96 protein-coding genes and 1 tRNA gene (2 of these 97 running past the window's edge) are annotated in these 115,343 nt (G+C 69.1%); 56 read left to right on the plus strand and 41 right to left on the minus strand.

From position 1 onward, the window contains the following. On the plus strand, positions 1 to 103 hold the 3' end of the coding sequence (locus ACXJKM_RS04865; RefSeq protein WP_457350634.1) for a tyrosine-type recombinase/integrase. The gene continues 350 nt to the left of window position 1, outside the view; only the last 103 of its 453 coding nucleotides appear in the window; its start codon lies off the left edge, out of view; its stop codon occupies positions 101 to 103. A 10-nt stretch (positions 104 to 113) separates the two neighbouring features. On the opposite strand, the gene ACXJKM_RS04870 is transcribed toward ACXJKM_RS04865, so the two are convergent. The 6 genes from ACXJKM_RS04870 to rsmB form a co-directional block, all read right to left on the minus strand. Next, positions 114 to 1,493: a hypothetical protein gene (locus ACXJKM_RS04870; RefSeq protein WP_457350636.1), complete on the minus strand. Its 1,380-nt coding sequence runs from the start codon at positions 1,491 to 1,493 to the stop codon at positions 114 to 116. A gap of 388 nt (positions 1,494 to 1,881) precedes the next feature. After that, a tRNA-Phe gene (locus tag ACXJKM_RS04875) sits at positions 1,882 to 1,957 on the minus strand. A gap of 77 nt (positions 1,958 to 2,034) precedes the next feature. After that, positions 2,035 to 2,730, minus strand: coding sequence for a response regulator (locus tag ACXJKM_RS04880; RefSeq protein WP_457350638.1), 696 nt, complete (start codon positions 2,728 to 2,730; stop codon positions 2,035 to 2,037). A 6-nt stretch (positions 2,731 to 2,736) separates the two neighbouring features. Next, positions 2,737 to 5,022, minus strand: coding sequence for an ATP-binding protein (locus ACXJKM_RS04885; RefSeq protein ID WP_457350640.1), 2,286 nt, complete (start codon positions 5,020 to 5,022; stop codon positions 2,737 to 2,739). Then, positions 5,019 to 5,579 carry a DUF4390 domain-containing protein gene (locus tag ACXJKM_RS04890; RefSeq protein WP_457350642.1) on the minus strand — a complete coding sequence of 187 codons (561 nt, stop codon included), beginning with the start codon at positions 5,577 to 5,579 and terminating at the stop codon, positions 5,019 to 5,021. Before ACXJKM_RS04890 ends, ACXJKM_RS04885 begins: the two co-directional genes overlap by 4 nt. A gap of 1 nt (position 5,580) precedes the next feature. Next, on the minus strand, positions 5,581 to 6,921 hold the full coding sequence (gene rsmB, locus ACXJKM_RS04895; RefSeq protein ID WP_457350644.1) for a 16S rRNA (cytosine(967)-C(5))-methyltransferase RsmB: 1,341 nt from the start codon (positions 6,919 to 6,921) through the stop codon (positions 5,581 to 5,583). A gap of 43 nt (positions 6,922 to 6,964) precedes the next feature. Between rsmB and folE the strand changes: the two genes are divergently transcribed. Further along, entirely contained in the window at positions 6,965 to 7,657 is a 693-nt protein-coding gene (folE, locus tag ACXJKM_RS04900; protein ID WP_056205638.1) for a GTP cyclohydrolase I, read from the plus strand. Between the two features lie 28 nt (positions 7,658 to 7,685). Here the strand turns inward: folE and ACXJKM_RS04905 are convergent, their stop codons facing one another. Beyond that, positions 7,686 to 8,231, minus strand: a complete 546-nt coding sequence (locus ACXJKM_RS04905) for a LemA family protein (RefSeq protein WP_457350646.1) — start codon at positions 8,229 to 8,231, stop codon at positions 7,686 to 7,688. Next, positions 8,228 to 8,932: a 7-cyano-7-deazaguanine synthase QueC gene (queC, locus tag ACXJKM_RS04910; protein ID WP_457350648.1), complete on the minus strand. Its 705-nt coding sequence runs from the start codon at positions 8,930 to 8,932 to the stop codon at positions 8,228 to 8,230. The genes ACXJKM_RS04905 and queC overlap by 4 nt, the downstream gene beginning before the upstream one ends. A 280-nt stretch (positions 8,933 to 9,212) precedes the next feature. Between queC and ACXJKM_RS04915 the strand changes: the two genes are divergently transcribed. From ACXJKM_RS04915 to ACXJKM_RS04990, 16 genes are all read left to right on the plus strand, one after another. After that, positions 9,213 to 10,331: a BMP family ABC transporter substrate-binding protein gene (locus ACXJKM_RS04915; protein ID WP_457350650.1), complete on the plus strand. Its 1,119-nt coding sequence runs from the start codon at positions 9,213 to 9,215 to the stop codon at positions 10,329 to 10,331. 22 nt (positions 10,332 to 10,353) lie between these two features. After that, positions 10,354 to 11,478, plus strand: a complete 1,125-nt coding sequence (locus ACXJKM_RS04920) for an ABC transporter permease (RefSeq protein WP_457350652.1) — start codon at positions 10,354 to 10,356, stop codon at positions 11,476 to 11,478. Positions 11,479 to 11,551: 73 nt separating this feature from the next. Further along, positions 11,552 to 12,478 (plus strand): ABC transporter permease, encoded by a 927-nt coding sequence (locus ACXJKM_RS04925; protein WP_056205649.1) that lies wholly within the window; start codon positions 11,552 to 11,554, stop codon positions 12,476 to 12,478. A gap of 17 nt (positions 12,479 to 12,495) precedes the next feature. Next, positions 12,496 to 13,188 carry a biuret amidohydrolase gene (gene biuH / locus ACXJKM_RS04930; RefSeq protein ID WP_457350655.1) on the plus strand — a complete coding sequence of 231 codons (693 nt, stop codon included), beginning with the start codon at positions 12,496 to 12,498 and terminating at the stop codon, positions 13,186 to 13,188. A gap of 9 nt (positions 13,189 to 13,197) precedes the next feature. Further along, on the plus strand, positions 13,198 to 14,730 hold the full coding sequence (locus ACXJKM_RS04935) for an ABC transporter ATP-binding protein (protein ID WP_457350657.1): 1,533 nt from the start codon (positions 13,198 to 13,200) through the stop codon (positions 14,728 to 14,730). Next, positions 14,727 to 15,401, plus strand: coding sequence for a cysteine hydrolase family protein (locus ACXJKM_RS04940; RefSeq protein WP_457350659.1), 675 nt, complete (start codon positions 14,727 to 14,729; stop codon positions 15,399 to 15,401). Before ACXJKM_RS04935 ends, ACXJKM_RS04940 begins: the two co-directional genes overlap by 4 nt. Beyond that, positions 15,398 to 17,200, plus strand: coding sequence for an allophanate hydrolase (gene atzF / locus ACXJKM_RS04945; RefSeq protein WP_457350661.1), 1,803 nt, complete (start codon positions 15,398 to 15,400; stop codon positions 17,198 to 17,200). The genes ACXJKM_RS04940 and atzF overlap by 4 nt, the downstream gene beginning before the upstream one ends. Further along, positions 17,197 to 17,637, plus strand: a complete 441-nt coding sequence (gene hpxZ / locus ACXJKM_RS04950; protein ID WP_457350663.1) for an oxalurate catabolism protein HpxZ — start codon at positions 17,197 to 17,199, stop codon at positions 17,635 to 17,637. The genes atzF and hpxZ overlap by 4 nt, the downstream gene beginning before the upstream one ends. Continuing rightward, a complete protein-coding gene (locus ACXJKM_RS04955; RefSeq protein ID WP_056205664.1) occupies positions 17,634 to 18,326 on the plus strand; it encodes a GntR family transcriptional regulator in 693 nt (230 codons plus the stop codon). The genes hpxZ and ACXJKM_RS04955 overlap by 4 nt, the downstream gene beginning before the upstream one ends. Positions 18,327 to 18,464: 138 nt before the next feature. Beyond that, positions 18,465 to 19,319, plus strand: a complete 855-nt coding sequence (locus ACXJKM_RS04960; RefSeq protein WP_457350665.1) for an outer envelope protein — start codon at positions 18,465 to 18,467, stop codon at positions 19,317 to 19,319. Positions 19,320 to 19,338: 19 nt separating this feature from the next. Next, complete coding sequence (locus ACXJKM_RS04965; RefSeq protein ID WP_457350667.1) at positions 19,339 to 20,862, plus strand: ABC transporter ATP-binding protein; 1,524 nt, start codon at positions 19,339 to 19,341, stop codon at positions 20,860 to 20,862. Then, positions 20,849 to 21,928, plus strand: a complete 1,080-nt coding sequence (locus tag ACXJKM_RS04970) for an ABC transporter permease (protein ID WP_457350669.1) — start codon at positions 20,849 to 20,851, stop codon at positions 21,926 to 21,928. Before ACXJKM_RS04965 ends, ACXJKM_RS04970 begins: the two co-directional genes overlap by 14 nt. Before the next feature lie 73 nt (positions 21,929 to 22,001). Beyond that, positions 22,002 to 22,922, plus strand: a complete 921-nt coding sequence (locus tag ACXJKM_RS04975; RefSeq protein WP_457350671.1) for an ABC transporter permease — start codon at positions 22,002 to 22,004, stop codon at positions 22,920 to 22,922. 35 nt (positions 22,923 to 22,957) lie between these two features. After that, positions 22,958 to 24,094: a BMP family ABC transporter substrate-binding protein gene (locus ACXJKM_RS04980; RefSeq protein WP_457350673.1), complete on the plus strand. Its 1,137-nt coding sequence runs from the start codon at positions 22,958 to 22,960 to the stop codon at positions 24,092 to 24,094. Between the two features lie 135 nt (positions 24,095 to 24,229). Further along, positions 24,230 to 25,285, plus strand: coding sequence for an adenosine deaminase (locus ACXJKM_RS04985; protein WP_457350675.1), 1,056 nt, complete (start codon positions 24,230 to 24,232; stop codon positions 25,283 to 25,285). 87 nt (positions 25,286 to 25,372) lie between these two features. After that, positions 25,373 to 26,959 carry a DUF4139 domain-containing protein gene (locus ACXJKM_RS04990; protein ID WP_457350677.1) on the plus strand — a complete coding sequence of 529 codons (1,587 nt, stop codon included), beginning with the start codon at positions 25,373 to 25,375 and terminating at the stop codon, positions 26,957 to 26,959. 384 nt (positions 26,960 to 27,343) lie between these two features. Here ACXJKM_RS04990 and ACXJKM_RS04995 read toward each other — a convergent pair whose 3' ends face one another. The 7 genes from ACXJKM_RS04995 to ACXJKM_RS05025 all read right to left on the minus strand — a co-directional run bounded on the left by ACXJKM_RS04995 (position 27,344) and on the right by ACXJKM_RS05025 (position 39,565). Beyond that, positions 27,344 to 27,715, minus strand: a complete 372-nt coding sequence (locus ACXJKM_RS04995) for a hypothetical protein (protein WP_457350679.1) — start codon at positions 27,713 to 27,715, stop codon at positions 27,344 to 27,346. 19 nt (positions 27,716 to 27,734) lie between these two features. Next, entirely contained in the window at positions 27,735 to 28,994 is a 1,260-nt protein-coding gene (locus ACXJKM_RS05000) for a glutamate-5-semialdehyde dehydrogenase (RefSeq protein WP_457350681.1), read from the minus strand. A gap of 20 nt (positions 28,995 to 29,014) precedes the next feature. Then, on the minus strand, positions 29,015 to 30,820 hold the full coding sequence (locus ACXJKM_RS05005; RefSeq protein ID WP_457350683.1) for a hypothetical protein: 1,806 nt from the start codon (positions 30,818 to 30,820) through the stop codon (positions 29,015 to 29,017). A gap of 74 nt (positions 30,821 to 30,894) precedes the next feature. After that, positions 30,895 to 33,732, minus strand: coding sequence for a M16 family metallopeptidase (locus ACXJKM_RS05010; protein WP_457350685.1), 2,838 nt, complete (start codon positions 33,730 to 33,732; stop codon positions 30,895 to 30,897). An 80-nt stretch (positions 33,733 to 33,812) separates the two neighbouring features. Next, positions 33,813 to 34,769, minus strand: coding sequence for an AEC family transporter (locus tag ACXJKM_RS05015; RefSeq protein WP_457350687.1), 957 nt, complete (start codon positions 34,767 to 34,769; stop codon positions 33,813 to 33,815). 265 nt (positions 34,770 to 35,034) lie between these two features. Then, complete coding sequence (locus tag ACXJKM_RS05020) at positions 35,035 to 36,897, minus strand: ATP-binding protein (RefSeq protein ID WP_457350689.1); 1,863 nt, start codon at positions 36,895 to 36,897, stop codon at positions 35,035 to 35,037. A 76-nt stretch (positions 36,898 to 36,973) separates the two neighbouring features. Beyond that, on the minus strand, positions 36,974 to 39,565 hold the full coding sequence (locus ACXJKM_RS05025; RefSeq protein WP_457350691.1) for a DNA topoisomerase III: 2,592 nt from the start codon (positions 39,563 to 39,565) through the stop codon (positions 36,974 to 36,976). Between the two features lie 233 nt (positions 39,566 to 39,798). On the opposite strand from ACXJKM_RS05025, the gene ACXJKM_RS05030 reads away from it, so the two are divergent. From ACXJKM_RS05030 to ACXJKM_RS05040, 3 genes are all read left to right on the plus strand, one after another. After that, complete coding sequence (locus tag ACXJKM_RS05030; protein WP_457350693.1) at positions 39,799 to 40,287, plus strand: SET domain-containing protein; 489 nt, start codon at positions 39,799 to 39,801, stop codon at positions 40,285 to 40,287. A 4-nt stretch (positions 40,288 to 40,291) separates the two neighbouring features. Then, entirely contained in the window at positions 40,292 to 41,020 is a 729-nt protein-coding gene (locus tag ACXJKM_RS05035) for a biotin--[acetyl-CoA-carboxylase] ligase (RefSeq protein WP_457350695.1), read from the plus strand. 163 nt (positions 41,021 to 41,183) lie between these two features. Further along, positions 41,184 to 41,858, plus strand: a complete 675-nt coding sequence (locus ACXJKM_RS05040) for a hypothetical protein (protein ID WP_457350697.1) — start codon at positions 41,184 to 41,186, stop codon at positions 41,856 to 41,858. Here ACXJKM_RS05040 and ACXJKM_RS05045 read toward each other — a convergent pair. The 6 genes from ACXJKM_RS05045 to tkt all read right to left on the minus strand — a co-directional run bounded on the left by ACXJKM_RS05045 (position 41,841) and on the right by tkt (position 53,227). After that, on the minus strand, positions 41,841 to 43,886 hold the full coding sequence (locus ACXJKM_RS05045; RefSeq protein ID WP_457350699.1) for a S8 family peptidase: 2,046 nt from the start codon (positions 43,884 to 43,886) through the stop codon (positions 41,841 to 41,843). The genes ACXJKM_RS05040 and ACXJKM_RS05045 overlap by 18 nt on opposite strands. 265 nt (positions 43,887 to 44,151) lie before the next feature. Continuing rightward, on the minus strand, positions 44,152 to 45,150 hold the full coding sequence (gene gap / locus ACXJKM_RS05050; RefSeq protein ID WP_457350701.1) for a type I glyceraldehyde-3-phosphate dehydrogenase: 999 nt from the start codon (positions 45,148 to 45,150) through the stop codon (positions 44,152 to 44,154). 81 nt (positions 45,151 to 45,231) lie between these two features. Beyond that, the gene (locus ACXJKM_RS05055) at positions 45,232 to 45,798 is read right to left on the minus strand and encodes a hypothetical protein (RefSeq protein ID WP_457350703.1); all 567 of its coding nucleotides are present in this window, start codon (positions 45,796 to 45,798) and stop codon (positions 45,232 to 45,234) included. A 33-nt stretch (positions 45,799 to 45,831) separates the two neighbouring features. After that, complete coding sequence (locus tag ACXJKM_RS05060) at positions 45,832 to 46,230, minus strand: hypothetical protein (protein WP_457350705.1); 399 nt, start codon at positions 46,228 to 46,230, stop codon at positions 45,832 to 45,834. Between the two features lie 202 nt (positions 46,231 to 46,432). Continuing rightward, positions 46,433 to 50,956 (minus strand): response regulator, encoded by a 4,524-nt coding sequence (locus ACXJKM_RS05065; RefSeq protein WP_457350707.1) that lies wholly within the window; start codon positions 50,954 to 50,956, stop codon positions 46,433 to 46,435. Between the two features lie 243 nt (positions 50,957 to 51,199). Further along, positions 51,200 to 53,227 (minus strand): transketolase, encoded by a 2,028-nt coding sequence (tkt, locus tag ACXJKM_RS05070; protein ID WP_056201247.1) that lies wholly within the window; start codon positions 53,225 to 53,227, stop codon positions 51,200 to 51,202. 111 nt (positions 53,228 to 53,338) lie between these two features. On the opposite strand from tkt, the gene ACXJKM_RS05075 reads away from it, so the two are divergent. Beyond that, positions 53,339 to 53,983, plus strand: coding sequence for a hemerythrin domain-containing protein (locus ACXJKM_RS05075; protein ID WP_457350709.1), 645 nt, complete (start codon positions 53,339 to 53,341; stop codon positions 53,981 to 53,983). Here the strand turns inward: ACXJKM_RS05075 and ACXJKM_RS05080 are convergent. The 3 genes from ACXJKM_RS05080 to ACXJKM_RS05090 form a co-directional block, all read right to left on the minus strand. Further along, on the minus strand, positions 53,939 to 56,983 hold the full coding sequence (locus tag ACXJKM_RS05080) for a P-loop NTPase fold protein (protein WP_457350711.1): 3,045 nt from the start codon (positions 56,981 to 56,983) through the stop codon (positions 53,939 to 53,941). The two genes, ACXJKM_RS05075 and ACXJKM_RS05080, sit on opposite strands and share 45 nt — an antisense overlap. A gap of 85 nt (positions 56,984 to 57,068) precedes the next feature. Then, positions 57,069 to 60,209, minus strand: a complete 3,141-nt coding sequence (locus ACXJKM_RS05085) for a diguanylate cyclase (protein ID WP_457350713.1) — start codon at positions 60,207 to 60,209, stop codon at positions 57,069 to 57,071. Positions 60,210 to 60,274: 65 nt separating this feature from the next. Further along, the gene (locus ACXJKM_RS05090) at positions 60,275 to 61,255 is read right to left on the minus strand and encodes a potassium channel beta subunit family protein (protein ID WP_457350715.1); all 981 of its coding nucleotides are present in this window, start codon (positions 61,253 to 61,255) and stop codon (positions 60,275 to 60,277) included. Positions 61,256 to 61,414: 159 nt separating this feature from the next. On the opposite strand from ACXJKM_RS05090, the gene ACXJKM_RS05095 reads away from it, so the two are divergent. The 4 genes from ACXJKM_RS05095 (at position 61,415) to ACXJKM_RS05110 (ending at position 64,311) form a co-directional block, all read left to right on the plus strand. Then, complete coding sequence (locus ACXJKM_RS05095; protein WP_457350717.1) at positions 61,415 to 62,596, plus strand: FAD-dependent monooxygenase; 1,182 nt, start codon at positions 61,415 to 61,417, stop codon at positions 62,594 to 62,596. A 79-nt stretch (positions 62,597 to 62,675) separates the two neighbouring features. After that, positions 62,676 to 62,993, plus strand: a complete 318-nt coding sequence (locus ACXJKM_RS05100; RefSeq protein ID WP_457350719.1) for a GNAT family N-acetyltransferase — start codon at positions 62,676 to 62,678, stop codon at positions 62,991 to 62,993. An 8-nt stretch (positions 62,994 to 63,001) separates the two neighbouring features. Beyond that, complete coding sequence (locus tag ACXJKM_RS05105) at positions 63,002 to 63,616, plus strand: hypothetical protein (RefSeq protein ID WP_056199805.1); 615 nt, start codon at positions 63,002 to 63,004, stop codon at positions 63,614 to 63,616. 140 nt (positions 63,617 to 63,756) lie between these two features. Beyond that, complete coding sequence (locus ACXJKM_RS05110; protein ID WP_056199808.1) at positions 63,757 to 64,311, plus strand: hypothetical protein; 555 nt, start codon at positions 63,757 to 63,759, stop codon at positions 64,309 to 64,311. On the opposite strand, the gene ACXJKM_RS05115 is transcribed toward ACXJKM_RS05110, so the two are convergent. The 5 genes from ACXJKM_RS05115 to ACXJKM_RS05135 form a co-directional block, all read right to left on the minus strand. Next, positions 64,295 to 65,548: an MFS transporter gene (locus ACXJKM_RS05115; protein WP_457350721.1), complete on the minus strand. Its 1,254-nt coding sequence runs from the start codon at positions 65,546 to 65,548 to the stop codon at positions 64,295 to 64,297. The genes ACXJKM_RS05110 and ACXJKM_RS05115 overlap by 17 nt on opposite strands. 69 nt (positions 65,549 to 65,617) lie before the next feature. Continuing rightward, on the minus strand, positions 65,618 to 66,412 hold the full coding sequence (locus tag ACXJKM_RS05120) for a carbon-nitrogen hydrolase family protein (RefSeq protein WP_056199814.1): 795 nt from the start codon (positions 66,410 to 66,412) through the stop codon (positions 65,618 to 65,620). A 76-nt stretch (positions 66,413 to 66,488) separates the two neighbouring features. Next, on the minus strand, positions 66,489 to 67,568 hold the full coding sequence (locus tag ACXJKM_RS05125; RefSeq protein WP_056199816.1) for an aminotransferase class V-fold PLP-dependent enzyme: 1,080 nt from the start codon (positions 67,566 to 67,568) through the stop codon (positions 66,489 to 66,491). Further along, the gene (locus ACXJKM_RS05130) at positions 67,565 to 68,005 is read right to left on the minus strand and encodes a RidA family protein (RefSeq protein WP_056199819.1); all 441 of its coding nucleotides are present in this window, start codon (positions 68,003 to 68,005) and stop codon (positions 67,565 to 67,567) included. Before ACXJKM_RS05130 ends, ACXJKM_RS05125 begins: the two co-directional genes overlap by 4 nt. Continuing rightward, the gene (locus ACXJKM_RS05135; protein WP_457350724.1) at positions 68,002 to 68,952 is read right to left on the minus strand and encodes a quinone oxidoreductase family protein; all 951 of its coding nucleotides are present in this window, start codon (positions 68,950 to 68,952) and stop codon (positions 68,002 to 68,004) included. The genes ACXJKM_RS05130 and ACXJKM_RS05135 overlap by 4 nt, the downstream gene beginning before the upstream one ends. Between ACXJKM_RS05135 and ACXJKM_RS05140 the strand changes: the two genes are divergently transcribed. From ACXJKM_RS05140 to ACXJKM_RS05150, 3 genes are read left to right on the plus strand one after another with little or no spacing between them, the layout of a single operon-like run. Continuing rightward, positions 68,951 to 69,943, plus strand: coding sequence for a LysR family transcriptional regulator (locus ACXJKM_RS05140; protein ID WP_457350726.1), 993 nt, complete (start codon positions 68,951 to 68,953; stop codon positions 69,941 to 69,943). The two genes, ACXJKM_RS05135 and ACXJKM_RS05140, sit on opposite strands and share 2 nt — an antisense overlap. A 10-nt stretch (positions 69,944 to 69,953) precedes the next feature. Beyond that, positions 69,954 to 70,559 carry an alpha-ketoglutarate-dependent dioxygenase AlkB gene (locus ACXJKM_RS05145; RefSeq protein WP_457350728.1) on the plus strand — a complete coding sequence of 202 codons (606 nt, stop codon included), beginning with the start codon at positions 69,954 to 69,956 and terminating at the stop codon, positions 70,557 to 70,559. Between the two features lie 35 nt (positions 70,560 to 70,594). Continuing rightward, positions 70,595 to 71,437, plus strand: coding sequence for a substrate-binding periplasmic protein (locus ACXJKM_RS05150; RefSeq protein ID WP_457350730.1), 843 nt, complete (start codon positions 70,595 to 70,597; stop codon positions 71,435 to 71,437). Here the strand turns inward: ACXJKM_RS05150 and ACXJKM_RS05155 are convergent. Then, entirely contained in the window at positions 71,434 to 75,501 is a 4,068-nt protein-coding gene (locus ACXJKM_RS05155) for a YhdP family protein (protein WP_457350732.1), read from the minus strand. The two genes, ACXJKM_RS05150 and ACXJKM_RS05155, sit on opposite strands and share 4 nt — an antisense overlap. 55 nt (positions 75,502 to 75,556) lie before the next feature. Here ACXJKM_RS05155 and glnE point away from each other — a divergent pair, with 55 nt between their 5' ends. The 3 genes from glnE to ACXJKM_RS05170 all read left to right on the plus strand — a co-directional run bounded on the left by glnE (position 75,557) and on the right by ACXJKM_RS05170 (position 80,045). Then, complete coding sequence (gene glnE, locus ACXJKM_RS05160) at positions 75,557 to 78,277, plus strand: bifunctional [glutamate--ammonia ligase]-adenylyl-L-tyrosine phosphorylase/[glutamate--ammonia-ligase] adenylyltransferase (RefSeq protein ID WP_457350734.1); 2,721 nt, start codon at positions 75,557 to 75,559, stop codon at positions 78,275 to 78,277. A 553-nt stretch (positions 78,278 to 78,830) separates the two neighbouring features. Continuing rightward, on the plus strand, positions 78,831 to 79,403 hold the full coding sequence (gene rrtA / locus ACXJKM_RS05165; protein ID WP_457350736.1) for a rhombosortase: 573 nt from the start codon (positions 78,831 to 78,833) through the stop codon (positions 79,401 to 79,403). 9 nt (positions 79,404 to 79,412) lie between these two features. After that, positions 79,413 to 80,045, plus strand: coding sequence for a hypothetical protein (locus ACXJKM_RS05170; RefSeq protein WP_457350737.1), 633 nt, complete (start codon positions 79,413 to 79,415; stop codon positions 80,043 to 80,045). Positions 80,046 to 80,052: 7 nt separating this feature from the next. Here ACXJKM_RS05170 and ACXJKM_RS05175 read toward each other — a convergent pair whose 3' ends face one another. Further along, on the minus strand, positions 80,053 to 81,210 hold the full coding sequence (locus ACXJKM_RS05175) for an NAD(P)/FAD-dependent oxidoreductase (RefSeq protein WP_457350739.1): 1,158 nt from the start codon (positions 81,208 to 81,210) through the stop codon (positions 80,053 to 80,055). 18 nt (positions 81,211 to 81,228) lie between these two features. On the opposite strand from ACXJKM_RS05175, the gene ACXJKM_RS05180 reads away from it, so the two are divergent. From ACXJKM_RS05180 to ACXJKM_RS05200, 5 genes are all read left to right on the plus strand, one after another. Beyond that, positions 81,229 to 82,125, plus strand: coding sequence for a DMT family transporter (locus ACXJKM_RS05180; RefSeq protein ID WP_056199848.1), 897 nt, complete (start codon positions 81,229 to 81,231; stop codon positions 82,123 to 82,125). 94 nt (positions 82,126 to 82,219) lie between these two features. Continuing rightward, entirely contained in the window at positions 82,220 to 82,882 is a 663-nt protein-coding gene (locus ACXJKM_RS05185; protein ID WP_056199851.1) for a glutathione S-transferase, read from the plus strand. A gap of 13 nt (positions 82,883 to 82,895) precedes the next feature. Then, a complete protein-coding gene (locus ACXJKM_RS05190) occupies positions 82,896 to 84,374 on the plus strand; it encodes a CYTH and CHAD domain-containing protein (RefSeq protein WP_457350742.1) in 1,479 nt (492 codons plus the stop codon). A 103-nt stretch (positions 84,375 to 84,477) separates the two neighbouring features. Next, entirely contained in the window at positions 84,478 to 84,627 is a 150-nt protein-coding gene (locus ACXJKM_RS05195; RefSeq protein WP_157256336.1) for a hypothetical protein, read from the plus strand. A gap of 14 nt (positions 84,628 to 84,641) precedes the next feature. Further along, positions 84,642 to 84,848, plus strand: coding sequence for a hypothetical protein (locus tag ACXJKM_RS05200; protein ID WP_056199857.1), 207 nt, complete (start codon positions 84,642 to 84,644; stop codon positions 84,846 to 84,848). Here the strand turns inward: ACXJKM_RS05200 and sugE are convergent. Next, a complete protein-coding gene (gene sugE / locus ACXJKM_RS05205; RefSeq protein WP_056199860.1) occupies positions 84,845 to 85,165 on the minus strand; it encodes a quaternary ammonium compound efflux SMR transporter SugE in 321 nt (106 codons plus the stop codon). The genes ACXJKM_RS05200 and sugE overlap by 4 nt on opposite strands. An 85-nt stretch (positions 85,166 to 85,250) precedes the next feature. Between sugE and mnmH the strand changes: the two genes are divergently transcribed. The 5 genes from mnmH to ACXJKM_RS05230 all read left to right on the plus strand — a co-directional run bounded on the left by mnmH (position 85,251) and on the right by ACXJKM_RS05230 (position 91,527). Continuing rightward, entirely contained in the window at positions 85,251 to 86,297 is a 1,047-nt protein-coding gene (gene mnmH, locus ACXJKM_RS05210) for a tRNA 2-selenouridine(34) synthase MnmH (protein WP_457350743.1), read from the plus strand. Positions 86,298 to 86,306: 9 nt separating this feature from the next. Further along, the gene (gene selD / locus ACXJKM_RS05215) at positions 86,307 to 87,368 is read left to right on the plus strand and encodes a selenide, water dikinase SelD (RefSeq protein WP_457350745.1); all 1,062 of its coding nucleotides are present in this window, start codon (positions 86,307 to 86,309) and stop codon (positions 87,366 to 87,368) included. Positions 87,369 to 87,521: 153 nt separating this feature from the next. After that, a complete protein-coding gene (locus ACXJKM_RS05220; RefSeq protein ID WP_457350747.1) occupies positions 87,522 to 88,385 on the plus strand; it encodes a transglutaminase-like domain-containing protein in 864 nt (287 codons plus the stop codon). Positions 88,386 to 88,392: 7 nt separating this feature from the next. Continuing rightward, complete coding sequence (locus ACXJKM_RS05225; RefSeq protein WP_157281781.1) at positions 88,393 to 89,532, plus strand: sensor histidine kinase; 1,140 nt, start codon at positions 88,393 to 88,395, stop codon at positions 89,530 to 89,532. Between the two features lie 117 nt (positions 89,533 to 89,649). Beyond that, positions 89,650 to 91,527: a potassium transporter Kup gene (locus ACXJKM_RS05230; protein ID WP_457350750.1), complete on the plus strand. Its 1,878-nt coding sequence runs from the start codon at positions 89,650 to 89,652 to the stop codon at positions 91,525 to 91,527. A 94-nt stretch (positions 91,528 to 91,621) separates the two neighbouring features. Here the strand turns inward: ACXJKM_RS05230 and ACXJKM_RS05235 are convergent, their stop codons facing one another. The 3 genes from ACXJKM_RS05235 to ACXJKM_RS05245 form a co-directional block, all read right to left on the minus strand. Next, positions 91,622 to 91,879: a hypothetical protein gene (locus ACXJKM_RS05235; protein WP_457350752.1), complete on the minus strand. Its 258-nt coding sequence runs from the start codon at positions 91,877 to 91,879 to the stop codon at positions 91,622 to 91,624. 27 nt (positions 91,880 to 91,906) lie between these two features. Next, a complete protein-coding gene (locus ACXJKM_RS05240; protein ID WP_457350754.1) occupies positions 91,907 to 92,455 on the minus strand; it encodes a hemerythrin domain-containing protein in 549 nt (182 codons plus the stop codon). A 105-nt stretch (positions 92,456 to 92,560) separates the two neighbouring features. After that, complete coding sequence (locus tag ACXJKM_RS05245; protein WP_056201253.1) at positions 92,561 to 92,917, minus strand: PRC-barrel domain-containing protein; 357 nt, start codon at positions 92,915 to 92,917, stop codon at positions 92,561 to 92,563. A gap of 186 nt (positions 92,918 to 93,103) precedes the next feature. On the opposite strand from ACXJKM_RS05245, the gene ACXJKM_RS05250 reads away from it, so the two are divergent. Next, positions 93,104 to 93,685 (plus strand): histidine phosphatase family protein, encoded by a 582-nt coding sequence (locus ACXJKM_RS05250; protein ID WP_457350756.1) that lies wholly within the window; start codon positions 93,104 to 93,106, stop codon positions 93,683 to 93,685. A 45-nt stretch (positions 93,686 to 93,730) separates the two neighbouring features. On the opposite strand, the gene ACXJKM_RS05255 is transcribed toward ACXJKM_RS05250, so the two are convergent. After that, positions 93,731 to 94,171: a hypothetical protein gene (locus ACXJKM_RS05255; RefSeq protein WP_457350758.1), complete on the minus strand. Its 441-nt coding sequence runs from the start codon at positions 94,169 to 94,171 to the stop codon at positions 93,731 to 93,733. Position 94,172: 1 nt separating this feature from the next. Here ACXJKM_RS05255 and ACXJKM_RS05260 point away from each other — a divergent pair, with 1 nt between their 5' ends. Next, a complete protein-coding gene (locus tag ACXJKM_RS05260; RefSeq protein ID WP_457350760.1) occupies positions 94,173 to 94,643 on the plus strand; it encodes an adenylyltransferase/cytidyltransferase family protein in 471 nt (156 codons plus the stop codon). A gap of 102 nt (positions 94,644 to 94,745) precedes the next feature. Here ACXJKM_RS05260 and ACXJKM_RS05265 read toward each other — a convergent pair whose 3' ends face one another. Both ACXJKM_RS05265 and ACXJKM_RS05270 read right to left on the minus strand, forming a co-directional pair. After that, positions 94,746 to 95,411 (minus strand): protein-L-isoaspartate(D-aspartate) O-methyltransferase, encoded by a 666-nt coding sequence (locus tag ACXJKM_RS05265; protein WP_056199892.1) that lies wholly within the window; start codon positions 95,409 to 95,411, stop codon positions 94,746 to 94,748. Between the two features lie 5 nt (positions 95,412 to 95,416). After that, positions 95,417 to 96,499: a GGDEF domain-containing response regulator gene (locus ACXJKM_RS05270; RefSeq protein ID WP_162247815.1), complete on the minus strand. Its 1,083-nt coding sequence runs from the start codon at positions 96,497 to 96,499 to the stop codon at positions 95,417 to 95,419. On the opposite strand from ACXJKM_RS05270, the gene ACXJKM_RS05275 reads away from it, so the two are divergent. From ACXJKM_RS05275 to ACXJKM_RS05330, 12 genes are all read left to right on the plus strand, one after another. Then, entirely contained in the window at positions 96,492 to 96,902 is a 411-nt protein-coding gene (locus ACXJKM_RS05275) for a TfoX/Sxy family protein (protein WP_457350762.1), read from the plus strand. The genes ACXJKM_RS05270 and ACXJKM_RS05275 overlap by 8 nt on opposite strands. 135 nt (positions 96,903 to 97,037) lie before the next feature. Then, complete coding sequence (locus tag ACXJKM_RS05280; RefSeq protein WP_457350764.1) at positions 97,038 to 98,726, plus strand: GH39 family glycosyl hydrolase; 1,689 nt, start codon at positions 97,038 to 97,040, stop codon at positions 98,724 to 98,726. Between the two features lie 15 nt (positions 98,727 to 98,741). Next, the gene (locus ACXJKM_RS05285) at positions 98,742 to 101,786 is read left to right on the plus strand and encodes a glycoside hydrolase family 2 TIM barrel-domain containing protein (protein ID WP_457350766.1); all 3,045 of its coding nucleotides are present in this window, start codon (positions 98,742 to 98,744) and stop codon (positions 101,784 to 101,786) included. 46 nt (positions 101,787 to 101,832) lie between these two features. Beyond that, positions 101,833 to 103,539 carry a PQQ-dependent sugar dehydrogenase gene (locus ACXJKM_RS05290; RefSeq protein ID WP_457350768.1) on the plus strand — a complete coding sequence of 569 codons (1,707 nt, stop codon included), beginning with the start codon at positions 101,833 to 101,835 and terminating at the stop codon, positions 103,537 to 103,539. Between the two features lie 164 nt (positions 103,540 to 103,703). After that, entirely contained in the window at positions 103,704 to 104,510 is an 807-nt protein-coding gene (locus ACXJKM_RS05295) for a PEP-CTERM sorting domain-containing protein (protein ID WP_082532801.1), read from the plus strand. A 69-nt stretch (positions 104,511 to 104,579) separates the two neighbouring features. Further along, complete coding sequence (locus ACXJKM_RS05300; protein ID WP_457350770.1) at positions 104,580 to 104,942, plus strand: hypothetical protein; 363 nt, start codon at positions 104,580 to 104,582, stop codon at positions 104,940 to 104,942. 123 nt (positions 104,943 to 105,065) lie between these two features. Further along, positions 105,066 to 106,325, plus strand: coding sequence for a TolC family protein (locus tag ACXJKM_RS05305; RefSeq protein ID WP_457350771.1), 1,260 nt, complete (start codon positions 105,066 to 105,068; stop codon positions 106,323 to 106,325). Further along, on the plus strand, positions 106,322 to 106,948 hold the full coding sequence (locus tag ACXJKM_RS05310) for a hypothetical protein (RefSeq protein WP_457350773.1): 627 nt from the start codon (positions 106,322 to 106,324) through the stop codon (positions 106,946 to 106,948). The genes ACXJKM_RS05305 and ACXJKM_RS05310 overlap by 4 nt, the downstream gene beginning before the upstream one ends. Further along, positions 106,945 to 108,063 (plus strand): efflux RND transporter periplasmic adaptor subunit, encoded by a 1,119-nt coding sequence (locus ACXJKM_RS05315; protein ID WP_457350775.1) that lies wholly within the window; start codon positions 106,945 to 106,947, stop codon positions 108,061 to 108,063. Before ACXJKM_RS05310 ends, ACXJKM_RS05315 begins: the two co-directional genes overlap by 4 nt. A 10-nt stretch (positions 108,064 to 108,073) precedes the next feature. Continuing rightward, positions 108,074 to 111,199, plus strand: coding sequence for an efflux RND transporter permease subunit (locus ACXJKM_RS05320; RefSeq protein ID WP_457350777.1), 3,126 nt, complete (start codon positions 108,074 to 108,076; stop codon positions 111,197 to 111,199). A gap of 67 nt (positions 111,200 to 111,266) precedes the next feature. Further along, the gene (locus ACXJKM_RS05325) at positions 111,267 to 111,767 is read left to right on the plus strand and encodes a hypothetical protein (protein WP_457350779.1); all 501 of its coding nucleotides are present in this window, start codon (positions 111,267 to 111,269) and stop codon (positions 111,765 to 111,767) included. Positions 111,768 to 111,781: 14 nt separating this feature from the next. Beyond that, entirely contained in the window at positions 111,782 to 112,834 is a 1,053-nt protein-coding gene (locus tag ACXJKM_RS05330) for a DMT family transporter (protein ID WP_457350781.1), read from the plus strand. 2 nt (positions 112,835 to 112,836) lie between these two features. On the opposite strand, the gene ACXJKM_RS05335 is transcribed toward ACXJKM_RS05330, so the two are convergent. The 3 genes from ACXJKM_RS05335 to ACXJKM_RS05345 form a co-directional block, all read right to left on the minus strand. After that, on the minus strand, positions 112,837 to 113,856 hold the full coding sequence (locus ACXJKM_RS05335; RefSeq protein WP_457350783.1) for a Cj0069 family protein: 1,020 nt from the start codon (positions 113,854 to 113,856) through the stop codon (positions 112,837 to 112,839). Between the two features lie 57 nt (positions 113,857 to 113,913). Next, positions 113,914 to 114,849 carry a chromate resistance protein ChrB domain-containing protein gene (locus ACXJKM_RS05340; RefSeq protein ID WP_457350785.1) on the minus strand — a complete coding sequence of 312 codons (936 nt, stop codon included), beginning with the start codon at positions 114,847 to 114,849 and terminating at the stop codon, positions 113,914 to 113,916. A 176-nt stretch (positions 114,850 to 115,025) separates the two neighbouring features. Then, positions 115,026 to 115,343, minus strand: the end of a protein-coding gene (locus ACXJKM_RS05345; RefSeq protein ID WP_457350787.1) for a sensor histidine kinase. The gene runs 828 nt beyond the window's last position; only the last 318 of its 1,146 coding nucleotides appear in the window; the start codon falls outside the window, past its right edge; its stop codon occupies positions 115,026 to 115,028.

Here is a 115,343-nt window from a genome sequence, read left to right on the forward strand (position 1 = left end):
CGACCTGGCGCACTCGCAGAAGCTGCTCGGCCACCGGAATCGCGAGATGACAGAACACTACGTTCGCGCTCGCATCGGCGAACGGGTTAGCCCCTTGCGATAGCCCCCGGGCTCTACCCGTTGACCCGCCGCAGCCACGTGAGGGGCTTCAATCCCTGGTTTTCATTTTTCACCAGCCGCGCGTAATGAACCATCGCCCCCTTGGGCGTTACGGTGAAGATCTCCCGCTTGAACTCATCTTCGCCCGTGCCCGCTTCATCGTCGATGTTCTTCGAGATCAAGCTGTGCTTGATCAGGTCCTTCAACCGCTTCTCGAACGTGCTCTGTGCAACAGCTTTGCGGCTATTTCGATTGAGCGCTTCGTAATCTCCAACTCCAAAGCTGCCCTTGAATTCGTCCGACATGACCAAGTCCAGGATGACCCATGCATCGTTGGGCAGCCTGCTTGAGAGGTTTGCATAAGCCTCTGTCGTGCGTTTCTCAAGCCACTTGGCGAATCGCGTCCCCTTGTGATCCTCGCTCATCAGACGCGTTCCCGTGCTGTGCATGAACTCGCAGTATTCGTCCGCCAGCGCGAGCAGGTCTCGCAGGTTGAAATTGACGATCTGATACAGCCACTCAATATCCTTCATGCGCAGCGGCAGGAGACGCTCAACTTCCTCAGAGTCCTTCATCGCAAACTCGCGGTAACGGGCACGCATGAGGGGTGCAATGGAGCTAGGCGACACATGCCCCACGTTGAGGATGGGGCTGTTGAGGAAGGCCTCCAAGCGCGTCGACGCGGCCAAAGCGTGGATGACTCCGTTTGCCCCGCAAAAAACCCAACGCAGCCCATTGATGTTGAACAGACGATCTCGCAGCGCCTCCAGGGTCCGCCGAGCGTTTGCCGCAGTTTCTAGCAGCTCTAGGTTGTCAATCACGCAGACAACGGCGCCGTTGCCTTGGACGGAAAACAGCTCTTCGAGCCATTGCCTTACCCATTGCTCGAAACCTTGATCTGCAAACGCCGCGCTGGTGTTGAGTTGCTTGGCTCCTGATGCGCCGGCGCTGCCGCTCACGCTCGCCACACCGGGCGCCCCGACACTCGCAGCAACCCCCAGCGCTCCATTGATGTGCTCGACTACGGGGGAATTCAACCAGGCGTGAAGACCCGCCAAGCCAGGCTGCTCATCTGCGATTCCGCTCAACTCCTCGCGATAACGGATGAGGGTCTGGGCGACGCGACGAAAAACGTTGCTGCAGAACGCATCAGCGTCGCCATTGGGGGTCAGCTGGAAAGCCTCCGCGACCGGCAAAAGAAGCTGCGTTGACTGCCTTGCCTTGAAGGCCTCTAGGCAACGGTAAGCGGCCACGTTGGTCAGACTCGTCTTCCCGACGCCAATGTGCCCATCAACGCAGGTGACTTTGCCTTGCTTGTGAAGCTTTTGAGCGACCAGCTGAATCTCGCGGTCGCGCCCGACGGCGAGACGCTGGCCACGCTCATTGGGAGCCAAGGCATGCACAGGAACGGGTTGCTTGACAGCCCGTATGCCGCATACGTGTCAAAAGAATAGTTCACCGGACTCCCTCCCGCCCCGCTGGCAGGGGGCAATGACCGCTGTTTGTAGAACTTCCGACAGATTGTAGAAAAGCCCCGGGCAGACGAACTACGCGGGGCTTGCTCTAAGTGCTTGTAGCTTCGGCGGAGTCTATGCCCTGCGACGACAGGCGGAATGCTCGGGATCGGTCGGACCGATCCCTCGGCCTCGCGGGCGCTCGGCCCGTGGCCGCAGGCCACGTCCAAGGCAGTCCACCGGACTGCCTTGAGCGAACCACTCGGTGGTTCTCATCCGCCCCAAACCCCCAAACGCAAACGGCACCCCGAAGGGTGCCGTTCTTGTCTGGTGGCCTGGGGCGGAATCGAACCACCGACACGCGGATTTTCAATCCGCTGCTCTACCAACTGAGCTACCAGGCCTTGATCTGCTTCCCGAATGGCTGGCGCCGTTCAGCGAAGTCCGCGACTGTAGCACAGGCCGCGCAGCTTTTGCTACGTCAGCCGCCGCTGCCACGCTTGTTGCGGCTCAGGTCGACGCCCAGTTGCTTGAGCTTGCGGTAGAGGTGGGTGCGCTCCAGGCCGGTCTTTTCGGCGACGCGGGTCATGGAGCCGTTTTCCTTGGCGAGATGGAACTCGAAGTAGCTCTTCTCGAAGGCGTCACGCGCCTCGCGCAGCGGGCGGTCGAGCTCGAAGCTCTGCTCGGACGCCAAAGCGTTGCCAGGCATGTGGCTGTTGCCCGCGAGGCTGGCGGGTGCCGCCTGCATCGGGCTCATCTCGGGGCGGGCGTAGCTGACCATGCCGACCGCAGCCGGCGCGGGGCGCGGCGGGGCGGTCTTGACCAGCGCCTGCTCGACGGCGCGCAGCAGTTTCTGCAGCGTGATCGGCTTTTCGAGGAAGGCGATGGCGCCAAACTTGGTGGCCTCCACCGCCGTGTCGATSGTGSCGTGGCCGCTCATCATGATGACGGGCATGGTCAGCACGCCGGCGCTGCCCCATTCCTTGAGCAGCGTCACGCCGTCGACGTCGGGCATCCAGATGTCGAGCAGCACGAGATCCGGGCGCATGCGTTCACGCACCGCCCGCGCCTGGGTGGCGTTCTCGGCAAGCTCAATGGTGTGTCCCTCGTCGCTGAGGATTTCGGACAACAGGGCACGGATGCCCAGTTCGTCGTCGACAACAAGAATCGTGGCCATGAATCCTTAGGTCTTGGCGGCCTGTGCACCGGGCTCGGTGGCAGGTGCCAGATTCGAAAATGATAGCGAAACTTGCGCGCCGGTCACGACAGCCTCCTGACTGCCGTCCGGGGGAGAACCCGCATCGGAAGCCGGATGCAGGTTGCGCAAGGAGATGCGGGCGCCGTGTTCGTCGGCAATTTTCTTCACGACGGCCAGGCCCAGGCCGGTGCCCTTGGCCTTGGTTGTCACATAAGGTTCGAAGGCGCGCTTGAGCACTTTTTCGGCAAAACCGGGGCCGTTGTCGACGATGTGCAGGCGCACCGAACGCGGCGTGCCGCCCTCGGTCACGGACAACGAGGAGCGCACGGCCACATGGCCATCGGGGCGCTCGTGCACGGCGTCCAATGCGTTCTGCACGAGGTTGTGGATGACCTGGCGCAGTTGGCTGGCATCGCCCTTGATGTGGGGCAGGTTGGCGGCCAGCTCGGCAGCCAGGCGACCCTTCTCCTGGGGCTCGGCGTAGAGGCTAAGCACCTCGTGGATCAGCTCGTTCAAGTCCAGGGGCTTGAGCTGGGCCGACGGCAGACGGGCGTAGTCGCGGAACTCGTTGACGAGCTGCTTCATGGCCTGCACCTGGTTGACGATGGTGGCCACCGAACGCACGAGCATGGCCTGGTCGGTACCTTCGAGCTTGGCTTCGAGCTTGTGCTGCATGCGCTCGGCCGAGAGCTGGATGGGTGTCAGCGGGTTCTTGATTTCGTGGGCGAGGCGGCGCGCCACCTCACTCCAGGCGGCCGAGCGCTGCGCCGAGACAACTTCGGAGATGTCGTCGAACACGACAAGGCGGGCGGCCTGCGGCAGCGGCGCGCCGCGCACCAGCAGGGTCAGCGGGTCCTGCTTGGGGTCGAGCTTGAGCTCGAAGGAGTCCTGCCAGAGCTCGCGGTCCATGTCGCGCTCGCCGCTGTCGCGGCCGAGGTGCTGCTCGAAGCGCTGGTCCAGCGCCGCGGAGAACTCGGCCAGCGGGGCAAGGTCGGCCAATGGGCGGCCGATGTAGGCCGACAGCGGCAGGCGCAGGATGCGCGTCGCGCCGGGGTTGACGGTCTCGAGGAAGCCGTCGGCGTCGATGACGAGGACGCCGGCGGTCAGGTTGTCGAGGATGGTCTGCAGGTGGGTGCGGGCGGCGTCCAGCTCGGCCACGGTGCGCGACACCTGCGCGCGCGCGTCGGCCAGTTGGCCGGTCATGTCGGCGAAGGAGCGTGTCAGGCCGCCGAGTTCATCGCGCGAGGCGAGCACGGGGCGCGCGGAGAGGTCGCCCTGGGCCACGAGGCGCATGCCGTCGGCCAGCATCAGCAGCGGCCGCGCGAGCTGGTTGCCGAGCGTCACGGCCAGCAGCAGGGCCGCGAAGGTGGCCAGGATGAGCACCAATGTCAGCGTGCCCAGGTACATGCGGCGCAGGCCGACGCGCTCCAGCGAGCGCTGCTGGTATTCGGCGTTGGCGGTCTGCACCGCCAGGGCATTGGTCAGCATGCTGGCCGGAATGCGCTGGATGACCATCAGGTAGCGCTCGTCCAGCCCCAGGCGCAACTCGGTATTGCGCATCCGCGCCAGCGTGCGGATCTGGGCGCCGCCTTCCAGGGCTGCGGCCTCGTCCTCCAGCCCTTCGAGCTGGCTGGCCACGCTGCCACGGGCCTTGTCCAGCATGGCTCTGCTGGGGCGGTCGGGCGTGAGCTGGCGGGTATCGCCGCCGCCCTCCAGCAGGATCTGGCCGTTGGCGCCGACGACGGCGACCGTGCGGGCGCCAAGCTTGTCGCGCAGGCGCTCCAGCGCCAGCAACTGCGGCGTGCTGCTTTCGGCGAGCTGGTCGGCGGCGTCACGCGTCTTGGTGCCAAGGTCGCTCACCATGGCGTCCAGCGTGCCGCGGCCGAGGTTCAGGCCAGCCTCCAGCGCGCTGGCCAGGCGCACGTCGAACCAGGTCTCGATGCTGCGGTTCACGAACTGGTAGGAGACGGCGTAGATCATCACGCCGGGCACGATGCCCACCAGCGCGAAGATGCTCGCCAGCTTGAGCAGCAGTCGGCTGCCGAAGCGGCCACTGCGCACACGCAAAACGAGGCGCACGGCGGCCGTCAGGATGACCAGGGTCAGCACCACGGCGACCCCCACATTGACCCAGTAGAGCCAGTTGTAGTGGCGCTCGAAGAAGGCGCGCTCGGACGTGGTGCCGACGATGAGTACGAAGGCCAGCACACCGGCCACGCCCGTCAGGGTCACCAGGGTGATGACCCAGCCCCAACGCGAAACCTTGGTCATTTCAGAGTGAAGTCGGGCGCGAAGTAGCGCTTCTGCTCGATGCTGAGCGCAAAGCCCGATTGCAGGCCGATCTGCATGGGGCGCGGCAGCTGGGTGACGTCGAGCTTGTAGCTGAACTCGAGGTAGTAGCTGCCGCCGTCCTCGATGTCCTTGGCCTCGGCAATATGCCAGGCGCTCTGGCCGCGCATCGCGGTCAGCGCTTCGTCCAGCGTCGCGAAGCTTTGGTGCAGGCCGCCGTTGGAGACGCGGTACTGCCGGGTCAGGGACTGCCAGGCCAGGCGCCAGGTGCGCTCGGCGCGGGCGACGCGGGCGTCGCGCCAGTACCAGCGGTTGCGCAGCACGGTGGCCTCAACGACAAAATACAGCGGCACCCCCTTGTGCAGTGCGTCTTCGGCGGGGTGGCTGAGTTCGAAATGAGTCGTGAAGCTCAGGTCCAGGCCGTCGTCGGCGCGGCGCGCGGACAGCTGGGACAGCTCGATGCCGTCTGCCCGCGCCGGCCCGGGGGTCAGGGCGAGCAGCACGGCAAAGAAGGCGGCGATGGCGATCCGGGCGAACAAATCAGGGTTTCGTGATCAGTGCGTAGAAAAAGCCGTCCAGAGGCGACTGCTGTTGCGAACCATTGTCAGCCAGGGGCAGCAGGTGACCTGTGAACCCGGGCACGGCATGGGACTTGGCGTCAGTTTGGCGTTGCAAAAACGCGTCGAGCTGGGCCTGGCCTTCGGCGCGGAAGACAGAGCAGGTGGCGTAGACGAGGCGGCCGCCCGGCGCGAGCAGCGGCCACAGCGCGTCCAGCAGCTCGGCCTGGATGCGGGCCAGGGCGGTGATGTCATCGGGGCGGCGCAGCCAGCGCACGTCGGGGTGGCGGCGCACGATGCCGGAGGCGCTGCAGGGGGCGTCAAGGAGGATGGCGTCGAAGGGCAGGCCATCCCACCAGGTGCCGGTCTGGCGGGCGTCGGCGGCCTTCAGCGTCGCCTGTTGCTGCAGGCGGTTGAGGTTGTCCTGCACGCGGATGAGGCGCTGCGCGTCGGCGTCCAGCGCGGTCAGCTGCAGGTCGGGCTGCAGTTCGAGCAGATGGGCCGTCTTGCCGCCCGGTGCGGCGCAGGCATCCAGCACGCGGGCACCCGGCTTGAGGCCTGCGCCGACGACGAGAGGCGCGGCGAGCTGGGCGGCCGCGTCCTGCACGGACACCAGACCCTCGGCAAAACCGGGCAGGGCCGACACGGGCACGGGCTTGTCCAGCACAACGGCCTGGGGCGTGGGAGCGCCCAGGGTGCGTGCCGCGATGCCGGCGGCCGCCAGGCGCTTCACGTAGTCATCCGCCGTGGCGCGCTGGGCGTGCACCCGCAGCGTCATCGGCGGTGGGCGGTTGTTGGCGGCCAGGAGGGCCTGCCACTGCGCCGGCCAGTCCAGCCGCAGCTTCTCGACCCACCAGGCCGGGTGGTTGAAGGCGCCCAGCGGGCTGCGCTCGGCGGCGGCGACGATGGCGCCGCGTTCGCGCAGAAAGCGACGCAGTACGGCGTTGATGAAGGCAGCGCTGGCCGGCGCGCGCTGCTTGGCGGCGTGGACGGCCTGGTCGACCAGGGTGTGGTCGGCGTACATGGGCGACGAATCGGGCTCGGGGTCGGGCCAGAGCAGGGCCAGCGAAGTCAGCAGCAACGCGTCGACGCGCGCCGGCGGCGCCTTGGGCGCGAGCTGCTGGCGGGCCGCTTCGGCGCCGCCCAGGCGGCGCAGCGCCGTGAAGGCCAGGGCCTGGGTGCCGGGGCGCAGGTCGGCGGGCACGCGGCCCAGCAGCTCGGTCAGGGATTTGCCCTCGCGCACGCCCTGGACGGCATCGGCGGCCTGGGACAGCAGCCGGTGCAGGGGAGCCGACATCGAGCCGGCTTGGGGGCTTTGGGACATCGCGCCAGTGTAGGAGCGGGCTTTGGCCGGAGAATTCGCGCCCATGAATGCACCCGCCCCCGACGCGCCCGTTTCCGAACGCATCCGCTACCGCCTCGTGTCGGCCGGCTGCCGCCACCACGCCAACGACAACATCGCCGCCTACATCGAGCCCGGTGAACTCGACGCGCTGCAGGCCGAGGTGCAGACCCGCATGCAGGAGGTGCTGAAGAGCCTGGTCATCGACACCGACAGCGACCACAACACGCAGGAAACCGCCAAGCGCGTCGCCAAGATGTTCGTCCGCGAGGTGTTTGCCGGCCGCTACGCCGAGGCGCCGACGGTGACCGAATTCCCCAACATCAGCCGCCTCAATGAGCTGATGATCGTCGGCCCCATCACGGTGCGCAGCGCCTGCTCCCACCACCTCTGCCCCATCATCGGCAAGGTGTGGATCGGCATCATGCCCAACGAGCATTCCAACCTGATCGGCCTGTCGAAGTACGTGCGCCTGACCGACTGGATCATGAGCCGCCCGCAGATCCAGGAAGAGGCCGTGATCATGCTGGCCAACGAGCTGGAGACCCGCGTGCGGCCCGACGGCCTGGCCGTCGTCATGGAGGCCGACCACTTCTGCATGCACTGGCGCGGCGTCAAGGACATCGAGGCCGCGATGACCAACAGCGTCATGCGCGGGGCTTTCCTCACCGATCCCAATCTGCGGCGGGAGTTCCTGTCGCTGATGAAGAAGTCGTGAGCCCCTCGTCCAGTCTCGGCCCGACCGCCTACAGCGAGCGCGCTTCGCTGAACCCGTAGAGATTCGCCAGCACCCGCGTCGGGAACTGGTGCAGGGCCTCGTTGTACTGGCTCACCGCCTGGTTGAACACCTGCCGCGCAAATGCGCGCTGGCGCTCGATCAGCTTCAGCTCGCTGACGAGGCCGTCGATCTCGGTTTCGCTGCGCAGCTCGGGCTGATGGTCCAGCAGGGACAGCAGCCGGGTCAGCGCCGCGGCGTGCAGCGCGCTGGCCACGGCCAGGCTGCCGACCGGGTCGGGCGCCCAGGGCTTGCTGCGTGAGGCCTGGGCCGCGGCCTGTGATTCCGCCTGGGCGCTTGCCAGTGCATCGAACGTCGCCTGCTCGCTGGACAGCCGCGGCGCCACGGCCGCGAGCAGCTTGTCGCAGACCTCGCCGCGATCCTTCAAGTGGGCATCGAGCTGCACAAAGGCCTCGCCGATGACATTGCGCAGCGACATCAGCCGGTTGTAGGCACCAATGCCCCAGAAGAACAGCAGCGCCGCCCCGGCGACGCCGGCCCAGCTCCAGGCGGTCATGCGCTGGCCTTGTACTGCGCGAAGCCCTTTGCCCGCAGCGCGCAGGCCGGGCAGTGGCCGCAGCCATGGCCCCAGTCATGCAGCTCGCCGCGCTCGCCGAGGTAGCAGGTATGGGTGTCCTCGACGATGAGCTTCACCAGCGCCCCGCCGCCGAGTGATTCGGCCAGGCGCCAGGTGGCCGCCTTGTCGATGAACATCAGCGGCGTGTCCAGCGTCATCGGCGTGTCCAGGCCCAGGCTGAGCGCCACCTGCATGGCCTTCATCGTGTTGTCGCGGCAGTCCGGGTAGCCGGAGAAGTCGGTCTCGCACATGCCGCCGACCAGCACCGACGCGCCGCGGCGGTAGGCCAGCGTCGCGGCAAAGGTCAGGAAGAGCAGGTTGCGGCCGGGGACGAAGGTGTTGGGCAGGCCGTTGGCCTGCAGCTCGATGGCGCGTTCGCTCGTCAGCGCCGTGTCGCTGATCTGGCCGAGCAGGGACAGGTCCAGCAGATGGTCGGCGCCGAGCTTCACAGCCCAGTGCGGGAACTGGCGTGCGATCTCGGCGCGCACGGTGTTGCGGCAGTCCAGCTCGATGCGGTGGCGCTGGCCGTAGTCGAAGGCCAGCGTCTCGACTTCGGCGAAGCGGTCCAGGGCCCAGGCCAGGCAGGTGGTGGAGTCCTGGCCGCCGGAAAACAGCACCAGGGCTTTGCGGTTGTCGGTCATGGCCGGGATGCTACCCGGCCACCCCGCCCATGCTCGGCGCCAGGCCGGGTGCCGGCGCGCCGGTTCGGCACCTTCAAGAGCCGGCCGACAGGCACCTCGGCCGTGCTTGCGCGCCCCCGAATCGCCCTGCGCGGCGCGCCTTTGCACCGCCCGCGTGCGCGTCCAACCCGCCTCGCCCAGGCGGTCGAACTGGCACGCCACATGCTTGTATACCGCATTGAACACAAGCCGGAACTCAACCGGCGCACTTCGTGGGTCAAGCAACTTGAGGAGAGCCAGGATGACGCGATCGCAATGGAACCGCCGGCACTTGTTGGGCAGCCTGGGTGCTGCGGGAGCCGGCGTGATGACCGCCGGCTGGAGCGGCCTGGCGCACGCCCAGAAGCCGCTGACCGTGGGCTTCATCTACGTCGGCCCGCGGGACGACTACGGCTACAACCAGGCGCATGCCGAGGCGGCGGCGCTGGTGAAGAAGATGCCGGGCATCAAGGTGGTGGAGGAGGAGAACGTCCCCGAAACCAACGCGGTGCAGAAGACCATGCAGGGCATGATCGCCCAGGACGGCGCGGGCCTGCTGTTCCCGACCTCGTTCGGCTACTTCGCCCCGCACATCCTGGCGCTGGCGCCCAAATACCCCAACGTGCGCTTCGCGCACTGCGGCGGGCTGTGGGACGCGGCCAAGCACCCCAAGAACGCCGGCAGCTTCTTCGGCTACATCGACGAGGCCCAGTACCTCAACGGCGTGGTCGCGGCGCACGTGACCAAGAGCAAGAAGCTCGGCTTCATCGCGGCCAAGCCCATCCCGCAGGTGCTGCGCAACATCAACGCCTTCACGATGGGCGCGCGCAGCGTGCACCCGGACATCACGACGACGGTGATCTTCACTGGCGACTGGAGCATGCCAGTCAAGGAGGCCGAGGCCACCAACAGCCTGGCCGACCAGGGCGTGGACGTATTCACCATGCACGTGGACGGCCCGAAGGTCATCGTCGAGACAGCAGCCAAGCGCGGCAAGTTCGTCTGCGGCTACCACGCCAGCCAGGCCAAGCTGGCACCGCAGGCCTACCTGACGGGCGCGGAGTGGAACTGGATCACCGCCTACAAGCAGATCATCGACGCCGCGCAGACCGGCAAGCCGCATCCGAACTTCGTGCGCGGCGGGCTCAAGGACGGCTTCGTCAAGAGCAGCCCCTACGGCAGCTCGGTGCCCGAGGGCGGGCGCAAGCAGGCCGAGGCCGTGCGCGCCGAGATGCTCAAGGGCAGCTTCGACATCTTCAAGGGCGAGCTCAAGGACAACGCCGGCAAGGTGGTCATTCCCAAGGGCAAGGTGTTCAAGCAGACCGACATGGAGCTTGAAGGCATGAACTACCTGGTCGAAGGCGTCATCGGCAAGGTGTGACCCCGCTCCAGGAGCCGCCACCATGGTCGCCAACTCAAGAGCGCAGGGTTTCGCCGAAGCCCTGCTGCTGCCCGTCTTCGCATTGACGGCTGCGCTGCTGCTGTTTGGCGTCTTCGTGTGGCTGGGCGGCACGTCGCCGGTGGAGGCCTGGAAGCTGCTCTTCCTCGGCGCCTTCGGCGACGCCTTCTCCTGGCAGAACACGCTGCTGCGCGCCGCGCCGCTGATGCTCACCGCGCTGGCCGTGGCGCTGCCCGCGCAGGCCGGCTTGACGATGATCGGCGGCGAGGGCGCGCTGGTGCTTGGTGCGCTGGGCTGTGCCGGTCTGCCCTATCTCTTCGGCCCACCCGGCAACGTGATCGGCAGCACCATGGTGCTGGCGGCCGGTGCGCTGCTGGGCGGCGGCTGGGTGATGCTCTCCGGCTGGCTGCGCCAGTGGCGCGGCGTCAACGAGACCATCTCCAGCCTGCTGCTGAGCTACATCGCCATCGCGCTGTTCAAGCACTTCGTCGAAGGGCCGATGCGCGACCCGGCGAGCCTGAACAAGCCGTCCACCCATCCGCTGGCTGAAGGCCTGCGCATCGGCCCCATCATGGGCGACGCGGCCATGGAGTCCTGGCTGGGCGACGTGCACTGGGGCCTGGTCATCGGCGTCGTGCTGTGCCTGGCCTGCGGCGCCTGGCTGAGCTTCAGCGCCTCGGGCTTCGCGATGCGCGTGGTGGGCGGCAACGCCCGGGCTGCCCGTCTCGTCGGCCTGCCCACCGACCGCCTCATCCTGCTGGCCTGCGCCCTCGGCGGCGCGGCGGCGGGCCTGGCCGGCGCCATCGAGGTGGCGGCCGTGCACACGGCGGCCAATGCCTCGGTGATCGCGGGCCTGGGCTACACGGGCATCCTGGTCAGCTTCGTGGCCCGCCACAACCCCTGGGCCATCCCGCCGGTGGCGGTGCTGTTCGGCGGCTTCGCGGCGGCCGGCAGCCTGCTGCAGCGCCGGCTCGATTTGCCCGACGCCTCGGTGCTGGTGCTGCAGGGCTTCGCCTTCGTCTTCATCCTCGCGGCCGAGGCGCTGCGCGGGCGACTGTTTGCGCCGCGCGCCCTCGCCAGGCGGCCAGCGCCCGTCACTGCGGTGGCTGAACCTCAGGGGGTTGCATGAGCGCCGCGCAGGGCCGCCCCAAGCAAGCTCGCTCCCGCTTGGCGGGACAGGCCGCAGGCCGAAGGGTGCACCAATGAGCCTCACGCTGAACGTCATCCCCGACCTGCTGCTCGCCGTCATCGGCGGCGCGCTACGGGTGGGCACGCCCTTCCTCTTCGTCAGCCTCGGCGAGTGCCTGACCGAGAAGAGCGGCCGCATCAACCTCGGCCTCGAAGGCGTGCTCGTCTTCAGCGCCATGGCCGGCTTCGGCGGCGCCTACCTCAGCGGCTCGCCGTGGCTGGGCGTGTTGGCTGCCAGCGGCTGCGGCGCGCTGCTGGCCCTGCTGCACGGCCTGCTGTGCTCGCTGCCGCGCGTGTCAGACATCGCCACCGGCATTGCGCTGATGCTGCTGGGCGCGGGCCTGGCCTTCTACCTGGGCAAGCCGCTGATCCAGCCGCAGGCGCCGCAGATCCCGTCGCTGCCGCTGGGCGCCTGGAGCGACTCGTCCGCCGTGCAGACCGCGCTGTCGGTCAACGCCCTCTTCCCCATCGGCGTGGCGCTGGCCGCGCTGCTGGCCTGGGGCTTCAAGAACACGCGCTGGGGGCTGGTCGTGCGCATGGCCGGCGACAGCAGCGACGCCGCACGGGCGCTGGGCTACTCGGTCAACGGGGTGCGCATCGCCGCCACCACGGTGGGCGGCGCCATTGCCGGCCTGGGCGGGGCGTCACTGTCGCTGTACTACCCCGGCAGCTGGAACGAAGGCCTGTCCAGCGGCCAGGGCCTGATCGCCGTGGCCCTGGTCATCTTCGCGCGCTGGCGCCCGTGGCGCTGCCTGGGCGCGGCGCTGCTGTTCGGCGGCGCGGGCGCCATCGGCCCGGCGCTGCAGAGCGTGGGCGTGAGCGGCGGCTACTACCTGTTCAACGCCATGCCCTACGCGCTGACCCTGCTCATCCTCGTGGCCACCTGCACGCCGAGCCAGTCTCTCAAAGGTGCGCCCGCCGAACTCGGTGTGTCCCGTTGAACCGAAGGAACCCGACCATGCCGACCCTGCGTTCAAAACCCTATGCCTGGCCCTTCGACGGCAACATCAGCCCGAACAACACGGCGCTGGTCATCATCGACATGCAGACCGACTTCTGCGGCATCGGTGGCTACGTCGACAAGATGGGCTACGACCTGTCGCTGACGCGCGCACCCATCGCCCCGCTGAAGGTGCTGCTGGCCGCCGTGCGCCGCAAAGGCATGCACGTCATCCACACCCGCGAGGGCCACCGCCCCGATCTGTCCGACCTGCCGGCCAACAAGCTGTGGCGCTCGCGGCAGATTGGCACCGCGGGCCGCGGCATCGGCGACGCCGGCCCCTGCGGCCGCATCCTCGTACGCGGCGAACCGGGCTGGGACATCATTCCCGAGCTCTACCCCGCCGCGGGCGAGCCCGTCATCGACAAGCCCGGCAAGGGCAGCTTCTGCGCGACCGACCTGGAGCTGATCCTGCACACGCGCGGCATCCGCAACCTCATCCTCACCGGCATCACCACCGACGTGTGCGTGCACACGACCATGCGCGAGGCCAACGACCGCGGCTTCGAGTGCCTGATGCTGTCGGACTGCACCGGCGCCACCGACCCTGGCAACCACGCCGCCGCGCTCAACATGATCCAGATGCAGGGCGGCGTGTTCGGCGCCGTGGCCGAGTCGGCCGCCGTGCTCGACCTGCTGGCGCAACTCTGAGCCGCGGCCATGTCCCACCCGCACGCCCTGCAGCTCGATACCTACCGCCTCACCAAGCGCTTCGGCAGCTTCACGGCGCTGGATGACGTCTCCCTCACCGTGCGGCCCGGCACCGTGCATGCGCTGTTGGGTGAGAACGGCGCGGGCAAAAGCACGCTGGTGAAGGCCATCGTCGGCTACCACCGCCCCGACGACGGCGCCGTGCTGGTGGACGGCCGCGAGCGCGAGATCGCCTCGCCGGTCGTGGCCCGCGACCTCGGCCTGGGCATGGTCTACCAGCACTTCACCGTCGTGCCCGGCATGAGCGTCGCCGAGAACCTGCTGCTGGCGCGCGGCCACCTGCCCATGGTCGTGGACTGGAAGGCTGCCCGCGCCGAGCTGCAGGCCTTCATGGACACGGCGCCTTTTCGCCTGCCGCTGGACGCCTGGCCCGGCGAGCTGTCGGCCGGCGAGAGGCAGAAGCTCGAAATCCTCAAGCAGCTCTTCCTCAAGCCGCGCCTGCTCATCCTTGACGAGCCCACCTCGGTGCTGACGCCGCAGGARGCCGACGAGGTGCTGGGCSYGCTGCGCGAGCAGGCGCACGCCATGGCCTGCTCGGTGCTGATGATCACGCACAAGTTCCGCGAGGTGATGGCCTATGCCGACGACGTGAGCGTGCTGCGCAAGGGGGCGCTGGCGGCCACCGGCGCGGTGGCCGACTGCACGCCCGACAGCCTGGCCACTGCGATGGTGGGCGAGGGCCGCAGCGCGGTCATGCGCCCGACGTGGGTGCGCGAAACGCGCCCGCCCGGTGAGGTCAAGCTCGCCATCGAGGCTTTGGACGTGATGGGCGACCGCGGCGAGCCCGCCGTGCGTGCCCTGAACCTGGACGTGCGGCGCGGCGAAATCGTCGGCATCGCCGGCGTCAGCGGCAACGGCCAGCGCGAGCTGATGCAGGCCCTGGTGGGCCAGCGCGCCCGCCTCGCCGGCCGGGTGATGGTGGACGACCAGCCCTTCCTGGCCCGCCGCGCCGAGAACCGCGCCCGCAAGGTGCGCAGCCTGCCCGAGGAGCCGCTGGCCAATGCCTGCGTCGGCCCCTTGAGCGTGGCGCAGAACATGGCGCTGCGCAGCTTCGACGAGGCACCTTGGTCGCGCGGCGGCCTGGTGCGCTGGGGCGCGCTGCGCCAGCGTGCGCGCGAATGGATCGCCGAGTACGGCGTCAAGACCCAGGGCGAGCGCGCCGCCATCCGCACGCTGTCGGGCGGCAACGTGCAGCGCGCCGTGCTGGCCCGCGAGCTGGCCGGCGAGTCCGAGCTGCTGCTGGTCAGCAACCCCGTCTTCGGGCTGGACTTCGCCGCCGTCGCCGAGATCCACGGCCGCCTGACGGCCGCGCGCAACCGGGGTGCCGCCGTGCTGCTGGTCAGCGAAGACCTGGACGAGCTGCTGGCGCTGGCCGACCGCATCGTCGTCATGAGCGAAGGCCGCATCGTGCACGACGTGCCGGCCGCCGAGGCCACGCGCCAGTCGCTCGGCGAATTCATGGGTGGAAAGGGACACGCATGAACACGCTGCTCACGCTGGCACCCGCGCATCCCTTTCCCTACACCTTCAACCCGGCGCACACGGCGCTGGTCGTCATCGACATGCAGCGCGACTTCATCGAGGCCGGCGGCTTCGGCGCCAGCCTCGGCAACGACGTGACGCTGCTCCAGGCCATCGTGCCCGCCGTGCGCCGCATGCTCGATGCGTGGCGCGCCATCGGCGGCGTGGTGCTGCATACCCGCGAGGCACACCGGCCCGACTTGAGCGACTGCCCGCCGGCCAAACGCCTGCGCGGCAGCCCGACGCTGCGCATCGGTGACGTAGGCGCAATGGGCCGCCTCCTGATTGCCGGCGAGCCCGGCGCCGAGATCGTGCCGGAGCTGGCACCGCTGCCGGGCGAGCTGGTGGTGGACAAACCCGGCAAGGGCATGTTCTACGCCACGCCGGTGGACGCACTGCTGAAGGAGCGCGGCATCACCCACCTGCTCTTCATGGGCGTCACGACCGAGGTCTGCGTGCAGACGTCGATGCGCGAAGCCAACGATCGCGGCTACGAGTGCCTGCTGATCGAAGACTGCTCAGCCAGCTACTTCCCCGAATTCAAGGCCGCCGCGCTGGCCATGCTGACGGCCCAGGGCGCCATCGTCGGCTGGGCAGCGCCGTCGAGCGCAGTCATCGAAGCGATCACATGACCGAAACCCTGCACACCGTCGCCGACTGGCAGGCCGCCTACGCCGCTGGCGCAAGCCCCTTCATCCTGCTGACCGAGCTGCTGGCCCGGCTGCAACCCACCGACCCTGCGTGGATCCACGTCTGCACGCCCGAGCAGCTCGTCGCCCAGCTCGCCGCGCTGCCACCGCGCGGCCCGGCCACGCCGCTGTGGGGCGTGCCGCTGGCCGTGAAGGACAACATCGACGTGGCCGGCATGCCCACCACGGCCGCCTGCCCGGCCTTCGCCCACCAGCCCGAGCACTCGGCCACCTGCGTGCAGCGCCTGCAGGCAGCCGGCGCCGTCGTCGTCGGCAAGACCAACCTCGACCAGTTCGCCACCGGCCTCGTCGGTACCCGTTCGCCCTACGGCGAAGTGCCCAACAGCTTCGCGCCGGAATACGTGAGCGGTGGCTCCAGCTCGGGCTCGGCCTCGGTGGTGGCGCGGGGCCTGGTACCGCTGGCCCTGGGCACCGACACCGCCGGCTCGGGCCGCGTGCCGGCCGGCTTCAACCACCTCGTCGGCCTCAAGCCCACGCCGGGCAGCGTGCCCATGCGCGGCGTGCTGCCGGCCTGCCGCACGCTGGACGTGGTGAGCGTGTTCGCGCTGACCGTGGCCGACGCGGCGCTGGCCTTCTCGTTGTTCGAGGGCGCCGAAGGCGACGAGGCGCGCTTCCACGTCGCCGCGCCGCGCCCGCCCTGGCTGGGTGGCGCCCGCGCGGCGCTGCGCCTGGGTGTGCCGCTGGAGCCTGGCTGCGACGCCGCCCTGGGCTGGCCGGCCGCCTTCGAGGCCGCGCAGGCCCGTGCCCGCGCGCTGGGCGCCGAGCTGGTGGTGCTGGACTTCGAGCCGCTTTTCGAAGTCGCCAAGCTGCTGTACGAAGGCCCCTGGGTGGCCGAGCGGCTGAGCGTTGTCGACAACCTGATCGCCGCCGAACCCGAGGCCTTCGACCCCACCGTGGCCCACGTCATCACGCAGGGGGGCAACCACGACGCGGTGGCGGCCTTCCGTGGCCGCTACAAGCTTGAAAGCCTGCGCGCCGAGTTGCAAAGCCTGTGGCAGCAGGTCGATGCGCTGCTCGTGCCCACCGCAACCACCTGCCCCACGCGCGCCGCCGTGGCCGCCGAGCCGGTGCTGCGCAACAGCGAGCTGGGCCGCTACACCAACTTCGTCAACCTGCTGGGCTGGTCGGCGCTGGCCCTGCCTTGCCAGTTGCCCGATGACAAATCCCCGCTGCCCTTTGGCATCACGTTGATCGCCCCCGGCGGCGCCGACGCGGCGTTGGTCGATTTCGGGCTGCGCTGGGAGGCCGCCGGGCCCGCCTTGCTGGGCGCCAGGCTGCGCGACGCCAACCCCGCTGACCGCCGCGTGCAAGCCCGGCCCCGCGCCGAGCTCACGCTGCTTCTGGCCGTCGTCGGCGCCCATCTGCAGGGCCTGCCGCTGCATGGCCAGCTGCAGGAGCGCGGCGCGCGGCTGCAGGCCCGCACGCAAACGGCGCCGCGCTACCGCCTGCACGCACTGCCAGGCACCGTACCGCCCAAGCCCGGCCTGGCCCGTGTGCCTGAAGGCGAGGCCGGCCACGCCATCGAGGTGGAGGTCTACGAACTGCCGGTGGCCAGCGTCGGCTCGCTGCTGGCGCTGATCCCGCCGCCGCTGGGCCTGGGCAATCTGGAGCTGGCCGATGGCCGCTGGGTCAAGGGCTTCATCTGCGAAGGCGCCGCGCTGCTGGGCGCACCCGACATCAGCCACCACGGCGGCTGGCGCGCCTTCCTGGCTTCGTCATGATGGACGCCGCTCGCTTCGACGACCCCGCCGTGCTGGCCGAGCTCGGCGCCGTATTCGACGCCTACGAGCAGGCGCTGATGGGCAATGACGTGGCCGCGCTCAACGCCTTCTTCTGGCAGGACGCGCGCGTCACGCGCTACGGCATCGCCGACCGGCAATGGGGCATCGCCGAGCTGGAGGCCTACCGCGCCGCCACGCCCGCGCCGGCCTTCACGCGGCGGCTGGAGCACCTGCGCCTGCACGCCTTCGGGCCCGACATGGCGGTGGCGCAGGTCGAGTTCGTGCGCAGCGACACGCCGCTGCGCGGCTTCCAGACGCAGACCTGGGTGCGGCTGCCCGTGGGCTGGCGCATCGTGGCCGCCCACGTCAGCATGATTCCCTTCGCCTGCGGCACGCCAACCATCGTGGAGCCCGAGACTCCCGCGACCTTGCCGTGACCCAGCCCGCCCCCACCCCGCCCGCCGAAGCCCCGAGCCTGGCCGACCAGGCCTACGTGCGGCTCAAGCAGATGATCTTTGACTTTGCGCTGATGCCCGGAGACCGCGTCTCCGAGACCGAGTTGGCGCAGCGCGTCGTCGTCAGCCGCACGCCGCTGCGCGCCGCCCTGCAGCGGCTGGAACGCGAGGGCTTCCTGCAGCTGCTGCCGCGCCTGGGCTGGCAGGTGGCGCCGCTGGACTTCGACGTGATGGACGAGCTCTACGACCTGCGCACCCTCATCGAGTGCGAGGCCGCACGCCACCTCTGCGAGCACGAGCAACGGCCCGAGTTGCAGCAACTGGCCGACATCTGGATGGTGCCGCCTGCCGAGCGGCTGGCCGACGCGGCAGAGGTCGGCGCGCTGGACGAGCGCTTCCATGCGCTGCTGGTGCAGGGCAGCGGCAATCGCGAGATGGTCCGCGTGCACAGGGAAATCACCGAACGCATCCGCATCATCCGACGGCTGGACTTCACCAAACCCGCGCGCGTGGATGCAACCTACGACGAGCATGCCCGCATCCTGCGCACCATCACGCGGCGGCGCACCGACGAAGCCCAACGCCTGCTGCGCGCCCACATCCAGCAGAGCAAGCTCGAAGTGCGGCACATCACGCTCGACATGCTTTACCGCGCCAGGCGGAGCAGCTGATGCCGCGCGGCTCCCGGGCATGCGGATGGCACATGAATTGCATGAGCCCGCCATGCCGGTTCGTGCGAGCGGCCATGGCGATGCCGGCCGCCAAGAGTCAATTCACGCGTTCTTCATCCACCCCCTAGGAGCTTTGCCTTGAAACCCACCGCACGCCTGCTTTGCACCGCCCTCGCCGCCTTCGCCGCCGGCGCCACCCAGGCCGCCGACTGGGCCGACACCTCCATCGGCTACCGCTACGGCACCAAGTTTGCCGAGCCCTTCGGCACGAACGACATCCACAAGAACATCCTCGACCTCAACCATGCCAGCGGCTACGCCTACGGCACCAACTTCTTCAACGTCGACCTGCTGCTGTCCGACAAGAAGGACCCGTCCAGCCCCAACTCCGGCAGCGGCGCCAGCGAGGTCTACATCGTCTATCGCCACACGCTGGACTTCGGCAAGATCACCGGCAGCCCCATCGCCTTCGGCCCCGTCCGTGGCGTGGGTCTCACCGCCGGCTTCGATGCCAACGTGAAGGTGGATGCCGGCTACAACTCGCGCAAGCAGATGCTCGTGCTCGGCCCCACGTTGATGATGGACGTGCCTGGCTTCCTCAACGTCAGCCTGCTGCTGCTGAAGGAAAGCAACGCGCCGTACAACAAGTTCAGCAGCACGGCGACGCCGCGCTACGACTACAAGAGCCATGTGATGCTGACGGCGGCCTGGAGCATCCCGCTGGGCAAGCTGCCCCTGGCCTTCGAGGGCTTTGCCAACTACATCGCCAGCAAGGGCACGGACGAGTTCGGCGGCGCAACAGGCCCCGAGACCAACTTCGACGGCCAGATCATGTACGACGTGGGCGCCGCCACCGGCGCGACGCCGAACAAGTTCAAGGTGGGGCTGGAGTACCAGTACTGGCGCAACAAGTTCGGCAACCCGTACAAGGGTCCGGCCGGCAGCGGCGCATTCGCAAAGACGCCGATGATCCGCGCGGAATACCACTTCTGAAGTTCCCGCGACGTCCGGCATGTCTCGCCTTGAATTGATCGGCATCACGAAACAGTACCCAGGAGTGCGCGCCAACGATGGCGTGCACCTCAAGGTCGCGCCGGGCCAGATCCACGCCGTGCTCGGCGAGAACGGTGCCGGCAAGTCGACGCTGATGAAGATCATCTACGGCGCCACGAAGCCGGACGCCGGGCAGATCGCCTGGAACGGCCGCGAGGTCGAGGTGGCCAGCCCGGCGCAGGCCCGCGCGCTGGGCATCAGCATGGTCTACCAGCACTTCTCGCTGTTCGACACACTCACCGCCGCCGAGAACATCTGGCTGGGGCTGGACAAGTCGGGCTCGCTGGCCGAGGTGGCCGAGCAGACGCGGGTGGTGTCGGCGCAGTACGGCCTGCATGTGGACCCGGCCCGCCCGGTGCATACGCTGAGTGTCGGCGAGCGCCAGCGCGTCGAGATCGTGCGTGCGCTGCTGACGCGGCCGCAGCTGCTGATCCTGGACGAGCCCACCTCGGTGCTGACGCCGCAGGCCGTCGAAAGCCTGTTCGTGACGCTGCGCAAGCTGAGCGGCGAGGGCTGCTCCATCCTCTACATCAGCCACAAGCTGCACGAGATCCGCTCGCTGTGCGACCACTGCACGGTGCTGCGCGGCGGCCGCGTGGTGGGCGAGGTCGACCCGCGCAAGGAAACCAACGCCAGCCTGTCGCGGCTGATGATCGGCGCCGATGCGCCGGTGCTCACCGCCCGCGAAGGCCAGCGCGGCGCACACGTGCTGCGCGTGGCTGAACTTGGCCTTGAGCAGCTCGACCCTTTCGGCGTCACGCTCAAGGACATCGCCTTCGACGTCTGCGCCGGCGAGATCGTCGGCGTGGCGGGCGTGTCGGGCAACGGCCAGCAGGAGTTGCTCGCGGCGCTGTCAGGCGAGGACCCGCGCGCGGCGGCAGGGACCATCCAGCTCTTCGACCAGGACATCGCCCGCGCCACGCCGGGCCGGCGCCGCGCCGCCGGGCTGCACTTCGTGCCCGAGGAGCGCCTGGGCCGCGGCGCGGTACCGACGCTGTCGCTGGCCATGAACACGCTGCTGACGCGCACCGAGGCGGTGGGCCGGGGTGGCTGGATACGCATCGCCCAGGCGCGCCGGCTGGCGGCCAGGCTGATCGACAACTTCCGCGTCAAGGCCTCGGGCCCCGACGCGACGGCCCGTACGCTGTCGGGCGGCAACCTGCAGAAGTTCATCGTCGGCCGCGAGATCGACGCGAGCCCGAAGCTGCTGATCATTGCCCAGCCGACCTGGGGCGTGGACGTGGGCGCCGCCGCGCAGATCCGCGGCGAGCTGCTGCGGCTGCGCAACCAGGGCTGCGCGCTGCTGGTGTTCAGCGAGGAGCTGGACGAGTTGTTCGAGATCTGCGACCGGCTGCACGTCATCGCCGACGGCCGGCTGTCGCCGTCGGTGCCCACGCCCCAGGCCACGCGCGAGCAGGTCGGCGAATGGATGTCGGGGCTGTGGCCCGCGACTGCGGAGGAGCCGGTCCATGCTCAGGCTTGAGCCGCGCACGCAAACCTCCATGCTGCTGGCCGTGGCCGCGCCGCTGCTGGCACTGGCGCTCACGGTGGCCATCGGCGTGCTGCTGTTCACGGCCCTGGGCAAGGACCCGCTGCAAGCACTGCGGCTGTTCTTCGTCGAGCCGCTGAAGAACGGCCGCGCGCTGTCCGAGCTGAGCGTCAAGGCCGTGCCGCTGGCACTGATCGCCTTGGGCCTGGCGGTGTGCTTTCGCGCCAACATCTGGAACATCGGCGCCGAGGGCCAGTTCGTGCTCGGCGCTCTGGGCGCCGGCTGGGTGGCCATGCAGGCCGGGCCGGACACCTCCGCCTGGTTCGTCGTGCCGGTGCTGCTCGGCGGTGTCGTCGGCGGCATGTTGTGGGCCGGCGTCGTGGCGCTGCTGCGCGACCGCTTCAACACCAACGAGATCCTGGTCAGCCTGATGCTGGTCTATGTGGCCACGCTGCTGCTGAACTACCTGGTCTACGGGCCCTGGAAGGACCCCGACGGCTACAACTTCCCGCAGACCGTGCTGTTCGCGGCCTCGACGCGGCTGCCGCGCCTGGTGAACGGGTTGCGTATGAACGTGGGCGTGGTCATCGCGCTGCTGGCCGTGGCGGCCTTCGCGGTGTTCCAGTTCCGCACCTACCGCGGCTATGCGTTGACGGTCGGCGGCATCGCCCCGGCCGCCGCGCGCTATGCCGGCTTCTCGTCGCGCAGCGCGCTGTGGACGGCACTGCTGCTGTCGGGCGGCATGGCGGGGCTGGCGGGCGCCTTCGAGGTGGCCGGGCCGCTGGGGCAGCTGACGCCCTATGTGCCGGTGGGCTATGGGTTCGCGGCCATCATCGTGGCCTTCGTCGGCCGGCTGCATCCGGTAGGCATCGTCTTTTCGTCGGTGCTGATGAGCATGTTCTACATCGGCGGCGAGCTGGCCCAGAGCCGCATGGGCCTGCCCAAGGCGCTGACCAGTGTCTTCCAGGGCGTATTGCTATTCACGCTGCTGGCCTGCGACCACGGCTTGCAGTACCGCATGCGCTGGGTGGCGGCGGTCAAGGCGAGGGCGGCGGCATGAGCGCCGCGCCGGGCCGCCCCAAGCAAGCTCGCTCCCGCTTGGCGGGACAGGCCGAAGGCCGAAGGGTGCATCAATGAACGAGATTGCCTTGCTCATTGCCGCCACGCTGAGCGCCGGCACCGTGCTGGCCATCGCCGGCCTGGGCCTGCTGATCAATGAGCGGGCCGGCATCGTCAACCTGGGCACCGAGGGGCTGATGCTGGTGGCGGCCATCGCCGGCTTTGCCACCGCGGTACACAGCGGCTCCGATCTGCTGGGCTTCATCGCCGGCATGGCGGCGGGCGTCGTGCTGTCGCTGTTCTTCGGGCTGCTGGTGATCTGGCTCAACACCAACCAATACGCCACCGGGCTGGCGCTGAGCCTGTTCGGCGCCGGCTTCTCGGCCTTCGTGGGCATCGAGTACACGCAGCAGCGGCTGGCCGAGCGGGCGCACTGGGCCCTACCCGGCCTGGCCGATTTGCCGGTGCTGGGCAAGGCGCTGCTCGAGCACCACCCGGTCGTCTACCTGGCCATGGCGCTGGCGGCGGCGCTGCACTTCTTCCTGTACCGCACGCGGGCGGGGCTGGTGCTGCGCGCGGTGGGCGAGTCGCCTGAGTCGGCCCATGCGCTGGGCTACCCGGTGCGGCGCATCCGCCTCGCCGCCGTGGCCGCCGGCGGCGCGCTGTGCGGCCTGGCCGGCGCCTACCTGTCCCTCATCTACACGCCGCTGTGGGTGGAGGGCATGGTGGCCGGCAAGGGCTGGATCGCACTGGCGCTGACCACCTTCGCCACCTGGCGGCCGGCCCGCGTGCTGCTCGGGGCCTACCTGTTCGGCGGCGTGACGATGCTGCAGTTCCACCTGCAAAGCGAAGGCATCGCCATCTCCAGCCACTGGCTGAGCATGCTGCCCTACCTCGCCACCATCGCCGTGCTGGTGCTGATCTCGCGCAACCCGGCCTGGATCAAGGCCAACATGCCGGCGTCGCTTGGCAAGCCTTTCAAACCCGGCCATTGAATTCCTTGTCTCAACCGCTCACCCAGGAGAAACGCATGACATCCCTTGCCACCCGCCGGACCTTCGCGCTTGCCGCACTGGCCGCCGCCGCACTCGCGGGCTGCTCCAAGAAGGAAGAGCCCCCCGCCGCCGCGCTGCCCGCGTCCGCCGCCGTCGCCAAACCCGAGCCGCTGAAGATCGCCTTCGCCTACGTCGGCCCGGTGGGTGACGGCGGCTGGACGTTTGCCCACGACAACGCCCGCAAGGCGCTGGAGAAGGAGTTCGGCGACAGGATCGCCACCAGCTTCGTCGAGAAGGTGCCCGAAGCCGCCGACGCCGAGCGCGTCTTCAACGACCTGGTGGGCCAGGGCAACAAGCTGGTGTTCGGCACCACCTTCGGCTACATGGAACCCATGCTCAAGGTCGCGGCCGAGCACAAGGACGTGAAGTTCGAGCACGCCACCGGCTACAAGACGGCCGAGAACCTGCGCACCTACGACAGCCGCACCTACGAGGGCGCCTACCTGGCCGGCGTCATCGCCGGGTCCATGACCAAGACCAACACCCTGGGCGTGGTCGGCTCCATCCCCATCCCCGAGGTCATCCGCAACATCAACAGCTTCACGCTGGGCGCGCAGAGCGTGAACCCCAAGATCAAGACCAAGGTGGTCTGGGTCAACGAGTGGTTCGACCCGCCGAAGGAAACCGAGGCCGCCACCGCGCTGATCAACGGCGGCGCCGACGTGCTGATGCAGAACACCGACTCCGCCGCGGTGCTCAAGACCGCCGAGGAAAAGGGCAAGCGCGCCTTCGGCTGGGACTCCGACATGAAGGCCTACGGCCCCAAGGCCCACCTGGCTTCGGCCGTCATCAACTGGGCACCGTACTACATCAAGGCCACGCGCGACGCGCTGGACGGCAAGTGGGCCACCGGCAAGGCCTGGTGGGGCGTGAAGGAAGGCGCCATCGACATCGTCTCCCTCGCCGACGACGTGCCGGCCGAGGCCAAGGCCAAGGTCGAGCAGGTCAAGGCCGGCCTCAAGGACGGCAGCTTCTCGATCTGGAAGGGCCCGCTGGTCGACAACACCGGCAAGGAAGTGCTGGCCAAGGATGCCGTCGCTGATGATGCCTTCCTGGGCGGCATCAAGTTCTTCGTCAAAGGTGTCGAGGGCAAAGTCCCTGGCGCGAAATGAAGCCCCTCGGCCAAGGAGTACCTTGGCCGGTCCCCCGAGGGGACGGCGATGCTTGCGGCATTGAGCCGCAAGCACATCGCCAGACGGGCCGGCTTGGGAACGGCCCGGCGCTCGGCCCACAAAGACACTACGGCCATGAGTACTGAAATCGACTTCGACCGCATCCCGCGCTCAGCCCTTTCCGGCCTGCTGGCACGCAGCCCCAAGGCCGAGTTGCACATCCACATCGAGGGCTCGCTGGAGCCAGAGCTGATCTTCGCGCTGGCGGCGCGCAACGGCGTGGCCCTGCCCTATGCCAGCGTGGAGGCGCTGCGGGCGGCCTATGCCTTCACCGACCTGCAGAGCTTCCTGGACATCTACTACGCCGGAGCCAGCGTGCTGCTGCACGAGCAGGACTTCTACGACATGGCCTGGGCCTACTTCGAGAAGGCGGCCCGCGACCACGTCGTCCATGCCGAGCTGTTCTTCGATCCGCAGACGCACACCGCGCGCGGCGTGCCCATGGGCACGGTCATCCAGGGCCTGTCGCGCGCCTGCACCGATGCGCGCGAAAAGCTGGGCGTCAGCGCCGCGCTCATCCTGTGCTTCCTGCGCCACCTGAGCGAGGCCGACGCCTTCGCCACGCTGGAACAAGCCCTGCCCTACCGCGCGCATTTCATCGGCGTCGGGCTGGACAGCTCGGAGCGCGGCAACCCACCCAGCAAGTTCACGCGCGTGTTCGTGCGCTGCGCAGAACTGGGCCTGCACCGCGTGGCCCATGCCGGCGAGGAGGGGCCACCGACCTACATCGAAGAGGCCCTGGACCTGCTGCGCGTGGAGCGCATCGACCACGGCGTGCGGGCCATAGAGAGCCCGGCGCTGATGCACCGCCTTGCGCTTGAGCGCATGCCGCTGACGGTCTGCCCGCTGTCCAACGTCAAGCTCTGCGTCGTGCCCGACCTGGCCATGCACCCGCTGCCTCAGCTGCTGGCCGCCGGCCTGGCCGTGACCATCAACTCCGACGATCCGGCCTACTTCGGCGGCTACCTCAACGAGAACCTGTCGGCGCTGTTCGACGCCCTGCCTCAATGGGGCGCGCGCGAGGCCTACCAGCTGCTGCGCAACAGCCTCGAAGCGAGCTTCCTGCCACCGCCGGCCCGCGCCCCCTGGGTGGCGGCGCTGAGCGCCGAGTTCGCGCGGGCGGTGGTCTAGGAGCCGCCCACTGCGGTTCGCCGCGGCCCGACTCACCAGGTGGTAACTTCCGCGCCGCGTGGGCGCCTTCGCCTGGGGAGCAACAACATGAAATCGACCGTTTTCAGCCTGGCCACCGCCCTGGGGGCTGGCAGCGTACTGGCAGCCGCACCGGCATCACACATCGACGAAGTCCTCGTCTACCCGGGCGGCGCCCAGGTCACGCGGCTGGCCACCGTCGCGGCCGGCGCGCGCGAGCTGGTGCTGAACTGCCTGTCGGCCCGCTTCGACCCTGACTCGCTGCAGATCGACGCGCCCGCCAGCGTCAACCTCGGGCCGGTGCAACTGGAGACGCTGCCGCGCGAGCGCGTGCCCGAGTGCGCGAACAGCCCGCTGGACGAGCAGGTCCGCAAGCTGGAGGGCCAGCGCGACACGCTGACCGCCGAGTCAAGCGCACTGGACACCGGCCTCGGCTACCTCAAGGCCCTGGGCGCTGGCGAGGCGCGGGCCACACCGGCCACAGGCATCGGCGCGACGGCAGACACGATCCGCAAGACTGCGTTGGAGGGCCTGCTGCGCCAGGCCGCAATCCGCCGCCAATTGGAAGACCTGGACAAGCAGCTCGCCCCGCTCAAGGCCGAGCGCGACCACGTGGCCGCAGCCAACCCGCAATGGCGCAGCCTGCGCCTGCGGCTGTCCACCGTGCGCGAGGCCGAGCTGAAGCTGAGCTACCGCGTGACGCAGGCCGGCTGGGCGCCGAGCTACCGCGCACTGCTCGACACGGCCACGGGCGCGCTGAACCTGGAGCGCCTGGCTCAGGTGTCGCAGCAAAGCGGCGAGGACTGGAAGAACGTGAAGCTGCGGCTGACAACGGCGCAGGTGGCTCAGAAGGTCGGCCCCGGCTCTCCCCGGCCCTGGCAGCTCGACCTGGCGACCGCCCGCGTGCCGGCACCCGCGATGTCAGTTGCCGAATCGGTGGTCGTGACCGGCCAACGGGCCACCCTCGTCAGCCGGGCCACCGCCGAAGAGGCGGCAGGCAAGCTGGAGCGCTTCGACCTCGGGGTGTTCGAGGGCAGCTACGCGACCGAGTTCGCGCTGCCGCTGCGCGTCACCGTCGACAGCGGCACGCAGCGCGCCAGCCTGACGCTCGGCAGCGAGAAGCTGCAGGCCAAGGTGCTGGCACGCGTGCAGCCGCAAAGCGAGGCTGCCGCCTATCTCGTCGCTGACGCCGCCAAACCCGCCGGCGCCTGGCCACGCGGCGCCGTGCAACTGGTGCGCGACGGCGCGCTGGTGGGCAGCACCCTGTTCAATATCGCCAGCGGCGACGAGCGCCTGGAGCTGCCCTTCGGCCGCGACGACGCGCTGCGCGTGCTGGTTGAGCCCGAGCAGCGCAATGCCGGCAACACCGGCTTCATCAGCACACGCGCAGAGCACCGCTATGGCCGCGCCTATGTCGTCGAGAACCGCCACACGGCGGCGGTGACGCTGCAGCTCATCGAAGCCGCGCCGGTATCGCAACACGAGGACATCAAGGTGCAGTCTCAATTCAGCCCGGCGCCGACGACTCAGGCGTGGCGCAAGCAGGCAGGGCTGGTGATGTGGGAGCAGCCGCTGGCGGCGGGAGCCAGTCAGCGGTTCATGGCGGACTATGTGATCAGTGCGCCGAAGGAGGCGCAGGTGACGGGGTTGCGTTGAGCGGCTCGGGGTAGACAAAAAGCTCTCCCCTGCAGCCGCAACAGCCAAACCCGAAAGCAGGCCGCCACCGGGCTGTTCAATCACCCCCCTTTGAGCCCGCCGAGCAGCGCAGGGCCTTGAGGGCGTGCGCGCAGCGCACTTCAAGAACTGACTCCGCGCAACTGTTTGAGCAGAGCGTAGCGGCGCGAGTTTTGCGCGGGCCCTCAAGGCCTGAGCAGCGCAGGGAACCCCGCAGCGCAGCGGAGGGGCGGGCGGATCGGGGGCGACTTTTTGCCTTCTTTTTGGTCGCTCAAAAAGAAGGTCGCCCGCCGGGGCGAACTCCCGGCTGGGCCTCACGCGTCAAGCGCGGATAGCGAGCGTTTTGCTAGGGGCAGTTGCTCCGCCCTACATCGCTTGCCAGCCCCAATAGAAGAGCGGGGCCATCAGCGCCATGCCAAGCACTGAACCAGAAGCGACAACGAACAGTGTGCCGCGCTTGGAAAGGTCGGCGTCGCGCATGGGTTTGCGAGCGGTCCGCACACCATGCAACACGAACAAGGCGCAACCCGCAACGTAAAGCGTCGTCAATAGCGACTGCGGCAGCGTCCGCAATGAGGGAAGCCAGCGCGTCAGGGCCACCAAGAGCAACGCCAGGTTTCCGCCAAGCTCCGTCAGGGCGATGACGGTGATCCCGCGATGGTCTCGAAAGTCTTCGCTGTAAGCCCACAGCACAAAGGCGGTGTAGATGGCCAGGTACGCCGCAATCCAGTTCGGCACAGGACTGCTCCGAGGAGCCTCAGCCCCTCACCTCACCCTGCCCCAACACCACCCACTTCATCGACGTCAGCCCCTCCAGCCCCACCGGCCCGCGGGCGTGGAACTTGTCGGTGGAGATGCCGATCTCGGCACCCAGCCCATACTCAAAGCCATCCGCAAAGCGCGTGCTGGCATTGACCATCACGCTGGCCGAATCCACCTCGCGCAGGAATCGCATCGCGTTGGGATGATTCGTCGTCAGGATCGCATCCGTGTGATGCGAGCCATAGCGATTGATGTGGGCAATGGCTTCGTCAAGTGAATCGACCACCTTGATGCTGATGATGGGSGCGAGGTATTCGGTGGACCAGTCTTCCTCCGTCGCCGGCACCGCACCAGGCACCAAAGCCAAAGTCCGCAGGCAGCCGCGCATCTCCACGCCCTTGGCCTTGAAGAGGGCCGCGATGCGCGGCAGGAAGGCCGGCGCCTGGGCCGCGTGGACCAGCAGCGACTCGGTCGCGTTGCAGGGGCTGTATTTCTGCGTCTTGGCGTTGTCGACGACCTTGAGCGCCTGCTCCAGATCCACCTCGGCGTCGACATAGCTGTGGCAGTTGCCGTCCAGATGCTTGATGACGGGCACCTTGGCCTCGGCAGAGATTCGCTCGATCAGCCCCTTGCCGCCGCGCGGAATGATGACGTCCACCCATTGCGGCGAGCTGATCAACAGTCCCACGGCGGCGCGGTCCGTCGTGTTGACGAGCTGCACGGCCGCGCGCGGCAGCCCGGCTTCCTCCAGTGATGCGGCCACCAGCTCGGCCAGGGCCAGGTTGGAGTGAATCGCCTCCGACCCGCCGCGCAGGATGCAGGCGTTGCCGCTCTTGATGGCCAGCGAAGCGGCCTCGATGGTCACGTTGGGTCGGCTCTCGTAGATCATGCCGAACACGCCCAGCGGCACGCGCATGTGGCCCACGCTGATGCCGGTCGGGCGGCGCCTCACGCCGGTGATCTCGCCGATGGGGTCGGGCATGGCGGCGATCTGCTCGCAGCCTTCGGCGACCGTCGCCAGGGTCTTGGCGTCGAGCTTCAGGCGGTCGCGCAGCGGGCCGCTGAGCTCGGCGGCACCGGCCAGGTCGCGGGCATTGGCGTCGGCAAGCGCCGGGCCGGCCGCGCGCAGGCGGCGGGCCAGGGCCAGCAGGGCAGCGTTCTTGGCGGCCGTGGGCGCGGCAGCCATTGCGGTGGCGGCGGCGCGGGCGGCGCGGCCGAGGTCGTCCATGTAGGCAGGCAGGCTCATGGCCGCCATTTTCGTCGACGACCCTCGACCTACAGCTTCGTAAGGTCTGGGCCGCCCTCCGCGCCGAACCAAGCCTTGCTCAACGCCTGGCGAGCGCTGTTCTCGGCGGCCGTGTCGCCGCGCTTCCTGTAGACCTCGGCCAGGGCCGCCAGCGCCCAGCCGTTGTTGCGCACGCGGGCGAGCGATTCCCGCAGGGCTTTCTCGGCCTCGTCCAGCCGCCCCTGGCGCAGGCGCACGGCGCCGAGGGACTGGCGCACCGGGTAGTACCAATAGGCCGGCTCGGTGTAGGCCAGGCCCTCCTCGATGGCGACGGCCTGCTCCAGCGCGGCAGCGGCACCGGCCAGGTCGCCCTGGGCATCGGCCAGGCGAGCGCTGGCGACGAGGCGGGCCGTCTGCGCGATGGCCTGGGCCGGGATGCCCCAGGCATCGAAGGGCTTGAAGTCGGCGCCCTTCTCCAGCGCCGTGATGGCGTCGATCTCGAGCCGGGCCGCCGCCGCGTCGTGGCGGGCCGCCTGGGCCAGCGCGCGGGCGTAGTGGTACATGACGCGCACCAGCACCAGGTCGTCGGGTGGCGCGGCCAGCTTCAGGATGACATCGGGCGGGCTGAACTGGGCGTGCGTCGTGTAGGGCGCGGCCTTGACGGGCTGCATGATGGGGAAGGCCTTGACGACGTCGACGGGCATGGACGCGTCGAGCTTGGCCGCCGCGTCGATGGCCGTCTTGGCCGCGCCGCCCATCTGGGCCGACACCATCAGGAAATGGATGTTGTGCGGGTAGTAGGCCGAGCGGTAGAGCGGGTCGGACGGCGATGTCTTGAAATAGGCCTCGTCGACGGCGATGGCCTGGCGGTTGGCATCCAGTGACTCGCGGTACAGGCCGACGCGGTAGTAGATGTGGGCCGGCATGTGCACGATGTGGCCGGCGCCGGGCATCTGCGCGGCCAGGCGGCGCGCGGACTCCAGCGCGCGCTCGGGCCGTGTCGAGGCCTCGACGGCATGGATGTAGAGGTGGATGGCGGCGGCATGGTTGGGGCGGCGCTTGAGCACGGTCTCCAGCGCGGCCACGATGTCGGCCGTGCGGCCCTTGGGCTTTGCGCCGGCGGCCTCCCAGTAGTCCCAGGGCTGGGTGTCCATGGCGGCCTCGGCGTAGAGCACCTGCATCAGGTCCTCGCCGGGGAACTGGGCGGCGACGCGCTTCATCGCGTCGGCATAGGCGGCGTCCAGGGCACTGCGGTCGGCCGGTGGCTCGGCGGCATAGCGCTGCTGCAGGGCTTCGATGAGGACGCGTTCACGCGGCGGCAGCTTGTCCTTGAGCGCGATGGCGCGCTGCAGTGCAGCCCAGGCGGGCGCGTTGGCCTCGGCCTGCATGGGCACATTGATGTTGGGCCCCAGCACCAGCGCCTCGCCCCAGAAGCACAGGGCGCAGCCGGGGTCGAGCTTCTGCGCGGCCTGGAAGGCACGCTGCGCCTCGGCATGGTTGAAGGCAAAGGCCAGGCGCAGGCCCTGGTCGAAATAGGCCTGCACCTTGGGCGACGCATGCTCGAGCTTGAAGCTCATGCGGCCCAGGTCCTTGTAGAGCGGCACGTCGCCCGGCGCGGCCTTCATGGGCGCGGGCTGGAAGGGCGCGGTCTCCGTCCTGGGCGTGGTGGCGGCAGAGGCTAGCAGGGCCTGCAGCAGCACGGGCCGACCGGCCACTGACGGCGCGCAGACGCCGCCGGGGCTGCTCAGCAGCGGGTCAAAGGCGGCGGCCGTATCGGCACTGCCGACCGGGGCGACGAGGCCCAGCGCGGCAAGGGCCTGCAGCAGGCGGGTGGCGGGGTGATGGCGTGATGGCATGCGACCTCCAGGCCCGGCAGGGGCCAGGAGGGGCATGCTCGCACCAGCGCCGCGCGGCCGCAATCAGGGCCGGGTCAGGGCAGTGGTTTGCCCTCGGCGTCGCGAACCTCGGGCTTGCGGCCAATCGCTTCCAGCTGCGGCACGATCTTGGCCTTGTCGCCCACCGCCACGACGATGAGCTGGGCCGGGTCGAGATGCTGCTGGGCGGCCTTCAGCGCGGTGGCGGCGGTGACGGCACCGACCTTCTTCGGCAGCTCGGTGATCGCGTCCAGCGGCCGGCCCGCGGACCAATTGCCCGAGTAGCCGGCCACGACCGCGAGGTTGGTGTCGAACAGACCCGGCAGCGACAGCAGCTGGGCGTTGCGCACGCGGCCCAGCTCGGCCGCGCCCATAGGCTTGGCGCGCATGCCCTCGATCTCCTTCCACATGTCGACCAGGGCCGGGCCGGTCACGTCGGTGCGCACGCTGCCGCGGATGCCGAACTGGCCGCGCTCGCGGCCCATGGTGTAGCCGGAATGGATGCCATAGGTGTAGCCCTTGACCTCGCGCAGCTGGTTGTTGATGCGCGACGTGAAGAGGCCACCCAGGGCCGCATTCATGACATTGATGGCGGCTGCATCGGGCGCGGCGGCGAAGGGGCCGGGCGAGACGACGGCCAGGGCCGTCTGCGGCGCGCCGGGCTTGTCGACGACGACGGTGCGCGCGGCGATAGGCCTGGACGCGGGCAGCGGCGCGGCGGCTGCAGCGGCGCCCTCGCCCTTCCAGGCGCCGAACAGCGGTTCGATCAGTGCCCGCAGCTCGGCCTCGGTCAGGTCACCGGCAACCACCAGGGCCGCGCGCTCGGGGCGGTAATGGGCCTGCCAGAAGGCACGCAGCGCAGCGCCATCCACGGCCTTGATGCTGGCCTCGGTGCCCAGCGCATTGGCGCTGAGCGGGTGGCCCTCGCCATAGGTCACGCGGTTGCCGACGGCATTGGCCAGCAGCGGCGCCTGCTCGCGCATCTGGGCCAGGGCGGCCAGTCGCTGCGCCTTCTGGCGCTCGATCTCGGGCGCGGCAAAGGCCGGATTGAGCGCCAGGTCGGCCAGCAGGCCCAGGCCTTCCTTGGCACTGGCCTTGAGGCCGGAGAAGTCGATGCGCGCCTCCTCGCTGCCGGCCTGGGCGTTCAGCGTGGCGCCCAGGACCGCGGCAGCTTCGGCAATCTGCTGGGCGCTGCGCGTCTTGGTGCCCTCGGGCAGCATGGCGGCGGTGAAGCCGGCCAGGCCAGGCTTGTCCGCCGGGTTGGCGCCCTGGCCGGCACGCAGCACCAGGGCGGCGCTCACCAGCGGCAGGCCGGGCTTGGGCGAGTAGATGACGGTCAGTCCATTGGCCAGCGTGAAGCTCTGCGCGGCGGGCAGCGTCAGCGCCTTGGCCTTGGCCGCACCGGGCGGCTTGGCGCGCCAGGCCTCGGCCGCGTTCAGCGACTCGCGCTCACCCTTGGCGGCCTTGGTGGGCGCCGGCGGCGTGGCCACCTCGGGCGGCAGCACCTGCTCGCCAGGCTTCGCTTGCACGACGACGCGGTGGTCCTTCTTGAGCCATTGCGTGACGGTGGCACTGACGTTGGCCGGGCCCAGCTGCCCATAACGCGCCAGGTCCTTGCCGACAAAGCCGGGGTCGCCGGCCATCTGGTTGTAGTGGTTGATGAGGTCGGCCAGCGACGTCACCTTCTCCATGCGCTGCAGCAGCTGAGTCTGGATGGTGGCGCGGGCTTGGCCCAGCTCGGCCTCCGTGGGCGGCGTGGCGGCCAGTTTGGCGATCTCGGCGTCAACCAGCTTCTCGATCTCGTCCAGCGAAGCGCCAGGGCGGGCGACGATCTCGATGTTGAAGATCGAGCTCAGCGACTGCGAGTCCTGCGACACCTGCACGCTCTGGGCGAGCTGCTTGTCGCGCACCAGCAGGCCGTACAGGCGGCTGGCCTTGCCACCGCCGAGTACATGAGCAGCGACGTCCAGCTCGGCGTCGCCGGCGGCGAACATGGGCGGCGTGTGCCAGGCGAGGTTCAGGCGCGACAGCTCGATGCGGTCGGTGACGACGAGGCGGCGCTCCTTCGTGATCTCAGGCATGGCGACCTTGACGTCAGGCACCTTGGCGCCGGCCTTCAGCGAGCCGAAATACTTCTGCACCAGGGCCTTGGCCTGCTTGGGGTCGAAGTCGCCGGCCAGCACCAGCGTGGCGTTGTTGGGCCGGTAGTAGGTGCGGGCAAAGTCCTTCACGTCCTTGAGCTGGATGCCCTGGATGTCGGCATGCGAGCCGATGACGGCGGCGCGGTAGGGGTGGCCTTCGGGGTAGAGGGCCTGGTACATCGCCTCTTCGACGATGCCGTAGGGCCGGTTCTCGAAGCTCTGGCGGCGCTCGTTGCGCACCACGTCCTGCTGGTTGGCCAGGGCCACCGAATCGACCTCGTCGATCATGTAGCCCAGCATGTCGGACTTCAGCCACAGGCCGAGTTCGAGCTGGTTGGACGGCAGCGTGAAGAAGTAGTTGGTGCGGTCGAAGTTGGTCGAGCCATTGCTGTCAGTGCCGCCGGCGGCGTCGACGAATTTGTCGAATTCGCCGCGCGGGATGTGCTTGCTGCCGGCGAACATCAGGTGCTCGAACAGGTGGGCAAAGCCGGTCTGGCCCTTGGCCTCGTTGCGCGGGCCGGCATGCACCCACAGGTTGAAGGCCACCAGCGGCAGGCGGTGGTCCTCGACGAGGATGACCTCGAAGCCATTGGCCAAGGTGAGCTTCTCCTGGCGCACGGCGAGCTGGCCGGCCTCGGTGTTGACTGCGCCCTTCATCGCGGATTCAGGGGCGGCGCCCGCGGGCAGGGCGGCCGAGAGGGCGCCGGCCAGGGCCAGCAGCGCGACGAGACGGCGGGGGGCGGGAGCTTTCATTCGTATCGGTCCTCGAAGGGCAATGCGGGATTGGGCGACGTGTTCAACACGGTGCGGAAGTGCCGGGAGTCACCATGAGCCTACCAAGGCGACAGCCAGGCGAGCAGTGCCAGCCAAAGTGGCGCCGTGGCGACGTAAAGGATGGTGGAGACGACGGTGGCGGCCGTGACCTCGGCCTCCAGCGCGCGGTAGCGCTGGGCAAAGATCAGCGCATTGGAGCCGGTCGGCAGCGCCGCAATCATGACGATGACGGCCAGCGGCATGCCATTCAGCCCCAGGCCCCAATGCGCGACGCCCAGCACGACGGCCGGCATCAGCAGCAGCTTGGCCAGCACCAGCCCGGCCAGGCCGCGCCAGGTGCGTGGCCAGCCGTAATAGGCCAGGGACATGCCGATCAGCGTCAGGCACAGCGGCACGACGGCCGTGCCCAGGCTTTGCAGCGCCTCATCGGCCACGGCGGGCAGGGTGAGGCCAGTCGCGTTCCAGGCCAAGCCGGCCAGCACTGGCAGCACGACGGGATGGATGACGGTGTTGCGCACGGTCTGCAGCAGCGTGCCGGCCAGATTGCCGCTGCTGCGCTCGCGCGCCAGGTCGAGCTCGACGATGGCAGTCAGCAGCGTGAGTATCGACAGCGCATGCAGGCTCACCACGGCGATGTGGATGGCCAGGCCTTTCTCGCCGAACACGCCGGCCGCGACCGGCAGGCCTACCTGCAGCGTGTTGCCAAAGCCTGCCGTGATGGCCCTGACGCTGGGCGCGACGACGTTCTCACCCGGCTTGCGCAGGCCGCGGTACAGCACGTAGAGCAGCGCGATCAGCACCAGCACCGGCACGAAGAAGGCGAACAGGAAGGCCCAGGGCAGCGCCGCCGTATCCAGCCGCGCCGTGGTACGGAACAGCAGGGCCGGCACGAAGATGTAGAAGGCCGCATTGGCCAGCACGCGGGCCGGGTCGCTGTCACTGCCCGCCTCGCCGCCGCCCAGCCAGCGCATGCGGCCGACCGCCCAGCCGATGGCCACCGCAACCAAAATCGCCAACAGCTTCGCCGCAATTGCCCAGGTCATCGTGCCCCTCGCCCGGTCTCGCCGCGCTGAACGCGGGCGCGCCCAATCGGTCTTGCAGACCGCGCTGCGGCAAATGCCGCAGCTCTTCGGCAGGCACATCGCGTCCACTGGACGCAATGTGTCCGGCCAAAGCCCCCGAGGGGACGGCGATGCTTGCCGGATCGACCGGCAAGCACATCGCCAAGGCGGGCCGGCTCGGGAGCGGCCCAGCGCTCGGCCCGAAATGCGTCAAAGAAGCTCACGCCAGAGGAAGACGAAGTTCGAACACAAAGCTGCTGCCCTGCCCCGCGGCACTCTGCACCAGGATCTGGCTGCCCATCAGCCGCACGAGCTGCTGGCTGATGGACAGCCCGAGGCCCGTGCCGCCGAGGTGGCGCGAGGCGTCGGACACCTGCTCGAAGGCCTGGAAGAGCCGCGCCTGCTGGGCCGGTGTCATGCCGATGCCGGTGTCGCTGACCTCGAAGCGCAGCCGCGTGTGCCTGGCATCGAGCTCGACGACGCGCGCGTCGAGCTGCACGCTGCCGCTGTCGGTGAACTTGACGGCGTTGGACAGCAGGTTGAGCAGCACCTGGCGCAGGCGCTGGCCGTCGGCGATGACCTGGGTCGGCAGGCGGGCGTCGATGTCCAGCCAGAAGGCCAGGCCCTTCTGCTCGGCGCGCAGGCGCACGCTGTCGCAGGCCATGTCGATGAGGGCGCGCAGGTCCACGGACCCGGCTTTCAGCGAGACCTTGCCGGCCTCGATGCTGGCCATGTCCAACACGTCGTTGATCAGCTCCAGCAGGTGCAGGCCGGAGTCACGCATCAACTGCAGCTTGGCCTGCTGGCCGGCGGGAATGGCGGCGTCCATCTGCATCAGCTGCGTGAAGCCCAGGATGGCATTCAGCGGCGTGCGGAACTCGTGGCTCATGGTCGCCAGGAAGCGGCCCTTGGCCTGGTTGGCGCTTTCGGCGCGCAGCTTGGCCTCGCTGAGTTCGGCGGTGCGCTCGTTGACGAGTTCTTCGAGGTGGTCGCGGTGGCGGGTCAACTCGGCCTCGGCCTGGCGGCGCAGCGAGATGTCGCTGACCATGCCCTCGATGCGACGCTGGCCGCTCTCGCCCTCAACCCAATGCGCGTTCAGCTCGACCCACAACGGCCGGCCACCCGCGCCGCGAAGCTGCAGTTGGCATTGCTGGATCTTGCCCTGCTCGTTCATGACGGCGGCGACGCGCTGCATCTCGTGCCGGTCAATGCCGGACAGCTCGCGCAGCCGCCGCCCCACGGGGCTTTGCGAACCCAGGCCCAGCATCTGCGTGAAGGCGCGGTTCATGCTGAGCACGCGGCCATCGGCGTCGGCCTGGAAGACGCCCTCGGTCGCGTTCTCGAACAGGCTGCGGTAGCGCGCCTCGCTGGCGCGCAGGCCTTCGGAGCTGAGCTGCACCTGGTCGGCCGCGCTGCGCAGCTTCAGGCTCATGGCGTTGAAGCGCATCGTCAGCTCGCCGATCTCGTCGCCGCGCTCCACGGTCTCCTGCGCACCGAGGTCGCCCTTGGCAACGCGCTGGGCCAGGGCGCCCAGCTTCAGCACCGGCCGGCGCACCAGCCATTGCACGAGCAGGGAGCTGGCGATGACGATGCCGATGACGACGACGGCCAGCAGCTCGACGACGAAGAGGCGGGTGCGGCTGATCTGCTCGTCGATGAGATCACGCGTGACGGTGAGAACGGCCGAGGCGACCTGGGTGCCGGCCGTGTCAGCCGCGGGCTGGTAGGTGATGGCGAACTCGCGTCGCAGCGGCCCCACGGCCGGGGTGTCGCGGCCGCGCCGCGCCTGGCCGCCGCGCAGGCCCAGGCCCTTGAGCTCGATGGCATGCACCTCGGGGTCGGCCATGACGGCGTCGAGCAGGTTCTCGATGGCGACATGGTCTAGGTTCCAGATCGGGCCCGCGAAACCGCGCTCGATGAGGCCGGCCATGCGCGCCTCGCGCTGGCGCAGGCCGGCCATCAGCTCGGCCTCTTCGTGTGTCGTCCAGTACCAGCCCACCGCCAGCACCAGCAGGCTCGCAACCAGCGCAATGCCGGCCGTCAGGCGCGTCTGTATGCCGATGCTGATCGGTGCCAACGCCATCCCCTCTCCCCCGGTGCAGCCTTGTCAGGCCATGCGGCGAGCATAAATGCTGTGGCGCCGCGAATTTCCTGCCCGCTCAGCTCTTGGCCGCCGTCTTCTTGGCTGCCACCTTCTTGGCAGCAGGCGCCTTGGCAGCGCGCGGCTCGAACTCGAAGATGACCTTGCCTTCCTTCTTGTCATAGGCCAGGAAGGCCTTGAACTTGCGGCGCGTCTTGTTGGAGACGAAGTTTTCCAGCAGGTCGGTCTTGCCGTTGGCCAGCAGCTTGTGCACCTGGGCCGGCTCGATGGGCTGGGTCAGGATGACCTTGCCGGTCTTGAAGTCGCAGGTGACGGTGGCACCGACCGAATGCTCACAGACGTAGTTGGCGCCGTGCTCGTAGACGTGGCCCTTGCACTTGGGGCAGGCCCCGAGCGAGTTCTGGCCGGAAAAGTCCACCGGTTCGCCATCGCCCTCGGCCTTCTTGGCGTCCTCGCCGAAGTCGAATTCCAGCTTCCAGTTGGCGATCTCGTCGTCGTACACCAGCGCCAACTCGGCCGTGAAGGGCCAGCCCGCCTTGGAGCGGAAGCCTTCCAGCGGGCCGATCTTCTTGTTCGCCAGGAAGGTCTCGACCTCGTTCAGCTCAAAGCTGCGGCCGCCCGGGATCTTGCCGATGGAGAAGCCGCAGGCGTCCTCACCCGTGCCGCTCTTGCCGGTGCAGGTGAAGCGCCGATAGTTCTCTTTCACGATGCCGCCGCACTTGGGGCAGGGCGTCTTCAGCGTCGCATAGTCGCCGGGGATGGTGTCGCGGTCATAGCCCTTGGCCTTGGCGACCATCTTCTCGGTCATGGCCGCGATCTCGGCCATGAAGACCTCGCGCTTCAGGCGCCCCTTCTCCATCTCGGCCAGCTTGTATTCCCAGTCGCCGGTCAGTTCGGGCTTGGTCAGGTCCTCCACGTCCAGGCCGCGCAGCAGCGTCATCAGCTGGAAGGCCTTGGCGGTCGGGATCAGCTCGCGGCCCTCGCGCAGCATGTACTTCTCGCTGATCAGGCCTTCGATGGTGGCCGCGCGCGTGGCTGGCGTGCCCAGGCCCTTCTCGGCCATGGCCTCGCGCAGCTCGTCGTCGTCGATGAGCTTGCCGGCGCCTTCCATGGCGGACAGCAGCGTCGCTTCGGTGTAGCGCGCCGGCGGCTTGGTCTGCAGCGCCTTCACGTCCACGCTCTCGGTGCGCACGACTTCGTTCGGCTGCACCGGTACGAGGTTGGCGTCTTCATCGTCCACGTCCTTGCCGTAGACGGCCAGCCAGCCCGGCTTGACCAACACCTTGCCGTTGGTCTGGAAATGATGCTTGTTGTCGATTTTCGAGATACGCGTCGTGACCAGGAACTCGGCCGGCGGGAAGAACACCGCCAGGAAGCGCTTGACGACCATGTCGTAGAGCTTGGCCTCGATCTCGGTCAGGGCCTTGGGCGCCTGCAGCGTCGGGATGATGGCGAAGTGATCCGACACCTTGGCGTTGTCGAAGACCTTCTTCGTCGGCTTGATATAGCCCTCCTTCAGCGACGTGGCGGCATGCTGGGACAGCGCGGCCAGCGGGCCGGGCAGGTCCTCGGTCGCCAGCATCTTGGCCGTGTCCTTGGCCACGGCCACGTAGTCCTCGGGCAGGAAGCGCGAGTCCGTCCGCGGGTAGGTCAGCACCTTGTGCTTCTCGTACAGCGCCTGGGCGATGGACAGCGTCGTCTTGGCCGAGAAGCCGAAGCGCGAATTGGCCTCGCGCTGCAGCGTCGTCAGGTCGTAGAGGCCGCCGCAGCTCGTGGTGCTGGGCTTGCTTTCCTCGGTGACGACGGCGGGCTTGCCGAGCACCGCCTTGGCGATCTCGTCGGCCTCTCCTTGAGTCCAGAGCCGGTCGGCCCGGCGCTCCAGGTCGTCGTTCTTCTTCCACGCGGGGTCGAACCACTTGCCTTCGTACTGGCCGGCCTGGGCGTCGAAGTTGGCGCGCAGCTCCCAGTAGTCGCGGGCGACGTGCTTGCGGATCTTTTCCTCGCGCTCGACAACGACCGACAGCGTCGGCGTCTGCACGCGGCCCACCGTGGTCAGGAAGAAGCCGCCGTCGCGCGAGTTGAAGGCCGTCATGGCCCGCGTGCCGTTGATGCCCACCAGCCAGTCGGCCTCGGAGCGGCAGCGCGCGGCGTCGGCCAGCGGCAGCATCTGCGCGTCGCTGCGCAGCTTCTCGAAGCCCTCGCGGATGGCGGCGGGCGTCATGGACTGCAGCCACAGCCGCTCGATGGGCTTGTTGAGCTTGCCCTTGGCCGGCTGGGCGTACTGCTCGATGAGGCGGAAGATCAGCTCACCCTCGCGGCCCGCGTCGCAGGCGTTGATCAGCGCCGTCACGTCCTTGCGGCGGATCAGCTTGGCCAGCGCGTTGAGCCGGCCCTTGTTCTTGTCGATCGGGTTGAGGTCGAAATGCGGCGGGATGACGGGGAGGTTGTTGAAGCTCCACTTGCCGCGCTTGACGTCGAACTCCTCGGGCGCCGCGATCTCCACCAGGTGGCCGACGGCCGAGCTGACGACGTACTGCTCGTTCTCGAAGTGGTCGTCGTGCTTGTCGAACTTGCCCGCCACGGGTGTCAGCGCGCGGACGATGTCCTGCGCGACGGAGGGCTTCTCGGCAATGATCAGAGTCTTGCTCATCGGTCTTTCAATCAGTTGTCAGTTCGTCTTCCCGGGCCGAGCGCCGGGCCGTTCCCAAGCCGGCCCGCCGGGCGATGTGCACGCGGCTCGAAGCCGCGTGTATCGCCGTCCCCTCGGGGGACCGGCCAAGGTAGTCCTTGGACGAGGGGTCTCATTCTTGCTGCCTACAATCCGGGCCTCGCGCGCACGCCTACGCACACGCGCACCCATGAAATCACCGTACCACAGCGCCGATGACTGCCAAATCCCCGCGTCCTGCCCCGCGCCGCAAGATCGAAGTCCGTGATTCCGGCGTGCATGGCCGGGGGGTTTATGCAGCAGCTCCCATCGCCGCCGGTGCGCGCATCATCGAGTACACCGGCGAGCGCATCACCTGGGAGCAGGCGGTTGACCGCCATCCGCACGACCCGGCCCAGCCCAACCACACCTTCTACTTCCACCTCGACGGCGGCCTCGTCATCGATGCGCTGTATGGCGGCAATGACGCGCGCTGGATCAACCACGCCTGCGAGCCCAACTGCGAAGCCGACGAGGTCGATGGCCGCGTCTTCATCCAGGCCCTGCGCGATCTGGAGCCCGGCGAGGAGCTCTTCTACGACTACGGCCTGGTGCTGGACGAGCGCCACACGGCCAAAGTCAAGAAGCAGTTCGCCTGCTGGTGCGGCGCGCTGACCTGCCGCGGCACCATGCTCGCCCCCAAAACCCGCAAGTCGGGGCGCTGACCCGATGGAACGGCGCCACCTCGCCGAATGCGGCTCGACCAACACCGAGGCGCTGGCGCATCTGCGTGAGGGCGGCGGGGCGCTGCTGGTTTCGGCCTCGCGCCAGACCGCGGGTCGTGGGCGCCTGGGCCGGGCTTGGCTGACTGAACAGGGGGGGGATGACGCCGCGCTGACTTTCTCCATCGCCTTGCCACTGCCGGCCGCGCTTGACCTGAGCGGCCTGTCCCTCGCCGTGGGTTGCACGGTGGCCGATGCGCTGGACCCGGCGGGCCGGCACATCCAGCTCAAATGGCCCAATGACCTCTTCCTGAATGGCGCCAAGCTAGGCGGCATCCTCATCGAGACCGTGCCGTTGCCGGTGGACCAGCGCGGCGTCGTCATCGGCATCGGCCTCAACCTGCGGCCCTTGCCCGAAGGCGCCGACCGCACCGCCTTTGCCAGCGGCCACGCGGCGCTGCAGACGCTGGACCCGGCCGCCACCACGCATGCCACGCTGGACCGCCTGGCTCCTGCGCTGCGTGGCATGCTGGCTGATTTTGAAACTCTGGGCTTTGCGCCCTGGCAGGCGGCATTCGCGCGCCGCGACCTCGCGGGCGGCCAGCGTGTGCGCGTCGGCGAGCAGGCCGGCACCGCACGCGGCGTCAGCGAGCGTGGTGAACTGCTGCTGGAAACCGCCGCTGGCCTTTTGCCCTGCAGCGGTGGTGAACTGAGCCTGAGACTAGAGAAGGTATGAACGAACCCGACACGCCCGCTCGTAGCGCGCCAACGACCCCACTCGTCGTTGCAAATGCTCGCCGTAGCCCGAGCTACGGCTGTGCTTTGCGCCTAGATTGGAGCCGTTGGACGCGCCCCGCTCGGACGCGCCGGGGCCATTCACACCTTCTGGAGACCCGCCTGTGATGCGTATCGTCGTGTTGGTACTGCTGGCGGTGAACGCCGTCTTCCTCATCTGGTCGCGCGGCTGGCTGGACACCGTCACGGGCCTGCCGGCCGAGGGCGGCCGCGAGCCGCAGCGCGTCAAGGCCCAGCAGCATCCCGAACGCATCCAGCCCCTGGCCGCCAGTGCGGCCGCCGTCGCCGCCCAGCGCAGCTGCCTGGAACTGGGCCCGCTCGATGGCGATGCGGCCCTCGCCGCCGCCCAGGCCGCCTTGAAGGCTGCCGGTGCTGAGGCCCAGGTGCGCAGCAGCGAGCAGCCGGGCGTGTGGGTGGTGGCGACCATCAAGCTCGCCGACCCCGAGTTCCGCGCCCGCAAGGAAGCCACCTACAAGCAACTGCGTATCAACTTCGAACCGCTGGACGGCCTGCCCGCCGAGCAACCGGCCTTCGTGCTCAGCAAGCACCCCAGCCAGGCCGAGGCGAACGCCCAGGCCGAGAACTTCGACAAACGCGGCCTCAAGGGCCTGCGCGTGCTGACGCTGAAGGCGCCGCTGGCTCGCCACAGCCTGGTCATCAATCAGGCCGACGGCCTGCTCGCGGCCCGGCTCAAGGCGTCAAAGGACGCGGCCCTGGCCGTCGGTTTCAAGGCCTGCAGTGCGGCGCCCGCCGCAGCCGCATCAGCGGCCAGCAGCTGAGCGTCGCAGCGCCAACGCCGCCAGCAACAGACCAGCCAGCCAGGCCGCGCTGGCCGCGCCGCCGCCGCCACCACCCGACGAGCCGCTCGACGAAGACGCTGCCGCGACACTGATCGTCGCCGACTGGCTGTAGACGACACCGGCGTTGTCGGTCAGGTCGGCGCGCACCGTGAAGCTGCCGGCCGCCGTCGGCGTGATCGTCGCCGTGGCCGTGCTGGCGCCAGAGGCAAAGGCCGTCACGATGCCGCCGCCATCGACCAGCACCCAGGCCGTGGAGGCGACCGAGCGGTCCCCGGGCAGGCCGGTGGCCGTGACGGTCAGTGTCAGCGTCTGGCCAGCGGTCAGGCCGCTCGCCGGGCTTGGCGTGATGGTCACCGTCGTGCCGTTCAGCGCCTGGGTCGCGGCCACGGCCGCAGCGGCGTCCACCATGCCGGCGCCGCAGGTGCTGGTCGTGCAGTAGCACTCGTCCTGCGCCGTGGCACTGGGTGCCTTGCATTGCGGCGGGTTGCCATCCGCGGCGCTGCCGCCCCCGCTTGTCGGGAAGGGGCGCGCCGTGCTCTTGAGGATCTGCGTTGCCTCGGCCGAGGTCAGACCCGGACGCACGGAGGCCATCAGCCCGACGATGCCACTGACGATGGGTGCCGAGAAGCTCGTGCCTACCGAGGCGCCGCTGCCGGTGTAGGTGTCTGCGCCCGCCACTGGCGTCGTCGTGCCCGAGTTGGTCGTGCTGACCATGGGATAGAGGCAGGCTTGGTTGGTCAGCGTGTTGATGCAGTTGCCGCCCGGCGCGGCGATGGTCACCTCCGTACCGAGGCTGGAGAAGCCGACCTTGGTGCCGACATGACGCAGCGCCGCCACCGTAATGACGCCGGGGCAGTTGCCCGGCAGGCCGACGGCCTGGCCTTCGGAATTGCCGGCCGCGACGACGATGGTGGCACCGGCCGCGTTGACCTGGCTGATGACGTCACGGTAGAGAGCGCCCGTGCCCGTGGTGCCACAGGTCCCGCTGCCGCCCAGGCTCATATTGAGCACCTTGGCCTTATTCGCATTGGCCGGCAAGCCCGGCACGGCAATGCCGGCAGCCCACTTCATGCCAGCCATGATGTCGCTGTCATAACCGCCGCATTTGCCCAGCACACGCACGGGCAGGATCTTCAGGCCCCAGCCGACGCCGGCCATGCCCAAGCCATTGTTGCTGCTGGCGGCGATCAGGCCGGACACACGGGTGCCGTGCCAGGAGCTATTGCCGATGTCGCTGCTGTCGCAGCCACTGCCCAGGGCGCCGCCGTTGATATCGGTCTGGCTGACCCAGTCGCCCGGGTCGGACGGGTCGTTGTCAGCACCGCCACCGTCATTGGCGATGGCAATCGACGTCGCTTGCTGGCTGTTGCCGGCGCTGCCGAAGCCGATCATGTCGTAGCCGCTGACGAATTGACCCGACAGGTCGGGGTGATCCAGGCGCACGCCGGTGTCCAGCACGGCGACTATCGTTGTGGCGGTGCCGGTCGTGGTGTCCCACGCTGCCGGCGCATTGATGCTGGAGACAACCTGGCCCGGCGTGGCGCTGGGCTTCTTCAAGTACCACTGGTCGATGGTGCGGGCCTGCACACCACCGACGGTCGATTCAGGGTTCACGTCCGCGCCACCGAACAGCGGGTCGTTGGGGAGGCGGGCATGCTTGCGGCGTTGGTCGACGACCACCAGCTCGACCTCGGCATCGGTGGCCAGCTTCTTTGCCAGCGCGGCACCGGTCATGCCCTTGGCGATGACCACATGGGTGCGCTCGTCCAGGCTGATGCCGGCCGCCAGCCGCTGGCCGCTGCGCAGGCCCAGGGCCGTCGCGCGCGTCTGCGCCACCTCGCGCGCCTCGGCCCGGGTGGCCCGCAAGGCCAAGGCCTTCGCGCGCACGCTGTCGGCCTGAGGCTTGAAGCGCACGATGACGCGGGCTTCGGTGTCTGGCGTCTGGGCCAGCACGGGCGCGGCCATCACGGTCAGGGCGGCGATCAGCAGCGGACGCAAGGACTTCATGACGGCGAGCTCGAACGGGCGGGGCGGCCAGTTTAGGCGCGCCCTTGTGAAGCAATCGCAAACAAGTGTGGGGCGCAAGAAAGCAGAAAGGCCAGCCGATCGCGAGATCGACTGGCCTTTTCAGCGGTATTCGGGCCGAGCGACGGGCCGCCCCTAGCCGGCCCGCCTGGCGATGTGCTTGCCGGTCGATCCGGCAAGCATCGCCGTCCCCTTGGGGGACCGGCTAGTCTGGCCCGCGTTCAGCGCGGCAGACTGGACGAGGGGCTCACGCAGCCACCACGCGGGCCATTTCGAGGACCTTGTTCGAATAGCCCCACTCGTTGTCGTACCAGGACACCAGCTTGACGAAGGTGCTGTCCAGCGCGATGCCGGCGTCGGCATCGAAGATGGAGGTGCGGGCGTCACCGCGGAAGTCGGTCGCAACGACCTTGTCCTCGGTGTAGCCCAGCACGCCCTTGAGCGCGCCTTCGCTTTGCGCCTTGAACTCGGCGCAGATCTCTTCGTAGCTGGCGTCCTTCAGCAGCTCGACGGTCAGGTCGACGACCGACACGTCGCTGGTGGGCACGCGAAAGCTCATGCCGGTCAGCTTCTTGTTCAGCTCGGGGATGACCTTGCCGACGGCCTTGGCGGCGCCCGTGCTGCTCGGGATGATGTTCTCGAGGATGCCGCGGCCGCCGCGCCAGTCCTTGTTGCTCGGGCCGTCGACGGTCTTCTGCGTCGCGGTGGTGGCGTGCACGGTGGTCATCAGGCCGCGCTTGATGCCCCACTTGTCGTTCAGCACCTTGGCCAGCGGGGCCAGGCAGTTGGTGGTGCACGACGCGTTGGAGATGATGGCTTCGCCGGCGTACTTGGTGTGGTTGACACCGAAGACGAACATCGGCGTCTCGTCCTTGGAGGGGGCCGAGAAGATGACCTTCTTGGCGCCTGCGGCCAGGTGCTTCTCGCCGCCGGCCTTGTCCAGGAAGATGCCGGTGGCTTCGATGACGATGTCGGCACCCGCCTCGGCCCACTTCAGCTCGGACGGGTCCTTGACCGCGGTCAGGCGGATGCGCTTGCCGTTGACGATCAGGGTGTTGCCGTCCACGGCCACTTCACCGTCGAACTTGCCGTGCACGCTGTCGTACTTGAGCATGTAGGCCAGGTAGTCGGGCTCGAGCAGGTCGTTGATTGCGACGACCTCGATGTCCTTGAAATTCGCCACGGCGGCACGGAACACCATGCGCCCGATGCGGCCGAAGCCATTGATGCCGATCTTGATGGTCATGGAACTGTCTCCAGAGGATGAAAAATTCGGTGCGGGCGCGATTCTCGGCGATTCGCGGTACGGGGTGGTTTCAGGGCGATTTCAGCCACCGGTCGCGGCGGCAAACCGGCCGCAGGGAATGTCGATGACCATGGATTCATCGAACAGCCAGTCCTGCGAACGCGAGTCCAGCTCCATCTCCAGCCCGGCCAGCCAGCGCAGGAATTCCAGGCGGTTGGGATCGGGTCGTCCGAGCTCGAAAGCTGTGTTGGGCAGGTGAGGCCGACGTTGCGTCCAGGTCACCTTGAAGGGGCAGGCCATGGTGTCGAAATCAAACGAAGCGTCCAGGGTCCGGCGGCCTTTCACCCAGCCCATGAACTTGGCCAGCGGCACCTCGGCCTCGCGGAACTTCGGCGGCTTGGCGGACGTGAAGACGTACTGGAAGAGCTGCTCGAAGGCAAATGGGGGATCGCCTGCCTGCCGGCAGGGCATCCGGTATTGCTCCAGGTATTCCTGGATCGCCTTCTGCGGTCGTGGGCCGGCGTTGGAGTAAAGGACCTGAACCTTGGGCGGCTGTTGGCCGTCGCCGTCGAAGCGGGCCACCACCAGGGTCTTGACGATGGGGCCCTCCATCTGCGAATACACGAAATCGGGCGCCTTGCGCGGCATGACCACACACTTCTGCGTCGCGGCCTGCTCCGATCACCCCCGTGCCGCCGATATCCGCACCGGCGCATCGCCGGCGAATACGAATTCCTGGACAGCCGCGAGCGGGGCAGCGCCCGCAGGCAGGCAGGGCAGGCGATGGCCCTTGAGATAGTCGAAAACCTCGTCCTGCATGGACTCATCGGCCGTGTTGGCCAGCACCTCCACGCGCGGGGCCGCGTCCGGGCGCTCGAACAGCAGCTTCACCCGCACCATCCGTGAACTCGACGGTTGACCGCGCAAGGCCTCCCGCTTTTCCCTCGGCAGCTGAGGGAGTGCGTTGGCATTGAGCAGGCAGGCCAGCATCTGGTCGGCCCTGTCATCCGGCCTTGGCACCTGGCCCTGAGCCGCCAATGTGCACAGCCCTGCCGCCAAAAGAATGATGAAGTCGCGCATTGCATCTCCTGCCGCCATGACCGGAGGTTTTACCGCAAGACCGCCGCGTTATTCCTTCTTCAGCACCGCCTTGACGGTCGCGGCCACGTTCTTCGGCGTGCAGCCAAAGTGCTTGTACAGCACACCGGCCGGCGCGGACTCGTCGAAGGTGTCGATACCGACGACGGCGTCGACACCGTATTACCACCAGAAATCGCTGACTTCAGGTCAAGCCCTTCTCCTGCAAACTGGCCAGCACGGCCGAGAGCTCGCGCTCCACCGCCTGCAGCAGCGGCTCCAGGCCCACCGCTTCGACGCCCTGGCTGCAGGCTTCCTCCAGCGCGGTGGCGGCACGCTGCAGGGCGGGCATGCCCAGGCTGCCCGCGACGCTCTTCAGGTCGTGCGCGCAGCGCAGGGCGGCCTTGCCATCACCGCGCTCACGGGCCGCCCGCAAGCGCACGACGATGTCGCTCTCACGCTCGCGGAACAGCGCCAGCAAGCGCCGATACAGCGCCTCGTCACCCATCAGCGCGGCCAGGCCGGCGCCCATGTCCAGGGCCGCGGGCGGCGCCTGCGGCGCGGGCGCGGGCAGCGCCGGACGCACCCAGCGCGCCAGCGTGGCGAACAGCTCGTCAACGCGGATGGGCTTGGGCACATGGTCGTTCATGCCCGCCTCCAGCGCCTTCTGGCGGTCGCCGGCCATCGCGTTGGCCGTCATCGCGATCACCGGCAGGTCCTGCAGTTCCGGGCGGCGGCGCAGTTCGCGCGTCGCCTCGTAGCCGTCCATCACCGGCATCTGGCAGTCCATCAGCACGGCCTCGAAGCGCTCGCGCGCGAGGATCGCCAGCGCCTCCTGGCCGTCGCCGGCGATGTGTACGACGATGCCGGCGCGGTTCAGAAGGTCGCGCGCGAGCTCCTGGTTGATGGGGTTGTCCTCGACCAACAGGACGCGCGCGCCGGCCAGCCCGGCCTGGCGCGCCTGCAGCAGTTCGTGGCGCTGCACGTTGCGGCTGAGCCCGGCACGCGGACGGCCCAGCGCATTGGCGCAGGCGTCCAGCAGGCCCGAGGGCGTGACCGGCTTGGCCAGCAGCCCTGCCACCAGCAGCCCGCGTGCGGTGAGCTGGCGTTCGGCCTCGTCGCGGTTGAAGGCAGTCACCATCAGCACCGTCGGCGGAGCGTGCCTGCCGGCGGCCTGCCCCAGCCGTTCCAGGCAGCCGATGCCATCCAGGACCGGCATGTGCCAGTCCAGCAGCAACAGCCTGAACGGCCGGTCCTCGGCGTCGGCCTGCGCCACGGCCTGCAGTGCCGCAACGCCATCCGCCGCCGTCTCGGCCTCCAGGCCGAAGGCCGTCGCCAGCGTGTGCAGCAGCTCGCGTGCCGCCGGATGGTCGTCGACGACCAGCATGCGCATGCCGTGCAGTTCGTTGTCCTGCGGCGCTGGCGCCGCCCCGGGCTGCAGGCCCAGGGGCAGGCTGAAGTGGAAGCAGCTGCCGCGCCCGGGCTCGCTGTCCAACCCGATCTCGCCGCCCATGCGCTCCACCAGGTGGCGGCAGATCGCCAGGCCCAGCCCCGTGCCGCCGTAGCGCCGGCTGGTCGACGCATCGGCCTGCGTGAAGGGCTGGAACAGGCGCGCGACGGCCTCGGGCGCGAGGCCGATGCCGCTGTCGCACACCTCGAAGCGCAGCGTCACGCGCTGGCCTTCGCGCGCCGTCTCGGCCACCGCCACCGTGACCTCGCCCTGCTCGGTGAACTTGACCGCGTTGTTGCTCAGGTTCAGCAGGATCTGGCCCAGCCGCGACGGGTCGCCGACGAGCGCGGTTGGCAGCGTGGGCGACAGCGCGAACAGCAGCTCCAGCCCCTTTTCCTCGGCGCGCATGCCCACCAGCGTGGCGAGCTGGTCCAGCACGTCGCCGAGCTGGAAGGGGATCTCCTCGATCTCCAGCCGGCCGGCTTCGATCTTCGAGAAGTCGAGGATGTCGTTGATGATCCCGAGCAGCGACTCGGCGGCACGGTGCACCTTGTCGACGTAGTTGCGCTGGCGCGCGTCCAGGCCGGTCTGCAGCGCCAGGTAGGACATGCCGAGGATGGCGTTCATCGGCGTGCGGATCTCGTGGCTCATGTTGGCCAGGAACTCGCTCTTGGCCCGCGTGGAGGCCTCGGCGGCGTGCTGGGCGCTGGCCAGCTCTTCGGTGCGCTCGCGCACGCGCTGCTCCAGCCCTTCGGCCACCTCGCGCGCGACGCGGGTGCGCTCGTCGAGCCGCGCCTGGAGCGCGATCTCGAAATGGCGGTGCAACTGGCGCATGCGCAGGCGGTAGGCCAACCACAGCGCCGTCAGCAGCAGCACGGCGACCGCGGCGCGGAAGTACCAGGTGGCATACCACGGCGGCGGCACGTGGATCTTGAGCGGCACCGCGCTCTCGCTCCAGTCCCCGCGGGTGCCGCGCGCCTGGACGAGGAAGGTGTAGTCGCCCGGCGGCAGCATCGTGTATGTCGCGTTGCGCCGCGCGCTGTCCGTGTCGTTCCACTTCGTCTCGAACCCTTCGAGCCGGTACCGGTAGCGGGTGTGCGCCGGGTCGACATAGTTCAAGGCGGCGAAGTCGAAGGACGCGATGCTGCGCGGTTCCAGCGCCAGCGCAGAAGCAGACCAGATCGGCTGCTGCAGCGGCGTGCTGCCTGGCAGCACCGACTCGCCGAACAGGCGGAAGTCGGTCAGGAACACCGGCAACGTGCGCTTGCGGTCGACGACCTGGCCGGGGATGAACGCCACCAGCCCCTTCTGCGAGCCGAAGAACAGCTCCCCGCTTGAACTCCTGGCGGCCACCACGGGGTTCGCGAACCGGTCGGTCAGCAGGCCGTCGGACGCGCGGTAGTTCGTGAAGGTCCCGGTGCGCGGGTCGAACCGCGACAGCCCGTTCGGCGTGCTGACCCACAGCTGTCCATCGTCGTCTTCCAGGATGCCGAACACGCTGTCCGCGGGAAGGCCGGCGCGCGAGTCGTACGAGGTGAACGTGCCGTCGCGGGGATCGAGCTTGACCAGCCCGCGGAAGGTCCCGGCCCACACCGTCCCGGCGCGGTCGACGTGGACCGCATTGACGCGTTGATGGCCCGGCGGACGCGCGGCGCGGAGTTCCGCATCGAAGACCTTGAAGGTGCTCGTGCGGGGATCAAAACGGTGCAGGCCGTGAGATGACGTCGCCAGCCACAGCACACCGCTGGCGTCCTCCGTGATCGAGCGGTACTGGACCAGGGTGCCAGGCTGCGGGCTGAAGGTCGAGAACCTTTCCGTCGCCGGCTCCCAGCGGCTCAGGCCGAAGTCCGTGGCGACCCACAAGGTGTTGCCGCGATCAACCCACAGTGCCGTGATGCGGTCGTGGTTCAGCGAACGCGGGTCCGATGCGACGTGGGTGTACGCCGTGTAGCGCTGCGTGCGGCGATCGAAGCGGATCAGGCCGTTGCCATACGTGCCCAACCAGAGGTCGCCCGCGTGATCCGCAATCGCCCGGACGCCCCGCGCGAACACCGGCAGGTCGATCTGTGTCGCCTGATCGGTCGTGCGGTCGACGCGGTTCAGGCCGCGGTCCGTGCCGATCCACAGCGTCTGGTCGTTCTCGGCGTAGGCGGCAGTCACCGCGCCCTTGGCCAGACTGTGCGGGTCCGCCTGCTGGTGGCGGTAGGACCGGAAACGCGGGTGCTCGGTGTCGAAGCGGTAGACGGTCCCCGTCCTCGTCGTCGACCAGAAGCTCCCGTCGCGGTCCCGGAACAGGCCAACGACGAGGTCGCCGCGCAAGCCGTCGGGGTCGTCGGGGTCGCTCTGGTACCAGAGCGCCTGAGTGCGGTCCGGCGTCAGCTTCACGAGGCCCAGCTTGCTGGTGCCGAGCCAGAGTGCGTGGTCGTCGTCCTCCTGGATCGACACGACGCCGGAGGAGGCGTTCGGCGCCAGCCCGCCGCCCCGCAACGCATAGACGGTGACGGCGCCGCTGGCCACGTCGACCGAGGCAAGGTCCCCGCCGGAGGAGAGGCCAAACCACAGCATGCCCCGGCTGTCCAGGAACGGCTTGGACGGGAATCCCGTGGCGACGACTTTGCGCCCGGGACTGGTCTCCAACCGAATGTGTCGCCTGACCTCGCCCGAGCGCCGGTCCAGCACGTAGAGGCCCTCGGTGCTGGTGACCCAGAGCGTGCCGTCGCGCAGTGCCAGCGTCGCGATGACGCGCGTCTCGCCGAGCCCGGGCGTGTAGCGCGGCCGATGGCAGGTCGTCTTCGACGTGACCGGGTCCAGGGCCGTCACGCCGTCGTCCGTCGCGAGCCAGATCAGGCCGTCCGGGTCCTCGCTGATGTCGTGGGTGATCGCCACGGTGCCGCAGGCTTCGTTGGGTGACCGGTACTGTTTGAAGCTGCCGGTCGCAGGGTCATAGCGGCTGAGCGAATCGTCGGCGCCGATCCACAGCCGGCCCGCGTGGTCCTTGAACAGCGACTGGCCAATGATGAAGCCGACGCTGCTCGCGCGCTGGTCCGCCGGGACCTTCATGAAATCGTAGCCGTCGTAGCGCCGCAACCCGTCCTCGGCGCTCAGCCACAGGAAGCCGAACTCGTCCTGCACCATCCGCTGGACCGCCACGGACGCAAGGGGCGACGGCAGCGGGTAGAACGGCATTGGCGCGCCGGCGACGAGCGGTACGTCGACGACGCGGATGTCCTGAGCGCAAGCGGCCCTGCAGGTGGCGAGCGCAGCAAGCGCGGTGAACAACGCGACGAAATTGCATAGCCGTGCGCTGATGGCGCGCCAGCCCCTCGAACGCGCACGAAACAAATCGCCAGTCGCCAACGCCAGCCCTCCAGAGCCCCCGGAATCAAGGGCCATTGGATGTCTGTCCGGGAACCCCGGCTATCGGCATTCACCCGCTGCGCCGGGCAGGCCCGCGGCGGCGCCCCCGAGCCCCTGATGTCCATCGCCACCCCCTGACCGCACATGGCCCGGGGCGCGACGGCATCACTTCTTCTTCAGCACCGCCTTGACGGTCGCCGCGACGTTCTCGGGCGTGAAGCCGAAGTGCTTGAACAGCACGCCGGCCGGGGCGGACTCGCCGAAGGTGTCAATGCCGACAACCGCGTCGACACCGTACTTCCACCAGAAGTCGCTGACGCCCATCTCGACGGCCACGCGCGGCAGGCCCTTGGGCAGCACGCTCTTCTTGTAGTCCTTGTCCTGGCGGTCGAAAACGCTGGTCGACGGCATGGAAACCACGCGCACCTTGATGCCCTCGTCGGCCAGCAGCGCCTTGGCGGCCATGGCCAGCTGCACCTCGGAGCCCGTGGCGATGATGACGGCCTCGGCCTTGCTGTTGCCCTTGGCGCTCACGGGGTCGAATAGCACATAGGCGCCCTTGGCGATCTCGTCGACATTGGTCTTGGGCGAGTAGGTCAGGTTCTGGCGGCTCAACGCCAGTAGGCTCGGGCGCTGGGCGTTGCCGATGGCCATGGTCCAGGCGACGACGGTCTCGGTCGTGTCGGCCGGGCGCCAGACGTCCAGGCCCGGGATCAGGCGCAGCGAGGCGACATGCTCGATGGACTGGTGGGTCGGGCCGTCTTCGCCCAGGCCGATGGAGTCGTGCGTCATCACGTGGATGACGCGGGCCTTCATCAGTGCGGCCATGCGGATGGCGTTGCGGCTGTAGTCGCTGAAGGTCAGGAAGGTGCCGCCGTAAGGGATGAAGCCGCCGTGCAGCGCGACGCCGTTCATGATGGCGGCCATGCCGAACTCGCGCACGCCGTAGTTGATGTGGCGGCCGTTGTTGGGCGTGCCGTCGGCGGCGATGCGCAGGGCCGGCGTGCTGCTGGTGTTGGTCAGGTTGGAGCCGGTCAGGTCGGCGCTGCCGCCGAGCAGCTCGGGCAGGGCGAGCGTGAAGGCTTCCAGCGCCAGTTGGCTGGCCTTGCGGCTGGCGACGGTCTGCGCTTCGGCATGGGCCTTGACGACGGCGTCGACGGCGATCTGCGCGAAGTTGGCGGGCAGCACGCCGGCCATGCGGCGCTGGAATTCGGCGGCCAGCTCGGGGTGGGCTTCGGCATAGGCGTCGAAGCGGCTGTCCCACTCGGCCTCAACCTTGTCGCCACGTTCCTTGGCATCCCAGGCGGCATAGACCTCGGCCGGCACGGCGAAGGGCTCGTGTTCCCAGGCGAGGGCCGCGCGGGTCAGCTTGATCTCTTCGGCGCCGAGCGGTTCGCCGTGGGCCTTGCTGGTGTTGGCACGGTTGGGCGAGCCCTTGCCGATGGCCGTCTTGGCGATGATCAGCGTGGGCTTGTCCTGGCTCTCCTTGGCCTTGCCGATGGCGTCGTCCAGGGCGTCGACGTCATGGCCGTCCACCGGGCCGATGACGTGCCAGCCATAGGCCTGGAAGCGCTTGGCGGTGTCGTCGGCGAACCAGGGCGCAACCTGGCCGTCGATGGAGATGCCGTTGTCGTCGTAGATGGCGATCAGCTTGTTCAGCTTCCAGGCGCCGGCCAGCGACGCGGCCTCGTGGCTGATGCCTTCCATCAGGCAGCCGTCGCCCAGGAAGGCGTAGGTGTGGTGGTCGACGATCTCGTGGCCTTCGCGGTTGAAATCGCGCGCCAGCAGCTTCTCGGCCAGGGCCAGGCCCACGGCGTTGGTCACGCCCTGGCCCAGCGGGCCGGTGGTCGTCTCGATGCCCGGGGTGATGCCCACTTCGGGGTGGCCCGGCGTCTTGCTGTGCATCTGGCGGAAATTGCGCAGCTCGTCGATGGGCAGGTCATAGCCCGTCAGGTGCAGCAGCGCGTAGATCAGCATCGAGCCGTGGCCGTTGGACAGCACGAAGCGGTCGCGGTTGGCCCAGTGCGGGTTGGCCGGGTTGTGCTGCAGATGGTGGCCCCACAACGCGACGGCGATGTCGGCCATGCCCATGGGTGCGCCCGGGTGGCCGGAGTTGGCCGCCTGCACCGCGTCCATCGCGAGGGCGCGGATCGCGTTGGCCATGAGGGTGGGGGAAGCGGTCGATGCAGTCATGGCCGGGGCTTTCTTGGGGCTGAAGGGCAAAACCAGGGATTTTACGGGGGTGGTTCGATTGACTTGATCCAGCGCAAGACCGCCCGCGCGGCGAAGCGCGACGCTTGGCGCATGACCACGCCCATGCCCCTGGCCGTGCGCATCATCCGCGCCGAGCACGACGCCCTGGCCGCGATGCTGCGCACCTTGCCCCTGCTGCTCGAGGCCCAGCAGCGCGCCGGCACGCCCTGCGACTTCGGTGCGCTGCGGGCGATGCTGTTCTATGTCGACGAATTTCCAGAACGCTTGCATCACCAAAAAGAAAGCGAGCTGCTGTTCCCCAAGCTGCGCGCGCTGGCGCCCGAACTGCGCGAGACGCTGGACGAACTCGACGCCGACCATGCCCAGGGCGAACGCGCGGTGCGCGAGCTGCAGCACAGCCTGCTCGCCTGGGAGCACATGGGCGAGCCGCGGCGCATGAAGTTCGAGCAGCAGCTCAAGGTCTACACCGCCCGGTACCTGCGCCACATGCGGCGCGAGGAGACCGAGATCCTGCCGCGCGCGGCACGGCTCCTGAGCGCCGCGGACTGGGCCGACCTGGACGAAGCCTTCAGCAGCCACCAGGACCCGCTGGCCCCGCGCCCGGGCCAGCCGGTGGACGAGGCTTACGCGCCGCTACGCCAGCGCATCCTGGCCGCGCTGCCGGCGCCCCTGGGCTGGGGACCGGCGCTTTTAGGTGAACCCCCTTCGTTGAATGGCCCTGTCCAAGGGACTTGAAAGTTCCTCGATGGGCGGTTGAACGCTCCTGTCCACGGCAGCTGAAGGCTTCTCGACGTCGCGCGTCTGGCCGGCTCGCACAATAAAACGAAAGCCGACGTCACCACGGCGCTCGTCGTGGGCGATGCGGTCGACGGCGGCCGAGCGGGTCTGCGGAAAACTGTTGCGGAACGAACCGCCGCGCAGCGCGTGCCAGCCAGTACCGGCTCCTGAGGGGCCTTCCGGGTCGCCCGAGAAGTCGACCGTACGCTGCCCTGGATTCAGCAGGTCGCGACAAATCTCGGCGACGTTGCCGTGCATCTGGAACAGCCCCCATGCGTTGGGAGCCATCCCGGCGACAGGTGCCAGAGCCGAGCTTTCGGCATTCACCTCCGACGGCCCCACGTCGTCGCCGAATGCATATGCCGTTCGCGTCCCTGCCCTGCAGGCGGCTTCCCATTCGGCCTCGCTCGGCAGCCGGATTTCGCAGCCCGGCAGCCGCTGCTGCAACTGCGCCAAGAAGCCCTCGATGTCGTCGACATTGACTCCCGTGACCGGCAGCAACTCGTCGCCACCTGGGGAAGTACTTCCCATCGCCTGGTGCCAGAAACCCAGTGGGCAGGCAGTGTCCGCAATCCAGAAGCCTGCGGCCAGGCTGACCGTGCGCAACTCGCCCTCCTCCGGCGGTCCTTTGGGTGAGCCCATGGCCAGCTTGCCCTTCGGCACCCAGCGCAAACGCTGCTGCAGCCCCGCGATGTGCAATGCAGCGTGCACGCCATAGTGCTCGTCCGAGCCCAGGCTGATGCGGGCATGCGGCGCTACGCCCTCTAGCTGCTGGGTCGCGCAGGCCCAACCGCGCGGAATGGCCCACTCGGCGGCCGAGTAACTCCGCAACGTCGCCAGCCAAACGTCTTTGCCCGCGAGCAACGGCGGCGCAAGCAGGGCAAGGCCGTCACGCGCCCTCACGTCCTGCGCCCAGTCAGGCCGCTTCAGCACACGTTGCACGGGCGAGCCGAAATCGGCCAGCAGGTTAAACGCCGCCACCTGAGACAGATGAGGCCGCAACTCCTGCAGCAGGAACTGGGTCTGATCGGCCGGCGCACCCCGTTCGATCCATTCACTAAGCTGCCCCCTCAGGCGACTGGCGCGCAGCATGCCCCAAAGTGAATGTGAGATCACACGGTCGCGCAGTGCTGCGCCTTCCCGCGAAAGTGCCACCCGCACCAGCTCAAGCTCACCCGAGTTGACGGCTTCGATCAGCGCACGCTCGTTCTCTAGACGGGCTTCCCGAGGCGCGCCTGCCAGCGGCGTCGGTTCTCCCCGTTCCATCAACGTGGCCTCGGGCTCGGACACCGCATCCACCACCTCCGCCGCGGCGGGCACAACGACGATGGCCTCGGGCGCGGCAGGCGGTGCTGGCATCACCGGCGGGGTCATGGGTTCAGTCGGTTGAACCGCGACGGCTGGCATCGCCACCGTGTCCGCAGCACCCTCGAGTTCCGTGAACACCATCAGCGCCCCCAGCTGCGCCCCGGTCAGCGCCGCCTTTTCGTGCAGCTCGCCGACACGCGCCAGCAACTCCAGCAGGTCAAACCCCGAGCGGTTGTGCATGGCCGCCTCGCACAGGTCGGGCAGGCGCAGCAGTACGAGGCGGTACTGCAGCTGGGCCGGTGAATCGACACCCAGCACCTGCAACTGCAAGGCCTTGCGCAGGCCGGCGACATCGCGGAACAGCGCGTCGGTGCGCCAATCGGCCAGCGTGATCAGCAGCCTGGCGCCGTGCAGGCGCAGATAGCGGTACAAGGCCGGCGCAAACAACTGCAGCGCGCAGACGATGGCCAGCCATTCGCGCTTGCGCGGCGTCTTGGCGTCGCCGGCACCCAGAGACTCGGCCAGGGCCAGCAACGAGGTCATGCGGTGCAGCTTGCGTGGCACGCCGGGCGTGATGGCAGCCACCAACGTGGCGAGGTCGTTGGCCTGCGCGGACGCGTCGGCGAACCAGGCCGGCCACTTGTCGGCCAGGAAGTCGCGCGCCGCCGCGCCGGTGGGCCGCGGCAGCCGCACCGGCAGGTGCACGAGCTTCTCCAGGTACTCCGCACCGGTGATGGGCGTCATGCCCTCCTTGCCCTGCAGCGCGTAGTCGCGGTAGCGGTGCGCAATGCCGCGCTCGATGACCTCCTCGTCCAGCGCCAGCACGAAGGCGCAGCCCTCCACCTCCAGGAAGAGCTTGATCGCCTCCAGGACCTCGACGGCCTTGTCGGGCAGGCAGCGGTCGAGGTCGTCGACGAGAAACACCAGGTTGACCTGCACGCCCGGCGCCGAAGCCACCTCACCCGTGAAGAACCAGTCCCAGCCCGTGCGCGAATAGAAGCGCAAGGCGGGCCACAGACCCGTGCCGCGTCGAAGCAGGCGCTGCCGGTGCAGGGTCAGCGCCGAAGGGTTGCGCCCCGTGACGGCCTTGAGCTGTTCGAGGAAGTCGTAGTAGAGGCTTTGCAGCTGGCTGATGGGCGTGTCCAGCCGGCGCGCATTCGCCCTCAGGCGGCGACGCAACTCCAGCACCTCCAGGGCGCCGGGGTTGGGCTTGCCCTCGGCCGGCTTGATGGCTGGCAGCTTGAGCGCGACTCCATGGGCCGTCAGCGCCGCCTGGGCCAGGTCGCGCCCACCGTGCTGGTAGATAACCTGCGCCAGATCGCCCAGCAACATCAGCTGATCCGACAGCCGCTCATGCCGCTTGATGTCGGTGCCCAGGCTGTCGTCGATCGCCTTGCGCAGGCATTGCTGGGCGACCCGCAACAGCGGCACCAGCAGATGCTCCTCACGCTCGAAGCGCCAGGCGTTGAAGGGCACGACGACCGTCAGCACCTGCTCGCCGTTCTTCTGGCTGCGCTTGTCCAGCTCATCGCCGACGGTCTGCAGCAACCGGCTCTTGCCCGCACCCCATTCGCCGAAGACACCGATGACCAGCGCCGGCTCGGTGCTGCTGCCAGCGCCGGGCCTGAGGCTGGCCTCCAGCTCGCTCACGAGGCGCCGGGCCAGAGCTGCGTGACCGAAAGAAAGCGGGGCGGCGGGCTGCATGGCGTCGTTTCGCAAGCCGCCGCCGCGGGCCTCAGCTGCGACCTGAACGCTGCAGCGTCAGCCGCCCGCTGGCGGCCCAGCTGTCCAGCGGCCGGCGCATGTCCTGGCGCAGCTCGTCCTCGCCATCGGCCTTGGCGTCCAGCAGGCCGACCCAGGCGTTGCGGCCGGTGTCCTTGGCGTCGTACAGCGCCGCATCGGCCAGGTCGATGGCGGCATGCCAGTCCAGCGCGCGCGGCAGCCTGGGGCACAGCGGGAAGGCCGAGAAGCCGACCGAGCAGGTCAGGGTCAGGCGCAGCCCGCCGTCGAGCTCGAAGGGCTGGGCCATGATGGCCTGGCGGGCGCGTTCGGCCAGCTCGGCCGCGCGGCGGCGCGGCGTGCCGCGGGCGACGATGAGGAACTCCTCGCCGCCCCAGCGCACCAGGTAGTCGGTGGCGCGAAAGACCTGCTCCAGGCGGCCGCGCATCTGCATCAGCACGGCGTCGCCGGCCATGTGGCCATGGGCGTCGTTGATGCGCTTGAAGTGGTCGATGTCGATGAGGAAGAACAGCAGGTCCTGGTCGCTGTCGGGGTTGGCGACGAGAGCGCCCGAGGTCGGCTCGTAGTGGCGCAGAACCATGGCGACGTCGGCCGGCATCTGGCGGTCCAGGAAGCGGCGGTTGCGCAGGCCGGTCAGCGGGTCGGTGAGGCTGGCCTCTTCCAGCTCGACGGACTTGGCCGTCAGCGCGGCAGTGGCGGCCTCCAGCGCTTCGGTGCGCTCCTGCACGCGCAGCTCCAGCACGCGGCGGTGGCGCAGCAGCAGCCGCGTGCGCATGCTGACGATGGCCGCCACCAGCCCCACGGCAGCGATGACGGCCAGGGCCAGGGCCCAGCGCGTCTGCCACCAGGCGGCGCGCACGTTGACACCGATCTTGATCTCGGTGGGGCTCCAGGCGCCGTCACGATTGCTGCCCTGCACCTGCAGCTGGTAGTGGCCGGGTGACAGGTTGGTGTAGGCCGCCGTACGGCCAAGCATGCCGGCGTCGATCCAGCCGGCGTCCAGGCCCTGCAGCCGGTAGCGGTAGCGGTTGCGGCTGGGCTGGCTGTAGTCCAGCGAGGCGAAGGCCAGGCTCAGGCCCCGCTCGCCGGGCGCGAGGACGATGTCGCTGCCGTTGGCCGGCAGCGCGCGCTCCTCGCCATCGACGCGCAGTTCCGAAACGACCAGCGGCGGCTTGTACGTCCAGGGCGAGAAACGGTCAGGGTCGATGACGAGCAGGCCGCGTGCGCCGCCGAACAGCATGCGGCCGTCGTCGAGCTTGGCGTAGGCGCGGAACCAGCCGGTGCCGAGATCGGCTCCGTCGGCCGCGCCGAGTTCGCGGCGCTCGCCGCTGCGCGGGTCGTACATATTGCGCTGCGACCAGATGCGGCCCTGCTTGTCGAACAGCAGGTTGGCGCCGAACGCCCCACCGATGTCGGAGGCGCCGACGACTTCGAAGCGCGCCTTCTTGCCGTCGCTGTCGATGAGGCGGTGCAGGCCGGTGCCGGTGTCCACCCAGAGGCGCCCGGCCAGGTCGACGGCCATGCCCAGTACGGTCTGGCCGGTCAGGCCCACGGGCTCGACCCATTCGGCCACGGGCTCGTCCGACCCCGGCTTGGCGACGCGGAACAGGCCGGCCGCGCCGCCCGCCCACAGGCTGCCGTCGGGCAGGCTGGCGAAGGCATTGACCTCGCCGGTGCCGCCCACCAGGCCGGCGGTCGGGATGGCGCGCATCTGCGGGTGCTCGGGCGTCCAGCGCATCACGCCGTCCAGCGTCGCGATCCATAGCGAGCCGTCGTCCAGCGCGTGGAAGCGCCGCGGCACGGCATTGCCGCTGCGCAGGGTTTCCTTCCAGCGGCCCTGGGTGTCGAAGCGCAGCAGCTGGGTGTCGATGGCGACCCAGACGGAGCCGTCCTTGCTCTGCCCCAGTGCATTGACCCGCCCTGACGGCAGGCCGCCATTGCCCTGGGCGACCACACCCAGCGGCATCAGCTGGCGGTCGCGGCGTTCGATGCCGCCGGCCAGCGTGCCCAGCCAGATCTCGCCGTTGTCCAGCTGCAGGATGCTGCGCACGTCCAGGCCGCCCGAGACCGAGCCGATGGCCTCGCGCACCATGGACAGGCCAGGCAGCGACGGCACATGGCGCATCAGGCCGCCACCATAGCTGCCGGCCCAGACCGTGCCGGACGGATCGCGCATCAACGCGCGCACATCGCTGCGCGGCGCGGTGCCGGCGCCGGTGGCGGGCAGGCGCTCGATCAGCGCGCCGTCAACCGCGCGACGGCGCGACACGCCCGAGGCGTCGCCGAACCACAGCTCGTCGGCATCGGGCTGGGCCATGGCCATGACGGGCCAGACGCCCGAGGTGGCGCCTGGCTGGGCGCCGGGGCTGAAGGGCAGCGGCTGGCCATTGGGCGACAGCGCGCGCAGCCGCCCCTGGGCCGTGCCGACGATGATGCGGCCGTCCTGGGCCTCGCTGATCAGCGTGACGAGCTGGTCGCCGATGCCGACGTCCAGCGCTTCGATGGGGCCGTCGGGCGCCTTGCGCGCCAGGCCCCGCCAGGTGCCGATCCACAGCGTGCCCTGGCGGTCGACGAGCAGGGTCTGCACGCGCGGGTCGGGCAGGCCGTCCTCCTTGCCGCGGTGGTGGGTGAAGCGCTGGCTCTTGACGTCGAAGCGGTCCAGGCCGCCGCTGCCGCCTATCCACAGCGTGCCGTCCTTTTCCAGCGCGAAGGTGCGCACGGTATTGGCGGCGGGCGCGGTCTCGTCGGCCGACTTGCCGTCGCGCGCCCAGCGATCCCAGCGACCGGTGGCCACGTCCAGGCGCACCAGGCCGCTGTTGCCGGCGGCCACCCACATCCAGCCGCGCGGGTCGGGCAGCATGGCGCGCACGAACTGCTCGGGCAGCAGCTGGCCGTCGGGGCCGCTCAAGGGGTAGCGGCGGAAGGCATAGCCGTCAAAGCGCAGCAGCCCCTCGGGCGAGCCGGCCCACAACACGCCGCGGGCATCCAGCGCCAGTGCGGAGACAACGTTGTCCCTTACCGCGCCCGCTTCCCCGATGGGCTCGAAGCGCGGCACCACCGCCTGTGCCGCGGTGGCCAGCAGCGCCGCGGCGATCAGCAGCGCTGCAGCGCACCCTTTTGTTGTCAAGACCCTCATAACGGCATTCTCAGGCACCCAAAGGGCCTGCTTTGCCGGGTCTTGCCCTCAGAGAACGTGAATGATCACTGCGCAAGAGGCTTGGCGATGCTGTCGATGCGTTCGATGACTTCCGGGGTCAGCTTGGGCGTCACGGCCAGGGCGCCGAGGTTGTCGCGCAGCTGCTCGATGCGGCTGGCGCCCAGGATGACGGTGGACACACGCGGGTTGCGATTGATCCAGGCGATGGCGAGCTGGGCCATGCTGCAGCCCAGCTCGGCGGCGATCTCGGACAGCTTGCCGACAGCGTCGTTCCTGGCCTTGTCCTGCAGTTGCTCGCGCATCCAGCTCATGTTCTCCAGCGCGCCGCGGCTGCCGGCGGGAATGCCGCTGCGGTACTTGCCGGTCAGCAGGCCCGAGGCCAGCGGGCTCCAGGTCGTCAGGCCCAGGCCGATGTCCTCGTACAGGCGGGCGTAGTCCTGCTCGACGCGGCGGCGGTGGAAGAGGTGGTACTGCGGCTGCTCGACGATGGGCTTGTGCAGGTGGTGGCGCTCGGCAATTTCCCAGGCGGCGCGGATGTCGGCGGCGCTCCATTCGCTGGTGCCCCAGTACAGCGCCTTGCCCTGGCGGATGATGTCGCTCATCGCCCAGACGGTTTCCTCGATGGGCGTGTTCGGGTCGGGGCGGTGGCAGTAGATCAGGTCCAGATGCTCGAGCTGGAAGCGCTTCAGTGACGCGTCGACCGCCTGCATCAGGTATTTGCGGTTCAGCGTGTCCTTGCGGTTGACCGTCACGCCATCACGCTGCAGGCCCCAGAAGAACTTGCTGGAGACGATGTAGTCCAGCCGGTTCCAGCCCAGCGCCTTGAAGGCCTGGCCCATGACGACCTCGCTCTCGCCCTGGGCATAGACCTCGGCGTTGTCGAAGAAGTTGATGCCGGCGTCGAAGGCGGCGGCCAGCATCTCGGTGGCGGCCTTCGTGCCGACCTGGTTGTGATACGTGACCCAGGAGCCGAGGGAGAGTTCGGAAACCTGGAGGCCGGCGCGGCCGAGACGGCGGTATTGCATGGAGCGTTCCTGTGCGGGAGGGGCGGAAAAGCCGCAGCTTATCGGGGCCGCCCGGCCCGGCCGGTGCATGGCCACAATGGCCCCGAGCATGCCGGGGGCGAGGCGCCCGACACCCCGAGTCGCCGCGCAGCTGCATCGCCGGCAGTTATCGTTGAGCCCATGAAGCTCGCCGTCATCGGCGCCGGTCCTGCCGGCCTCGCCCTCGCCCTGCTCGCCGCCGAGCGCCTGGCAGGCGCTGAAATCCATCTCTTCGACACCCGGCCGCTGGACCGTGACGTCAGCGGCGACGCCCGCACGCTGGCGCTCAACCTCGGCAGCATCCGGCTGCTGCAGCGCCTGCACGCCTGGCAGCCCCAAAGCGCCCAGGCCATCCAGACCGTGCATGTCAGCCAGGCGCCGCCCGCGCCGATTGCCGGCGAGGTGCGCATCAGTGCCACCGAGCAGGGCCTGCCCCAGCTTGGCGCCGTGCTGCCCTATGGCGCCCTGGTCGCGCCGCTGCAGCAGCGTTGGCTGGAGTTGGCCACCGCCCAGCGCGAGCGCCTGTTCACCCGCTTCGGGACCGCCGTGCATGCGATTCGCTCGAACCTGGCTGGCGTGGAGCTGGACTGCGGCGAAGGTCCAGTCGTCGACAGCTTTGACCTCGCCGTCGTCGCCGAGGGCGGCGTGTTCGCCGAGCAGGATAGAAAGTCCATCACCAGCGACTACCACCAGAACGCCTGGGTCGGCACGGTGCGCCTGGCGCCGCCCGGCCTGCAGGGCCTGGCCATCGAGCGCTTCACACGCAACGGGCCCCTGGCCCTGCTGCCCCTGCCCGACGACGCGCAAGGCCCGCGCGCGGCCATCGTCTGGTGCCTGCCCCAGGCCGAGGACGACATCGCTACCTTGAACGACGCCCAGCGCCTGGTCGTCATCCAACAGCAACTGCCCGCCGTGGCCGGCCGGCTGACCGGCATCTCGGCGCTGAAGTGCTTTCCGCTCGGGCTGAACGCCGAGACCCGGCTGCTGCAAGGCCGGGCGCTGCGCATCGGCAATGCGGCCCAGACCCTGCACCCGGTCGCGGGCCAGGGGCTGAACCTGGGCCTGCGCGACGCCCAGGCCCTGATCGATGCATTGCGCGATGCGACGGAAACCGGCCTGGGCCTGGACGCCGTGCTGGCCCGCGTCGACTGGCAGCGCGCCCCCGACCGCTGGCCCATGATTGCCGCGACCGATTTCCTCGCCCGCAGCTTTGCCTGGCGGCTGCCGGGGCTGCCGGCGCTGCGTGGCCTGGCCCTGGCCGGCCTGGAGCTGGCCACGCCGCTGAAGAAAGCGCTGGCGCACCGCATGATGTTCGGAGGCTGATCTGGAGATCCGACCCATCCAGCCTGCCGAGATCGAAGCCGCGCGCGAGCTGCTGATCGCCAACCACTGGGGACCGCGCGTGGCCGATGCCGACGTCTTTGCGGAACTGGTCCGGCGCTCCCAGGTGGCCCTGGCCGCCGTGGACGACGACGGCGAGGTCATCGGCTTCCTGCGCGCCATCACCGACGGCCTCTTCAACGGCTATATCTCCATGGTCGTCGTAGCGGACTTCCACCGCGGCCGCGGCGTCGGCAGCGCCCTCGTCAAGGCGGCCATCGGCGACAACGACGAGATGACCTGGGTGCTGCGCGCCGGCCGCGACGGCGTGGCCACCTTTTACGAAAAGCTGGGCTTTCAGGTCTCCCAGGTGGCCATGGAACGCAAGCGCAAATCCTGAAAGCATCGATGCGACACGCTCTCCTTCTGACCCTGCTGCTGGCCACGACCGTGCCGACCCAGGCCCAGGCCCAGCTCATCCCGCCGGGCAAGGCTATCGCTGGCGCCACGCAGGAGGAATGGTCCAAGCGCTGGTGGCACTGGGCCTTGTCATTCGACGAAGAGGACAGCCCCGTGGCGGACACCGACGGCAGCCTGTGCGCCAGCGGCCAGTCCGGGCCGGTCTGGTTCCTGGCTGGCACCTATGGCACAAAGCGCACGGTGCGCCGCTGCAGCATCCCGGTGGGCAAGACGCTGTTCTTCCCGCTGATCAACTTCATCGCCTTCCCGCCCGACGATGAGCGTGAGGCCTGCGCCTCGCTGATGCTGCGCGCCGAGTCCCTGACCGAGGCGCCCGCGGCCCTGGTGCTGGATCTCAACGGCAAACGCTTCGCGGGGCTGGAAGCGCACCGCCAGGCCACCAAGGGCTGCTTCCTCGTCGCGCCTGACGACGACGCGCCGGCTGCCGGCAATGGCTACTACGTGGCCCTCGGGCCGCTCAAGCGCGGCCGCTACACGCTGAACTTCGGCGCCATCCTGCCCAGCATGTCGCAGGCCGTGACCTATACGCTTGACGTGAAGTGACCCCGTCATGCCGCGGGTGAAAACTCCCGCCAGCGGCACGATCATGACGCACCGGCTGTTTTCCGAGGCCTGAAAAGCCGGGCAGAGCGGCCGCTTTTGTTGCCCTGCCCAGCCGCGCCTGGGCCTAGCATGGGACACCCATGTCGCGCCCTGCCCTGCTTCCCGCCGCCCTGCTGGCCCTGTTGCTGGCCGGCTGCGGCACGCCCAGCCAGCCCCTGCCCATGGCGATCAGCCCGGCCGAGGCGCTGCAGATCCGTGGCTGGGTGCCGGATGCGCTCAAGGCCCAGGTCGGCGTCGCTGCCGTCAAGGGCGGCCAGGAGACCGGCCGCTGGTGGGGCTCCAAGGTCAGTGCCCTGGCACTGCAGCAGGCGCTGGAAGAGTCTCTGCATGCCGTCGGCATGAAGCCGCTGTCGCCCGAGCCGGCGCCGCGCTTCGAGTTGCAGGCCGAGCTGCTGCAGCTGGACCAGCCCCTGGTGCCCGCCGTCGGCGTGACCGTCGGCGTGGCGGTGAGCTACACCCTGGTCGACAAGGCCAGTGGCAAGCCGGTCTACCAGCGGCGCGTCGCCAACACCGACGAGGCCCGCTTCAGCGAGGCCATCGTGTCGCCCAACGAGCGGCTGCGCATCGCCAACGAGCGCGCGCTGCGAGCCAACATCGACCTGCTGCTGCGCGACCTGGTCACGCTGCGGCCGTGACCTCGTGCCGGCGCCGACCGGCCGTCAGCCACAGCGCCAGCGCACACAGTAAGCCCAGCGCGCTCGCGGTGCCGAAGAAGGCCATCATCGGCCCGTAGCCCGCCGGGTTGGCCGCGCCAGCGCCGGCTTGGTCGTTCAACCAGCCGGCCATCAGGTTGGCACCGCTGACACCCGCGTTCTGCGCCACCCACATGAGGCCGATGGCCGTGCCGAAGCGCGCCGGGGCAACGAGGCGACTGGTCAGCGGCCACATGACGGCCGGCACCAGCGAGAAGCTGACGCCGATCAGCGCCGTCGACACCCACAGGGACCAGTCCGTCAGTGCCATGACGGCCAGCGCCAGCGGCAACAGCAGCGCCCCCAGGGCCAGGAAAGGCGCATAGCGGCCAAGCCGGTCGCACAGCCAGCCGAAGGCCGGCGTGGCGAACACCGCGGCCAGGAAGACATAGCTGTTCATTTCGCCTGCCGTGGCCAGGTCCAGACCATGCGTGTGCTGGAAATACTTGATCGAGAAGGTGCTGCGAAAGGCCAGGATGACCGAGTACCACAGCACGCACAGCGCCAGCAGATACCAATAGGCCTTGCCGAAGTGCAGCAGGTCGCGCAGCACGAAGCGTTCGGCCGCCGGTGCGGCTGACACCCCACGCTGAGCGCCACGGTCCACCCACCAGTAGGCCAGCGACGCCACGAACGACGTCGCAGCGAGGGTGGCGGCGATGACCAGCGGCGGCTGCCAGCCCTGGGCGTAGGCGCTGGCGAACCAGGTCGGCGACATGTCGGCGCCAAAGGAGCCCAGGCGCCCGATCGCCAGCGCCAGCCCCATCGCGAAGGCGACGGTGCCGCCGGCGAAATACTGCGCGATGGCCGCCAGCGTGGCGATGCCGAAGGTCTCGGCGCCGATGCCGAACAGCAGCCGGCCGGTCGCCATGCCGGCGAAATTGGGGCTGAAGGCGGTCAAGGCCGCGCCAGCCAGGCAGATGGCCGCCGTCCACAGCGTCATGCGCGCGGCGCCGAAGCGGTCCACCAGCACCCCGCCGACAAGGATGAGCACGATATTGGGCAGGCTGTAGATCGCGTTCAGCAGGCCGATCTGGCTGTCGCTGAAGGCGCGCTGCTGCTGCAGCAGGTCGGCCACCGGGCCGATGGAGTCGTAGACGTAGTAGTTGCCGAACAGCGCCAGCGCCACCAGCGCACCCACCAGCCAGGCCGTGGAGCGGCTGGCCATCTTGTCAGTCATGGGGAATCCTTTGCAGACGCCGCTCGCAGGCCCGGAGCGGCGGAGTGCGCCGATTCTCGACGCGCCTGCTCAGAGCTTGCGGTGGGCCAGGGCCGGCAGCTGCTGGCGCACCTGAGTCAGGCGCGCCGGGTCCACGTCGGCGACGACGACGCCCTCGCCTTCGGCCAGCACGCTGAGCACCTGGCCCCAGGGGTCGATGACCATGCTGTGGCCCCAGGTGCGGCGGCCGTTGGCATGCTGGCCGCCCTGGGCGGGGGCGACGACGTAGCACTGGTTCTCGACGGCGCGGGCGCGCAGCAGCAGCTCCCAGTGCGCCTGGCCGGTCGTGTAGGTGAAGGCGGCCGGCACGGCGAGCAGGTCACAACCGGCATAGGCGCGGTAGAGCTCAGGGAAACGCAGGTCATAGCAGACCGACAGGCCGACCTTGATGCTGCCGGTGTCGAAGCTGGTGGGCTGGTTGCCAGACTCCAGCACGCGGCCCTCGTCATAGCTCTCGCGGCCGTTGTCGAAGGCGAAGAGGTGGATCTTGTCGTAGCGCGCGACGCGCTCGCCGTCGGGCGAGAACACCAGTGTCGAGTTGCGCACGCGCTCAGTCGTTGTCGACCTGATCGGCAGCGTGCCGCCGATGAGCCACAGGCCGAGGTCGCGCGCGGCGCTCGCCAGCATGGCCTGGATGGGGCCTTCGCCCTCGGTCTCGGCCAGGGCCAGCTTGTCGCTGTCGTGCATGCCCATCAGGCAGAAATACTCCGGCAAGGCCGCGAGCTGGGCGCCGCGGCGGGCGGCGTCCTCCAGCAGGCGGCGCGCCGCGCCGAGGTTGGCGGCCACGTCGGGGCCGGAGACCATCTGGACTGCTGCGATCTTCATGTCAGCGTCGCCCGGCCGCCCGTAGGCGCTGACGCGCCCCCTCGGGGGGCAGCGAATGAAATGAGCGTGGGGGCATTCATAGCGCTGATGCTAGCCGCTCGATGTCCGCTGGGTTGTTAAGCCAGGAAAATGAAGCGCGCACGATGCCGTCCAGGCCACGGGCCTGCATGTCCAGCGGCGTGTAGGGCACGCCGTTGGCGCCGACATGGATGCCTTGCTGAGCCAGGCGCGCGCGGGTCGCCGGGGCTGCCTCGCCTTCGACGGTGAAGCTGACCAGGCCCGAGCGCGTGCCGTTGCCGAGGTCGTGCACGCGGACGTGGGGCAGCTCGGCCAGGCGTTGGCGCAGCCGGGCAGCCAGGCCCTGCACATGCACGGCGATGGCTTCGATGCCGATTTCCAGTGCTTCGGTAATGGCCACCTGCAAGGCCAGTCGCAGCGCCACCGGTTGCTCCGCCGTTTCGAAATACCCTCCCGAGACGTCCACCCAAGGCGGTTCCAGCTGATTCAGGAAGCCTTTGCGCACATACAGCAACGCCGTGCCGCGTGGCCCGCGCAGATGCTTGCGGCCGGCGCTCTTCAGCACATCGCAGCCCAAGGCCTGCACATCCACCGGCAACTGCCCCACGGCTTGGCCGGCATCGATGAAATACGGCACGCCGGCCGCGCGCGCCACCTGGCCCAGGGCGGCAGCGCCGTTGATGAGGCCGCCATTGGCGGGCAGCCAGGTCAACGAGATCCAGCGCACGCGCTCGTCAATCAGCGCCGCGCTGGCCTCGGCGTCGACGCTGCCGTCTTCACGGCAGGGCAGCACCTCGACGCTGGCACCGCTGCGCTGGTAGGTCGCCAGATTGCCGCCCCATTCCTGGCGACCGACCAGGATGCGGTCGCCGTGGCGCAGCGGCGTCTTGTGCGTGAAGGCCGACCAGGCCGCGCCAAAGGCGGCCGAACCGCTGCTGAGAAAGGCAACCTCGTCCGTGCCAGCGTTCAACAGCCGTGCGGCGTCCTCGCGCAGGCGCTGCAGTTGGGGCGCGACCGCGTCCCCGGCCTCCATCGGCCCGAGGCGAGATTCCAGCGCCAGATGTGCCTGCAGGGCCGCGAGTGCCGCCGCCGACATCGGCGAGGCGCCGGCATGGTTGAGCAGCAGGTGCCCGGTCACGACACCAGCTCCACCAGCGCCTCGACCTCCACCGCCGCACCCGCCGGCAGGCTGGCCACACCGATGGCCGCGCGCGCATGCCGGCCGCGCTCGCCCAGGGCGGCCACGACAAGGTCGGACGCACCGTCGGCCACGGTGCTGTGTTCGGTGAAGCCCGGCGACGAAGCGATGAACACGCCCAGGCGCAGCACCTGGCGCACGCGGCCCAGGTCGCCACCGACAGCCGCGTCCAGCACGGCCAGCAGCTTCAGCGCGGCGACCTCGGCCTCGGCGCGGCCGGCTGATGCGTCCAGCGCGCCGCGACCGGGCGTACCGATCTGGCCGGCGATGACGAGCAGGCCTTTGCCTTCGCGGTGGTGCAGATAGTTCGCAGCAGGTTCGCCGAGGTCGGGCAGGGTGTGGCCGAGGCTGGCCAGGCGGTCTTGCAAGGTGGTCATGGCTTGAGCAGCAATTTGCCCTGCGTCGCACGCGACGCGAGCAGTTCATGGGCGCTGGCCGCGTCCGCCAGCGGGAATTCGGCATGGATGCGCAGCTGCACGGCGCCGCTGAGCAGCGCATCGAACACGGTTGCCGCACGCGCGCGGCGCTTGGCCGCATCGGGCAGGAAGTGGGGCAGCACGGGCCGCGTCAGCGTCAGGCTCTTCTTCTGCAGCGCCAGCACGTCGACCGGCTCGGGCTGGCCGCTGGCCGCGCCGAAAAGCACGAGATGGCCGCCCATGCGCAGCACATCCAGGCTGCCGGCGAAGGTGGAGCGGCCTACCGAGTCGAAGGCGACCGCCACGCCGCGCGCCGCCGACAACCAGTCGCCGTCCGCGAGCAGGGGCACGGCGCCCAGGCCACGCAGCCAGTCGGCCTTGGCAGCGTTGGACACCGTGCCGAAGACCGGATGGCCGCGTGCAATCAGCCACTGCACCAGCCAGCCGCCCACGCCACCGGCCGCGGCATGCACGAGGACGGGCTCGCGCGCCGGCAGCCGCGCGACGTCGTCGAGCAGCATCGCCGCCGTCAGGCCATGCTCCAGCGCCGCAGCGGCGTCACGCAGCGACAGCGCATCGGGCACACGCACCAGATGCTCCAGCGGCACGGCGAGATGGCTGGCATAGGCACCTTGCACGCCGGTCGTGAAGGCGACGCGATCACCGAGCTGGAACTCGGCGCCTGGCGTGACGTCGACGATCTCGCCCGCCCCCTCCAGGCCGAGGCGCCAGGGCAGGCTGATGTTGGGATAGCGGCCTTCGCGCTGATAGAGGTCGACAAAGTTGATGCCGGCGTAGTCGATGCGCACGACCGCCTGGCCGGGCATGGCCTCCGGCATCGGCAGCTGCTGCAATTCCAGCACCTCGGAGCCACCGAACCGGTGGACAAGAATGGCTTGTGCGGGCATGGCTTTGATCTCCAGCGTTAACGTCGCGCCACTGTCGGCCCCACCCGCCCGCCACACCAGCGAGGCTTTCGCACACCGGCTGTGCCGATTTCTCAAGACCATGCGCGAACGCCTGCCACCCCTGTTTTCCCTGCAAGCCTTCGAGGCCGCCGCCCGCCTGGGCAATTTCAGCCGCGCCGCCGCCGAGCTGCATCTGACGCCCGGCGCCATCAGCCGCCAGGTGCGCCAGCTGGAAGACTGGTGCGGCCAGACCCTGTTCGAGCGCGTGGGCAACCAGATGCGGCTGACGGCCGAGGGCCGCGAGCTGCTGGCGCGCCTGGGCGGGCCGCTCGCGGCCCTGCACGAGGCGGTCTACCCCGAGCCAGAAGAGGCACGCACGACGCTGCAGATCGCCACTCTCGGTTCTCTCGCTCGCGCCTGGCTGCTGCCGCGGTTGCACGGCTTCATCGCGGCCGCGCCGGCGGTGCGCCTCATCGTGCAGACCGACTACGCGCTGGTGCGCCCGGCGCCACGTGTGGCCCTGGTGGCGCTGCGCCATGGCCGGCCCGAGGACGGCGGCGAGCTGCTGTTCGAGGACAGCCTGCTGGCGGTCGCCGCGCCAGCGGTGGCCCACGCGCTCGGGCCGGATGCCATGCGCTGGCCTGCAGCGCAGATGCTCAGCCATGTGACCGGCGACGCGCCGCTGTGGCAAGCCGCGGCCGGTGTCTCCGCACAACCCGAAGGGCCGGCCTTCAACGATGCCGGCGTCACGCTGGACGCGGCCGAGGCCGGCCTGGGTGTGGCGGTCACGCGTCTGTCGCTGGCGCTGCCGCGGCTGCGCGTGGGCACGCTGGCGCAGGCGCACGCGCTGCTGCTGCCGTCGCCACGCGCCAACCTGCTGGTCATCCGCGAGGACGCCGCAGCCCTGCCCGTCGTGAAGCGCTTCGCGGCTTGGGTGCGCCAGGAGGCCGCCCTCACCGCCGCAGACTTGAAAGCCTACACACCGGCCTGAACTGACCTCGATGAGCCAGGCCGGACTGTTCGACGATCTTGCGCCGTCGCCGGGCGCACTGCCCGCCGGCTTGCGCTACGACGCAGGCTTTCTGTCCGCCAGCGAAGAAGCGACCCTCATCGCCATCGTGCAGGCGCTGCCGCTGCAGGAAGCGAAGTACAAGAGCTATACCGCACGCCGCCGCGTCGTCAGCTTCGGCGGCCAGTTCGATTACGACAGCAACGAACTGCGGCCGTCGTCACCCCTTATCGCCGAGCTGCAGCCGCTGCGCGAGCGGGTCGCCCGCTGGGCCGGTGTCGCCGCACAAACCCTGGTGCATGTCCTCGTGGCCGAGTACGCGCCCGGCACGCCGCTGGGCTGGCACCGCGACGTGCCGGATTTCGAGGACGTCTTTGGCGTGTCGCTGGGCAGTGAGGCGCTGCTGCGTTTCAGGCCCTATCCGCCACAAAACCCGAAGCGCGAGGACATCATCAAGCTGAACGTTGAACCGCGCTCCCTCTACGCGCTGCAAGGCGCGGCACGCTGGGGCTGGCAGCACAGCGTGGCGCCGGTGGACGCCCTGCGCTGGTCGATCACGTTCAGGACTGCGCGGCAGAAGTCACGCCCGCCGGCATGACGCCCCAGGGGCTGCGGCATGAGAATCGAGCGGACATGCAGCTTCCCTCCCGCCTGCGGCGCCAACTGCTGGCGCTTCCCCTCGCCGCCGCGCTACCCGCCGCGCTGTCGCCAGCCCATGGTGCCGGCACGCCGCTGACGCTGCGACTGCCCGACCCCAATGCCTACAGCGCCCACGGTGACTTCTTCATCGAGGCGTTGAAGCTGGCCCTGAGCAAGACGGGCGACGGCGAGCCGGCGCCCGTCCTGGTTCACGCGGCACCAGACCTGCCACGGCCGCGCATGCGCCAAATGCTGCAGGACGGCCTGCTGGACCTGATGTGGAGCACGACGACACCCGAGCGCGAGGCGCAGGCACTGCCGGTGCGCTTCAACCTGCTCAAGGGCATCAACGAGCTGCGCTTCCTGCTCGTGCGGGCCGCCGACCTCTCCACCCTGCGATCGGTGCGCACGCTGGAGGCGCTGCGCCGCTTTCGCGCTGGCGCGGGCACCTACTGGAGCGACGCGCAGATCCTGCGCGTCAATGGCTTCATCGTCGAGACGGCAACCAAATCCGAGCTGCTGTTCCGCATGCTCAAGGCCGGCCGCTTCGATTTCATCCCACGCAGCCGCGAAGAGATCGACGCCGAGCTGCTGCAATTCGCCGATCAGGGCTTCGCCGAACTGCCGGGTGTGGCGCTGCAATACAAGCAGCCGCTGTACTTCTTCGTGGCGCGCGACAAGCCGCAATTGGCCGAGCGGCTGCTGCGCGGATTGAACCTGGCGGCGGCCGACGGCAGCTTCGACACCCTCTTCATGGCCGAACCCGGGCTGAAGACCGCGCTGATGCAGCTGCGCGGCTACACGGGGCTGCGGCTGCAGCTGAAGGCGCTGGATTAGGGCGCGCTCGCCGCCTTGGCCGGCAACGCTTCGACCTTCTCCACCTTGGGATCGTCCCAGGTCCCGGTGATGTGGAACTCGCGCGTGTTGGCCGCGGCCACCGGGCGGCTGAGGATGAGCTGGGCCAGGAAGGCACCGAGCGCAATGGCCGGGTTGATGGCCGCATAAGCCAGCGATGCACCGCCGGCCGACACCTCGGGCACCACGACGACGCGCAGCTTCTGCGTCTCGGCCGCCAGGTCGGTGCTGCCGTCCACCAGCACGGCCGCCTGCAGGCCGCGGATGCGGATGTTGTCGCTGCGGGCCACGCCGGCGGTGATCTTGACGTCGCCGGTCACGCCGTCGAATGTGAAGCCCTCGGCAAAGACGTCGCGGAAGTCCAGCAGGAAGCGGCGCGGCAATGATTGCAGGCTCAGCACGCCCAGCAGCCGCCCGACGCCGGGCTCGGCCTTCAGGAAAGTGCCCGTGTCGAGCTGGATGTTCAAGGCGCCCGCCATGCTGGCGTAGTGCGGGGCCAGCGGCGAGCCGTCCCAGCCGACCTGGCCGGCCAGCACGCCCTTGCCGCCGCGCAGCACGGGGGCGTCCTTCTGGCCTTGGCCGAGGCGCTCCAGCAGCTTGCCGGCGTCGGCGATGTCGAGCTTCCAGTCGAGCTGGGTGCGGCGCCGGGCGTTGCCGTCGCCACCCCAGTGGCCGGTGGCCATCAGCGTCGCCTCGGGAGAGTGGATCTGCAGCTTCTCCAGCTTCCAGTCACGCGCGGCGGCCGGCGCGTGGGCCAGCACCTCCAGCCGGCCCAGACGCTTGCCGCGCAGCTCGAAGTCGTCGACCGCGATGTCCAGCGACGGCAGCGGGCCGCTTCCCGCGTCGGTCTTGCCCGGATCGATGAGCTCGCTGACCGACTCGGCTTCCTGGCGCGGCAGCGACAGCCGGGTCAGCCGTGCCTGCACGGCGTCGATCTGGCCGCCCTTGACGCCCTTCAGGTCGATGCGGCCGGAGAGCTGCTCGGCGTCGATGTTGACGCGCCAATTGGCGCCCTCGCGCGCCACCACCGCGGACGCGCGGCCAAGCTGGCGGCCACCGACCTTCAGCGCCTGGCTGCGCAGCGAGATCTGGCTGGGCAGCAGGCCCGCGTCGTCAGCACCCTCGCCGCCGCTGCCACCGCTGCCACCACCCGCCAACCCGCCCAGGCGCTGCTGCCAGGCGTCCAGGTCCAGGGCCGCGACATTGACCTGCAGCAACACGCCGGTGGCCGGCAAGGCCGGCAACTTGTCCTGCACGGCCAGGGCGCCACGCAGCACCTGGGAGCTGGGGCCGGAGATATCGCGCTGCAGCTGGGCCTGCAACAGCGGCGCTGCGGGGGTGCCGACTTCGAGGCGCAGCTCGTCGCGACCGGCGGCGGTTGGCGTCATCAACAGGCGCAGCGGCAGCACCGCATCGGCCTCCTTGTGGCCGGGCGCGGGCAGGTCCAGGGCCAGGCCCTGCAGATTGCTGGTGACGCTGAGTTCGCTCTGGCCGTCCCGGGGAATAGCGAGCTGAAAGCGGTAGGCCGCCTGGCCGCTGGCCGCCTGCGCCAGGCGGGTGACGGCGCCCAGCTCCGTGGCGCGGCGCAGGCCCTCGGCCGTGGCCTGGCCCTGCACGGCGAAGCGCATGCCGCCGTCGCGCTGGGTACCGCCCTCGATGCCGGCGTCGCCGCCGAGCAGGCGGGCCGTCATGCCGGTCAGCTGCAGGCCCTTGCGGTCGAAGTCGACACGGCCACGTGCGCCGCTGAGCGCCGGCAGCTCGGGGCGCAGCTTGAGGTCGACGCCACCGAGCTGGAGCTGGCCTTTGACCGCCGTCTGGTGGGTGTCGTCCAGCGGGATGGTGATGCCGAGCTTGAGCCCGACCGGGCCCTGGGCCGTCGTGGTGCTCAGCGCATGGCCCAGCCATTCGTCCAGCGGCGAAGCGCGCACGAAGCGCAGCAGGTCGGCGCCGGCGCCGCGGCCGTTGCCGTCCAGCTGCAGCACGCGGGCATGGTGCAGGTCCTTGATACCACCGTTGACACCACTGAGTTCATAGCCCAGCACCTTGGCATGGCCATCCTTGATCTCCATGCCGGCGCGCTCGAAGATCAGCTCGGCATCCACGCCCTCCATGGCCGGCCAGTTGCCGCCGTTGTCGCTAGGCGGCACATAGGCCAGCGTGACGTTCTGGGCCTGAGTGGCCACACGGAAGATGCCGGGGGATCTGGGGGCCGCGAAAGGGAAGTCGCTCAGTTCGCCCTTGAGCCGCACGCTGACGTTGCGCGCCTCGCCGCCGAGGATGGCACGCGACACATAGCTGCGCGTGGCTGGCAGGCGCTGCGGGATGTAGCGGGCCACGCGCGTGGCCTCCACGCGCTGCACGCGGCCGCTGAGGTCCAGGAAGCCCGGCGTGGTGGCACCGGCCGCGCGCCGCCAGGTGACATCGAACTCGCCGCTCAGATCGGGCGTCTGCAGTTGCAGCTCGTGCAGCTTCAGCTCGACCTCGCCGAGCGTCTTGCCCTTGGCTTGGCTGTCGGGCTGGGGCAGCTTCCAGGTCAGCTGTGTGGACAGACGCGTGATCGGCAGGTGCGGGTCCTCGAACAGGCCCGGCAACTCGACCTCGCCCTGGTGCACGGCCAGCTTGGCGATGCCGCCACGTTCGTTGGCGTCGAGTTCCAGGCTGGCGCCGTGCAGGCCGGGGCGGCCGAGGTGGTCCTCCTGCGCGCCGGCCTTGGCGGCCACGGCCAGGCCGTCGATCTGCGCCTTGACACGGTAGCTGCGCGGCGCGTCCAGTGCGCCCTGCCATTGGCCGCTGAGGGCCGTCAGCACGCCGCGCGGCTCCAGCTCGTCGAGCAGTTGGTGTGCGCGCTCGCCAAGAGGCAGGCGCTGGGCGATCTGGGCCATCAGCGCGAAGTCCAGGCGCTGGGCGTTGACCTCGCCACCCAGCACCTCGTCGGCCTTGCCGAGCTGCAGGGCCACGCCCCAGTCCGAGCGCGGCCAGACCACGACGCTGCCGTCGTTGTCCCGGCTGACAAAGCCGAGCTGCCGTGCCTGAACGCTCAACGCGCCCTTGGCGCGGGCCAGGTCCAGCCGGCCTTCGATGTGGTCCAGGTCCAGCTCGGGCGCCGATTCCAGCAGTCTCAGGCGTACCGAGCGCAATGCCAGGTCCAGCGTCGCCGCCACCGGCTGGCCGTCCTTGATCTGGCCCCAGGCGCGCACGGCACCGTCGCCCTCGCTGAGCTGGAAAGGCAGGTCGACATGGCGCTTGAGCTGGCTCAGGTCGGCGCGCGGCAGCTCGGCATAGAGCTGGCCGCTCCAATGCTGGAATTCGCCCGGGCGCTTCAGCAGGCTCTGAGTGAACTGGCCACGCAGCGTGAAGCGCCGACCCCAGTCGGCGGGCGGCGTGGCGTCCAGGCGCAGGTCGTGGCGGCGCAGGCCGTTGCGCATGACGAAGTTCAGCGCCGACAGCTCCAGCGGCCGGGTGTCGGCACGCTTCTCGTCCACCCAGCGCACCCGGCCGTTGACGATGGCCAGCTCGGGCTGGCTGAACAGCCAGTCCATGCCGGCTTCGGTGGTGCCGGCGTCGGTCTTCTCGGCCTCGTCCAGGCCCAGCCCGGCGATGAAGATGCGGCCTTGGGCGTCGCGGCGGATGATGAGCTCGGGGGCGTCGACCAGCAGCTGCGAGAAGCGCGGCTCCAGCGCGAGCAGGGACTGGGCCGACAGCACGGCCGCGACGCGCGGCAGGCGCAGGGCCGGCCGGCCGGCAGCGTCCAGCACCTGCACATCACCCAATTCCATGCGCGGCAGCCAGCCACTGGATTCGACGCTGATGCGGCCGATGCGCAGCTCTACCCCCAAAGCCTTTGAGGCTTCCTTTTCCAGCCAGGGGCGCCAGTCATTGGCGTGCGGGAGAATGGCCCAGTGCAATACAGCCCAGGCCATCACCCCCAAAGCCCACAAAAGGGCCAGGACCAGCAACGCCCAGCGCAGGCTGTGCCAGCACAGGCGCAAGGGCCAGCGCGAGGCGCGGGTGCAGCGGTGGAGGGCGGCCGAGAGGAAGTCAGACACGTTGTCTTGGGGCACGTGGAGAAGAACCGGCCGGCAGGCAATCTAGCACAGGGTCATGAGCGCACTGTTTCCCGTTTTTGCTGAGCACAGCCGCTATGTGCAGCGGGTTCGCCGCCGCTATGCGGCCGAGCTGGCGCTGCTGCAACCGGGCCTGCCCGACCGGGCCGTCATCGCCGCACTGATCGAGACATTGGGCACGAACCGCCCGCTGGCCAGCGCCCTGCGCGTCGCTCGCCACCTGGTGCTGGAGCGCCTGGCGGTGCTGGACATCGAACAGGGCGCCACCGTGGAGGATGTCACGCTGGCCATGACGCACCTGGCCGAGGTGACGCTGGACAAGGCGCTGGCCGACGCGCGCACCGAGCTGGATGCAATCCACGGCGAGCCGCGCACCGCGGAGGGCGGCGACATCGCCTTCTGGGTGCTGGGCATGGGCAAGCTCGGCGCCCGCGAGCTGAATGTCTCGTCCGACATCGACCTCATCTACGTTTACGAAGACGACGGCCAGACGCAAGGTTCACGGCCTGTCAGTGCCCACGAATACTTCTCCAGCGTGGCCAAACGGCTCTACACGCTGATCGGCGACGTGACCGACGACGGCCAGGTCTTTCGCGTCGACCTGGCGCTGCGCCCCAACGGCAAGAGCGGCCCGCCGGTCGTCAGCCTGGGCATGCTGGAGGAGTATTTCCTCGTGCAGGGCCGCGAGTGGGAGCGCTTTGCCTGGCTGAAGAGCCGCGTTGTCGCGCCGCTGTCGGGCATGGGCGCGCCGGGCGACGCCCGCACCCTGCAGTTGCGCAACCTCGTCACGCCCTTTGTCTACCGCCGCTACCTGGACTACGGCGTCTTCGAAGGCCTGCGCCAGCTGCACGGCAAGATCCGCAGCGAGGCCAAGGCCCGCGCGGCCGGCCGGCCCGAGCGCGCCAACGACGTCAAGCTGTCGCGCGGCGGCATCCGCGAGATCGAGTTCATCGTGCAGCTGCTGCAGGTGGTGCGCGGCGGCCAGTTCCCGGAGATCCGCACCCGCTCCACCGTCAAGGCGCTGGCCCAGCTGGCCGCCGGCGGGCTGATGAAGGCCGAGACGGCGCACAAACTCAGCGAGGCCTATGTCTTCCTGCGCCGCGTCGAGCACCGCATCCAGTTCCTGGACGACCAGCAGACCCATTGCCTGCCGCAGGGCGATGCCGACCTGGCGTGGATTGCCGCGTCGCTCGGATTGAAATGTTCGCGCGAGGCCTGCGAGCTGTTTGAAATGCTCGGCGAGGTGCGCGAGCTGGTGGCGACCGAGTTCGACGCGCTGCTGCACGAAGGCGGCAAGCCCAAGGGCGGCTGCAAGGGCGGCCAGTGCGGCGGGCCCAAGCCCGCCGTCGATGGCGAGGACTTCCTGGCCGGCCTGCCGCCGGAGCTGGCCACGGCCGTGCGCGCCCTGGCCGACACGCCACGCGTGCAGGGCCTGCGCGAGGAATCGCGCCAGCGCCTGGCCAAGCTCTTCCACCGCGCAGCGCAAGCCGTGGCGGCCGACGAATGCTCGCTGGACGCGGCGCTGCGCTTTGTCGACTGGGTCGGCCCGCTGCTGCGCCGCGAGAGTTACCTGGCCCTGCTCGTCGAGCGCCCGGCCGTGCAGCAACGCCTGCTGCGCCTGCTGGGCCTGGCGCGCTGGCCCATGCGCTACCTGATGCAGCACCCCGGCGTCATCGACGAACTCGCCGACCCGCTGCTGCTGACCGCCCGCTTCGACCGCGAGGCCTTCATCACCGACCTGCTGGAGCGCGAGCAGGGCTGGGAGCGCAGCGGCGAGGCCGACGAAGAGGCCCTGCTGGACACGCTGCGCCGCGCCCACCATGCGGAAGTCTTTCGCACGCTGGTGCGCGACGTCGAGGGCCGCATCACGGTCGAGCAGGTGGCCGACGACCTTAGCCTGCTTGCCGACGCGGTGCTGCAGATCGCCATTACCTGGGCCTGGGCGCGTTTTGGCAAGGCGCATCGCCCGCAGCCGCGCCTGGCCGTCATCGCCTACGGCAAGCTGGGTGGCAAGGAGCTGGGCTATGGCGGCGACCTGGACGTCGTCTTCGTCTTCGACGACGAGGACGAGAACGCAGCCGAGATCTACGGTGCCTTCGTGCGCCGCCTCATCACCTGGCTGACGCTGCGCACCGCTGCCGGCGAGTTGTTCGACATCGACACCGCCCTGCGGCCGAATGGCAATTCGGGGCTGCTGGTCACGTCGCTGGCGCACTTCGAGGCCTACCAGACCGGCCGGGGCAGCAACACGGCGTGGACCTGGGAACACCAGGCCATCACCCGGGCGCGTTTTTGCGCCGGCAATGCTGAGCTGGCCGATCGCTGCGAGAGCGTGCGCCGCCAGGTGCTGACGGCGCCGCGCGATGCCGAGGCGCTCAAGCGCGAGGTGCAGGCCATGCGCGAGAAGGTGCGCGCAGCGCGGCCGGTGCGTGAGAGCCTCTTCGATGTGAAGCACAGCGAGGGCGGCATGATGGATGCCGAGTTCGCCGTGCAGTTCCTCGTGCTGGCACATTCGGCGGCGCATCCGCAGTTGCAGGACGACCTCGGCAACATCGCGCTGCTGCGCATCGCGGAATCCGTCGGCCTGCTGCCGGCCGGCGTGGGCGTCGGCGCGGCCAATGCCTACCGCGAGTTGCGGCGGGTACAGCACAAGGCGAGGCTGGATGAGCAGTCGACAGCGTTGGATGCTGAGGCTGCCGTGGCGCTGCAGCCTCATCGCGATGCCGTGCAGGCGTTGTGGGCCGCTGTTTTCGGTTGATGGCCAGGCCCAGCGGGGATTTCGCCCCCGCGGGCGACCTACTTTCTGCGCCGCCAGAAAGTAGGCAAAGAGCTCTCCCCTGCAAAACCGCCCCTGCGGGGTCCCCTGCGATGCTCGAAGCCCGAGGCCCGCGCCGAACTCACTTCGCTACGCTGCGTTCACACAACGTCGCGGAGTCAGTTCTTGAAGCGTGCTGCGCACGCGCCTCGGGCTTCTGTGCTTCTCGGCGGTTTAGAAGGGGAGGCCCCGAAACAGCCAACAGCCAAACCCGAAAGCCGTTCGGTGGATGTATTCCTCTTACCCCCTTTAGCCCCGCCGAGCAGCGCAAGGCCTTGAGGGCGTGCGCGAAGCGCACTTCAAGCTCTGACTCCGTGCGGTTGTCTGACCGCAGCGTAGCGAAGGGAGTTCCGCACGGGCCCTCAAGGCCTGAGCAGCGCAGGGAACCCGAAGCGCAGCGTAGGGCGGGGCGGTCGGGGGGAGCTCTTTGCCTACTTTCTGGCGGGACAGAAAGTAGGTCGCCCGCCGGGGCGAAATCCCGGCATGGGCCTGGCCAATGACCCGCACATGGAGTTGGCTGACGCTCTTAGGCGCCTTTGCCGCGCTATCCCTGCTTGTCTGGCCGCTGCCACGTGATCTGCTTGACTGGCAGCCCACGCTGGTCACATCACAACCTTGGCGCGCCCTCACCGCCGCCTTCGTCCACTGGACCCCCATCCACCTCGCCGCCAACCTCGCCGGCTGCGCCGTCCTCGCCCTGCTCGGCTGGCGTGCCACCCTCGGCAAACCTGAAGCCCTCGCCGGCCTCATCGCCCTGCCGCTGACTCAAGCAGGCCTGTTGCTGCGCCCCGAGCTGCTGCACTACGCCGGCCTGTCTGGCGAACTGCACGCGCTGGCGGCCATTGCCGCGCTGGCCCTCGTCGCGCGCAGTGGCCGCGAACGCCTCGTGGGCGCGGCAATAGCCCTCGGCCTCGTCATCAAACTCGCGCTCGAGCATCCGCTCGGCCCCGTGCTGCGCATCACCCCCGGCTTCGACTTCCCCGTCGCCCCCTTCGCCCACCTCACGGGCGCGGTCGCCGGCGCCCTCGCCTGGCGACTGACAATGCAACGATCTGACCCAAAAACCTGAGGACGCCCCATGGGACGTGAAGCCAGTTGTATCGCCCGCGTCGGCAACGAGACCGAAGAGGTCACCGCCCTGCTTGAATCGACCACCGTCGTGCTGCGAGGCGCCATCAAGCGCAAGTGGGAGATCACCGCGCTGCAGAACCTGCGCCTGGCCGGCGAGGAGCTGCTGTTCGAAGTGGGCGAGGAAGCCGTCGCGCTCGTGCTGGGCGAGAAGGAAGCCGGACGCTGGCTGAAGAAGCTGCAGACGCCGCCGCCCACGCTGGCCGCCAAGCTCGGCGTCAGCCCCGAGAACCCCGCGCTGCTGATCGGCCCCACCGTCGGCACGCTGGACCCGGCCCTGGCCGAGGCCCTGGCCGGCGGCATCACCACCAATCTGCGCGAGGCGCGCATGCTGGTGGCCGTGCTGAGCAACCCGTCCGAACTTCCGCGCATGGCGGAGTTCCATGCCGACATGATCTGCAAGACGGTCTGGGTCGTGCACCCCAAGGGCCCGGAAGCCAGCCCGTCGGACACCGAGGTGCGCCTGGCCATGCGCAACTGGGGCTATGTGGACAACAAGACCAGCGCGGTGTCGGACAAGCTGACGGCGACGCGCTATGTGCTGACCCAGCCGCCCGCCAAGAAGCGCGTGCGCAACAGGTAGCCCGGCGCTAGATGACGTTGGCCTCGATCAGAGGCCGTCCGTCCAGCAGCCGCTGCGGCGTCAATGCATCGATCAAAGGCGCATCCAGACCCGCGATCAGCCGGGCCATCGAATGGCCTACCGCCGGCGACTGCTGCATGCCGTGGCCCGAGAAGCCGCAGGCCGTGAAGGCATTCGCATAACCCGGCAATCGGCCGGCCAGGCCGTTGTGGTCGAAGGCGTTCATCTCGTAGTAGCCGGCCCAGGCCGAGCGCACGCGCAGCGCCTCGAGCGCCGGCACGCGGGCGGCCAGCGTCGGCCACAACAGTTCATCGAAGAGGCCATGGTCGATGTCGTGCAGCGGCGCTTCGTCGGCGTCGTCCCCGCGCGGCGGGCCACCGGCCAGGATCAATGAACCCTCCGTGCGGAACCAGAAGCCGCTGGGGTCGATGACCAAGGGGCAGCCGGGCAAGGTGGCCGGCGTTTCCAGCACGAAGACATCGCGCTTCTTGGCGCTGACCGGCAGCGTGAAGCCGAGGGCCGCGCCCAGCGGCGCACTCCAGGCGCCGGCCGTGATGACAAAGGCTTCGCCACCCACACGCGAGCCGTCTGAGCAGCGCACCGCGGTGACGTGGTCGCCAGTGGCGTCGAAGCCCACCGCCTCCGCTTCGACAAAGCGCACACCGCAGGCCTTGGCCTTGCGCCGGAAGGCACGATGCAGAGCCGGGCCGTCGAACCAGCCTTCGCCGCTCAGTCCCAACGATCCGAGCGCGAGATCGTCGACGGCCAGCCATGGAAAGCGGGCTGCGAGTTCGGCCGGGTCGAGCAGTGCAACGTCAACGCCCTCGGCGCGCTGCACCGCATGGATTTCGCGCAGCGTCGCCGCGCCAGCCCCGGTCGCGAGATACAGATAGCCCGGCTCGACCAGGCCGATGGCGGGCCTGTCGTCCGCCGTCGCCAGCTCGTCCGCCGCGCGGCGCAGGAAGTCGATGCTCCATCTGGACAGGGCCATGTTGACGGGCTGCGAGAACTGCTGGCGGATGGAACTCAGCGACAGCGAGCTGGAAGCCTGCGCATAGGAGGCATCGCGCTCGACGACGGTCACCGCCGCGCCATGGTCGCGGGCCAGGAAGCAGGCCGTGGCGGCGCCCATGATTCCCCCGCCAATGATGGTCACCTTGAACATGCTGGCAGCATAGGGGCCATGAGCTCTCCGATCAGCCGCCAGACCCATCTCGATCCCCGCGCCGTTTCATTGCTGCTGTTGTGCTGCTTCCTGTGGGGCATCAACCAGGTGGCCGCCAAGGCCGCACTGACCGAGATCTCGCCGCTCTGGCAGGCGGGGCTGCGCTCGGCTGTGGCGGGCCTGCTGGTGTGGCTGTGGTCGATGTCGCGCGGCATCCGCCTGTTCGAGCGTGACGGCAGCTTGGGCGGCGGCCTGCTGGCCGGCCTGCTGTTTGCGGCCGAGTTCGGCTGCATCTTTGTCGGCTTGCAATACACCAGCGCCTCGCGCATGGTGGTCTTCATCTATCTGGCGCCCTTCGTCGTCGCCCTGGGCATGCCGTGGATCGCGCGCGGTGAGGCGCTGTCGGCGCGGCAGTGGCTGGGTCTGGTGCTGGCCTTCGGCGCCATGGCTTTCGCGTTCGCGGAAGGCTTCTCGGCGCCGGGCACGCCGATGCAATGGTGGGGCGACGCCCTCGGCGTGGCGGCCGCCGTGCTGTGGGGCGGCACGACGCTGGCCATCCGCGCCACCAAGCTGAGTTCGGCGCCGGCCGAGAAGACCCTGCTCTACCAGCTCGGCGTTTCAGCCCTGACGCTGTGCGCCGCGGCTCTGGTCGCCGGCGAACCCCTGCCCCTGCACTGGTCACCGCGCCTGTTGGGTCTGTTCGGCTTCCAGGCCATCATCGTCACCTTTGCCAGCTATCTGGTCTGGTTCTGGCTGATCCGCCATTACGCGGCCACCAAGCTGTCCGTCTTCACCTTGAGCACGCCGCTGTTCGGCCTGCTGGCGGGCGCCCTGCTGCTGGGCGAGGGCATCAGCGCCCGCCTCGTCGCGGCCCTGGCGGCGTTGGCGGTGGGCATCGTGCTGGTGAATCGATAGGGAAGTGCTGAGCAAGCCCTTCCCGCTGTCGCCACCGCGCTAGAGCCGCAGCGCCGCTCTGCATAGACTGCGGCATTCACCAGGAGACCTCCCCATGATCACCCTCTGCGGCATCCCGCTCTCGAACTACTACAACAAGGTCAAGCTGGCCCTGCTGGAAAAGGACATCCCCTTCAGCGAGGAATACATCAAGACGCATTCCCATGCCGAGGACGTGCTGAGCTGCTCGCCGCTGGGCAAGGTGCCCTTCATCAAGACGCCGCATGGCCCGCTGTGCGAAAGCCAGGCCATCGTGGAATACCTGGAGGCGGCCTATCCCGAGACGCCCCGGCTGATCCCCGCCCATCCCTACGAGGCGGCCAAGGTGCGCGAGCTCATCACCTACGTCGAGCTGCACCTGGAGCTGGTCGCGCGCGAGCTGTATGCCGAGGCCTTCTTCGGCGGCGAGGTCAGCGACGGCACCAAGAAGCGCGTGGCCCGCGTGCTGCCCGAGAACATCGCCGCCTTCAAGCGCCTGGCCAGGTTCGGCCCCTATCTGGCCGGTGACAGCTTCACGCTGGCCGACTGCGCCGGCTGGGTCAGCCTGCCATTGGTGGGCATGGCGACCAAGATCATCTATGGCGAAGACCTGCTGCAGGCCGGCGGTGTGGACTGGAAGCCCTATGCCAAGCTGATCGGCGAGCGCCCGCATGCCATCAAGGTGGCGGCCGACCGCAAGGCCGACCAGGACCGCTCACTGGCGGCCAATCGAGCCTGAACACGCCCCTGCCTTGACCGCCGCGCACATCGAGATCGAACTGAAGTTCCTCGTGCCGGCGTCGTCCCGCGCGGCGCTGGCGGCCGAGCTTGGCGCACGCGGCGCGGCGCGGCGCGTCTCGCTGATCGACGCCTATTTCGACACGCCCGACCGGCGCCTCGCTCGCGCCGGGCTGGCTTGGCGCATGCGCCGTGAAGGCCGGCGCTGGGTGCAAGGGCTGAAGGCCGCGCGCGGTGGTGCGCTGGAGCGCTTCGAGCACGAGGTCACTCGCCCCGACGCCAGCCCCGACCCGCAAGCCCATGCCGCGACGGCGCCTGGCCAGCAATTGATCGAGTTGCTGGCACAGGCCAAGGCCGAGGGCCAGGATGCCCTGGAACGCTTCCAGATCCAGCAGCGCCGCCTGATGCGCCGCGTGCGCACACGCGGCGCTGTCGTCGACATCGCGCTGGACGAGGGCCGGCTGACGGCCGGCACCGCAGTGCAGAAGTTCCGCGAGATCGAGTTCGAACTGGTGTCGGGCTCGCCGGTGGCAATGCTGGGGCTGGTCGAGCGTTGGCGGCGGCGCTTCGGCCTCGTCTACGACCCGCGCAACAAGGCCGAGCGAGGCCATCACCTCGTGGCCGGTTCGCTCCATCCACCGCTGCGCAAGGCCAAGTCGCCGCGCTACGACCAGGACGCGGGCGCACTGGACGCATTCGGTGCGGTGTTCGATGAATGCCTGGCCCACATCAGCCGCAATCTCATCGGCCTGACCGACGGCGCCCCCGAGCTGCGCGCCGAGCATGTGCACCAGGCCCGCGTCGGCATCCGCCGCCTGCGTAGCGCGCTGCGGGCCTTCCGTGGCTGGGTGGCCGAGCCACCGGCCGAGTTGGTGGATGGCCTGCGCCGGCTGTTCGCGGAACTCGGCAAGGCGCGCGACAGCGATGTGCTGGGCAGCGGCGTCGTCGCCGAACTCAAGCAGGCCGGCGCGCCGCCGCTGTCCCTTCCCGCCGACAGCGCCCCGCCCGACCTCGCCGCGCTGATCCGCAGCGACGAGACGCAGCACCAGCTGCTGGCCTGGATCTCGTGGCGCGCCGGCCTTCAGCCCCTCGCCGAGCCGCAGGATGCGCTGCAGCGCCTGGCGCGCAAGCGGCTGCGCCGCTGGCACAAGAGGCTGGTGGACGGCTGCCGCCGCTTCGACGAGCTCGAGCCCACGGCCCTGCATGCGCTGCGCAAGCACGCCAAGCGCCAGCGCTATGCGCTCGAGTTCTTCGCTCCGCTGCTGCCGCACAAACGCGCCACCCGTCATCTGCAGGCCCTGGCCGCGGCCCAGCAGGCACTGGGTGAGATCAACGACCTCGTTGTCGCGCGCGATCGCTACCAGGCCCTGGTGACCGCCGACCCTGCCGCCTGGTTTGCCGTCGGCTGGCTGACCGCGCGCCTGGCCGAGGCCCGCGAGCGGGCGCGCGACGAGCTGGGCCATCTGGCCGCCGTCGAGCCGCTGCCGCGCTGATGCCACAGCCGCGGGAGCGCTCGGTCAGCACGCTCTCGCGCCGTCCTACACACAAGAACCGCAACGCGGCGAAAACTGGGCCTTCGCCACCAAGGAGCCGACCGTGATTCGCAAGCTCGGCAGCGGCCAGTACCGCCTTTACTCTCGCAAGCCCGATCCACAGACCGGCAAGCGCAGGAACCTGGGCACGTTTGACACACGCGAACAGGCCGAAAAACACGAGCGCGAGGTGCAGTACTTCAAGCGGCATTGACTGGAGGAGAAACCATGGAACCCTTGCAAACTGACGCCGGAAACACCGGCTGGGTCACAGGCTGGATGGTGCTGCGGGTGAAGCAGGAGCTTCCCGGCGATTTCGTCAGCATCCATGCGCACGCCGCCGAGGCGCAAGCCGCGGCCCACCAGCGCGGCCCCGGCCATCAGGTCTTTCACGGCAGGTATCACGCGGCGGGCGGCGAGTTCTTCGTTGACTAGCCCGGCGACGACAGCTTGAGCCCGGCGATGCCGGCCACGATCAGTGCGATGCTGAACAGCCGCGCCGGGTTGGCCGGCTCGCCGAGCAGGAAGATGCCCAGGATCACGGTGCCGACCGCACCGACGCCCACCCAGACGCCATAGGCCGTGCCCACTGGCAGCGACTTCATCGCGATGCCCAGCAACCAGAGGCTGGCCACCATGCAGGCCGCCGTTGCCACGCTGGGCCAGGGCTTGGTGAAGCCGTCGGTGTATTTCAGGCCGATGGCCCAGCCGACCTCGAACAGGCCGGCGATGACGAGAATGATCCAGGCCATCCGTTTTCCTCTGGAGAGATGCGCCGCGGATTCTGGCCGCGCTTGAATCCCCGGGGCCGCGTGGGGTTGCCTTAACCTAGCAGCAATGAGTCACAAGCCCACCACCGTCAATGACCTGGGCGAGTTCACCGTCCTCATCGACGTGCGCTCGCCGGCCGAATACGCCCTCGACCACATTCCCGGCGCCATCAACTGCCCCGTGCTGGATGACGAGGAGCGTCGCATCGTCGGCACCACCTATGTCCAGGTCTCGGCCTTCGAGGCGCGCAAGATCGGTGGGGCCATGGTGGCGCGCAACATCGCAAGCCACCTGGACCAGTTGTTCAGGGACAAGCCCAGGGAATGGCGGCCGCTGGTCTATTGCTGGCGCGGCGGCATGCGCAGCGGCAGCTTCGTCAACTGGCTGAGGCTGGTGGGCTGGGATGCACAGCAGCTCAAGGGCGGCTACAAGGCCTGGCGCGCCCATGTCATCGAGCAGATTGCGCTGCTGGCGCCGCGGCTCGACCTGCGCGTGCTGTGCGGCCCCACCGGCAGCGCCAAGACGCGGGTGCTGCAGGCGCTCGCCGCTCAAGGAGAGCAAGTCCTCGACCTCGAAGATCTGGCGGCCCACCGGGGTTCGGTGCTGGGCGCCATGCCCGGCCGGCCGCAGCCGTCGCAGAAGGGTTTCGAGACGCAGTTGATGCAGGCCCTGGCCGGCCTGGACCTGAGCCGGCGCGTCTGGGTCGAAGCGGAGAGCCGGCGCATCGGCCGCATCACGGTGCCGGAGCCGCTGCTGCAGCGCCTGCGCGAGAGCCCCGTCGTCGAGATCGACGCCTCTGCCCAGGCGCGGCTCGACTACCTGCTGCGCGACTACGCCTGGCTGGGCGACGACCCGCAGGGCCTGGCCGACAAGCTAGGCACGCTGCGCGAACTGCTGCCCAAGGAAGTGCTGGCCGAGTGGCAGGCCTGGGCGCTGGAAGGCGCCCTGCCGCCGCTCTTCGAAGCCCTGATGGCCCGGCACTACGACCCTCTGTATGCCCGTTCGCAGGGCCGCCATCTGGCGGGCCTGCCCGACGCCCAGCGCCTGCAATGCGAGGATCTGTCGGATGCCGGCATCCAGGCCCTGGCCCGTCGCATCGCTTCACTGCCCTAGGTTGGAAACATGATCCCCTCCTCTTCCGTGCCCCGCCTGACCTCGCTATCCCACGGTGGCGGCTGCGGCTGCAAGATCGCCCCGGGCGTGCTGAGCGAGATCCTGAAGAGCACGCGCCACTTTCCGGCGCCGCCGGAACTGCTGGTGGGCATAGAGACCGCCGACGACGCGGCGGTCTACCAGCTGACCGACGAGATCGCGCTGATCGCCACCACCGACTTCTTCATGCCCATCGTCGACGACCCCTTCGACTTCGGTCGCATCGCGGCGACCAACGCCATCAGCGACGTCTACGCCATGGGTGGCAAACCCATCATGGCGCTGGCCCTGGTGGGCATGCCCATCAACGTGCTGCCGGTCGACGTGATCGCCAGGATCCTGGCGGGCGGTGAATCGGTCTGCGCCGCCGCCGGCATCCCGATCGCAGGCGGCCACACCATCGATTCGGTCGAGCCGATCTACGGGCTGGTCGCGCTGGGCGTGGTGCACCCCCAGCGCGTCAAGCGCAATGCGGACGCACGCCCCGGCGACCGGCTCGTGCTGGGCAAGCCGCTGGGCGTGGGCATCCTGTCGGCGGCCCTCAAGAAGGAATCGCTCTCAGCCGACGGCTATGCGCAGATGATCGCCACCACGACGCAGCTCAACACCCCGGGGCCGGACTTGGCGGCGCTGGAGGGCGTGCACGCGATGACCGATGTGACGGGTTTTGGCCTGGCCGGCCATGCGCTGGAACTGGCGCGCGGCGCCCAGGCCAGTGTCGAACTCGACTGGGCGCGGGTGCCCTTGCTGGCGCAGGTGCGCGAACTCGCCGAGCGCGGCATGGTCACCGGCGCCTCGGGGCGCAACTGGGCCGGCTACGGCTCGGACGTGCAGCTGCCGCAGGGCTTCCCGGCCATCGATCAGGCGCTGTTGAGCGACCCCCAGACCAGCGGCGGCCTGCTGGTGTCTTGCGACGCCAGCGCGGTTGACGCCGTGCTGGACGTGTTTCGCCGCCATGGGTTCGGTGCGGCGGCGGAGATCGGCAGGGTCGTGGCAAACGGGCCGCAAGGCAGCCGCCTGCGCTTGAACTGAGCTGCCCCACGGCGGGTCCAACCGCCTATCCCCTCCCGGCAACAGAGGTATGCCCGGCCGGGGGGTGTAAGGTCGGGCTACTTTGGAGCCCCTCATGACGTCCCGTTCTGGATCCGCATTGCTGGCAGCAGGTCGCACTCCTGCGTGCCAAACATGATCCGCCTCGAGATCGCGCTTGAACTCGACTACGTCATTGCCGACCCGGGCTGTGATTTCATCTTCAACATCCACGCGGCCAGCACCCCCCGCCAGCTGGTGGTGGCGGAGTCGCTGACGCTGAGCCAGCCCTTGCTGGCCCGCGTCGAGACGGAGCCGGTCACCCGCAACCGCTACCTGCGCCTGCAGGCCCAGGCCGGGCCGCTGAAGGTGGCCTACCGCGCCACGGTCGACCTGATGCATCACTTCGCCCCGCCGGGTGACGTGGGCGAGGTGCCCGTCGCGCGGCTGCCCGCCGAGGTGCTGGGCTATATCTACCCGAGCCGCTACTGCCAGTCCGACCGGCTGCACCGCATGGCCATGCGCGAGTTCGGCCAGCGCTGGCAGGGCTACGGCCGCGTGCAGGCCATCCGCGACTGGGTGCTGGAGCGCACGACCTTCACGTCCAACACCTCGGACTCCAACACCTCCGCCATCGACACCCTGCTCGATCAGGTGGGCGTGTGCCGCGACTTTGCCCACCTGATGATCGCGTTGTGCCGCGCCATCAACATCCCGGCGCGCTTCGCCACGGGCATCGACTATGGTGCCGACCCCGCGCTCGGGCCGACCGACTTCCATGCCTACGTGGAGGCCTACGTCGGCGACCGCTGGTACATCTTCGACCCTTCAGGCACCGCGATCCCGATGGGCTTCGTGCGCTTTGGCACCGGGCGCGATGCCGCCGACGTCGCCTTCGCCACCATCTTCGGCACGGTCAACTCCGGCGCCCCGGTCATCAACATCCAGGCCGTGGCCGGTGCCGACGGACGCCTGCAGCTGCCCTACCACTGCACCGACGCCATCTCGACGGACGGATAACGTGGCCGTGAAGATTCTCTCGGTTCTAGCCCGGCATCCCATCCTGGTTCCCCTGGCCTGCGCCGCAGCGTTGACCGTGGTGCTGGTGGGCGAGAGTTCCTACTGGCAGTCTGAAGACGTGCTGGGTGAACTCAGCGCCCTGCGCGCCGGCACCGCCAGGCTGGAGGAACTGCGCGCCGCCCCCACCGATCAGCAGACCGACATCCACCGCACGCTGCTGCTCAACCGCCTGGGCGTGGCGCTGCTGAGCGTGGCCAGCCTCGCTGCGTTGTTCCTGTACCTGCGCCAGGGGCTCGCGCTGGAAGACCAGCGCGAGCGCGAAAAGCAGGAACGCCAGCGCCTGGTGCAGATCGAGCGTGAGCGGCTGGAGGTCGAGGTGGCGCGCCGCACCGCGCAGCTCGTCAAGCTGGCGCATCACATCGAAACGGCGCGCGAGCAGGAGCGGGCCCGGCTGGCGCGCGACCTGCACGACGAGATGGGCTCGCTGCTGACATCCGCCAAGCTTGATGCCGCGCGCATCAAGACCCGCGTCGCGAGCCTCGCACCCGAAGCGCTGGAGCCGCTGACGCGGCTGATCGAGAAGCTCAACAGCGGCATCGCGCTGAAGCAGGACATCATCGAGAACCTGCGCCCGTCCACCCTCGACACTCTGGGCCTGGCCGTCACGCTGGACATCCTGGCCGGCGATTTCGCGAAGCGCTCCGGCGTGCTGGTGCATTGCGAGCTGGCGCCCGTGCGGCTCGCCGAGGCCGCCGAACTCGTCGTCTATCGCGTCGTTCAGGAAGCCATCACCAACGTCAGCAAATATGCGCGCGCGCGCCAGCTGTGGCTGAACCTGGGCATCATCCAGGGGCAGGCCGAACTGACGGTGCGGGACGACGGCGTCGGCTTCGATGCCAACGCTGCGACGAACTCGAGCTACGGCCTGCTGGGCATGAGATTCAGGGTCGAAGCCGAGCACGGCAGCTTGTCGGTGACCTCGGCGCCGAATCAGGGCACGCTGATCCGGGTCAGGCTGCCAGCGTCGACCGAAGCCCCCGTTCCCTCCGAATACCTCAGCATCGCCGCCGCCACATCTCCGCCGGATAGTCCTCAAGGCCGAGTGAACGGTACAGCCCGCGACCTTCCGGTGTTGCGCCAAGGCTGAACTCTCGCCAGCCTGGTTGGCGCATGGTGCACACGCCGGCAGCGGGCTGCCGCGATCTTTATACGTTCTTTACACCGCCTACGGGAAACTGGCTCCATCCCACCCAGTTTCCCGTTCATGAGCCTTGAGACCCAACGCAGCGGCCTGGCCGCACTGACGCTCGGCGCAATCGGTGTCGTCTATGGCGACATCGGCACCAGCCCCCTCTACACGCTCAAGGAAGTATTCCTGCCCGCTACCGGCGTCACGCTGGACACCCACAACCTGGTGGGCGCGGTCTCGGTGATCGTCTGGGCGCTGATGTTCGTCGTCACGCTCAAGTACGTGATCCTGATCCTGCGCGCCGACAACCGCGGTGAAGGCGGCGCACTCGCGTTGACGGCCCTGGCCGCCCATGCCGTGCAGCAGCGGCCCAGGCTGCGCGGCGCGCTGCTGTTGCTGGGCCTGTTCGGGGCGACGCTGTTCTATGGCGACAGCGTCATCACGCCCGCGATCTCGGTGATGGGCGCCATCGAAGGCCTGGAGGTCGTGACGCCGACCTTGAAGCCCTATGTGCTGCCGATCTCGGTGGCCATCCTGGTGGGTCTGTTTCTGGTGCAACGCCATGGCACCGCAGCGGTGGGCAAGGTGTTCGGGCCGGTGATCGTGCTGTGGTTCGCCGTGCTCGGCGCCATCGGCATCGTGCACATCACCCAGCATCCCCAGATCCTGGCTGCACTCAACCCGCTGGAGGCCTGGGCCTTCCTCAGCACGCGGGGATGGCATCTGTTCGCTGCAGTCGGGGCCATCGTGCTGGCATTGACGGGTGCCGAGGCCCTCTACGCCGACATGGGCCATTTCGGCGTGAGGCCGATCCGCCTGGCCTGGACGGGGCTGGTGTTTCCCGCGCTGGCGCTCAACTACCTGGGCCAGGGCGCGCTGCTGATCGGAGACGCCACTGCCATCGAGAACCCGTTCTTCCGCCTCTTCCCCAGCGCCTTGGTGCTGCCCATGGTCGGCCTCGCTGCGATGGCCGCCGTGATCGCCTCGCAGGCCGTGATTTCCGGGGCCTACTCGATGACCAAGCAGGCCATCCTGCTCGGCTTCCTGCCGCGCCTCACCTTGCGCCATACCTCCGCCAGCGAGTCCGGGCAGATCTACGTGCCGGCGGTCAATTGGGCACTGCTGGCCGGCGTCATCGGTGCGGTGCTGATGTTTGGCAGCTCATCGGCGCTGGCGGGGGCCTACGGCATCGCGGTGACGCTGACGATGCTGATCACGACCGTGCTGACCTTCTTCGTCATTCGCGACGGCTGGAAGCTCCCCGCGCCGCTGGCGATCGGCGCCACGGTGTTCTTCCTGGCCGTGGACATGCTGCTGGTGGCCGGCTGCGCCATCAAGTTCTTCGACGGCGGATGGTTTCCACTGGCGCTGGGCCTGATGCTGTTTGTCTTGATGAGTACCTGGGCGCGCGGCCGTCAGCTGCTGATGGCTGGCCTGCGCAGCGAGGGCATCGAACTCCAGCCCTTCATTGAGAGCCTCGCCCTGGGCGAAGCCCATCGTGCACGGCGCACTGCGGTCTATGCCGTCGCCGACCCGAACCTCGTGCCGCAGGCCCTGTTGCACAACCTCAAGCACAACCAGGTCCTGCACGAAACGAACGTCATCCTGAACGTCATGTTCCACGACCGTCCGATGGTCGACGCAGCCGACCGCCTCGAATTGACGTCATTGGCGCCAGGCTTCTGGCGCGTGCTCGTCCACTACGGGTTCATGGAGGAGCCCGACGTTCCCCTGGCACTGGCGCTGTGCGAGGCCAAGGGCCTGCGCATCGAGCCCTTCGAGACCAGCTACTTCCTCAGCCGCGAGACGGTGGTGCCGACTCCCGGTGGCGGCATGGCGAACTGGCGTGAGCGCCTGTTTGCAGCATTGAGCCGCAACTCCAGCGGGGTCGCCAGGTTCTTCCGGTTGCCGGACAACGCGGTGGTCGAACTGGGCACACGCGTGCAGATATAGCCAGGCGCGTCGCGCCGTCTTGCGAACAGTTCGGCCCGCGGGGGAAGTCCGGCAGCGTCGAGGCGTCAACCACGGCAGCAACGACGTGCTCGCACTACAACCCCGGCGTTCCCTTGTCGAACGCCGGTATCCCCTCAATGGCGTGGTGAGCGGCCTCGGTGGCATAGGTCAATGCTTCCTGCTCCGTAGCCCACAGGTTGTCGGTTGTCGGGCGGTAGCTGTCATCCGTGCCAACCTGGCCAGCGGCGGCCACGTCAAGGATCGCGAAGCGTCCTTCGAAGCCGCCGCTGCGAGGCACCGCCTCCACCGTGAACCGCACACCCCGGTGAACGTCGGCGATGGCCTCACTCATGGCTTCTCCTTGGATTGAACGACGCCGTCAGTGCGGCTCAGCGTCCTGCCCCATCAACTCCGCCTTGCGCCCGGCGATGGCTTCACCCAAGGTATCCAGGTCGAGGTCGGACTTGCGGATCTTGGGGAACATCTCGCCTTCCTCTTCCTTGACGTGATGGTCGATGTACTCGCCAAGCACCTTCACCTTGGCGTCGTAGTGATCGTCATCGGGCGAGCCGGCTTCGATCTGCGCGATGAGCTCCTTGGCGCTGGCGTGCTCGATGTCGGCTTCGTCGACCAGGTCGGCGTCGTCGCCCAGCACGTCCCGCGCGGCCGGATAGAAGAGCTCTTCCTCAGCCGTGGCGTGCGCGGTCAGCATGACGCAGATCTGCAGCGCGATGGCTTGTTTCTCGCCGGCATCGCCATCGGCCTTGACAAGCTTGTCATAGGCCCGGAACAGGGACTTCACCTCCCGGTGATCGGCGGTCAGCAGATCGATCGCGTCCGGTGTCGAATCGCGTGTCGTCGGGCTGGCGGGTTTCCTGGCCGTGCTCTTGGTGGATTTGGCTGAGGTCTTCGTTGCGCTGGTGGGCATGGGAGTTCCTGCTGGCTGATGGTTTGGAAAGACTCCGGCGGGCACCGGAGCCGGTGAATTCAGAGCTTGTCTTCGGCAAGGGCGGTACGAACCGCCCTGTCGAGATCAAACCCAGGTCTCGCCGTAGTAGTCGTAGACCTTGCGACCGTAGTCGCGCGTGTATGCCGGCTCGCTGTAGCGGGCATAGCGCGGCGCGCCTTCCAGCTGCGACTTGTCGAGGTTCACCACATAGCCGTCCTTGGCGGTGTCGTACTTCAGCTTGGACCAGGGCATGGGGTAGAGATCGGTGCCCATGCCCAGGAAGCCGCCGAACTCCAGGGCGGCGTAGCGCACCTGCCCGGAGGCCTTGTCGATGACCAGGTCGTCGATGGAGCCGAGCTTGTCGCCCTGCAGGTTGTAGACCTCGGTGCCTTCAACCTTCGAGGCAGCGATGGTGGGGCCGGTGGTGTTGTCAGTGTTCATGGTGGTCTCCGTAGCTGTGTAGCGGTCGATGGCGCCGCCCTGCTTCGACGGCAAATCACGTACCCACGCGCGGTGCCTCCTGCCTCGTTGAACCGCCTTGCAGGCTTGCCAACCATGCGGCATTCCGTCCTACACATGCCACCGCTGGCTTGGCGCATGCTGCGATGCAGCAGTTGAAGTTCAGCCATGTCGAAATGCATCATGCTGATTCGCCACGCCGAGAAGCCACACGGCGAGGACGGCGGCGTGGATGAATCCGGCCGCGACGATCCCAACTCGCTCAGCGTTCAAGGCTGGCGCCGCGCCGGCGCGCTGGTTCCGTACTTCTCGGCACTGGCTGAACGTCTGCATCCGCAGGTGCTGGAGCGCCCGCAGCACATCCTTGCGGCCCGGCCAACGGCAAGGCATCCGTCGACCCGCCCCTATGACACCGTGGAAGGCCTGGCCGACCGCCTCGGGGTTGCCGTCGACGAACGCTGGTCGGACCACGATCCGGTGGACAAGCTCGCGTGGCACTTGCGGTCGCTGGATGCGCCGGTGCTGGTTTGCTGGCGGCACGACGATCTCCCCAAACTTGCCAAGGCGATCACGACAGTCGATGAAGTGCCGGAGAACTGGCCGTCCGAGCGATTCGACCTGACGTGGTCGTTTCGCTGCCAGGCGGGTCGCTGGCTGTTCCAGCAAGTGCCGCAGCTCCTGCTTGCCGGTGACCGGCTCACACCCGTCGACTGGCCGCAGAACAGAGCAAGGGCACGGCAAGCGGCTTGAGCAGGTTGCCGACGGTCTGGCCGCCATGGTGGCCCGCCTGCGGCATCAGGTGCAGCCGCTCGGGCAGCATCGGCCCTCGCGGCCGGTGGGAGCGGCATTTGCCAATCGTTGGGCCTTCCGCACCCTGCGCAAAAGCCCCTTGAGCCCAGCACCAACCGCCAGCCGCTTCCTCACCGCCGACGCTGCGAAGGCGGCGTTGACGGCACCGGCGCCTGCCATCGCCGTCCAGCTCGCCATGGTCGACTGGCGCGGCGGCAGCGCGCGGGCGCGGCCCTCGTCATCGCCCCCCAACGGAGCGGCCCGTTCACGCGAGCGCAGTTTGCGCAGCTGCGGCAAGTTCTGCTGCACAGACTGCAGGTGGAATTCGGCGTCTCCATCGACGGCGTCGAGGCCGGCCAATGCGCTGGCGCACGGGACCTCCTCTGCGCCAACGCGCAGCGCCTTGCCCGGAACATGACCGGGGGCTTCAACCGGCAGGAGATGCAAGGTGCAGAGCAACTGGAACGGCGCCTTCAAATGCCTGGCACCCGAGCAGTTGATCGAGCGGCTGCCATGGCTGGAGCGGCCGTTGGTGTTCACCAACGGCGTGTTCGACCTGCTGCATGTCGGCCACGTCAGCTGCCTGGAGGCGGCACGCCGCCAGGGCAATGTGCTGGTGGTTGCGCTGAACAGCGACGCCTCCGCCCACGACCTGGGCAAGCCGGGTGAGCGTCCCTGCTGCACGCTGCATGAGCGCGCCCACGTCATCGCGGCCCTGTCCTGCGTGAACTGGGTGACGTGGTTCGAAGAGGCCACGCCAGCGGCGCTGCTGCAGGCGGTGCGGCCCGACGTGTACGTGAAGGGCAGCGACCACGCGGCGGAACAACTGCCTGAGACACCGTTGGTGCGCGGCTGGGGCGGCCGCGTCGTCACCGTGCCCTACTTGGCCGGCCACTCGGCGGCGGCCAGACGCAGCTGATCGAGCTTGGGACGCATGCGCCGCTCCGGAAGACCGGCTCAGGGGCCGAAGGCGGTAGGGGTCGGGCCGGGAAGCGAGCAGCGAGCTTGCCCGGGGCGGTGCTCATGACCTGGCCTCCTCCTCGGCCCAGCCCTGTGCGCCGATCAATGGCACGAAGGCCACGTCGGCGAGCGCTTGCTGGTCGAAGTGGCCGTTCGCCAGGCGCCTCACCTTGACGAGGGTCTGGCCTCGGGTTTTACCGACCGGGATGACCAGGCGGCCGCCGGGCGCGAGCTGGGCCTTGAGCCCGGGCGGCACGTCCGGGCCCGATGCGGCGACAAGGATGGCATCGAAGCTCCCCCCGCCGGGCCAGCCGCCGCTGCCGTCGCCGGTGATGATCTCCACGTTGTCGTAGCCGAGCGCCGCCAGGCGCTCATGCGCACGACGGGCGAGCACTTCGCTGCGCTCGATTGCCGACACGTGCGCGGCGATGCGGCTCAGCACGGCAGCCGCATAGCCCGAGCCCGCGCCGATCTCCAGTACCGCGTCGCCCGCCTTCACTTCGGCGGCCTCGATCATCAGCGCGACGATGAAAGGCTGGGAGATGGTCTGGCCCTGGGCGATGGGCATTGCTGCGTCCTGGTAGGCGACGTCCTCAAAGCCCGCCTCGACGAAAGCCTCGCGCGGCACGGTGCGCATCGCCCGCAACACCGCGTCGGCGCGGATGCCGCGGGCGGCCAGCTGTGTGGCCACCATGCGCTCGCGCCGCTCGGCGTAATCCACGTTCATGGCGCTCAGAAATCCATCAATTCGCTGGACGTGCAGTCCCGGCCGTGCTCCTTGGAAACGTAGAGCGCCCGGTCGGCACGCTCCAGCACGGCATCCAGCGCCTCGTCCGGGCGGGCCTGCGCGACGCCAGCCGAGAAGGTGTAGGCAATGCCGGCATGCGGCTCCAGCGTGTGGCGCACCCGCTCGAGCGCGGTGCAGGCCTCCGCCATCTCGGTGCCCGGGAGCAGCAGGAGGAATTCCTCGCCGCCGATGCGGCCCATGGCCTGGCCGGATCGCAGATGGGCCTGGGTGTGATCGCAGAAGTGGCGCAGCACGGCGTCCCCGACGGCGTGGCCACGCGTGTCGTTGACTCTCTTGAAGTGGTCCAGGTCCAGCAGCGCAAGGCTCACCGGCTGGGAATGCCTGCGCGGGTCGTTCAGGGCGCTCTGAGCGAGTTTCAGGATGTGCCGGCGGTTCGGCGTGCCGGTCAAATCGTCGGTAAAAGCTGCCTGAACCGCCAGCTCGTGCGCACGTTCCAGCTCCGAAGCCATCCGCTGGTTGGCTCTCAACAGGCGCTCGCAGTCGTCCTTCTGATCGCGCAGCAACTTGCGCTGCAGATAGAGGGCGACAAACGCACCGACCTTGCTTTCCAGCACCTGAGGGTGCACCGGCTTGACCAGGAAGTCGACGGCACCGGCCTCGTAGCCACGGAAAGTCCGCGCTGCGTCGCCGCCGTCGCCCGTCAGAAAAATGATGGGAACTTCGCGGGAACGCGCCTCATCGCGCATGGACTCGGCAAGCTGGAAGCCATTGACGTCGGGCATGTTGACGTCGACCAGCGCCAGCGCAAAGTCGTGCTGCGTCAACCGTTCCACCGCCACCGCAGCGGACTCGGCGGATACCACCTCTATGCCGGGACGATCCAGGATCAGCTTCGTCGAAGCAAGGTTGTCCAGGTTGTCATCGACATGGAGGATGAAGGCAGTCTCACGAACAGGCAGCTGAAGCTCCCGGGAGGACGTTGGTCGTGGGCGGCAATTGGCGCTCCCGGTGCCACCCCTGTCAGATACTGGCGCCGTCAAGTCGACATCAGGAATCTCCGTGAACACGTCCCCGATCAGCGACGACCTGGTAGACCGCGTTCGCCACGCGCTGGCCGGTGTCGCCGACGTGCGTGAGAAGCGCATGTTCGGCAGCGCCGGCTTCATGGTGCGCGACCACCTGTGCGTGACGGCGAGGCCCGAGCGGCTGATGTGCCGCATCGACCCGGCGCTGCACGAGATGGCGCTCCAGCGTGACGGTGTCGAGACGGTGGTCATGAAGGGGCGCCCCTACCCAGGCTATGTGTTCGTCGCCTCGACGACCGTGCAAACGAAGGCGGCACTGGACTACTGGATCGAGCTGTCCCTCAAGTACAACGCGACGCTGCCTGCGGCCAGGAAAAGGCAGAGCACATCGCGGGCCAGGGCCAAGGGGGCTGGCACCACAGACGGCACGCGCTCACGTTCTTGAGTGAATGGCCGGGCGCTTGCGGCGCAGCGAAGGCCCTTCCTACACTCGGCCAGGAATTGCGAGCGGCACACGCGGTGGATGTCGTCATGATCGCGGTCCGAGCCCTTCGACCTCTCGTTTCACGCCATTCATGCCATGAAGCTCCAGCCACTGCCCCGGCCCGTCGCCATCGTCATGGCCGGCTTGATCGCCGCTACCACGCAGGCTCAACCGATCGAACCCTTCCCCGTCCATATCGAGGTGGATGCCGGTCGCTCCATGAGCGAGCTCAAGCCCATCTGGCGCTTCTTCGGCGCGGACGAGCCCAACTACGCGACCATGAAGGACGGCCGCAAGTTGATGAAGCACCTGGGCGACCTGCGGCCGGGGAGCGTGTACTTCCGCGCGCACAACCTGCTGAACACGGGTGACGGCACGCCGGCGTTCAAGTGGGGCAGCACGAATGCCTACACCGAGGACCGTGACGGCAAGCCGGTCTACGACTGGGCCGTCACCGACCGCATCATCGACAGCTACCTCGAACGCGGCGTGCGGCCCTACCTGCAGATTGGCTTCATGCCGCAGGCCTTGTCGAGCGCCAAGCCGGGCACGCCGTACCAGCACAGCTGGCGCCCCGGCTTCGCCTACGACCTGATCGCCGGCGCCTGGAACGCCCCGCCGAAGGATTACGCCAAGTGGGCCGAGCTGGTCTTCCAGTGGACCAGGCACTGCGTGGAGCGCTACGGCCGCGAGGAAGTGCTGCGCTGGTACTTCGAAGTCTGGAACGAGCCCAACGGCCCGGCCTACTGGACCGGCACGCAGGAAGAGTTCAACAAGCTGCATGACTACGCCATCGACGCCGTGCGCCGGGCACTGCCCGAGGCTCGCGTGGGTGGCCCCGACGTTGCGGGCTCCGGGGGGGCGTTCATGGACGCCTTCCTCAAGCATGTCGTCAGCGGCCGCAACCATGCGACGGGGCAGATCGGCACGCCGACCGATTTCCTCGCCTTCCACGCCAAGGGCAGCCCGCGGTTCGTCGACGGGCATGTGCGCATGGGCATGGCGCCCCAGTTGAGCGGCATCGCCAACGGCTTCCAGAAGATCGCCGCGGTGCCCGAGCTGAAGGACAAGCCCATCGTCATCGGCGAGAACGACCCCGAAGGCTGCGCCGCCTGCCCAGGCCCGCAGAACGCCTACCGCAACGGCACCATGTACTCCAGCTACACGGCGGCCAGCTACAAGCGCATCTGGCAGCTCGCCGACCGCCACCAGGTGAACCTGGAAGGCGCTCTGACCTGGGCCTTCACGTTCGAAGACCAGCCCTGGTTTGCGGGCTATCGCCAACTGGCGACGAATGGCGTTGACCTGCCGGTTCTCAACATCTTCCGCATGTTCGCCAAGCTGGGGCCAACGCAGCTGCGCGCCACCAGCGACGCCGAAGTGGCGCTGGAGGACATCGTGGCGAACGGGGTCCGCGGCCGCCCGGATGTGGGCGTGCTGGCCACCCGCACGCCCGACGGCAAGATTGCCGTGATGACCTGGCACTATCACGACGACGATGCCAGCGGCCCGGATGCGGCGGTCAGCTTGAAGCTGGCGGGCCTGGGCGGGCAGGCGACGCGGTCGGTGACGCAGTGGCGCGTCGACAAGGCCCACGCGAATGCGTTCACGGCCTGGCAGGCGATGGGCGCGCCTCAGGCGCCGGACGCGAAGCAGTACGCCCAGCTGGAAGCCGCCTCGGTGATGGCGCCGGCCGCGCTGCCGGCGCTGGCGGTGGCCAATGGCAGTGCGACGCTGAGCTTCACACTGCCACGGCAGGGTGTGTCGCTGCTCGTCATCGAGTAGGCGCAAGTACACCCGGTGAACGTCAAGCTTGCAGCACTGAAGTGGCTGGCCGGCCTGCTCGTCTGCGGCCTGCTGGCGCCGCTGGCGCTGGCCGCGGACGCGCCGCGCACCGAGACGCTGATGCTGTCGGGCACCGGCCCGGATGACGCGGTGGACTGGGACTTCGTCATCGACGGCGGGCAGCGCGCGGGCGAGCAGGCGCGCATCAAGGTGCCGTCCAACTGGCAACAGCAAGGCTTTGGCCACTACCAGTACGGCTACGACAAAGGCCCGCGGGCGGCGGACAAGGCGACCTACCGACGCCGCTTCAGCATGCCGGCCGAGTGGCAGGGCCGCACGGTCCGCGTGGTCTTCGATGCGGTGATGACCGACACCCTCGTGAAGATCAACGGCAATGTCACCGGGTCCATCCACCAGGGCGGGTTCAACCGCTTCAGCCACGACATCACCCGCTGGCTCAAGCCGGGCGAGGACAACGAGATCGAGGTGCAAGTCAGCGAAGCCTCGGCCGCCACGGCCACCGACATCGCCGAGCGCCATGGCGACTACTGGGTGTTCGGTGGCATCTACCGGCCGGTGTGGCTGGAGGCGTCGCCGCTGCAGTCCATCGCGCACGTGGCCATCAACGCCCAGGCCAGCGGCGAGCTCACGGCCGACGTGACGCTGCGGGCGCCGCGCACGGTGACCCGGCTGGCGGCCCAGGTCACCACCCGCGACGGCACGGCCGTGGGCCAACCCTTCTCCGCCGCACTTCCCACCGGCGGCGCCGGGCGCGTGCGCGTCCAGGGGCGGATCGACCAGCCGCTGCTCTGGTCCGCCGAAACGCCGCACCTGTACTTCCTGCAGCTCACGCTGTTCGAAGGCGACAAGGCCGTCCACCAGGTCACGGAGCGCTTCGGCTTCCGGACCTTCGAGGTGCGCGAGGGCCGGGGCCTGTACCTCAACGGCCAGCGCATCATGCTCAAGGGCGTGAACCGCCACAGCTTCCGCCCGGAGACGGGCCGCGCCGTGTCGCGCGCCCAGGCCTATGAGGACGCGCACCTCATTCGGTCCATGAACATGAACGCCATGCGCGTGGCCCACTACGCGCCCGAGAAGGCCTTTCTGGAGGCGGCCGACGAGCTGGGGCTGTACGTCATCAACGAGCTGAGCGGCTGGCAGAAGGCCCATGACACAGAGGTGGGCCGCAAGCTCGTGCGCGAGCTGGTGGAGCGCGACGTCAACCACCCGAGCATCCTGTTCTGGTCCAACGGCAACGAAGGCGGCTGGAACCGCGAGCTGGACGGCGACTTCGCCCTCTACGACCCGCAGGCACGGCCGCTGATTCACCCCTGGGAGGCTTTTGGCGGCATCGACACCAAGCACTACCCGCGCTACCCGGACCTGCAGCGCCGGCTGGCCGGCCCGCTGCTGGTGATGCCCACCGAGTTCCTGCACGGCCTGTTCGACGGCGGCCTGGGTGCCGGCCTGGACGACTACTGGCGAGCCATGAGCGCCTCGCCGCGCGGCGCGGGCGGCTTCCTTTGGAACCTGGCGGATGAAGGCCTCGTGCGCACCGACCAGGGCGGGCGCATCGACGTCTTCGGCAGCTACGCGCCGGACGGCATCGTCGGCCCCCGGCACGAGAAGGAGCCCAGCTACTACACGGTCAAGGAGATCTGGTCGCCGGTGCAGATCGCACCGCCAGTGCTGGACGATCAATTCAACGGCGTGCTCAAGCTGAGCAACGCGTTCGATTTCACGACGCTGGCGGCGGTGCGCTTCCAGTGGGAATGGATTCGGTTCGCCCAACCGCAGGACCGCAGCCCGGACGCCCGCGTGCTGGCCCAGGGCGACCTCGCCGGGCCGGCCGTGGCCCCGCATGCCGCGGGTGAATTGAAGCTGCCGCTGCCCGCGGCCTGGCGCGAGGCGGATGCGCTGCGCCTGACGGCAATGCAAGGCGACCAGCATCTGTGGACCTGGGTCTGGGCAGCGCCGGCCCGGCCTTCCCGCCTCGCAAGCCAGCGTGCCGGCACGCCCGCGGCGGTGAGAGAGGGCGACAGCATCCGGCTGCAGGCCGGCGCCATGTCCGCGCGCTTTGATGCCCGTACCGGCCTGCTGCTCGAACTGGCAAGGGGCGGCAAGGCGCAACCCTTGTCCAACGGGCCACGCCTGGTCGTTGCCCGGCCCAGGCAGGCCGCCGAGCCGGCATGGCTGGAGCCGGCCGCCACGGCCGACGGCGTCTACGAGTTCCCCACGCCGACGATGGCCAATGTTGCAACCATCGACCTCGGCATCACCGAGACCGATGGCTGGGCGAGCTTCAGGCTGGATCTGTCCGCCGATGGCCAGCGTTGGAAGACCGTCTTTGACGGCGCACGGGTGGCGCGCGACGGGCAGTCCTACATCTTCCCGCCGCAGGCCGTGAAGGCACTGCGCGTGACCCGCCTGGCGGGCGTGCGGCGCACGCCCTCGGTGGTGTCTCTGCGGCTGGCCTTCGAAGCAGACCGCTTCGCCGTGCCGACGGCTCAGGTCGTCGTGACCGCAGGCACCGGGCCGCAAGGCGCCTGGCTGGAAGCGCCTGGCGGCGGCGGGCTGGACCGCGTGCGCTGGACGCTCGGCGAGGACGGCGTGCTTACGCTGGACTACGGCTACCAGCTCCAAGGACCCGCGCTGTACCACGGCATCGGCTTCGATCGGCCGCTTGTTGAGGCCAGCCATCCCCGCGCGCTCATGCGCGGGCCCAGCCCGGTCTGGCAAAACCGCCTGCGCGGGCCGGCGCTGGGTGTGTACGACATCGCATCGCCCGCCGGCTATTTCGCAGACCCACGCTGGCTGCGCCTGACCTCGCCCGCCGGGGACCTCACCATCGTCAACGAAGGAGCGGGCTATCTGCAGCTGGGCGCGAGGCTGGCAGACTTCCCGACCACCAGCGTGGATTTCCCAGCCAGCGACATCGGCTTCCTGCACGCCATCCCCGCCATGGGCGCCAAGGGCCAGGCCGCTGACCTGACCGGGCCGGCGGGTGAGCCGGCCCTGGCGACGGGACGCTACGGCGGCCGGTTGCAGCTGCGGTTCTGACGGCCGCATGACGCTGCCCGGTTGCACAACGATCACAGGAGACCCATTGAACCCCCTTCACTTCATGCGGGCCGCGGCTTGCGGCCTGCTCGCCCTGGCGGCCACGGCATCATCTCAGGCGCAAGACATCGCTCTGGGCCAACGACTGTTCGACAGCAACTGCGCCATGTGCCACACCGCGACACCGGACAGGCGCGCGCTGATGGGCCCCGGCCTGCATGGCATCGTCGGCCGCAAAGTGGGTGAAGCGCAGGGCTTCGGCTACTCGGCGGCGCTGTCCACGCTGGGTGCGAAGGGCAAGGTCTGGACGAAGGTGGAACTGGACAGGTTCGTCGCCGACCCCTCGGCCTACGCACCCGGCACCACCATGCCGATCAGCATGGCGGACAAGGCACAACGCCAGGCGCTGCTGGCCTATCTCGACAAGCTTTCAGGCCCGGCGACCACGGTGGCGGTGAGCACTGCGGCCAGCAAGCCGGCGGTCCCTGGTGCAGACGTGGGCAGCTGGAGTGCTGATCGACCGGGGCGGATCCACGAGTGGAAGGTGGCCGACCTGCCCACGCCCTTCGCCACCGAAAGCGCAAGCAACGGGCCCCGCACGGTGCCACGCCCGGAAGGCACGTTGCCGTTGGTTCCCGAGGGCTTCAAGGTCAGCTTGTGGGCCAGGGACCCTGATCGCGGCCGCGTCATGGTCAAGGCACCCAACGGGGACATCTTCATCTCGTCCACGACGAAACGGCTGGTCAAGGTGTTCCGGTCGTCCACGGGCGAGACCGCCGATGTGGTGAGCACCTTTGCGTCGGGCATGGACCGCCCCTTCGGCCTGGCTTTCTGGCCGACAGGCTCCGACCCGCGGTACCTCTACGTGGCCTTCGTCAATTCCGTCGTCCGATATCCGTACCGCAACGGCGACCTTGTGGCCGGCGGTGAGCCCGAAGTGGTCGTTCCCAAGCTGTCCCAGGCCGTCGGCGCGCACTCGTCCCGGACGCTGGTGTTCTCTGCCGACGGACGCACGATGTTCCTGTCCATCGGCTCGGCGACCAACGTCGCCGAGGGCATCGGCAAGACGCCTCCCGAGCCGCTTGCCGGCTGGGAAGCCAGGCACGGCCTGGGTGCAGCCTGGGGTGAGGAGGAAGGCCGCGCCGTGGTGCTGGCGTTCGATGCCGATGGCAAGAACCGGCGCACCTATGCCGCGGGGCTGCGCAACTGCGTCGGCATGTACCTCTACCCACGCACCGGGAACCTGCTGTGCAGCGTCAACGAGCGCGATCTGCTGGGCGACAACCTGCCGCCGGACTACCTGACCCGGGTGAAGGAAGGCGCCTTCTATGGCTGGCCCTGGTTCTACATCGGCGCTCATGAAGACCCCCGTCTCGCCGGCCATCGACCCGACCTTCGCGACAAGGTGACAGCGCCCGATCTGCTGCTGACGGCACACGCAGCGCCACTGGGCATGGTCATGTACGAGGCGCCGCCGGCCGCCCCTGCGGCGTTCGCGAAGGCCTACGACGGCGACCTGTTCGTCGCCTTTCACGGCTCCTGGAACCGGCAGACGCGCACGGGTTCGAAAGTGGTCCGGGTGTTCATGAAGGAGGGCGTGCCGACGGGCCGCTATCAGGACTTCGTGACGGGTTTCGTCGCCAGCGACACCGAAGTCTGGGGCCGGCCCAGCTCGGTCGCCGTGCAGAAGGACGGCTCGCTGCTCGTGGATGACGATGTGACCGGCGAGATCTGGCGCGTCGCTCCGAAATGAATGTTCCAGGCTGACCGACGACGCGTTGCCCGTTGCCCTGCACGCCCCCTAGATTGGCAACTGCCCGGGGCGTCCCACCGGACCGGAAACATGTTCTCCTTGCCGGCGGACCGTTCACCCGATTCCGTTGTCAGGTTTTTCGTCTCCGTCAGCCAAGGAACATCATGACTCGCTCACGAACGTTGCTCAGCGCGCTTCTTTGCGCTTGCGCGGTTTTGCCGTTTGGCGCGGCGCATGCGCTCGGCGTCGTCACCTATGTGGGTCACGCGGCCGCTGACAATTTCAATCCGCTCAATCGCCTGAATGACATCGACCACGGGACGACCTTTGCGCCTGCAAGCTACGGGGTGAACGTGGATGGCAACGTCGCCACCTCGATCACCGATTCAGCCCAGGGGGGCTCGGCTTATGCCTATTCCCTCTCCGTGGCTGCGTACTCGCCCGTCCTCGGATTCACCGTCGGCGGTGGTGCTGGAGCGACCACGACGATTCATTACCAGGTCATGCTGAGCGGCCCGGCCGCGGCAACGGTAGTGCCGGTGCACGTCCTCGCCCACGGCTTGGTCGACGGCGAAGGAAGTACGCAGGCATCGGCCTCCTTCTCCGTGAACTACGACAGCGGCGGCGCTGGCGCGATTTTGCTCGCCGGCATCAACCTCAACGGAGTGAGTGGCAACAGCTTCTCGTTCGATCAGGTCACCAACTTCAAGGTCAATGCCGTCTTTGATGTCTACCTCCGTGCCGATTCCGGCTCGGGCGGCCCCGGCGGGCCGGCAGGCTGGTCGAAGGCCTTCGTTGACCCTTCGTTCACGATCGACGACCCGGCGCTGGCCGCGCTCTACCACTTCGAAGGCATTCCTAGCGCCGTGCCTGAGTCGGCGACCTGGGCGCTCACGATGTTGGGGCTGGGCGTGGTTCTCGGCGTGCGGCGCCGGCGGACTGCGCTCGTGCCAGTGCCCGAATCGCAATGATTGGTTAACTGGCCCCAGTAGGCGGCCGCGCCATGCGCCTCAAATGGTCGCTCCGCTAGACTGACGACCATGCGCCACGGCCTGACGACCTTCCTGCTGATGCTGTGCATGTGCTGGCAAGCGCTGGCCCATGCAGGCGTTGCCGTGGGGATGGCGGGCCAGGAAGAGCAGCAGCATGCGTTGATGCACCTCGAGGGCCAGGGGCATCATCACGATGGTCACGGCGACGCCAGCGGCGTCCACGAGGACCAGTCGCTCGCCTCGGCCCATCATCTGGCCAGCGACTGCGGTTTGCATTCACCGGTCCTGATGACCCGTGTTGACCTGCACTTGCCACAACTGCCGCCGGCGATGCCGGTGCAGACCGCGGCGACGCCCCCTCCACCGCCCTGCCTTGCCGGCCCCGAGCGGCCACCCAAAGCCCAGTCCTGATCCCGCCCGCGACCCGCGCGTGCTGACGCGCGGCCGTCTGTCGCTCTGGCGGTGACCTCTTGCGCATGACCAGCCCTGGGCTGGCCCCATGCGGGTCGCCGCCGCTTTCGCATCAGGACCCTCGTGAAAATCCCTCCATGGTTGGCGCCATGGCTCGCCGGCAGCGCCCTTGCTGCCAGCGCGCTCGCCTGTGCCGCCCAACCCCTATCGAATTCCGCAGCGCTCGCGGCCAGCCGCCCCAGCCTGGCCCAGGCGATTGACGCCGCCTGGCAGCGCTCCGCCGAGGTGACGCAGTCGCAAGGCCAGCAGCGCCAGGCTCGCGCCGAGCAGGCCGTCGCCGCCAGCTGGCTCGCCGCGCCGCCAGCGCTGCAGCTGTCCCAGCGTGAAGGCCGCGGCAATGGCGCCAGCGGCCAGCGCGAAACCGAGGTCGGCATCGCCCTGCCGCTGTGGCGCATCGGCGCCCGCGCAACCGCCGGCCAGGCCGCCCAAGCCGGCCTCGACTGGAGTGCCGCCGCCGAGCGGGCCGCCCGCCTGCACGTGGCCGGCCAGGTGCGCGAAGCCCTTGGCCAGCTGAGCGGCCTGGAGGCGGAGCAGCGCCTGGCCGCGCTGCAAGGCCAGTTGCTCGGTCGCCTGGCCGAAGACGTCGACCGCCGCGTCAAGGCCGGCGACCTCGCGCCTGCCGACGCGATGGCGGCCCGGGCCGAGTGGCTGTCCAGCCAGGCTCTGGAAGCCGAGGCTGCGCAGAAGCTGCGCGCCCAGCAGACGCAATGGCAATTGCTGACAGGCCTCGCCGTCGCCGCGCAGTCCGAGCCCCCGCCTGCAGGGGCGACCTTCAACCTGGATGAGGCCCACCCCGAACTGCAGCTCACCACACGTGCCGTCGAGCGTGCCCAGCGCCAGCTCGCCCTGGCACAGGCCCAGCGCGGCGATGGCCCCGAGCTGGGCGTCAACCTGCGCCAGGAACGCCCCGGCCAGGGCAACCCGGCACTGAACGGCATTGGCGTCGCGCTGCGCCTGCCTTTTGCTGCATTTGGCACCGAGACGCACGCCCAGCCGCGCATCGCCAGCGCACTGTCCGAGGTCGACATGGCCCTGACCCAGCAGCAGCGCAGCCGCGACCGCCTCGCGGCCGAGCTGGAGCTGGCACGCAGCCAGCTGCAAGGTGCTCAAGCCCAGGCCCGCCTCGAAACGCAGCGCGCCACGCTGCTGCGCGAGCGGGCGGGCCACATCGACAAGGCTTTCAAGGCGGGCGAATCGCCGCTGCCCGAACTGCTGCGGGCGCTGAGCGCCGCCGCGCAGGCCGAGGCCGCCAGTGAACGCCAGCAAGCCCATCTGCGCCTGGCCCAGGCGCGACTCCAACAAGCCCAAGGATTGCTTCCATGACCTCCCTTTCCCTGCTGCGCGCCCTCGGCGCCGCTGCGCTGGCCGTGAGCCTGGGCGCTGCGGCCGGCCCCGGCGCCCACGGACCCAACGGCGAACATCTCGACGGCCCGGCCGCCACCACCGCGCCTGCCGGCAGCCGCCCGCGCATCGAAGCCAGGAGCGAGCAGTTCGAGCTGGTCGCCACGCTCGCCGGCGGCGAGTTCTCGATGCTGATCGATCGCTTCGCGACCAACGAGCCGGTGCTCAAGGCGCAGGTCGAAATCGAGTCCGGCGGCCTCAAGGCCAAGGCTCCCTTCCATGACGACATCGGCGACTACGCAGTCGCCGACGAGGCGATGCTGAAGCTGCTCGGCAAGCCCGGTGACCACGCCATCGTCATCACCGTCATCCACGGCAACGAGTCGGACCTGCTGGACGCGACCCTCAAGGTCACCACCGACCAAGCCCAGGCCGCGGCGCAGGCGCCGCACGCGCACGAGCCCGGCGATGACCACGGGCACGACCACGCCAGCGGCTCACGCAAGCTGTGGACATGGATGGGCGTCATCGCGGCGGTGCTGATCGCCGTGGCCGCATGGCGCCGCCGCTCCGGCGCCAAGACGGGGACCGGAGGCCAGGCATGAAGCGCCCGCTGCTGACCCTTGGACTGCTGCTGGCCGCCACGGCTGGCCTGGCCGGCCCCGGCGCCCATGGGCCGAATGGCGAACACCTCGACCAGGACGGCCCGATCAGCGCCTCTGGCCTCGTGCGCCTGCCCGACGGCAGTGTCAACGTCCCCAAGCTGGCCCAGCGCCGCTTGGGGCTGCGCACGCAGATCGCACCCGAGACCGAAGCCGCCGCGACGCTGGAGCTGCCCGGCCGTGTGGTGCAGGACCCCAACGCCAGTGGCCGCGTACAGGCCAGCCATGGCGGCCGTATCGAGCCCGGGCCCAGAGGCCTGCCAGTGCCCGGCCAGGCCGTGCGACAGGGCGAGGTGCTCGCCTGGCTGCACCACCACGCCGAGCCTTTCGCTCAGGCCAACCAGGAGGCCCAGCGCGCCGAGTTGCGCGCCGGCCGCCAGCTCGCCGAGCAGCGCCTGAAGCGGCTGGAAGGGCTGGAGGGCACGGTGCCGCGCAAGGAGATCGAGGCGGCGCGGCTGGAGGCCGAGTCCCTGGCCGCCCGCGAGCGCAGCATCGCCGCGAGCCTCGACCAACGCGAGCCGCTGCGCGCGCCGGTGTCGGGCGTCATCGCCCGCTCCGAGCTGATGGCCGGCCAGGTCATCGACGCACGTGACGTGCTCATCGACATCGTCGACCCGGCACGGCTGATGGTCGAGGCACAGACGCCCGACGTGACGCTGGGCCAGCGCATTGCCGGCGCCGAGCTGGCGGATATCACCGGCGTGAAGCTGCAGCTCGCTGGCGTGCCCCGTGCACTGCGCGACGGCAGCTTGCCGCTGAGCTTCCGCGCCCAGGCGGACAAGACCGGGGAAGCGACATCGCTCGCCGTCGGCCAGACGGTCGGGGTGATCGTCTCGATGAAGGACAAGGTCAAGGGTGTCGTGCTGCCGGCCGAGGCCGTCGTGCGCAGCCCGGTCAACGAGACCGTCGTCTGGATCAAGACCGGCGCCGAGCGCTACATGCCTCAGCCAGTGCAGGTGAAGCCGCTGGACGCCAAAACCGTGCTCGTCACGCGAGGCCTTGCGGCGGACAACCGCGTCGTCGTCGTGGGCGCGGCGCTCATCGCGCAGATCCGCTGAAGGGCCGGCCATGTTCAACTGGATCGTCCACACCAGCCTGCGCAACCGGCTCTTCGTTCTGGCCATTGCCGCACTGCTGATGGCCTACGGCGGCTTCACCGCCTGGCGCACGCCGGTCGATGTTTTTCCCGACCTGAACAAACCCCTGGTCACCGTGCTGACCGAGGCCGGCGGCATGGCGCCCGAGGAGGTGGAGCAGCTCGTCAGCTTCCCCATCGAGACGGCGCTGAACGGCATGCCGGGCATCACACGCGTCCGCTCGACGTCGGGCGTGGGCCTGTCACTCGTCTACGCCGAGTTCGACTGGGGCACCGATGTCTACCGCAACCGCCAGCAGGTGGCCGAGCGGCTGGCGCAACTGCGCGGCCAGCTGCCGGGCGACATCGCGCCGGTCATGGGCCCTGTCTCGTCCATCATGGGCGAGGTCATGCTGATCGCGTTGCCGCTGGGCGCCGGACAGGCGACGCCGATGCAGGCACGCGAGTACGCGGACTTCGTGTTGCGGCCTCGGCTGCTGGCCATCCACGGCGTGGCCCAGGTCATTCCCATCGGTGGCGAAGTGCGCACGCTGCGCGTCGAGCCCGACACGGTGCGCATGGCCCAGCTCGGCGTGTCGCTGACGCAGGTGGAGCAGGCGCTGCGCGGCTTTGCGAGCAACGCGGGTGGCGGCTTCGTCGACCTGAACAGCCGCGAGTACCTGATTCGTCACCTCGGCCGCACCCATCGCATCGAGGACCTGCAGGGCATCGCCGTCGCCTGGAAGGACGGCCGCGCCATCCTGCTGGAGCAGGTAGCCAACGCGCGCTTCGCCGCCGGCTTCAAGCGCGGCGACGCCGGCTACAAGGGCGCACCGGCCGTCATCGTCAGCGTGCAGAAGCAGCCGGACGCCGACACGGTGCAGCTGACCAAGCAGATCGAGACGGCCCTGGGCGAGCTCGAGCCCGGCCTGCCCAAGGGCCTGAGCGCGCCCAAGGTCCTGTTCCGCCAGGCCGACTTCATCGAGGCCTCGATCAGCAACGTCACCGGCGCGCTGCGCGACGGCGCCATCATGGTGGCCATCGTGCTGTTCGCCTTCCTGCTGTCGGTGCGCACGACGTTGATCTCGCTGATCGCGATCCCGCTGTCGCTGGCGGTGACGGCACTCGTGTTCCGCCTGCTCGACCAATCCATCAACGTGATGACGCTCGGCGGCCTGGCGATCGCCATCGGCGAGCTGGTGGATGACGCGGTGGTGGACGTCGAGAACATCCAGCGCCGCCTGCGCGAGAACCGGGCGCTGGCCCACCCGAAGCCGGTGCTGGAGGTCGTGCGGGCCGCCAGCGTCGAAGTGCGCACCGGCATCGTCTACGCGACGCTGATCGTCGTGCTCGTCTTCGTGCCGCTGTTCGCGCTGCCGGGCATCGAGGGGCGGTTGTTCACGCCGCTGGGCATTGCCTACATCGTGTCCATCCTCGCTTCGATGCTCGTGTCCATGACGGTCACGCCGGTGCTGAGCGCCTTCCTGCTGCCCCGCATGAAACGGCTGGCGCACGGCGACAGCCCGCTGGTCGCGCGGCTCAAGCGCTGGGACGAGCGCGTGCTGACGTGGTCCTTCCCGCGCGCGCAGCTGCTGATCGTCTCGGCGGCAATCGCCGTGGCTGCCGCCGCGGCCAGCGTGCCGTTCTTTCCGCGCGCCTTCCTGCCGGCCTTCAACGAGGGCTCCCTGGTGTTGTCGCTGATGTTCAACCCCGGCACGTCGCTGGCCGAGGCCAACCGCATGGGCGCGCTGGCCGAGAGGCTGATCGGCCAGGTGCCCGAGGTGACCCAGGTCGGCCGCCGCAYCGGACGCGCCGAACTGGACGAGCATGCCGAGGGCGTGCACTCGTCCGAGATCGACGTGGACCTGCGGCGCGGCGGCAAGCCCGTCGACCGCGACGCGGTGATGGCCAGCATGCGCGCCCAGCTCGCGTCGCTGCCCGCCCAGGTCGCCATCGGCCAACCCATCTCGCACCGGCTGGACCATCTGCTGTCGGGCGTACGGGCGCAGATCGCCGTGAAGATCTATGGCGACGACACCGACACGCTGCGCGGCCTGGCCGAGCAGATGCGGGCGGGGCTGAGCAGCGTGCCGGGCCTGGTGGACCTCACCGTCGAAAAGCAGGTGCTGATCCCGCAAATCGCCGTGCGGCTGGATCAGCGCAAGGTCGCCCAGGCCGGGCTGTCGCCGGGCGAAGCCGTGCGCGTACTGCAAGCCCTGACGGACGGTGCCCACGGAGCGCAGATCGTCGACGGCCAGCGCCGCTACGACCTGGTGCTGCGCTTGCCTGACGACCAGCGTGGCCCGCAGGACCTCGCGCGCACGCTGATCGACACGCCCGCCGGGCGGTTGCCGCTGTCCAGCATCGCCACCGTGGAAGAGTCCGACGGACCCAACCAGATCGGCCGCGAGAACGGCCGCCGGCGCATCGTCGTCTACGCCAACACGGACGGCCGCGACATGGGCCGCGTCATCGGCGACATCCGCCAGGTCATCGCCAAGACGGCGCTGCCCACCGGCGCATTTGTCAGCCTGGAGGGCCAGTTCCAGGCCCAGGAGCAGGCCACGCAGCTCATCATCGGCCTGTCGCTGGTGTCGCTGGCGATGATGTTCCTCGTGCTCTACACGCGCTACCGCTCGGCGGTGCTGGCAGGCATCATCATGGCCAACATCCCGCTGGCACTGGTCGGCGCCGTCATCGCGATGTGGCTGGCCGGCGTGACGCTGTCGGTGGCAACCATGGTGGGCTTCATCACGCTGGCCGGCATTACCACGCGCAACGGCATCCTCAAGGTCAGCCACTACATCAACCTGTGCCGCTTCGAGGGCGAGCACTTCGGCCAGCCCATGATCGTGCGCGGTTCTCTGGAGCGGCTGACGCCGGTGCTGATGACGGCCCTCGTCGCTGCTTTCGCGCTGACGCCGCTGCTGCTGGCCGGCGACGAGCCGGGCAAGGAGATCCTGCACCCCGTGGCCGTCGTCATCTTCGGTGGCCTGGTCAGCTCGACGCTGCTGGACACGGTGCTGACGCCGGTCATCTTCTGGCTGGTGGGTGAGCGCCCCTTGATGCGGCTGTTGCGGGATGAAGAGCCCTCGGCGGGCGCGCAGGAGGCTTTCTAGACGTTGATCGAGGCCATGCGGCGCCGCACACTCCAAAGCGCCGCACGCCATCAAGTAACGTGCCGTCATGACGAAACGACTGATTGCTCTGGGCGTCCTGCTCGCCACTGGCATGCCACTCTGGGCGGCCGATGCGGCCCGCGACAACGGGACGCTGGCAGCCAGGGCCGAGGCGGTGTTCGGCAAGCAGGCGGGCCAGAGCTTCGATGCGCCGGCGGTCAAGCCGAGCGCCTCGGCGCCGCGCACGGAGAGCGTGACGGTGACGCTGGCCCCGGGCAAGGGCGCCGAGGTCCAGGCGGAGCTCGACGCCGGCCAGGGCATGGTCTTCCACTGGTCCGCCAGTGGCGACGTGGCCGTGGACCTGCATGGCGAGCGGGCCGGCTCGAAGGACGAGTACACCAGCTACGACATCGAAGCCGGCCAGCGCCAGGGCGCCGGCACCTTCGTGGCGCCGTTCGCAGGCACGCATGGCTGGTTCTGGAAGAACCGCAGCCAGCAGCCGGTCACGGTGACCGTCACGATCACGGGTTTTCACAAGCGCCTGGTCCGGCACGGCGGCCAACCCTGAGAGCGACGCGGGACATGCCTCTGCACCTGAACCTCCCTGCGCTGCGCGGCGGCCTGCTGGCCCTGCTGGCAGCCGCGCTGTTCGGCGTCAGCACGCCCCTCGTGCAGAAGCTCGGCCAAGGACTGGGGCCGTTCACGACGGCGGCGCTGCTGTATGCCGGCGCCGGTCTCGTCGGCGCGCTGCTGCGTCAGGAGGCGGAGAAGGAGGCGCGCGTGCTCCGCTCGGACCTGCCACGTCTGCTGGCCGTCGCTCTCTTCGGCGCGGTGATCGGCCCGGTGGCGCTGGCCTGGGGGTTGCAGCGCACCAGCGGCACCGGCGCGTCGCTGATGCTGACACTGGAGGCCCTCTTCACGGCCGTGCTGGCCTGGAGGCTCTATGGCGAGACCATGGACCGGCGCGTCTGGGCGGCGATGCTGTTGCTGCTCGCGGGCGGCGTGCTGCTCATCCTGGACCAGGGCCTGGCGTCAAGTGGCCAATGGGTCGGGCTGCTTGCCGTGCTCGCGGCGACGGCCGCTTGGGGCACGGACAACACCTTGTCGCACGCGCTGGCTGAACGTGATCCCGGCCAGGTCGTGCTCGCCAAGGCTGCGCTGGGCGCCGCGGCAACGACGGTGCTGGCCTTCGTCGCGGGCGAGGCGATGCCCAGCCTTGGCGCAGCAGCAGGGTTGATGGGCATTGGCGCGACCGGTTATGGCCTGAGCCTGCGCTTTTACCTGCTGGCCCAGCGCGAGTTCGGTGCGGCGCGCACGGGCTCGGTGTTCGCTTTCGCGCCCTTCATCGGCGCCGCGCTGGCCTTCGGGTTGGGAGACCGCTCAGCCGGCTGGGGCATGGCCGCCGGGGGCCTGCTGATGCTGCTGGGTGTGGCGCTGCACCTGGCCGAGTCGCACGACCATGAGCATGAGCACGAGGAGCTGCAGCACGAGCACGCGCATCGGCATGACGACGGGCACCACGACCATCACCACGATCCGATGCCCGCGGGCGCACACAGCCATCGGCACCGGCACGCGCCCAGGCGCCACAGCCATGCGCATGTGCCGGACGCCCATCACGGGCATGACCACTGAAGTCAACGCCCCAGGCGCGCCTTGACCGCTTTCACGAGCGGCGCGACGGCCGACGGTGGAAACGGCGACACGCTGCTGACGTTGATCTCGCAGAGCACGTAGCTGCCCGGCTGCTCGCCGAAAAGGAAGTCGCAGTCCCACAGCATGGGCAGCTGGTCTCGGTTGACACCGACGCGCTCGCGCAGCAGGTCTATCCATCCGGACTCCAGGTGCTGCCGCAGCGCCTGGAACTGCGGCAGGTCCGCCGGGTGATAAAGCCGCGGGCTGGTGGCAGGTGGCGGCCCACCGTCCTTCGCGGGATGGAGCGCATTGACCGCCTGGTGCCCGAAACCGGCAACGCGGTCCTCGACGAGGTAGGCCCTCACCATGCCGTCGACGAGACGCGGCTGCCAGGCTTGGTCGATCATGTGGCCGCCGTTCTCCGGCTCGAAATAAGGCGCCAGCCGCTGCTGCAGCTCGTGCAGGCTGAGCAATTCCTCCTCGCTGCCCCGTTGCGCGTGGCGCACCTTCAAAAGCGCGGAGCCGGTGGCCTCGACACGCCAGACGCCATTGCCACTTTGCCCGCGGTGCTGCTTGAGCACACGCGCCCCACCGATCAACCGACGCGGCAACTCGTCGACCAGTTGCGCCAGGCTGTCGACGCGGACCGCATCGCTGCCGAAGGGCAGGTCGCGGACGTCGACAAGAACGTCCTTGGTGCCGAGCTTGAGCAGGGCCTCGGGATGCGTGCTGACGAAGACGCCGCCCGCGGCCAGCTCGCGCAGCATTGCATCGAGCCGGTCACGGCGGCGGCCCGCCTCGATGGGGTTGCACCAGACCAGCAGGCCATCCACTCGCTTCAGCTGGGTAGCGACTTCATCGGCGAAGTCGTCGTGATAGACGGCCGGCTCGGCCGCAATGCCGGTGGCGGCAAAGGCCTCGAACAGCGCGGCAAAGCGACTCTCGTCCGGGTCATTGCGGTCGCGGGCCGCACGGTCTCCTGGATAGAGCAACGCCAGCGTGGGTGGGTGGTCAGCAGCCATGCGCGGACACGCCGTTCAGGCTGGCTGGGTCAAGAGGAAGGTCCTGGGGGATGGCGTTCATGGCTTGTCCTCGGCGTTCTGAAAGGCAGTCAGCAGGCCCTCGAAGACCCCGGCGCTGACTTGCATCAACTGGTCGTCATCGGTGATGGCCTCGCGCATGCCGGCCAGCACGCGCTCGACGCCCGCGGCCTCCGGCGGCTGCACGCCGCCGATGTCCAGGCTGTGCACCAGCAGGCCCAGGCGCAGCAACGCAGGCGTCTCCAGGCCGAAGCTGGCGAGCAGCGCCTCGAAGGTCACGCGCGCGCCGACGTGGGTGAAGGTCGCGCCGTCGAAGTCGAAGCCGAGCGCCCTCTTCGGGCAGTCGGCCGGCGACTTGAGCCACAGGATGCGGGCTTCGGGATCGATGAAGCGGCGGATCAGCCAGGCGCAGGCCATCCGGTCCACCCACGGCCGGGCGCGCGTGGCCCAGATCCGCCCCTGGTAGTCGGCCCGATCCAGTGGCGTGATGGTTCGCACGGCGGGTTGAGGCTCATCCGGCGACAGCAGCCGGCTGGCCTGGTCCTCGAATTCTTCCAGTGCTTCGCGGGCCTGGCGTTGGGCCTCACCGGGAAAGAAGTCGATGGCGACGAGTTGGTCGAAGGCTTTGCGCAGCTTGCGAGCCAGCTTGACCGACTCCATCGCCTGCTCGGCGCTGAGCCGCTTGCGACCGTCGGCGATATCACCCAGCAGGGCCGCGAACTCGGCGCTGCGGTTGAACAGCGCAGGGAAATTTGCGTCGCCAGACTCCGTGCCCAGCAGATGAGCCGTACCGTCGTTCTGGCGCAGGTCGTCGGCAATGCCACCCAGCGCCGCCTCATGCGCCTCGGAGTGCGGCAGCAGGTAGACGCCGTCGCGCAGCACCGCCGCGCCGCAGCCCTTGAGCGCTCGCCAGACGCGCATGCGGGCGGCGGTGTTCTCGGTCGGCAGCGAGAGGATGAGGAGCAGCCACTTCATTTGGTTAAATATATAACATCATGTTTTGATAGCAACATATTTCTCGGGCGCCGACATCTGATGCGTGTTCAGTCAGGGAATTCGCCGCAACTGATCAAGACTCGGCCCGATCAGCCACCCATGCCTTGCGCGCATGTCTACTGCGCCCGACTCAGGCTTCTGCACGAAAGCCCCCATCAACCTGGCGATGGGGGGCTGTCGCGGCCGGGAAGCAGAAGCCGAAACGACGTGACGGCGGCTCCGGTGCCGAGCGTCAGCGTGCCGCCGTGCGCCTGCGCAATCTGGCGGGCGAGGCTGAGGCCTATGCCCGTGCCTTCGGGCTTGGTGGTGTGGAATGGGCGAAAGACGCGCGCGGCTGCTTCGGGCGGGATGCCCGGGCCGTTGTCGCTGACTTCGATCGCGAGGCCACCGTCGGCAATGCGGGCCGCCAGCGTCACTTGCCCGTCGTTGCGGTCCGGCACCGCCTCCGCCGCGTTCTGGAGCAAGGCCCACAG

Source organism: Roseateles sp. P5_D6 (assembly GCF_054049415.1).

Coding starts and splice junctions, on each gene's coding strand:
- ACXJKM_RS04885 (WP_457350640.1), bottom strand. CDS start 5,022: ATGACCAAGGTTTCGCGTTGGGGCTGGGTCATCACCCTGGTGACCCTG.
- rsmB (WP_457350644.1), bottom strand. CDS start 6,921: ATGTCCCAAAGCCCCCAAGCCGGCTCGATGTCGGCTCCCCTGCACCGG.
- folE (WP_056205638.1), top strand. CDS start 6,965: ATGAATGCACCCGCCCCCGACGCGCCCGTTTCCGAACGCATCCGCTAC.
- ACXJKM_RS04905 (WP_457350646.1), bottom strand. CDS start 8,231: ATGACCGCCTGGAGCTGGGCCGGCGTCGCCGGGGCGGCGCTGCTGTTC.
- queC (WP_457350648.1), bottom strand. CDS start 8,932: ATGACCGACAACCGCAAAGCCCTGGTGCTGTTTTCCGGCGGCCAGGAC.
- ACXJKM_RS04915 (WP_457350650.1), top strand. CDS start 9,213: ATGACGCGATCGCAATGGAACCGCCGGCACTTGTTGGGCAGCCTGGGT.
- ACXJKM_RS04920 (WP_457350652.1), top strand. CDS start 10,354: ATGGTCGCCAACTCAAGAGCGCAGGGTTTCGCCGAAGCCCTGCTGCTG.
- ACXJKM_RS04925 (WP_056205649.1), top strand. CDS start 11,552: ATGAGCCTCACGCTGAACGTCATCCCCGACCTGCTGCTCGCCGTCATC.
- biuH (WP_457350655.1), top strand. CDS start 12,496: ATGCCGACCCTGCGTTCAAAACCCTATGCCTGGCCCTTCGACGGCAAC.
- ACXJKM_RS04940 (WP_457350659.1), top strand. CDS start 14,727: ATGAACACGCTGCTCACGCTGGCACCCGCGCATCCCTTTCCCTACACC.
- atzF (WP_457350661.1), top strand. CDS start 15,398: ATGACCGAAACCCTGCACACCGTCGCCGACTGGCAGGCCGCCTACGCC.
- hpxZ (WP_457350663.1), top strand. CDS start 17,197: ATGATGGACGCCGCTCGCTTCGACGACCCCGCCGTGCTGGCCGAGCTC.
- ACXJKM_RS04965 (WP_457350667.1), top strand. CDS start 19,339: ATGTCTCGCCTTGAATTGATCGGCATCACGAAACAGTACCCAGGAGTG.
- ACXJKM_RS04970 (WP_457350669.1), top strand. CDS start 20,849: ATGCTCAGGCTTGAGCCGCGCACGCAAACCTCCATGCTGCTGGCCGTG.
- ACXJKM_RS04975 (WP_457350671.1), top strand. CDS start 22,002: ATGAACGAGATTGCCTTGCTCATTGCCGCCACGCTGAGCGCCGGCACC.
- ACXJKM_RS04980 (WP_457350673.1), top strand. CDS start 22,958: ATGACATCCCTTGCCACCCGCCGGACCTTCGCGCTTGCCGCACTGGCC.
- ACXJKM_RS04985 (WP_457350675.1), top strand. CDS start 24,230: ATGAGTACTGAAATCGACTTCGACCGCATCCCGCGCTCAGCCCTTTCC.
- ACXJKM_RS04990 (WP_457350677.1), top strand. CDS start 25,373: ATGAAATCGACCGTTTTCAGCCTGGCCACCGCCCTGGGGGCTGGCAGC.
- ACXJKM_RS05005 (WP_457350683.1), bottom strand. CDS start 30,820: ATGCCATCACGCCATCACCCCGCCACCCGCCTGCTGCAGGCCCTTGCC.
- ACXJKM_RS05010 (WP_457350685.1), bottom strand. CDS start 33,732: ATGAAAGCTCCCGCCCCCCGCCGTCTCGTCGCGCTGCTGGCCCTGGCC.
- ACXJKM_RS05020 (WP_457350689.1), bottom strand. CDS start 36,897: ATGGCGTTGGCACCGATCAGCATCGGCATACAGACGCGCCTGACGGCC.
- ACXJKM_RS05025 (WP_457350691.1), bottom strand. CDS start 39,565: ATGAGCAAGACTCTGATCATTGCCGAGAAGCCCTCCGTCGCGCAGGAC.
- ACXJKM_RS05030 (WP_457350693.1), top strand. CDS start 39,799: ATGACTGCCAAATCCCCGCGTCCTGCCCCGCGCCGCAAGATCGAAGTC.
- ACXJKM_RS05035 (WP_457350695.1), top strand. CDS start 40,292: ATGGAACGGCGCCACCTCGCCGAATGCGGCTCGACCAACACCGAGGCG.
- ACXJKM_RS05045 (WP_457350699.1), bottom strand. CDS start 43,886: ATGAAGTCCTTGCGTCCGCTGCTGATCGCCGCCCTGACCGTGATGGCC.
- gap (WP_457350701.1), bottom strand. CDS start 45,150: ATGACCATCAAGATCGGCATCAATGGCTTCGGCCGCATCGGGCGCATG.
- ACXJKM_RS05055 (WP_457350703.1), bottom strand. CDS start 45,798: ATGCCGCGCAAGGCGCCCGATTTCGTGTATTCGCAGATGGAGGGCCCC.
- ACXJKM_RS05060 (WP_457350705.1), bottom strand. CDS start 46,230: ATGCGCGACTTCATCATTCTTTTGGCGGCAGGGCTGTGCACATTGGCG.
- tkt (WP_056201247.1), bottom strand. CDS start 53,227: ATGACTGCATCGACCGCTTCCCCCACCCTCATGGCCAACGCGATCCGC.
- ACXJKM_RS05075 (WP_457350709.1), top strand. CDS start 53,339: ATGACCACGCCCATGCCCCTGGCCGTGCGCATCATCCGCGCCGAGCAC.
- ACXJKM_RS05085 (WP_457350713.1), bottom strand. CDS start 60,209: ATGAGGGTCTTGACAACAAAAGGGTGCGCTGCAGCGCTGCTGATCGCC.
- ACXJKM_RS05090 (WP_457350715.1), bottom strand. CDS start 61,255: ATGCAATACCGCCGTCTCGGCCGCGCCGGCCTCCAGGTTTCCGAACTC.
- ACXJKM_RS05095 (WP_457350717.1), top strand. CDS start 61,415: ATGAAGCTCGCCGTCATCGGCGCCGGTCCTGCCGGCCTCGCCCTCGCC.
- ACXJKM_RS05105 (WP_056199805.1), top strand. CDS start 63,002: ATGCGACACGCTCTCCTTCTGACCCTGCTGCTGGCCACGACCGTGCCG.
- ACXJKM_RS05110 (WP_056199808.1), top strand. CDS start 63,757: ATGTCGCGCCCTGCCCTGCTTCCCGCCGCCCTGCTGGCCCTGTTGCTG.
- ACXJKM_RS05115 (WP_457350721.1), bottom strand. CDS start 65,548: ATGACTGACAAGATGGCCAGCCGCTCCACGGCCTGGCTGGTGGGTGCG.
- ACXJKM_RS05120 (WP_056199814.1), bottom strand. CDS start 66,412: ATGAAGATCGCAGCAGTCCAGATGGTCTCCGGCCCCGACGTGGCCGCC.
- ACXJKM_RS05130 (WP_056199819.1), bottom strand. CDS start 68,005: ATGACCACCTTGCAAGACCGCCTGGCCAGCCTCGGCCACACCCTGCCC.
- ACXJKM_RS05140 (WP_457350726.1), top strand. CDS start 68,951: ATGGCTTTGATCTCCAGCGTTAACGTCGCGCCACTGTCGGCCCCACCC.
- ACXJKM_RS05135 (WP_457350724.1), bottom strand. CDS start 68,952: ATGCCCGCACAAGCCATTCTTGTCCACCGGTTCGGTGGCTCCGAGGTG.
- ACXJKM_RS05145 (WP_457350728.1), top strand. CDS start 69,954: ATGAGCCAGGCCGGACTGTTCGACGATCTTGCGCCGTCGCCGGGCGCA.
- ACXJKM_RS05150 (WP_457350730.1), top strand. CDS start 70,595: ATGCAGCTTCCCTCCCGCCTGCGGCGCCAACTGCTGGCGCTTCCCCTC.
- glnE (WP_457350734.1), top strand. CDS start 75,557: ATGAGCGCACTGTTTCCCGTTTTTGCTGAGCACAGCCGCTATGTGCAG.
- rrtA (WP_457350736.1), top strand. CDS start 78,831: ATGACCCGCACATGGAGTTGGCTGACGCTCTTAGGCGCCTTTGCCGCG.
- ACXJKM_RS05170 (WP_457350737.1), top strand. CDS start 79,413: ATGGGACGTGAAGCCAGTTGTATCGCCCGCGTCGGCAACGAGACCGAA.
- ACXJKM_RS05175 (WP_457350739.1), bottom strand. CDS start 81,210: ATGTTCAAGGTGACCATCATTGGCGGGGGAATCATGGGCGCCGCCACG.
- ACXJKM_RS05180 (WP_056199848.1), top strand. CDS start 81,229: ATGAGCTCTCCGATCAGCCGCCAGACCCATCTCGATCCCCGCGCCGTT.
- ACXJKM_RS05185 (WP_056199851.1), top strand. CDS start 82,220: ATGATCACCCTCTGCGGCATCCCGCTCTCGAACTACTACAACAAGGTC.
- ACXJKM_RS05200 (WP_056199857.1), top strand. CDS start 84,642: ATGGAACCCTTGCAAACTGACGCCGGAAACACCGGCTGGGTCACAGGC.
- sugE (WP_056199860.1), bottom strand. CDS start 85,165: ATGGCCTGGATCATTCTCGTCATCGCCGGCCTGTTCGAGGTCGGCTGG.
- mnmH (WP_457350743.1), top strand. CDS start 85,251: ATGAGTCACAAGCCCACCACCGTCAATGACCTGGGCGAGTTCACCGTC.
- selD (WP_457350745.1), top strand. CDS start 86,307: ATGATCCCCTCCTCTTCCGTGCCCCGCCTGACCTCGCTATCCCACGGT.
- ACXJKM_RS05220 (WP_457350747.1), top strand. CDS start 87,522: ATGATCCGCCTCGAGATCGCGCTTGAACTCGACTACGTCATTGCCGAC.
- ACXJKM_RS05230 (WP_457350750.1), top strand. CDS start 89,650: ATGAGCCTTGAGACCCAACGCAGCGGCCTGGCCGCACTGACGCTCGGC.
- ACXJKM_RS05235 (WP_457350752.1), bottom strand. CDS start 91,879: ATGAGTGAGGCCATCGCCGACGTTCACCGGGGTGTGCGGTTCACGGTG.
- ACXJKM_RS05240 (WP_457350754.1), bottom strand. CDS start 92,455: ATGCCCACCAGCGCAACGAAGACCTCAGCCAAATCCACCAAGAGCACG.
- ACXJKM_RS05245 (WP_056201253.1), bottom strand. CDS start 92,917: ATGAACACTGACAACACCACCGGCCCCACCATCGCTGCCTCGAAGGTT.
- ACXJKM_RS05250 (WP_457350756.1), top strand. CDS start 93,104: ATGTCGAAATGCATCATGCTGATTCGCCACGCCGAGAAGCCACACGGC.
- ACXJKM_RS05265 (WP_056199892.1), bottom strand. CDS start 95,411: ATGAACGTGGATTACGCCGAGCGGCGCGAGCGCATGGTGGCCACACAG.
- ACXJKM_RS05280 (WP_457350764.1), top strand. CDS start 97,038: ATGAAGCTCCAGCCACTGCCCCGGCCCGTCGCCATCGTCATGGCCGGC.
- ACXJKM_RS05295 (WP_082532801.1), top strand. CDS start 103,704: ATGACTCGCTCACGAACGTTGCTCAGCGCGCTTCTTTGCGCTTGCGCG.
- ACXJKM_RS05300 (WP_457350770.1), top strand. CDS start 104,580: ATGCGCCACGGCCTGACGACCTTCCTGCTGATGCTGTGCATGTGCTGG.
- ACXJKM_RS05310 (WP_457350773.1), top strand. CDS start 106,322: ATGACCTCCCTTTCCCTGCTGCGCGCCCTCGGCGCCGCTGCGCTGGCC.
- ACXJKM_RS05315 (WP_457350775.1), top strand. CDS start 106,945: ATGAAGCGCCCGCTGCTGACCCTTGGACTGCTGCTGGCCGCCACGGCT.
- ACXJKM_RS05325 (WP_457350779.1), top strand. CDS start 111,267: ATGACGAAACGACTGATTGCTCTGGGCGTCCTGCTCGCCACTGGCATG.
- ACXJKM_RS05330 (WP_457350781.1), top strand. CDS start 111,782: ATGCCTCTGCACCTGAACCTCCCTGCGCTGCGCGGCGGCCTGCTGGCC.
- ACXJKM_RS05335 (WP_457350783.1), bottom strand. CDS start 113,856: ATGGCTGCTGACCACCCACCCACGCTGGCGTTGCTCTATCCAGGAGAC.
- ACXJKM_RS05340 (WP_457350785.1), bottom strand. CDS start 114,849: ATGAAGTGGCTGCTCCTCATCCTCTCGCTGCCGACCGAGAACACCGCC.